Origin of the sequence: Dyella sp. AD56, assembly GCF_002878475.1 — a bacterium.
Taxonomy (GTDB): domain Bacteria; phylum Pseudomonadota; class Gammaproteobacteria; order Xanthomonadales; family Rhodanobacteraceae; genus Dyella.
The window spans coordinates 114,500-222,708 of the sequence record NZ_NRDP01000004.1; the positions used below are offsets into that span (position 1 = coordinate 114,500).

Genomic DNA, 108,209 nt, shown 5'->3' on the forward strand with positions numbered 1-108,209 from the left:
GACTGCACCACGTTCTCCGGCAGGCGTAGCTCGCCAACCCAGTAGATCTTTTCCACGTCGATGCCAACGGCGGCGACTTCGTCGCTCACGTCCTTCTGCACGGCTTCGATCAGGTTGGCTTTGCCCTTGCCATACACCGACTCGATGTCCAGGCTTGATGCTTCCTTTACCAGCGCATCACGGATCATGTTGCGCAAATAGACGTCCGTTATCTCGTCGATACCCTTGCGGTACTTCTGGAAGATCAGCGTTACCTTCGACGGATCGATGTGATACGTGATGCCCACGTCCGCATTCACCGTCAGGCCTTGCGACGTCTGGAAACTGATCGACTCGTCGGTGGGTCGGCCTTCGGTCGGCGAACGGGTGAAGGTGTACGTCTGGGTGAAGGTGGGGAAGGTGTACATCTCGTAACCCCAGCCTACCCAGTAACGGCCAGGCGGCAGCTCCTGCAGCGAACCCTTCCCATCGCCGTACATCTGAAACTTCACACCGACGTTGCCCGCCGGCACCTTGGAGCAGGAGGCCAGCAACAGGGCGGAGAGCGACAACATCAACAGGCGTTTCATGGTGATCATTCCTTGTGAGTGAAACCGCGGCGCAGCAGCAGGTAGCCCCACGCCAACAGCAAGGCCAACACGACCAGGCCCACGACCACGGCCAACGTGCTGGCAGCCGAGATCAGTTCCGGTCCGATGAGACCGACGTACAGCAGCAGGCAGAACACGAACGGCCATAGCCGTCGCGCCAGCCAATCGACAAGCGTCTTCATGGATTTCCCCGTGTGTGATGAATCGTTCGGCGAGCGCCGTCCGGATGCGTGTTCGCGACCGACCGCCAACGGCGCGTTGAGCGTGCCGCCATCGATCGATGCGCGAAGGAAAAGGAGAGGTTGCTAACCCGTCAAAAGAAATCGTCGACGAATGTGGCGGAACAGGTCAGCGGTATGTGGCGAGGTGGCCGTCATATCAGCGCACTCCAGGCGCGCTATCGGATGAGGACGGCGCGCACTCTACGCCGATTATTGTGCATTGCAACAAGTCAGCACTGACGCAAATCCCTCCCGATCGGCCTATTGACTACAGCTGTAGTCAAGGCGTAGCGTGACTACAGCTGTAGTCATCAGGATCATGGACATGGGCAAGCCTTCCATCGGTGATCAGGAGCTCTCGCTCCTGCAGTACATCGCCGAACACAACGACGCATCGGTCGGCGAGGTGGCGGCCGGCTTTGGCGAGCCACGCGGCCTCGCGCGCTCCACCGTGCTGACCATGATGGAACGCTTGCGTAGCAAGTCGTACCTGCGTCGCAAGCAGGTGCAGGGTATGTACCGTTACAGCCCGGCTACCGGTCCCGGTGAAGTCATGCGCAGTGCCGTCGGCCAATTCGTGGAGAAGACGCTCAGCGGTTCGGTGTCGCCATTCGTTGCGTGGATGTCCGAACGCGCCGAGGTGAGCGACCGTGAACTCGCCGAACTGGAAGCACTGGTGCACCAGCTGCAAACACGACGCAAGGACACCTGACATGATCGCCTTCGCTCCCCTCGCCCAGGAAGTGGTTGCACGACTTGCGTGGACATCCCTGCAGGCTAGCTTGCTGGTCGGCATCGTATGGCTGATCAATCGCTGGCTTCCGCGTCTTTCATCCTCCACGCGTTCGCTGCTGTGGTGGCTGCTCAGCGTGCAGTTGCTGCTCGGCCTGCTGCTGCCGACGCCGGTGGCGCTGCCGTTGCTCTCGCCCCAGCACATCGCAACTACAACAACGACGACGACGACCACCACGCGAACGGACGGCCATACGACTCTGGTCATGACGACAACCACGGCACCAACCGAGCACCGCATCGCCAGCCTTGGTCAAAGCGGCACGCTTCCGACGGGAGCCCTCGCCTACGCCGCCGAGTCCACCGACGAATCTGCGGCTACTCCGACGCATACGGTGTGGTCTCGAGCGCTGCCGATCGTGCTCGCGCTGTGGTTGGCCGGCGTGCTCGTGCAATTGATCGCCACCTTCCGCCACTGGCGAGAAGCGCGCGCAGTCGTGCGCGCATCGCGCCCGCTTGAGGATCCCGCGCTGCAGGCACTATGCGCAGAACAAGCACGCACCATGGGATTGAGGCGCTGCCCATCCCTACGCGTATCCCATGCCATCCGCTCGCCCCAGGTCAGCGGACTGTGGCGCCCGGTGGTGCTGCTGCCAGCGAACCAGAACCTGTCGACGGATGAATCCGCCCTGGCGCTGGCTCACGAACTGACTCACCTGCGTCGCGGCGATCTGTGGATGGGCTGGGCCCCTGGCATCGCGCAACGGCTGTTCTTCTTTCATCCCATGGTGTCCTGGGCGATGCGCGAGTACGCACTCAACCGAGAGGCAGCATGCGACGCACAAGTCGTGCACCAGCACGATGCCGCCCCACACGACTACGGTCGCCTGCTGCTGCGTCTTGGCGTAGCGCACCCCCTGCACGCTGGCCTGGCCGGTGCCTCGCCGACGTTCCATAACCTGAAAAGGCGCCTGACCCTGCTGCAGCTCAGCGACCAGGACACCACCTCTCGCCTGCGCAGCGGCCTGATCGTGGTGCTGGTGGCCGCCATGGGTGTGTTGCCCTACCGCGTGACAGAAGCGAAGGCCGATGCACCCTCGCCCGCCGCAACCTCTAACGCCTGGACCGCGCCGGCGACACCTGCTACGCCCGCAACACCGGTGACACCCGCCACGCCGCCAACACCTGCGACACCGCTGACGCCCGCGACACCGCCCACGCCGGCTACGCCCCTGACACCACCGACACCAGCCACGCCCCCCACTCCGCCGACACCGGTGACCGAGACTTGGCGACAGCCCCCTCCGCCGCCCGCGGTGCCGCCCGTACCCAAGGCACCGCCCGCGCCACCGGCACCACCCGTTTACGGATTCACCGCACACCACATTGATATCGAAACGCACGATGACGCTGCTTACGGGTTCGCACTGCTCGACAAGGACACGGTGGTCGTCAACGGCACCGACGCCGATCTGTCGACGGCCAAGAGCCTCCGCGGCAATAGCTCGCCGTTGGTGATGTTCCGCCGCGGTGGCAATACGTACCTCATCCGCGACAAAGCCTATGTCGACCGCGCGAAAGGTGCCTATGAAACCGTCACCGAACTGGCCCGTGAACAAGGACGGCTGAGCGGCGAGCAAGGCCGGCTCAGCGGCCAGATGGCCGGCATCGGCGCACGCGACAGCTCGCTGGCCGTACGCCTGAGCAGCATCGCGCAGCGCGAGAGTGACATGCTCGCGCGCCAAGCGCTCCATCCTTCCAGCGATCGAGGTGATTCGGAACGTGCCGGTTTTGCTAAAGAACGTGCCGAGCTCGAGCACGAGCAGGCTGGACTGGAAAAGGAGCAGCAACAGCTCGAGCAACAGCAACAGGCGCTGAGCGAACGTCAGCGTGAATTGAGCCGTCGCCAGCAAGACGTGTCGACCAAGGCCACGGAAAAGATGATCGACGTGCTGGACGACGCACTGGCCAAGGGTGCCGCACAGCCCATAGGCAACCGCTAAACAAACCGCGACGGCGCGCGCAGCGGCGCCGTCGGACAGACATCCCTTCGCGACACGACATGCCCCGGCTCACGCCGGGGTGACGGAGGCGGCTTGCCTGCATCCGTCCGACACCACGGAAAAGGATACGACATGCTCGGCTACTACGCAGCCACCGCCATCGGCAGTCTTCGCCGCAGCAAGGCGCTGGCGATACTGATGATCCTGGTGATCGGGCTCGGCATCGGCGCCAGCATGACCATGATCACCATCTTCCACGTGCTTTCCGGCGATCCGCTGCCGGGCCGCAGCGGACAGCTCTATGCACCGGTGATCGACCCTCGCCCGCTGGCGCGCGACCGCACCGAATCGCCTGAGCCCGATGGCAATTTCACCTGGCCCGATGCGATGAACCTGCTGCGTGCGAACCGCGCCGACCGACAGGCCGCCATGGCCGGCGGCGCCGTACCCGTGCGGCCGACGCAAAGCGGCGAGCTACCGTTCTATGAAACCGGCCGCTATGTCACCACTGATTTCTTCGCGATGTTCCAGGTGCCGTTCACGGCTGGCAGCGGTTGGAGCAAAGAGGACGACGAGGCACGGGCACGCGTCGTCGTACTCAGCAGCGAGCTCAACCACAAACTGTTCGGCAATACCTCCGGCATCGGCCGCACGGTACGCCTGAAGAACACCGACTTCCGCGTGATCGGTGTGGTGGATCATTGGAACCCACAGCCGCAGTTCTATGCGCAGATCAACGGCCGCGTCTTCGGCAAGGCGGACCAGTTCTTCCTGCCGCTGCAAACCGCGCAAGCGCTGGAGCTGGATTTCAACGGCCGCTTCTCCTGCTGGGACAGCGGCGGCGATGCGCGCACTAGCGATCACTGTGTGTGGCTACAGTTCTGGGCGCAGTTGGACAGCGCCAGCAAGGCCCAGGCCTACCGCGACTTCCTGCGCAGTTACTGGCGCGATCAGCAGGCACACGGGCGCATGCCGCGCCCTGCGAACGCGCAGCTCTATGGCCTGATGGATTGGCTGGCGCACGAGCACGCCATTCCTGACGACCTGCGCCTGCAGTTGTCGCTGTCGCTGGGCTTTCTCGCCGTGTGCATGCTCAATGTCGTGGGCCTGCTGCTAGCGACCTTCCTGCGACGTAGCGGCGAGATCAGCGTGCGACGCGCGCTGGGCGCACGTCGATGGGACATCTTCCTGCAACTGGGTGTGGAGTCATGCGTCATTGGCATGGCGGGCGGGTTGCTGGGCCTGGGCATCGCATGCCTCGGCCTGTGGAGCGTGCGCCAGCGTCCTGACGGTTACGCACAACTCGCGCAGATGGACGTGCGCATGTTGCTCGCGACGTTCCTGCTGGCGTTGGTGGCCAGCGTGATCGCCGGCCTGTTACCCGCGTGGCGCGCCTGCCGCATTCCACCCGCTCTCCAACTGAAGACGCAATGAGGCCCGCCATGTCGCACTCCCCGCTGATCGCCAGCCTGACGCGTCACAAACTCACCGTGGGCCTGCTCGTGATGCAAGTCGCACTGACCTGCGCCATCGTCTGCAACGTGGCATCCATCATCGGCCATCGCCTGACCCAGATGCGCGCGCCCAGCGGCATCGCGGAAAACGAACTCACGCTGATCGAAAGCACCAGCGTCGACGAATCAGCCAATCAGTTAGCCAGACACGACACCGATCTGGCAGCACTACGTGGGATTCCGGGTGTCCAGTCCGCCTCTGCAGTGGACTCCCTGCCACTGAGCGGCAACAACTGGAGCAACGGCATCTCCTTCGAGCCGAACGGCCCCTCCATGACCTCGGCCACCGCCTATAGCGGCACGCCGGAAGAACTGCGCACCTTAGGTTTGCGCCTGGTCGCCGGCCGCCAGTTCCTGCCGGAGGAATACATATCACTCGACGCCGCCCACGACTGGTCGGGCATCAACCACGTGCCATCCACCATCGTCTCGCGCGCACTCGCCGAAAAACTATTTCCCGGAAAGAATCCACTGGGCAAGGTGATCTACCCCAGTGACGGCCCCGTCCGCATTGTCGGCGTGGTGGAGCAGATGCTGCGACCCACCATCGACGAATCGGAAAGCAGCGGATACGTCACGCTATTCCCCATGTTGCCCGACACGGCCAGCATCACTTATGTGATGCGCAGTGCGCCGCAAGATCGCGAACGCATACTTCAGCAAGCCATGCGCGTACTCACCTCGCTCGACAGCAATCGCGTACTGCGCAATCCAAAGACCTTCACCAGCCTTCGCGACGACTACTTCCGCCGTGATCGCACCATGATCACCCTCTTGTTGTCCGCCTCGTTCGCCTTGCTGCTGGTCACCGCCGCAGGCATCGCCGGCCTCGCCAGCTTCTGGGTACAACAGCGACGCCGATCCATCGGCATCCGCCGCGCCGTAGGGGCGACGCGACAGGACATCCTGCGTTACTTCCAGACCGAAAATTTCGTGATCGTAGGCGCCGGTGTGCTGCTTGGCGTGGTGCTGGCATACGGGCTCAACATGTTGTTGATGGAACGGTATGCGCTCGAGCGACTGCCTTGGTTCTATGTGCCGGCGGGGGCGTTGGTGTTGTGTTTGATCGGGCAGGCGGCGGTGTTGGGGCCAGCGTTGCGGGCGAGTACGGTGCCGCCGGTGGTGGCGACGAGAGGATAGTTCGGGGTTTGTTTTTTTGCGCGCATCGGAGGCGCGGTGCGATGGGTTGAACCTCGCGATTGCGCTCCCTCGCCCCTTTGGGGAGAGGGTTGGGGTGAGTGGTGGGTGCTCGCCTCGACGTTTCGTCTTTGCCGTCATTCCGGCGTCGACCTTGATCTAGTTTCGTCGATGGTCGGCTACCGCTTCGTGCGTTGCGGCGATCTGGCCGCTGTGGAGAACTCGCCGCATTACGGCAAGACCCTTCTGCCCTAACTTTGTGTGCTGACTTTGTGCACGAAGGCAGGAGCAACGCGACCTGCAGCGATGCGATGTGCAGCGCCGCTGCACGAGCCTTCAGCTCGGCGCCTTTGACCGTCGGGCCCCCTGTGCGGCGGTGAGGGGTGGACGAGAAGGCCTGCAGGGGGATCGGCAAGGATGCCGATCCCTTTTCGCCAGGGCAGGATGCCCTGTCGAAAAGCCCGGCCGCCCCTCACGAACTGGCCGGCTTCACCGGCCAGCGCTAAGTGGGGGTGCCCTTTCTTTGGGTTACTTTTCTTTACTCCGGGCATCCTGCCCTTCGCCCTTCGGGCCGGCTTCGCCGTTCGCACGCGCTCCTGCGCGTGCGTGGGCACACAAAGAAAAGTGACTCGGCCTCCGGCAGGAGGGCGAAACGCCCGCCGCGCAGGCGGCCAGATCACGGTAACGCGACAACCAAGCGATACCGCTACTGGACCCCGGCCTCCGCCGGGGTGACGGCTAAAGATGAAACGGTGAGGCTAGATTGACCCCTCACCCCAACCCTCTCCCCGGAGGGGAGAGGGAGCAAAGCGCAAAGCCTCCACTCACCATACGTCTCTACAAAACCACAAAAGACAAACCCAACCCCATTAATCCTTCGGCGGCTTCATCTCATACTCCCTCGGCGGCACATCCCCCGCCAAGTTACGCACAAAGTAATCCCACCGCTTCCGCATCATGTAATTGCTAGCCGAACCATACCCATGATGCGCATTCGGAATCAGCAGCAGATCAAAATCCTTGTTCGCCTTGATCAGCGCATCCACCACCAGCAGCGTTTCGTACGGCGGTACGTTGTCGTCCATGGTGCCGTGGGCGAGCAGCAGATGGCCCTTGAGGCCGGCGACGTGGTTCTGGTTGGCTTGGTCGTCGTAGTTGCTCTTGCCATCCTTGCCTTCCACCAGCAATCCCTGCCACTTCTCCGCCCAGTCGTCTTCGTAATTGCGGTTGTCGTGGTTGCCGCTTTCGGCGATGCCCACCTTGAATAGATCCGCGTACCGGAACATCGCCGTCACCGTGGCGTTGCCGCCGCCGGAGTGACCCCACATGCCTACGCGATCCATGTCGATCCATGCGTAACGCTTGCCTAGTTCCTTCAGGCCTGCGACTTGGTCGGGCATGGTGTTGTCGCCGATGTTGCCGAAGTACGCATCGTGGAAAGCCTTAGAGCGCCAGGGCGTGCCCATGCCGTCGATCGCGACCACGATAAAGCCCAGCTCCGCCAGCGCCTGATGATCAGTGCGCGCGGGGTTGAAGCTGCGCGAGCCTACCGAGCCGGTCTGCGGGCCGGGATACACATAGTCGACGATCGGGTATTTCTTCGACGGATCGAAATGCGTGGGCTTGAACATCAGGCCGTACAACTCGGTCTTGCCGTCGCGCGCCTTTACCGTGAACGGCTCGGGAGCTTTCCAGCCAGTCGCCAGCAAGCGCGAAATATCGGCCTTCGCGATGGTGTTCACCACATGGCCGTCCTGTGCACTGCGCAACACGGTGACAGAAGGTGTGGTCGGCGTGGAGTAGGCGTCCGCGAATAGACGTCCATCCGGTGACAGTGTGATGCTGTGGTCAGCCGGTTCCGGAGCGAGCAGCGTAGGCGTGCCGCCATCCAGGCTCACCTTGTAGAACTGCTGGTAGTACGGATCAACGCCTTTCTCGCGGCCGACGCCGCGGAACCATAGCGTGCGCGTGGCCGCATCGACCTTCAGCACTTCGGTGACGTTGCCTTCGCCGGAAGTAATGGCGTGCTTGAGCTTGCCGCTGTCCAGGTCGTACAGGTAGAGGTTGCCCCAGTTATTGCGTTCGCTGAACCACACCACTTCGTGGCTGGCCGGCAAGTATTGCCAGTTAACTTTGCCGTTGCCGCTCTCGTAGTACGTGGGCACGCTTTCGTCGAATGCCGTGCGCACATCACCGGTGTGGATGTCCGCCACGCGGAACCATGCCTGTTTGTGGTCGCGTGATGACGACACAAAAGCGAGCGAACCGCCGTCCGGCGCCCACTGCACATCGTCCCAACCGCCATCGCGCCCGCAGCTAACGTCGTCACACAGGGTGGAGCGATGCTGATCGGGCTCCATCTTCAGGCGCAGCACCTTGCGTGCATCGACGTCGACGATCACGCGTTCGATCATCGTCACGTCCTTGTCGCCTACCAGCGGGTACTTCCACTTCTCCACCTTGGGGTGGCCAACGTTGGTGCCGACCAGCACCATGTCACCGGTCTTGCGCTGATCTTGTTGGAAGGTGGCGATGCGCTTGGAATCGGGCGACCACACCAGGATGGCATTGTTAGTGTGCTTCCAACCCGCGTTGTCGGTGGCGTAGCCGTAGTTCTCCACGCCATCGAGGGTGATCTGCGTTTCCTTGCCCGTGGCCGCATCACGCACCCACAGGTTCCAATCGCGCACGAAGGCTTCGGATCGCTTATCTGGCGAGAGCACGCCCGGCTCATGACCGACGCCTTCGACGCTTTCATCGCGGCTGGCAGTGCAAATGGTATTGCCCTTCATATCGCACAGGTAATGCTTGCCGCGCAGGTTCACATCGAGGCGGCCATCCAGCGTGGTTGTGAATCCCGTGATACCCAGCTTCGTCGCACTGACCGGCTTATCGAGCACCTTGCCCAGCGCCGCAGCAAGTCGCGCATGGTCGAACGCGGGCTCCGCCTTGCCGGTTGCAGCGTCGAAGCGCACGAAGTGGTCGCCGCTGGCATCGTGGTCGCGATACCAGAAATGCGTGTCGTCCAGCCAGGTCACGGTCTGTACCGCGTGATCGACCAGCGGCGTCACGTTGTAACCCACGTAGCGCTCGGCGTGCGCGTAATCCTCGTTGGTCAGGGTGCGGCCCTGTGCAGCCACGCCCATCGAAAGCGCGCCCAATACCAGCGCGCCAGCAAGGCGCGCGCTACGTGTGTTCAATGTCATGCTTACTCCCCAGTCGATCATGGCGTGCCGGCAGGGTTGTTGTGTGCCGGACCTTTGATCGTAGTGTTACTGATGGGTGGGGACGTATGCCATTGGTTTGGGGGGCCGCCGCTTTGCTCCCTCTACCCTTTGGGGAGAGGGTTGGGGTGAGGGGTGGGTGCTCGCCTCGCTGTTTCGTCTTTAGCCGTCGTCCAGACGTGGCTCGGTTGTCGCGATATCGCGACCTGGCTCGCCTGCGGCGGGCTTCCGTCCTCCTGCCGGAGGCCGGGTCACTTTCTCTTGCATGCCCAAGAGAAAGTAACCAAAGAGAAGGGCACCCCCACTTGGCGCTGGCCGGCGAAGCCGGCCAGTTCGTGAGGGGCGGCCGGGCTTTTCGACGGGGCTCCTGCCCCGGCGAAAAGGGATCGGCATCCGTGCCGATCCCCCTGCGGGCCTTCTCGTCCACCCCTCACCGCCGCACAGGGGGCCCGAAGGTCAAAGGCCAAAGCGGACGGCTCGTGCGACGGTGCTGCACATCGCAACGCGACGGCCCGATGAAAACCACCATCCCCCTCACGCAAACTTCAACAAACAAACCCCAAACGTAATCAACACCAACCCCACCCACCCCGACCGCCGAAGCTTCTCGCCGAACAACGTCATCCCCAACACCGTCGTCGCGATAAGCCCTACACCACCCCACACGCCATACGCCACGGAAAGCTGAATACCTCGGATCGCGTAACTCAACGCGGTAAACGCAGCCAACGCACAAGCAATAGCCGCCACCGCCGGGCGTTTGTAAGTGAACCCGTGCGATTGCTTCATCAGCACATTGGCGGCGATCTCCAGCACGATGGCAATGGCCAGATACAGCAGGTGAATCGGCTGGAAATCAGGAAGCATGGCCGCCCTCCTTCGGCGCTTCGTCCGTGCCACGCTCCAGCAGCACGATGCCCGCGATGATCAGCGCGATGGCGATCAACTTGGCCGGCTTGAGGTCTTCCGCGAACAGCCAGGCGCTGCACAGTGTGATCAGCACCAAGCCAAGGCTTTCCCATGCGCCGTAGGCCACGGCCAGGGGAATGCGCTTCACCGCCAGGGCCAGGCTGGTGTACGACAGCACCAGCATCACGTACATCACGCTGAGCCCCAGCGTCTGCGAACCATGATGTGTGCCGTATTTCATCGCCAATGTGCCGGCAACTTCGGTGACAATAGCGACGGCCATGAAGAGCCAATAGCGCATGTGGTTCTCCTCGTTCCTTGCACCACTGCCCCATCCTACCCTCGCATTCCCCGATTCCGCCATGAACCAAGCCATGTCCCCCACCACCACCCTGCCAGAAGCACGCCTGCTGGAGATGGTATTTCCCGACCACACCAATCACCTCGGCACGTTGTTCGGCGGACAGGCGCTGGCCTGGATGGATAAAGCCGCCTTCATCGTTGCCTCGCGCCATGCCCGCCGTACCGTCGTCACCGCGCGCTCGGAAGAAGTAAATTTCCGCGTGCCGGTGCGCAAGGGCCAGCTGGCCGAACTGGTCGCACGCATCGTTCGCGTGGGTCACAGCTCGATGACGGTGGAAGTGGAACTGACCGCAGAAGATCCGCTAACGGGTGATCGCCGCGTGTGCACCACGGGCCGCTTTGTGATGGTGGCGCTCGATTCCAATGGTGCGCCGGCCACGGTGCCGCCGCTGCCCGACGCAGCCGAGTAAGTCTCTCACCCACACGGAGCCTTCGCCCATGCCGTCTCACTTCACCATCATCGGCAACTACATCTCGCCTTATGTGCGCAAAGTACTGGTGTGCATGGAGCTCAAGGGGCAGGCGTACGAGATCGACCCGATCACACCTTTCGTGGGTGACGACCGCTTCAGCGCACTAAGCCCGCTGCGGCGCATCCCGGTGTTGATTGAGGGCGACATGGTGCTCAACGATTCGTCGGTGATCTGCCAGTACCTGGAAGACCGCTTCCCGACGCCGTCGCTGTATCCCGCAGATATCGCGCAACGCGCCAAGGCGCGTTGGCTGGAGGAATACTGCGACACGCACTTGGCCAACGTGCTCGTGTGGAAACTGTTCTATCAGAAGGCCGTGCTGCGCCACATCTTCCATGAGGACGCCGACGACGCGATGGTGGAGCACGCACGCAGTGTCGAGATTCCCGCAGCGCTCGACTATCTGGAAAGCCAGTTGCCGGAAGAAGGTTTCGTGTTCGGCGATCTGTCCATCGCGGACATCAGCATCGCCTCGTACTTCCGCACGGCGTCGTTCGTGCGTTATGTCATCGATGCCGCGCGCTGGCCGCGCATGGCGGCGTTGGTCGCGCGTACGCAAGCGTTGCCGGTGTTCCAGCGTCTGGCCCATTGGGAAGACACCATGTTGCGTCTACCGGTGACCGAACAGCGCGCCGCGTTGCAGGCGGCCGGAGCGCCACTCACCTCATGGACGATGGGCACACACGCGCCGCGCAAGGGCTTGGCCCGCATGGAGTGACGCCACGCGGCGGCGGCCGCGTCGGGTGCGCGTTATCAGCGGAGATGAAGCCAGTGCAGGTGTACGCCATTGGCGCGGTCTTCGGCGCGGAAGCCTTCGCGACCTTCCACCACGAGGCCCCACACGCTGCGGAGTTTTTCCCCCAGCGGTTCGTCCACGCGTACCTGTTCGCCAAGGGGAATAGCGAAGCGCGTTTCCAGCATCATGACTTGGTCGCGTTCCCATACGAGGATGGCCGGCCGCCCTGAAGAAGCGCCCCAGCCAAGATGGATTTGCACGTCCTTGGGCGTGTACGTACCGCGGTTATCCAATTTCCAGTTCTCCGATCGGCGCAGCAGAGCCTGCAGGCGCGGGTCGCCCCAATCCACGCGATTCCCTTTCTCGTGCGGCTTGTTTGCGGTCATGCGAAACACTTCCCATCTGGAGGTACGACAGCGTCGCGGCCAACGCCGCCGCAACAAGGCCATACGCCGCCCAGGGACGGCGTATGGCACGGTTATCGGCCCTGGCGTCGCAAACTTTAACGACACGGATGACGGTACAAGCCCGCCTCGATAGCCCATTTGGCACGCTGCCGGGCGCCACGCGCTGAGGCCATACTGTGCGTCGAACCCTTCGGAGGCTTTCCTATGCGCGCCCCGTTCGTCGTGTTCGCTCTTTCCCTGGCCCTGCCCTGCCTGGCCGATACCCCTGCAGCTACCGAATCGCTGGCCACGCCGCCAGCCAACGCGCAGCACTTCACCATTCTTTCCACCGCCGGCAAGCACGGCACGTCCGCACGCTGGACTACCGCCGACGGCACGCATATGGGTCGCGACAGCCTGCTGTTGCGCGGCATGGCCACGGAAGTGGATAGCAGCTCTACCACCGGCCACGACGGCATGCTCGCATCCGTGGTGATCCGCGGTCATACGCCCAACGGCGACGCAGGCGAAACCTTCGCGGTGAAGGACGGCAAGGCCAGTTGGAAAAGTCCCGTGGACGCGGGTTCCGCACCCTACGCCTCACCGGCGGAGTACATGGCCTTCGGCGGCCCGATCGATGTGACCGCCGACATGGTCGAGGCCCTGCTCGCTGCGCCCGACAAAACCCTGGCCCTGCTGCCCGGCGGCAAGGCCCACGCCGAGAAACTCGTCGCTGTCACCGTGGGCGACGGCACCGCGAAGAAACAGGTGACCGCGTATGCGGTCAGCGGGCTGAGCAACACACCGGTGCCGGTGTGGGCAGACGCGAACAACCACTTCTTCGGCTTCGTCGATGGATTGGCGTGGTTGCCCACAGGCTATGAATCGGCCTTGCCCGCGCTGGAAAAGGCCCAGACCGAGGCGCTCGCGCAGCACGCCAAGGCCATCGTGCCCCGACTGGAGAAAACGCCCGCAGGCCCCGTAGCCTTTACCAACGTGCGCGCCTTCCTCGATGGCTCGCGTTTTGCGGACGGCCAAACGGTGATCGTCGACAAGGGTGTGATCACGGCCGTAGGCGACGCTGCGTCGGTGAAGGTGCCGAAGAACGCGCAAGTCATCGACGGCAGCGGCAAGACACTCGTGCCCGGCCTGTGGGATTCGCATCAGCACGTACCCGATGACGCTGCCGGCCCGCTGCTGCTCTCGCTCGGCATCACGTCCGTGCGCGATCCAGGCAACAACAACGAGCTGACGCTTTCGCGTGCACAGCGTCGCGCGAAAGGCGAGCTGCTGGGGCCGCACGTGTATCCCTCCGTGCTGATCGACGGCAAGGGACCGAACACCGCGCAGGTCGCCACGGTGGCCACCTCGCAGGAAGAAGCCATCAAACTGGTGGACAAGGCCAAGGCCGACGGTTTTGGTGCCATCAAGATCTACGGCACGTTCAATCCGGATTGGGTAAAAGCCACCGCAGCCGAAGCGCACAAAGATGGTCTGCACGTGCACGGCCACCTGCCTGCCGGCATGCGCCCGAAGGACGCCATCGACGACGGCTACGACGAGATCACCCACATCTACTTCGTGATGATGCAGGCCATGCCGGACGATGTGGTGAAGACATCCAACGGCATGGGTCGCTTCGAAGGCCCCGGTCGTTACGCACGCAACGTGGACTTGAACAAAGAGCCGATGAAATCGCTGATCGCCACCATGGCCCAGCGGCACATCACCTCCGACCCCACCTTGGTCATTGCAGAAAGCCTCTACGTGCCGGAGAACGGTGATCTGTCACCGTCCTATGCGCCCTTCGTCGGCACCCTGCCGCCCGCCGTGGAACGCGGCTTCCGCCAGGGCGGTTTCACCGTGCCAAAGGACCTCACCCGCGCCGATTACCGCGCCAGCTTCGCCAAGCTGCAGCAACTGGTGGGCGCCATGCACAAGGCGGGTGTGCCTATCGTGGCCGGCACCGATGGCACCGGCATGGAACTGGTGCGCGAACTGGAGCTTTACGTGCAAGCGGGCTTCACCAACGAAGAAGCGCTCGCCAGCGCCACCATTGCCACCGCGCATCTGGTCGGTGCCGATCAGCGCACCGGCAGCATCAAGGTTGGCAAGGTGGCGGATCTGGTGCTGGTCGACGGCAACCCGGCCGCGAACATCGGCGACCTGCGCCATACCGACGTGGTGATGATGGACGGCAAGCTGATGGAGGCTAACGCGCTACGCAGCGAAGGCGGCATCAGCAAGCGGCCTGCGTGGGAGGAATGAGCTGACGCTCAGTGCAACGTACCCATGATCTCCGCCACCCAGTCGATGAACACGCGCAGTCGCAGCGGCAATTGCCGTTGCGACTGGTACACCACGCTGACCGGGAATGCCGGCGGTGGCATCGACGGCAGAATTTCCACCAACTTGCCGCGCTTGAGTTCGTCCCCCACGCGGTAACGCGGAAACTGCGCGATGCCGAGCCCCGCCTCGCAACTGGCGAGGTAGGCATCGGTGCCGCTCACCGTAATCAACGACGGCAGGCTCACCTCGCGCATGCGCCGGCCCACCATGAACTCCAGTGCCGACGTACGCCGCGTGGTCGGTGATGCCCAGTTCACGGCCCGATGGCCATCCTGCAGGTCCGCCAGGGTTTGCGGCGCGCCGTGGCGCTTCACGTAGTCGGCACTTGCCACCGTGGCCTGCGACAGGTTGGCCACGCGCCGCCCGACCATGGTGGAGTCCGGCAGATCACCGGCGCGCAATACGCAATCCACACCCTCCTGCACCAGATCGATAAAGCGATCGCTGGTGCCGAGATCCAGCTCGATCTGTGGATAGCGCTGGAAGAACCCAGGCAGCGCGGGAATCAGCACATTGCGCGCCAGCGAAGACGCCAGATCAATACGCAGCCGCCCCTTGGGCACCACGGCCGCCTCGCGGAAGTCCGCCTCGACCGCATCCAGGTCCGCGAGCAGGCGCACGCAATGGTTGTAATAAACCTCGCCGTCGCGGGTGGGCCGCACGCGACGGGTGGTGCGCTGGAGCAGGTGAGCGCCCACGTGCTCCTCCAGCCGTTTGATGGTGTGGGTGAGCGTGGCGCGCGGTAGGCTCAGGTCATCGGCGGCACGGGTAAAGCTGCCCAGTTCGACGATGCGGGTGAACACCCGCATGGCTTGCAGACGGTCCATGGCCAGCTCCAGCGATTGTTGATCAATTCGACAACAGATATGTCGATTATTGAGCATTTATCCGCATGGCGTCTTGGCGAAGAATGCGTCATCGGTTTCTTCCCCCCGCACTAAGGACTCTCCCCATGCATATGCGACAGCTCGGCAAGAATGGTCCCTCCGTCTCCGTCCTCGGCCTGGGTTGCATGGGCATGAGCGAGTTCTACGGCAGCGACCGGGACGACGCCGAATCCATTGCCACCATTCACCACGCATTGGAGCGCGGCTTCAACTTCCTCGACACCGCCGATGTGTATGGCCCGCACACCAACGAAGTGCTGGTGGGCAAGGCCATCCGCGATCGCCGCGACCAGGCATTTCTTGCCACCAAGTTCGGCATCGTGCGCGATCCTAACGACCCCTCCGTGCGCGGCGTGAGCGGCAGCCCGGAGTATGTGCGGGCCTCCTGCGACGCCAGCCTCAAGCGCCTCGGCCTGGATCACATCGACCTGTACTACCAGCATCGCGTGGACACCACCGTGCCCATCGAAGAAACCGTGGGCGCAATGGCGGAGCTGGTGAAGGCCGGCAAGGTGCGTTACCTCGGCTTATCCGAAGCATCGGGCGCCACGCTCGAACGCGCAGCCAAGGTGCATCCCATCGCTGCGCTGCAGGTGGAGTTCTCGCTGTGGACCCGCGACCCGCAGGAGAACGGCATGGTCGAGTCTTCCGCAAAAACGGGCACCAGCATCGTGGCCTACTCACCGCTGGGCCGCGGTTTCCTCACTGGCGCATTCCAGAGCCCGGACGATTTCGAGGCCGATGACTACCGCCGCCAGAGCCCGCGCTTCCAGGGTGACAACTTCTACCGCAACCTGGAATTGGTGGAAAAAGTGAAGGCCATCGCCGCCGACAAGGGCTGCACGCCGGCGCAACTCGCACTGGCCTGGGTACTGGCGCAGGGCAGCAACATGTTTGCTATCCCGGGCACCCGCCGCATCGGGCGATTGGACGAAAATCTCGCTGCAGTGGACCTCACGCTGAGCCCGGAAGAGCTGAAGACGATCGACGCCGTGTTCCCGCCCGACGCCGCTGCCGGTGCGCGCTACGCGGGCCCGATGATGCAAGCAGTGAACCGATAATGCGGTCGCCGTGGACTGCCTGACACGAGACAATCTGCTCGCCTACTAGCCATGTAGGAATTCGCTTACATTTTTGCGCCAATCACTCAGGCAATCTATGTCTACCGGCGTTCCCACGGACTCCGGTACCCCAGGGTCGGTCGCCCCCCTAGAACCGACCCACGAGGCCCCCGAAAGGGGGCCTTTTTTTATGCCTGATGTTTTTCATGCCGGATGGATAGATGTCCATTCCCCGCGTCTTCACGCCGTCGTGACATCGTGGGCAATCAGCGATGGGCGGCAGATGCCCAGGCATCGCGTTCCGCCGCGCTCAGCGCCAGCTCAACTGCATGCCCTTCGGCAGCGGACGCTATGGCAGCCTCGATCACCGCCATCACGGTGATCGCCTGTTGCGGCGTCACCGGGTTGTCGCCCTGCCCGAGTACGGCGTCGCGGAAGGCGGCGTAGTAGCGGCTCTGGTCGCCCCTTGGCGAAGGCACGCGCTCGACGTTGCCGCTACCGTCGTAGAGCAGCAGATCGTCGGGATCGACACCCCAATCCGCGTCGCCCGGCCGCATGCCAGCAAGCAGCTGGGTTTCCTGAGGATCGATCATCGACTTCACCGCACTGCCCAGTGTGCCGTGCACGACAAAGCGCGGGCTGCCGCCGGCCACCAACATGCTGGCGTGCAGAATCACGCGCCGTTGGCCGTACTCGAGCACTACGTGCGCCCAGTCGGTGACCGTACCGCCCTCACGCTGCACCGCCAGGCTGGCCCATACGCGATCCGGCAAGCCGAACAGGCACAACGCCTGATCCACCAAATGCGGCCCAAGGTCGTACCACAGGCCACTGCCAGCACCCGGCTGCTCGCGCCAGCGCACGCGCACTTGCGGGCGGAAGCGGTCGATATGCGATTCGAGATGAGTCACCTCGCCCAGGCGCCCTTCCGTGATCAGTTGCCGTATGCCCAGGAAATCGGCATCCCAGCGCCGGTTTTGAAACACCGACAGCACCCGCCCCTCCCGCTCCGCGATGGCGGCCAACTCGCGCGCCTCCACCAGATCGAGCGCAAAGGGCTTGTCGACTACCACGTGCTTGCCCGCTTCCAGCGCCGCACGCGCCAGCGGTGCGTGTGTGTCATTGGGCGACGCGATCACCACTACGTCCAATTGAGGATCGGCCAGCGCCACGTCCGCGCTCGCGACCACGTCGACATCAGGCAGATCCGCGTGCACCTTCGTGGCGTCGCGCGAGACGACCGTGCTTAGCGCAAGGCCGGGCACGCTGCGTATCAGCGGCGCGTGGAAGGTCTTGCCGGCAAAGCCGTAACCGATCAATGCGACACGCAGCGGAGTGGTGGAAGTGCTCATGGAGAAAGCCAGAGTGGACCTGAAACCACGCATGATAGGCCAAGCGCCCAGATACCCGGCCCGAAAGCGGCTTCGCACGACCGTGACGCCCGTGCGTGCAGCATCCGCATCCAGTCCGTCTGCATCGAGGAAGCCGCCATGTCGATCCGCTCACTGGTGATCGCTGCACTGCTTGCTGGCACGGGAATCGGCGCCACCGCGCTGGCACAGGACGCGCCGGCTGCCGCCACACCCCAACCTAAGCGGACCATCCTCGACCAGCATGAGCAAAGCGGCGTGCCGGGCACGGAGATCGTCCTTGGTACCGCGGAGATTCCCGCGGGCGGCGTGGTGGGCTGGCACGTCCACGATGGCGACGAATCGGGTTACGTGCTCAAGGGCAATCTAGTGCTCAAGACGCGCGGTAAGCCGGATCAGGTGCTCAAGGCTGGCGATCACTTCTTCAACCCGCGTGGCGCCGTGCACAGTCTGGCCGCCGCGCCCGGCAGCGAGGGCGGCGTGGCGCTTTCCACGTGGATCATCGACAAGGGCAAGCCGCTTGCCGAGCCGGTGAAGTAGTCGGCAGTAACGTTCTCCGGGCGGCTTGGGGGCTGCCTTGTACAAGCTGTTTCACGGTTGGGTCACCGAAGCGATGGTAGTCAACGACGCCGTTGAGCGTCGCTTTTCGGGACTTGATCATGAATCGACATGCGCAACAACGACGGGAAATGCGAGCGAACTCCCTCACGCAGGGCACTTCGCGATCTGCATCGACCTTTCCACGACCACGATGGCTGGTTGCCTGCCTGTTGGCCACGCTCGCACCCTCTGCGTTCGCCAACTGCGTGCTGCAACCCAGTGGCACCACCGTCATCTGCGATACCAACGCGCCCAACCCCTTCACCAGCAGCATCAATGCGACCGTGGTTGGAACAGGCTCGCTCACCATTCCCTTGAATGGCGCCACGGTAGCCGTGAACGCTGGCTCGGGCCTGTCCACCACCGGCGCGGCTATCCAGGTCGCCAACAACAGCACCGTAACCGTAGGCAAGGGCGGATCGATCACCACCACCTTCATCAACGCCTACGGCATGTGGGCAGGCGACCCCAGCAATGCATCGAGCACCACCGTCGGCTACGGCAACACGCTGGAGAACGACGGCACCATCCGCACCAATGGCAGCAATTCCGTAGGCATGTTCGCCCGCACAGGCAACCGCACCGCCGGCAATACACTGATCAATCGCGGACAGATCGACACGTACGGCTCGATCTCCGGCACCAGCACGCGCGCATCGTCGGCGGGCATCCGCTCGGAAAGCGTGGTGGCCAGCACCATTCTCAACTACGGCAACGTCGCTGCGCACGGCGCCTACGCCACCATTGGCACGGGCACCACCATGGCCATCGCCGGCAACGGCGTGGAGATGGCCGGCCCCGGCACCTTCACTAACGAAGCCGGCGCCAGCGTCACCAGTGACAACGCCTACGGCTTCTACGGAAACGGCCCCAACGCCAACGGCATCAGCGTGACCAACGCGGGCACACTCAGCGGCCATCTCGGTGCCGTGTTGTTTGGGCCGGGACAATCCAACAACACCGTGATGCTCGAAGCCGGCTCCACTACCACCGGCTCCATCGACGCGGGCTCGGGCGGCAGCAACAACACGCTAGTGTTCGACGGCTTCACGTCCACGGCGTTCGCCAATGCGATTCCCAACTGGCAGTTGGTCGCCTTGCGCAACAGCGCCAACGTCACGCTGTCGGCACCTAGCTACACACTCACCAACCTCTCGCTCAATGCGGGCACCACCGCCACCTTCAACGGCCCCGCGCTAACCATCAGTGGACAGATCACCGACAACGGCTCGCTGGTATTCACCAGTGCAAGCAACCTGAGCGTTGCCGCACCCATCCGGGGCAGCGGCTCGGTGACACAGTCCGGCAGCGGCACACTGGTGCTGGCGGGTGCGGGCTCCTATACGGGCCCGACCACCGTCGCCAGCGGCACACTGCAAGCGGGCGCCGCCAACGTGCTCTCGCCATCCAGCGCGTTCACCGTGAATAGCGGCGCCACGCTGGATCTGGGCAACGCCAACCAGACCATCGGCAGCCTGGCCGGCGCAGGTGCCGTGACGTTTGAAGCGGGAACACTCAACACCGGCGGGCTCGGCACATCCACGTCATTCAGTGGTGTTGCGTCCGGCAGCGGTGCGCTGGTGAAGACAGGTGCAGGCACCATGACATTGACCGGCACCAACACGTACACCGGTGGAACGGTGATCGCCAATGGCGCCCTGCAACTTGGCGACGGCGGCACCACGGGCAGCATCACGGGCAACGTGCAGAACGGCGGCACGCTGATCTTCGACCGCTCCGACACCGTGACCTTCAACAACCTCATCAGCGACTGGACGAATACCACACCGGACCCGTCCGGTTCCGTGCAACAAAACGGCACCGGCACCACCATCCTCACCGCCACGAACAGCTACAGCGGCACCACGCAAGTCAACGCTGGCACGCTGATCGTGGGTAGTGCGCCCAACAGCACGGCCGCCCTGGCCGGCGGTGGCGCAGTGACGGTGGCGAGCGGCGCGACGTTCGGCGGCTATGGCAACACCGCCGGTGACGTGAACAACAGCGGCACCATCGCCGTGGCCGATGCGCTGTCGCTGTTCCAGGGCGGCAGCAAGGGCAGCTTCACCATCGGTGGCACATTGACCAACAACAACCTGATCCAGCTCGCCGGTACGGGCGTGGGCAATACGCTATCTGTCCACAGCCTAGTGGGTCAGGGCAGTTCGCAGGTAGCCATGAACACGGTGCTAGGTGGTGACGGCTCCCCTACGGACTTGCTGGTAATCAACGGCGGCAGCGCCAGCGGACAAACCGTGCTCAACGTCACCAACGTGGGTGGCCTGGGTGCGGCGACCACCGGCAACGGCATACAGGTGGTGGCGGCCAACACGCCCGCGACGTCCACGTCCGGCGCTTTCGTGCTGGGCACGTCGCTGAAAGCGGGGCCGTATCAATACGCCTTGTTTGAAGGTGCGCGCGACAACACCTCGGCCTATTCCTGGTACTTACGCTCGGAGAATCCCAACCCGCCACTACCGCCGTCGGAGATCACCGGAACCGTGGCGCCTCCGCCACCGGTGGTGACGCCGGGTGAGCCAACTCCGCCGCCAGTCGAACCCTATGTGCCGTACTACCGCAGCGAAGTTTCGCTATACGCCGCGTTGCCTTCCATGGCACTCAACTACGGCAAGGCGCTGATCGGCACGCTGCACGATCGCGTTGGCGAAGAAGAACAATTGCGCGACCTGTCCGACGATGGCTTCGGCGCCAGCGGCGTGTGGGCCCGTGTGGTCGGGCAGGACGGTGAATGGGATGCGAAACCCGGTGGCATCTATCGCGACGGCCCCTCGTTTGACGACAACATGATCGCCGTACAAGCCGGGTTAGACCTCTATCGCACAGAACGAACCGATGGCGGACGCGACTTCGCCGGTGTGTTGGCATCGGTAGGCCACGGCCACGGCGGCGTTAGCAACTACGACAACACCTCAGCGGGCAACAATCGCTTTGATTCATATTCGGTCGGCGGCTACTGGACGCACTTTGGCGCCAACGGCTGGTATCTCGATGGCGTGTTGCAGGGCACGTGGTACGACGCGACATCCACGTCCAACCAACAAGAGAACCTCACTACCCACGGCTTCGGTACAGCCCTGTCGGCGGAAGGCGGGTATCCGTTCGCGTTCGGCAACGGCTGGTCACTGGAACCGCAGAGCCAACTGATCTATCAGTCGCTGCATCTGGCCAACGCCTACGATTCCGCCGCCAGCGTGCAGTTTCGTGATAGCGACTCACTGGCCGGACGCATCGGCGGCCGCGCATCCCGCACCTGGCAATGGAGCCAGAAGTACACACCCGACCTGCTCACCGGATGGTTCTTCGCCAACCTCTGGCATGAGTTCAAGTCGGATGCGGTCACGGCGTTTTCATCGCAGGATGGCAATGTGCCGTTCCATTCCGATCTCGGCGGAAGCTGGTGGGAGCTCGGTGTCGGCGGAAGCGCCGTTCTGCACAAAGGTGCAACGCTCTACGCCACCGTCAGCTATGACAAGGGCTTCGGCGACGGTGTCAAGGCGCTCAATGGCAGCATGGGCATGCGCTGGAACTGGTAGCCGCCCCTACTCGTTCCGAGACCATGGAAAAGGAACGTCTAAGACGGCGCTAAGTGATTCGTCGCCCCACATCACCCGGCTGAAACATAACTGTCAAATCGTAAATTCACGCTAGTGCGCTGAATCCAGCCACTGCCGATACCACCATGCCCAACGTCCTAAGCCGGCGCCATCAGGCGTCGCACCCCCTCTTGCGCCCGATTTCCAGCGCGATCGCCCTGGCCCTGATCGCCGGCCTGTCGCTGGCCATGCCCGTGCATGCCGCCGATACCGATCCAGCCACCACGGATGCCAGCACAGACGCATCGACGTCCAAAGCCAATGCCAACGCGCTGAAGGCGCCGAAGGAGCTGGAAGAGGTCGAAGTGCGCGGCACTGCTGCGCAGTCCGCCATCACCCAGGCACCGACGCAGGCCGATCTGAACATCACGCAGCCCCAGTCGATTATTGGCCTGGACTGGATCAGCAACCACGTTGCGCCGACCGCCGATTACGCCACCATTGCCGCGATTTCGCCGGGCGTCACCAACGTGAGCACTGCGGGCCCCGGCTTGGGCGAGTCCAAGCAGATGACGCTGCGCGGCTTCAACGACAACCAGTACAACGTGACGTACGACGGCATTCCGTTCGGCGACACCAACGACTTCAGTCACCACACCAGCAGCTATTTCCCGGCCAAGATGCTCGGCCAGATCGTGGTGGACCGCGGCCCCGGCAGCGCCAGCACCATCGGCGAAGCGACGTTTGGCGGCACCGTGGGGCTGAGCTCGAAGGACCCGACCGACTCGTTCTCGTTCATCCCCACGCAAAGCTTTGGCAGCTACGACACCTCGCTCACGCACCTGGAAGTGAACTCCGGCAAGCTCGATGATCTCGGCGGTGGCAAGTTCATCGCCAGCGCGCAGTACATCAGCACCGACACCGCCAAGACGGACGGCGACATGTCGCGCAAGACGGGCTACATCAAGTACGTGCAGCCGATCGGCGACAGCACCGAGATCACCTTCCTCAGCAACTACAACTACATCCGCTTCAACAATCCCAACCTCAGCTCGTTGACGCTGCAGCAGATCACGCAGCTGGGCAGCAATTTTGGCCTGAACAACGACCGCACCAGCGTCAACTGCGCCTGCTACAACTACCAGACCAAGCAGACGGACCTGGAATACATCGGCGTCCACAGCCTGCTGTCGGAAACCTGGTCGCTGGACAACAAGGTCTACACCTACGCCTACGACAACACCAGCCACGAAAGCCCGTACGTGGGCACCAAGGCATCGCCGACCAACATGGGCGGCTACATCAAGATCAATAACTACCGCGCCTGGGGTGACGTGCTGCAGTTGGTGCATGCGGACGACCACGGCCAGTTCCGCACGGGTGGTTGGTACGAGTACACCGACAATAACCGCAGCAGCATCGCCATCGACTACGGCCGCGACGGCGCCGTGGATGTGAAGCCGGGCGCGTCGACCTTCGGCACGTTCAACAGCAAGGGCGTGTACAGCGGTCCGTACAAGTACATCATGACGGACCAGCTCCACACCGGTCAGCTCTATGCCGAGTACGAGTGGTACGCCTATGACGGCCTGAGCATCACCCCGGGTGTGAAGTACTTCGATGTGAGTCGCGACATCGAAGCACCGATCAACCAGACCACCAAGACGCCGCTGTTCTATAAGCAGAGCTGGGACAAGACGCTGGGTTACCTCACGGCTAACTACACGTTCAACCAGGAATGGAGCGTCTACGCACAGGCGGCGCAGGGCTTCCTGACGCCCAACCTCAACCAGTTCTACGTGCCGAACCCGACGGCGAACAACACGCATCCCACGCAGACGATGAACTACCAGTTCGGCACGGTCTACAAGACCGAGCGTTTCAACGCTGACGCCGACGTGTATTTCATCAACTACAAGAACTACCAGTTCTCCACCACGGTGCCGGGTACCACCGATCCGGTCTACTACCTGGCGAAGGGCGCGTACATCAAGGGCATTGAAGGCGAGGCCACGTACTACGTGGGCGCGGGTGCCAGCGTGTTCGCCAACGGCTCGCTGCAGGATGCCTATTTCAAGGGCTCCAGCCTGGACATGCCCAATGTGCCGAATCGCACCGCCGCGCTCGGCGTGATGTACGAGAACCAGGGCTTCTTCGCATCGCTGTACGACAAGTACACCGGCAGTCAGAAGGCCTACAACTCCAGCTTTAGTCCGGACGTCGCGTCCTCGGTGAGCTCCACCATCAGCACCGGCGGTTACTGGCAGGCGGCGATGAGCATTGGTTACGGCCAGAACCTGAGCGGCTCGGTAATCAAGAGCTACAAGGTGCGCCTGCAGGTGGACAACCTGTTCGACGCACACAACCTGGTGATCAACTCGGTGAGCAGCAACGTGGGTTCGTACTACGTGCTGCCGGGCCGTAGCTGGTTCGCTTCGGTTTCGCTGGCACTGTGACGGACGGGGCGACGATTTGATGTTCAAGCACACGTTCCTCACCCTGCTCCTGCTCGCACCGTCGCTGGCCGCCGCCAGCGACGGTCACGCCAAGACCTACCTCAGCGACGCGCAAGTCAGCGCTGTGATGGCTGCCCTGCCCGCGCCAAGCGCGCCGGGCAGCGCGGAAGACAAGGCCGACTACGCCGCCACCGACCGCGCTTTTGCGGAGCGTTCGGCAGCGGATTTCGCCCAGGCCAAGCAGGAAGAAAAGTTCAACGCGTTCGACTTCGCCCCGCTGATCGGCCCCGGCTTCCAGGCAGACAAGCTCCCTCGCGTGGCTGCGCTGTTCAAGGAAGCGGAAGAAGAAACCAAGGAAGCGGTGGACCTTTCCAAGAACCACTGGAAGCGCCCGCGCCCCTGCCCGCCCGCCTCGGACTGCGCAAGCAACCCGGAGAAGGCAGCGAAGAAGAGTTTCGGCTATCCCAGCGGCCATTCCAGTAAGGCCACGGTGGACGCGATCCTGCTGGCCCAGCTGTTCCCGCAGGATGCCGACGCCCTGATGCAGCACGCCCGCGACATCGGCTGGCGTCGCGTAGTGAAGGGCGTGCACACGCTGCAGGATATTTATGCGGGACGCGGGTTTGGCACGGCACTCGCCACCGACATGCTCGCCTCGCCCACCTTGCAACACGATCTGGCGGCAGCTCGCGAAGAATTGCGGGCAGCCGGTTTGGCTCCGAAGACGCCGTAGGCCCTTGAGGATCCTTGATCCTCGCCCCTTCCCTTAGCTTCGATGGAGCACGTGCCCACGGATGGGCCCTTTTTTTCCCGGGACGGTAACAAAACTGCAAGACAATCAAAGGCAGGCCCCGGGAATGTCCCGTGGCCTGCTGTTTTCGTTGGAAGGGGCGCGCGGTGCATATCATCCTGGTGGAAGACGATCTGGAACTTGGTGCGGCTATCCAGCGCGCGATGGAGCGCCTGTCGTACACGGTCACGTGGCTCACCGACGGCACCGAAGCCATCGCCACCATGCAGACCAAGACGGCCGACCTCGTATTGCTCGACCTGGGCCTGCCAGGCAAGGACGGGCTCGACATCCTCACCGAGGCCCGCAGTAGTGGCGTTACCACGCCCGTGCTTATCCTCACTGCGCGAGATGCAGTACAAGCGCGCGTACACGGTCTTGACGCCGGTGCCGACGACTACCTCACCAAACCGTTCCATCTCGATGAACTGGGCGCGCGCATCCGCTCGCTCACGCGCCGCATGCAGGGGCTGTCCGCCAACCGCATCGAAGCCGGCGCACTGTGCCTGGATCTGGGTACGCTGGAAGTCACCTTCCACGGCAACAAGGTGGATGTCACGCGGCGCGAACTGTCGCTACTGCAAGCCTTGATGGAACGTGCGGGTCGCGTCGTGCGTCGCGACATGTTGGAAAGCTCACTCTACGGCGGCGAGAAAGTCGTCACCGACGGTGCCATCGACGTGCTGGTGCATTCGTTGCGCCGCAAGCTGAGTTTCGACGCCATCCAGAACGTACGCGCATTCGGCTACATGATCCCGCGGGACGCCCGGTGAAGCCCAACAGTCTGCGCGGGCGCCTGCGCTGGATGATCATCGCGCTACTGGTGCTGTTCCTGCTGCCGCTGGCGTTCTACAGCTTTTACCGCACCAGCGACGAAATGGCCGTGTTGTCCGACGCGCGCCTTGCCGAGGCAGCGCACACCGTGGCTGCGCTGATCCGCCAGTCTGGCCTGCAGACGTTTGCCAACCGCGACGGCATCATCGTTCCCGTGCAGAAGAAAAGCGTACTGGCCGCGCAGGGTGAAGTCGCCACGCATGAATCGGAAGTGGGCTTCCAGGTGTTCGATCGCCAGGGCAAGCTTGTGCTTGGCACACTCAACCTGATGACGCTGCCCGCCACACCGGATGATCGCTCGGCGTACCACGATCTGAAGAAACAGCATCACGTGTGGCGCGTGTTCAACTACGTTGATCCCAACAGCCAATACGTTATCCGCACGGGCGATCGTTACGACAGCCGCGAAAACATCGTGCATACGCTGTGGATCGACCACGGGTTGCCGTTCCTGCTCGGCCTGCCTGTGCTCGCTCTGCTGGTCGGTTGGGCGGTGGGTCGCGGCTTGCGCCCGCTCGCCAGCCTCACCACTGCCCTGTCCGAACGCGAACCGGGCAGCCGCGAGCGCATCGCGTTGCCCGATGCGCCGCGCGAACTGCGCCCGGTGCTAAACGCGCTCAACGAGCAGCTTGCACGGCAGGAAGATGCACTCGAACGCGAGCGGCGCTTCAGCGCCGACGTGGCACACGAGCTACGCACGCCGTTGGCCTCCATCCAGCTGAACCTGGAAAGCGCGATGGAAACCGTCGACCCCGACGAGGTTCACGACAGTCTGGCGGGTGCGCACAACAGCGTCGCCATACTCAGTCGTCGCGTAGAGCAGTTGCTGGCGTTGGCCAAGCTCGAAGCGGGTGCAGCTTCCGCGCAATTCGAGCCGGTGAATCTCGTCGAGGTCGCGGACGACGTGGTGAAAGAACTCGCGCCCGTTATCCAGCGTCGTGGCGTGGAACTGGGGTTTGCGCAACAGGACGGCCACGTGCTGGTGCAGGGCTACGCGCCTGCGCTCGTCGCCCTGCTGCGCAACCTGTTGGAAAACTCATTGCGCTACGTGCCCGCGGGTGGCCACATCCAACTGGCTGTGGCGCAAAGCCGTCAGGAAGCCACGCTGGAAGTGATCGACAACGGGCCGGGTATCCCCGCCGAACGCCGGCGCGATGTGTTTGCCCGTTTTCATCGCGAGAACGGCAGCCGGGGCGAAGGCTATGGCCTGGGCCTTTCCATCGTCGCCCGCGCCGCCAGCCTGCACCGCGCCTCCATCGAACTGCTGGACTCGCCGCAGGGCCGTGGGCTGCGTGTGCGAGTATCGATTCCTCTGCTGTCCACCTGAAGCGGCACGCGCAGCTTCAGGGCAACGTGATCACCGCCTGCAGTCCACCACCATCGCGGTTGGCCAGTTGCAAATGGCCGCCGATGGAAGCGATCAACTGCGCACCGATCGCGAGCCCCAGGCCGGAGCCGCCGGTATCGCGATTTCGCGAGGATTCGAGACGGTAGAAAGGTTGCAACACCTGTTCGAGCTCGTCCTCCGGAATGCCAGGGCCGCGATCGGACACGGTGATGGTGAACGCATCCGGCGCAGCACGATGCAAGGCGACTTCCGCCGAACCGCCGTATTTGATGGCGTTGTCGATCAGGTTGACCAGTACGCGGCGCAATGCCTGCGGCCGGACGGTGGCGGTGATGGCGATGGTGTTCGCCATGTTCACGGACTGGCCGACGTCCTGGTAATCGAATACCAGACTCTCCAGGAAGGCGCCGACATCCATCTTCATCGGCTTCTCGGCATCACCATGTGCGCTGCGCGCGTACGCCACACCCTCTTTCACGAGGTGCTGCAGTTCGTGCAGATCGTCGATGATGCGCTGCTGCTCCGGCGACTCATCCAGCGCCTCGACGCGCAAGCGCATACGTGTGATCGGCGTCTGCAGATCATGGGAAATGGCGGCGAGGATATGCAGGCGTTCCTTCACGTGCAGAGCGATGCGGTCCTGCATGGTGTTGAAAGCCTTAGCTGCGCGTGCCACTTCGGCAGGTCCGTCCAGCGGGATACGCGGCCCGTTCGCAGTCGGCCTCATCGCATCGGCAGCCTCGGCCAATGTCGTGAGTGGACGCGTCGCCAGCCGCACCGCCAGCCAGGTGCACACCAGCAGCAGGATCACCTGCAAGGTGAACACAAAGGGCAGCCACGCCGCCAGCGGCTTCATGTGCGGGGTGATCTGTAGCGTGAGCGGTGTGCCGTCGTGCAGGGTGAAGTGAACCTGGTAGCGCTCCGGCGACATCGAGATGGTGTTGCCGTAGACGCGGTAGTCCGGCCCGACCTCCCTGGCGATCAAGGCAAGCGCATCGCGCGAACGTTGTGTGGTAAGGCGGTCACCCGGCTCACCGGGGCCGAGGATGTAGAAATAGTTGTCGCGCGTCAGCCGATTGAGCCAACGCGACCGTTCGGCCGCGGGCAGGCGATCAAGCACGGCGACCGAGGTACCCACGTCGTGCTCCAGCGTGTTGAACATCACCGCCGTCGCGCTCTGCATACGCTCGAAGTACAGCAGACCGAACGACAAGCCCTGCGCCAGCATCAACCCGGCAAAAAGAATCAGGTACAGCCGCGATGCCATGCTGCGCGGCCACCAGCGCCGGCTGATCACTGGCGAATCCGTGCTCACGATGCATCACCGTTGAGGATCACCGGCATCGAGAACACATAGCCTTCGCTGCGTACGGTCTTGATGTAGGTCTGCTCGCGCGCGCCGTCCTGCAGGCGCTGGCGTAGGCGGCTCACCATCAAGTCGATGGAGCGGTCGAACAGCTCCGCATCCCGGCCCTGCGTAAGGTTGAGCAATTGATCGCGCGACAGCACGCGCTGCGGATGATCAAGGAATACGCGTAACAGGCGGAACTCTGCACCACTCAACGAGACCACGGTGCCATCGTCATCCAGCAGATGGCGTGCGGTGGTATCCAACCTCCACCGACCGAACGCAATAACATCGCTGCTCTCGGTGATGCGCAGGTTTGGCGGCAGCATGCGCGTGCGGCGGATCACCGCCTTAATGCGCGCCAGCAGCTCGCGCGGCGAGAACGGTTTGGTGACGTAGTCGTCCGCGCCCATTTCCAGGCCGATGATGCGGTCCGTCTCGTCGTCGCGTGCGGTGAGCAGCACCACCGGCACGTGCTTGTGCTTGCCACTACGCAGCGTACGGCACAGCACCAGGCCATCGTCACCCGGCATCATGATGTCCAGCACCACCAGATCGAACGCGGACGTATCCAACTGCGCAAACATCTCACGGCCGTCGGCGGCCGCAGTGGCACGCAGGCCGTTCTTGCGCAGGTAGTCCGCGATGCCCGTGCGGATGCCGTGATCGTCATCGACGACGAGGATATGGTCGATGTGTTCCATGCAATCTCCATTGGCCCGGTGGGGCGACATGCCGTTTGCGCTTACGCTTTGCCCAATAGCTGGCGGACCCGCGCCTCCATCTGATCGTAGTCGCCTTCGCCGACATGGCGATAGACCACGCGGCCATCTCGGTCGATCAGGTAGATGGCCGGCCAGTAGCGGTTGCCGTAGGCGTTCCAGATCCGGTTGTCATTATCCATCGCCACCGGGTAGCGGATACCCAGCGTTCGGATCGCTTGCCGCAGGCTGGTCACATCCCGCTCTTCGTCGTACTCAGGCGTGTGGATACCGACCACCACCAGCCCGTCGCCCGCATAGCTGTCGTACAGCGCCTTGGTGTGCGGCAGCACATGCAAGCAGTTGATGCATTCACGCGTCCAAAATTCCACCAGCACTACTTTGCCGCGCAAAGCCGACATAGATAGCGGTGGTGAATTGAGCCATTGGGTCGCCCCTGCAAAGTCGGGTGCTGTTGCATCGGGCGTTGGGGTTTCGGCGCTGGCGATGTTCCAGGTACCCGGTAACGCGATGAACAGGGCTGCACTGAAGACCGCTACGGCGAGGGCAAGACGAAGGAATTTCATTGTGGGTATCTCCATGGCGGGTGGCCAGGTGGGGCCGCCGACGTATGCATTGGAACAACCCTGTTTGTATCGGGCGTGTCCCCGCACCCGGCTTTTTGTATCACTTTGTATCCGCGCCCCGTAGCCGTCCAGAGCCGCGTGCGCCCGATATGTATCTGAATGTATCGGCTCGCCATCTCGACATGTTTCGATGCCTTTTGGCGCCGAACGGGACACATCTGCGATACGCCGCCACGGTCTCCTAGCCACACCGGCTGATCCACAGCCATGTCACCCCCATCTCAGGAGATCCACCCCATGAACGCACGCACCATTCTCTATACCGGCAAGACCGTGACCACCGGCGGCCGCGAGGGCCAGTCGCACAGCAGCGACGGACAACTCGACATCAAACTTTCGCTACCCGGCTCCAACCTGCCCGGCACTAATCCGGAACAGTTGTTCGGCGCCGGCTGGTCCGCCTGCTTCACCGGTGCCATGCGTCATGCGGCCCGTACGCGAAAGATCGATATGCCCGCCGACACCTCTGTCTCCGCCGAAGTGGACCTGGGCCAAGGCCCGGACGGCTATTTCCTGCAGGCCCGCCTCGCCGTCTCGCTGCCCGGCCTCGACCGTGACACAGCCCGTTGGCTGATCGATACCGCGCACCAGACCTGCCCCTACTCCAAGGCGACGCGCGGAAACATCGACGTCGTGATCTCACTGGTCTGACCCAGCCGCCTGCCTGAGGAATTCACCATGAAACGCACACCTGCAAACCTCGTCGCCGCCTTGGCGCTGGCCCTGTCGTTGTTCACCGTTGGCAGCCATGCCGAAGAGGCGATCAAGCCAGTGGATGGCTATCGCGATGCCGCAGTCGCCACACAGCTCCCGGCGCCAGCGCGCGAAGACAAACAGCTCACGGCACCCGGCAGCCAGATCAATGGCCGATCGGACTGGGACGTCGACTACCCGTCGCAACTCGCGCCGCAAGCGCTGCACGTGCCGGACAGCGCAGCCTCAAGGAAATCGTAATGACGCCACACTGATGTGCGGTAGGCATCGTAAATCACCGGTCCGCAAGCAACTCAAGATTCTTGCGGATTCGACCCAAGGTTGTGCCCGTTAGCGATACGTCGCGAGCTCGTCGAGCAACCGCGCCTGCAAAACGGAATCCAACTGGAAGAATCCGCGCGGGGAAAGCACCCGGTGGTTGGGGTTCGCCTGGTAGGAATCCGCAACGACCTCCCCCTGCTTGACCTCGAACCCGCCCACGATGTCTTCCGGGGGCACGGGGCCCTCGGGCGTGGGAGTTCGCCCGTCGATGACGTACACCCAGCCATCCGCCTGACTTCTCGCTGCCGCGATGAGGTTCGGCACGGATGGACCGTGCTTGCGGATCACATCGTGCATGAACTCGACGAAGACACGGTTGCGTGCAAAGTTGTCAGGCGCAAACAGATCGTCGGTGCGCTGGGCATCCAGCAACTGACCGACGATCTGCTGACTGACAAGCCCTTGCCTGCCTGCGTCTTCTGGCGCCGCCAAGGTCACGTAGGACACCTTGCCATCCGGCGTGGCGACCTCGCAGATGCTGATGGGAAGCGTAGATGGCGTGTTGTTGGTCATGGTGTCCAGGCGTCGCGGTGGGTGCGCTCTCTCATGGCGCGTCGTTCAGGCGGGACGATGTGCCAGCGCATAGTCGATGGCCGAACACACCGCGGCTACCTGGGCGTCGTTGCACTGTTGCGGCGTGGCGCGCGGGCTGTCGGGATACACCTCGGTGGTCGTCGCGTAGTGCGCATTGGTAATGCCCGCGCACAGACCCCACTCCTTCACTGGATACTTGATCACGCCCGGCAACAGCAGCGGCGCACCGATGATCTCGCCGCGTGCGTCGGCATCTGCGATGTGTGTCACTTTGGCCACCGCCACGATCACAGCCTGCTGAAAATCGGGCTGCGGGTTCTCGGCCTCGTCCACCAGATAGAACCCATCGGGAATTTCGCCCGGCTCGAACGGCTTGCCGTCGCGCGCGGCCAGCGCCGGACGAAACTCCGACTCGTCGGAGTCAGTGGTTTCATGCAGGTCGATATGCATCAACACGCGATCGCGCAGCGGCTCCAACAAATCGACCAGCGCCGCCGATTCACCTGCCGGGCTGTTCTTTCGGAAATTGCGATTAGGATCGAGTGCACCAGGGTTCCAGCGATTGATACGCTCATACGCCCACGGACTGACACAGGGCACCACCAGCAAGTTAGCGCGGCCGGCATAGTCGCGGCCATGCTGCTGCAGAAATTGCAGGGCGCCGTGCACACCACTGGTTTCGTAACCATGCACGCCGCCCGTCACCAACAGTACCGGCAGGTCGTCGCGCCAGTCGCGGCTGCGGACGGCCATCAGCGGATAGTGCTCGGGGCCATAGTTCAGCGTGCCGTACTCCGTCACGTCGAACAGCTCGCGCAGGTTCTCGACAACGCTGAGCACATCGGCCGCGTAGCTGCGGTGCTTGGTCTGTTTCGCAAGCCACTCCGCTCGTTCCGCCGCACCCCACGGCTGTCCGGGAGTACCGATGGGATAGAAAGCCGGGTTGCTCATGGTGAACTCGCGATGGCGGGAGGGACCTACTCTATCACCGTGCCAGACGCGACCCGTCAGCGCTTCTCAGTAGCGGCAGACCTTGCGGCCTGGCATCCCTGCGCGCAATCGAAATAGGCCACGCCCTTGGGGTAGTCGATGGTCATCACGAAATGCTGAAGAAGGTTGCCACCCACAGCGCCTTCCGGTGGCTTGTCCATCATCGATCCCATCATGTCGTGGAAATTGGCATCTGCGCGCTCAGTAAACCACAGCGGCCCCACCAGCCAACCGGCCAGCTCCACCGAGGGTACTTCGATCATGCGCGGTGCGGATCCCGAGAACAGCTTGTCTCCGTTCTCCAGCACATGCCATTCGGGATGCGACGCATGCCATCGCTCCAGCTGACTTGTGGTGATATAGCTGGTTACGCCAACACCGTTCACCGTCGACGTACCGGTCACATGCGCACCAGTGTCGCTGGGCATGGCAGTCGCACCCGTATCTAGAAGCATGTCCAACGGCTGGCCATCCACGCGAATCACTATGCGCGGAAAAGCTTTGATCCGTCGCCCGCCAGCATCTTGTTGAAAGCCTAGCGCCCCGGCATGAAGGCTCTCGGTGGGCAACCATTCTCCACGCTGAAGCAGTAATTTCTTCGCGGGGTAGTCGAACGTCCAGATGTGGCCATTGAGGTAATTCGACCCCAGGAGTCCGTCAGAGAAACTGATCGGATGCGCATCCTCAAACGCCACGGCACCCGCGCAGGCTCCGAGCGGTTGCGGAACCCCGCGTCCCTGCTTATAGATGGGAAGTTCTACCGTCGATATCGCGTCGCTACCGAACGCGCAGCGCGCCGACGGCAACCGCAACCGCAACCGTGATACCGCCCTCAGATTAAGCAGATACAAATTGCCGACACCGCCGCCTCCCGTATCCACTAGTAGCTTCAGTGGCTGTCCGGACGTGGTCTCCAGCATGACAAAGAAATGCCCTGCTTCGAAGACGGTGGGTATCTCTTGCCCCTTGGCGGGTGAAGCGACCAGGCCGATGGCGACGATCACACTCCATAGCAATGTCACGGCGACGTTCCTTTGTGGGTCTCTCGCAAGATCAAGGATGCACGAGGTGCATGTACACGACGCCGGTCGTCACCGATTCGGGTGTCATACATCCCTCGCCAATGGAAGAGAAAGCAACGACGCAATCTACGAGACCCGCCTTTACTCAACCCTGGTCTCGCGAGAGCGCGTGGTAAAGCAAGGTCTAGGACCTGTTTTACTGCGCAAGTTCGATACGCTGCTTCGTCGCCGCATCTTCGAACACGGCGTGTTCCACGCGCCACTGCCCCATGGCTTCCACGGCCTCGATATAGACCTCGCCTTTGCCTTTGGGACCTTCGGCGCTGAAGGAAAGATTGGCTTTGCCGTCGCCCCCCGTTACCTGGATGCCCCCCGTGGGGAAGCCCGTGGTTATCGGCGTGCCGAGCACCTCGGTCACCTGTTCGCTGCGTTGAAGTTCACTGACGGCAAGCTTGTAGGCATCGGAGCCCTTCATGGCCGACAAGATGCTCCAGAAGATTCCGCCGAACAGCAGCACGAAGAGCACGGGAATGATGATGCCCCACCTGGCCCACGTGCGTTGCGTCCGTCGAAAATCCTCCACGCTGTTCCAGCGCTTGTTCTGCCACGCCCATGCGCTTCCCTTGGCGCCCAACACAAAAAACATCGGGATATTGACCAAGGGAACGAATACGAGGAACGCGATGAAGGTGCCGTTGCCTATGCCCCAAATCCATGTGAGCAGAAAGGCGCCCCAGTTCCAGCGATCGACCTCGGGCGGAACAACGGCTCCGGCTCCGCCACCCGATGTGTTTTCCATGCGATCTCCCCAAGCAAGAAGTGACCGCCCCGCCTGAGGTGGACATGCTCATTGGCCCGACATCGCGGGCAACGCACACCATCCCTGGCATGAAGCGGCTCTACGGCGCTACGAGGTCACATCTTCCCCGCAGTCAACGTATTCTGCAAAGTGAAGATCAGCGAGCTTACTTGCCGTCGCTCAACAGGTGCTGCACGTCAACGATATCGACGCCTTGCATCTGACCCATCAGGCTATCGAGCCACGGCTTATGCGAAGCACCCACCACCACCAGGACGCGCGCCCCCGGCTGGTCGCCAAACGTCGTGCGGATATTGGCGGCCATCCGTAGATTGCGCCCCTCCCAGCCAGCCACGTACCGTTGCCCGTAGTGTTGCGGTGAGCGGTCGCGCAAGGCCGCGCCGAAATCGGTGTCCACCGTTATCTGCTGAAAGGCCTGCGAGTTGATAAAGCGGTAAAGCTCGAGTACGTCTCCTTTATGCTCCAGCTCGCCCTCACGGTCGCGCATGGTTTTGGCACGAGGCGCAGCGGCGTCCCAGGCGGCCTGTACGGCCTTGCCATAGGCGACCGGATCCCCTACGTCGATGTTGTCTCCCGTATGGTCGTCAATGGGATAGACGCGTGGCAGGCCAAGCCGCGCCGCCAGTCGGGCCGCGATTTGTGTACTCTCGTTCGGGCGGTCGCGAGCCTTCTGCAGCGACGCCACCAACTCGTCGTTGAGACCATCACCGGCTCGTCGCTCCGCCTCCGGCAACTGCAGCCACTGGACCATCGCGGATGTGGGATCACCGGCCGCAAGGAACACCGCGGCCAGATGGCGTCGCTGTGCCGGAGTCGGCGCAGCAGGCCACGCTTTGAGCAGACGCTGCGCCTCCCCGATGGCGGCAGGGATATCGAGCCCGGTCACGGCTTTTGCCTTGGATGTGTCCGGGCAGTAGTTGGCCACGTCGTCAGCGGCGTACACCGTTGGATGACGCTTCATGAGGTCGCAGGTTTCGCCGGAAAGACCTTCAATCGTGATGATGCCGGGCGCATAGGTCGCCAGCCGATCCAACAAGGGAGCGAGTTGGTCCTGAGTGATCGTTGCCCCTTTGGGTAACTGGCTCAGATGCACGCTACCCAGCACCAGCACCTGGCTACGCGGGCCGGCCATGCCCGAATCCACCGAGGTCAGATCGACCTTCGCGTGAACCAGCCCGGGCGCGGCCAAGGCCACGCACAACAGTCGAATCGCCATAGAGGGCTGCATGTCTTTCCTTTGAATGCCAACACCAAGGTTCGGCAGGCGACCGTAGATCGTTTGCCATTCAGGCCGTGCGCAGATCTCCCATGCACACCCCACCGCGTTGCCCAGTGATATCACTACCACCAGCGCGAAACGATGTGCGTAAGGTCATGGGTTCGCGGATCGTCCCGGACAAAATCTGTCAGCTACGCTGGATGCGGCGTAGCGTAAAATGCGGGACGTGGCTCGTAGGGAGAAGAAAGGTGTCAGCCGATTCACACGTACTGCTGTTCTCGTATGGGACGCTTCAACTTGAAAGTGTCCAGCTCGAATCCTTCGGACGTCTATTGGATGGAGACGAAGACGCCATGCCCGGCTATCGCCAGCAGATGGTCGAGGTCACCGATCCCGAGGTGCTTCGCAAGAGCGGCCAGAAATTTCATCCCATCGTTGCTCCGAGTGACAACCCTGTCGACGAAGTGTCTGGCAAAGTGTTCCGCGTCACCGACGCCGAGCTGGCTGCCGCTGACCGCTATGAAGTCTCGGATTACAAGCGTGTTGCCGTCCTGCTCAAATCAGGCAGACAGGCATGGGTCTATATCCAGGCGTGACGCTGCGTCGATCCGCCGTGACGCAGCGATCGTTCAAGCCTTGCCGCCGCTCTTGAGAAAATCAATGAAGGTGCGCACCGCACGTGACACGTGGCGGGTATTTGGATAGACGGCATACACGCCTTGTTCGGCAAAGCGATAGCGGCGAAGCACACGAACAAGGCTTCCATCGGCGAGCGAGGACTGCACCAGCCAATCGGGCAGGATCGCGGTGCCGTGCCCGGCGCGCGCAAACGCAAGCAAGGCGGCGGCGTGATCCGCGCTCACCGTCGATTCGGGCGGATCGCTCGCAAATGTCACCTCTCCGCCATCCTCGCCGCGCGCCACCTGATCCGGCAGACGCGGATAACCCACGCGCGGCAACGCAAGCACTTCATCGGGATCATCGAGTCGCTCCAGGCCATGACGCTCCAGTAGACGCGGCGCCGCGACCACGACAAGTTCGTGGTGCGACAGCAGCACGGCCCGGTGATCCGAATCGGGAAGCCGGCCCAGGCGTATCGCGAGATCGAACCGTTCCGGGATCAATGCCGCAGGCGCGGCCGTCGTGGACAGATGGACGTGCAGCGATGGATGGCGCGCCATGAACGCGCTGACCCAAGCAATAACGGCGTGCGCCGCATATTCGGGCGTCGTGGTAACGCGAAGCTGTCCACGAAGTGCCGCCTGATTTCCGCGCGCTTCGTCCACGGCGCGGCGCGCGGCGTCCAGGGTTTCCTCGCACCGCACGTAGAAGCGTTTTCCGGCATCCGTCAGCGTCAGGCCGCGTGTGTTGCGGGCAAGCAGAGTGACGCCCAGGCCTTCCTCAAGGCGCTTCAGGTTGAAGCTGACCACCGCGCGGCTGGTGCCCAGCGCTTTCGCTGCAGCGGACAAAGAGCCGGTGTCAACGATGGCCTTGAAGATGTCGAATCGTTCCAGGCTGATCATGGCGCAACCGTCAAACGGGGTTTGACACTGTAGCGAGCCGTTTAAGGCTGTGTCCACCGCGCGTACCCGACTACGCTGCCCGCCTGCTTACAGGAAGCATCCCGTGTTCCGGCGCCATCGAATCACCCTCGTCTATCTGTTCGGCTTTTCGCTCGATCTGGTCAACATGTTCGCGTCGAACGTGGCCATGCCTTCGATCGGTACCGACTTGCACACCTCGACCGGCACGCTTGCCTGGATCAGTGCGGCTTATACACTGGGCCTAACGCTCGCCATTCCCTGCGCCACACGATGGGCCAGTGCATGGGGCGAGCGCGCCACCCTGCTCGCCTCGCTTGGCGGGTTCGCCGTTGCGGCGCTGCTCGCGGGCATCGCGCCCAATGCACCGCTACTGGTGGTGTGTCGCCTGGCCCAGGGCCTGGCCGGAGGTCTGCTGATTCCGGTGGGACAAGCCTGGGCGTATCGATTGACACCCGTCAGCGAACGCGCGGCGCTCACCACACGCATCATGGCCATCGCTCTGTTCGTTCCTGCGCTTTCGCCCTGGGCTGGCGGACTGCTCACGCAATGGGTCTCGTGGCGCGCGTTGCTCGCGGCGAGCGCACCAGCGGCACTCGTTGTGTTCGCCCTTGCTGCATCCTGGCTTCCATCGGATCAGACTCGCTTGCCACGCGTACCGTTTCTGTCCAGTGTGCCGCGCCTGCTGCGCATCCCGACATTATGTCTTCCCATGCTGATTTACCTGCTGGTGCCTGGTGTATTTGTGGGCGTCAATCTCGTCGCGGCCATCGATCTGGCACGCCGTGGATTCGCCCCGACGGATGTCGGTGTGCTGATGCTTCCCTGGGCTATGGCGTCAGCGGTGGGCATTGGTTTGTCGCGCCGATGGTTTGCTCGGCAAGGTCCTCGCCGGTTGTTTTTCATCGGCATGGTCGCCCAGTCGTTGGGCATCGCCTGGTTGGCGACGGTGCGCGAAGGAGGCCACGCGTCGGCTGCGGTGGCCTATCTATGCATGGGCTTCGGCGGCAGCCTCTGCTCCAGTACGGCCCAGACGCTTGCCTTTCTGGACATTGCCGCTGATGACATGCTGCCAGCCAGCGCCGCGTGGAACTTGAATCGACAATGGGCCTTCTTCATCGGGCCGGTTGCGCTCGGTGGGCTCCTGGCTGTCACAGGGCATGCCACCATCACCTATGTCGTGGCCGCATGCCTGTCACTGGCGCCCATGATCTTCCTGCGACGCCCTATTCTCCACACCTCGCCACCACATCTGGAAACTGACCATGACCACGCTTGAACAAGCGTCTGCCGAAATCATTCTCCTGCACGAACAGATCGAAACCTGGTTTCGGGGAGATGCCCCGTCAGACGCGTTGAACGCGCTTGTCGGATGCTTCGCCAACGCCTTTCAGATGGTGACCATCCGCGGCGAACGATTGGAGCGCGACGATGTGCGCAGCCTCTTCGCGCGCCTGGGCGGGGCCCGACCGGGCATGGTCATCTCAATCGATCAGGTTGCAGTCATCGTTGAAGCGCCGATGGGCTGGCTGGTGACGTATCGCGAAACCCAGGTAGCGGCCGATGGCAGCTCGAACCAACGTCATTCGGCGGCGTGGTTGCAACCGACGAACCACGGCCGGCCGAACTGGCTTTTTCTGCAGGAGACGGCGATTCCGTAGAGCATCTGGATTGCCGAATCCCAAAGGGCATCATGCAACACGGCAGCAGCCCGGCCGCGTTGAACGCGCCAGGCCGAAAACGGAACCCGCCGCTCTCAACCCTGCGCGGCGCCAATAGCACCCGTGGCAACGACGGGCCCGGTGGGCTGACCGGTGGGTGATCCACCAACGGGCTCTACCGACACGGCAAGGGCGGCCGTGGGGCCCAATTGCGCCAGCAGGGCGCGATCGAGCTTCAGCGCGGTGGGCGCATTGGTAGCAATCATGCCGATGGAAATCGGCTTTTGCCCAGAAGGCACCAGCCACAACTGAGGCGCCTTCCCTTGGGCGAACGAAGTGGGTGCCACTGGCACGACGATCATGCGGGCCTGTTGGATATCCATCGTTGCCGTCCAACCCACATGACCACCCGTCTGTGTGATGGAGGACGCCATGAACGGAATGGCGGACGACGACGGCGCGATGCGCGGCCCCGTTGTGACGACTAGCAGCAACAGACACGCCGCGGCCATAGCGCTGGCTCCCAGGCCAAGCCAGTGCCAGAAGCGCAGGTTCTCCCAGAGACCAGCACGTGCAGGCGGTATGCGTGCGCGCTCGCGCGCTTCAAATCGAAGCGCCTGCTGGATCCGGGCCCACACGTGGTCGGGCGGTTCGATGGGCGGAATCTCTTCGCTCATGGGTTGCAATCTGCGATGCCAAAGATTCACGGCGGTAGCGGCCTCGTCGCTGGTTTGTACCTCGGATGCCACCTCGGCGCGCGCATCGGCATCCAGCACGCCGAGTACATACTCGGCATATCGAAGTTGTGATTGGTCGCGATCAAGTGGCGTATTCATGCGTCAAGACACGTGCGAAGTTGCAGCAAACCACGGCGAATCCAACTCTTCATCGTGCCGAGCGGCACATGACATCGTTCCGCTAGTTCGCTGTACGTTGATCCCGAGAAAAATGCTTCGCGCACCGATTGGCGCTGCTTGGGTTCCAGTGCATCAAGGCACTCCCTGAGGCGTCGATGTTCTTCGGTCGCTTCGGCCTGAGTGGCTGGCCCTGGTTGTTCGTCGACGAGATCATCCAGATCAACGGAATGGGATGGCAGATGCTCATGGCGTTGCCGCAAGCGATCGATCACTTTGTTGCGGGCGAGCGCCATCAACCAGGTCATAGCACTCGCGCGCTTGGCGTCAAAGCTTTCCGCTCGGCGCCACACAGTCGTATAGATCTCCTGAAGCACTTCTTCTGCCTCGCCATGGTCGGCGAGCATGCGAAGGCACACTCCAAAAAGCTTGGCAGCGGTGCGGCGATACAGTTCAGCAAAGGCGCCCTGGTCGCCAGCGGCAACCTGCGTAAGCACCTGAGAAAGCTCGTCTCGTTCGTCAGCGAATTGGCTCATCGATGTGCCTTGGCGCGCTGGCTTGGGTTGGCCCGGTGAAAGTAGTACCTGCTTCAGCATGGAACCTCGCAAGCCGGCTTGGCAAGTTGATGCCGGCACGAAGGACCGTGACGGGATTCATAGCACCTGATGACCACACGTCGCCGCACCGCGTCGGATGACGGCGACATGGATAGTTCCGCAATGTCACGCAGCAATCAGGGCATCAGCACCTTATCGACGACATGAATCACCCCATTGGATTGAATGACGTCGCCGATAGTGACGTGCGCGGTGTTGCCCTTGGTATCCGTCACGGCCCAGCTGTCGCCAGCCTTGCTCACGGTCAGCGTTTCGCCCTGCACTGTCTTTAGCTCAGCCTTACCGCCGCCAGCGGCGACCTTCATCGACAGATCCTTCGCGGTCAGCCGCCCCGGCACGACGTGATAAGTAAGGATTTTGACAAGGCTCGCTTTGTTCTCGGGTTTGAGCAACGTGTCTACCGTGCCTGCGGGCAACGCGGCAAAGGCCTCGTTGGTTGGTGCAAAAACTGTGAACGGGCCCGGCCCAGACAACGTATCTACCAGCCCCGCCGCCTTCACCGCCGCCACCAGCGTGGTGTGATCCTTGGAGTTCACGGCGTTCTGGATGATGTTCTTGGTGGGATACATGGCGGCGCCGCCGACCATCACGGATGCGGACGCATCCATGGAATCGGCGATGGCCAAAGGTGAAAACGAAGTGACGCCCAACACCAGGGCCATGCCAAACAGCACCGAACGCGCGCGTTGATTGCTTTTCATGATCATCTCCGTAACTAGCGACTTCCGGCTGGAAGCACAGTTAGATACGAACGTAAGCAGCCAACGGATGCAGGCCGACGCAAAAAAATATTGCCGGGGTCCTGAGCAAGCGTGGCGCTCGCAGGGGCGGGATCCCCGTTGACCGTAAGCACTGATGCCTTTCATTCTGGAAGGCATATGCTATGGAGCGGTAACTCGGACGAAGTACGCACCCCCAGGAGAAGCCCGTGTCGGTCAAGGTACGCATCGCGGATTTAAATGACTTGGACCCGGTGGCGGTACTGTTCGACGAGTATCGACAGTTCTACGCGCAGAAGGCGGATGCGGCGCTCGCGCGTAGCTTCATGAAGTCTCGACTGGCAGAGGGCTCGTCGCTGGTACTCGTTACGGAGACCCCTGAAGGTGAGATCGTCGCCTTCACCCAGTTGTATCCGCTCTTTGACTCGGTGGGTGCCGTACCTAGCTTCATCCTCTATGACCTTTTTGTAGCAAAGCAGGCTCGCCGGCAAGGGGTCGCCAAGGCATTGATGATAGAAGCAGTCAACGAAGCGCGCCGCCGAGGTGCCGGGCGGTTGGAACTGCAGACGGCCCGCGACAATGTCGCCGCCCAGGCGCTCTACGAGGGGCTCGGTTGGCTACGAGACAATGATTTCTTCGTCTACGCGATTCATCCATAGGAATTCGCGTCGGCTCTTCGCGATAACTTCGAAGAGCATCGCATTGAACTCGCCCAACTCCTTTCAGACCGAAAGCTGACGCTTGCTTAAGCGTCACAAAGAGCGGTCTCTAAAGGGCGCGTGCTCGTTGCCTTATCGCCGCGTTCTCCAAAATCGTCATGCCGTCCTTTCCGTGCAGAAATTCACCGACAAAAGCACGACCGATATCGTCCTGATCGATCGTTCCAAACGATCCCGGCACCAGGCGACCGAGTACAGCAAGATAACCAGGGGTGTGCGCATTGCCGGCGATGATGCCGGGTCGAAAGATGGCCAATTGCTTGAATCCGACGCCGCGCACGGCGTCCTCCTTTTCACCCATGATGCGGGCGTAGCGAATCCGACTCTTGGTGCTGCTACCGGCTGCCGAAAGTAGCCCGAATCGCTCGACGCCTGCAGCCAGGCAGCCGCGCGCAAACGCGCCAACCATACCGATCTCCAGTTTCCTCATGTCGTCTTCGCTCCATTGCTGGCTCCCTTTGCCAATGCCGATGCACGATGCGGCATACACGGGGTCACCCTGCGCACGACATGTCCGCGCGAGTTCGGCAACATCACTGGCAAAACTTGGCGCACCGGTATCCATAATCACCTGGCGCAGACGTGCGTCGGCCGCGAGAGGTGCCTCCCGGCGATTGACCAGCACGACTTCCGCGCAGGAGCTCGTGGCGAGCAATGCCCGTACCACTGCCGATCCCACTTGCCCGGTACCACCGGCGACCAGAACGCGAAAGCTCATGGTATGTCTCGTCTTCGTATGAGGTTATGCGCGCATTGACGATGCGACCGCTATATAAAAGGTACCCGTAAAGCATGCGTGATTTCCGCATGAGGGACGGAAGGTAACATGCGGCTCTATCCACGTCAGTGCACGCCCTTCTGAGCAAGTCACCACGTCTCGCTCGCCATCCGTTTTCGCAAAGCCAAGGCCTTCTCGCTCGGCGCATCCTCCACGAAAGTGCCCAGCTGGATATCACCGTCCGGCACATACGTACTCATCACGACACCACTCGCCGATACCTTGGACGCGATCAGCCGAAGCGATGATGGCTTGGCCATCCTGCCGAAGAGGCGTTTGCCACGCCCAAGTACAACGGGGAAGGTCCACACGATGTATTCGTCGATCAGCGAAGCGGCCTGGAGCGATTGAATCAGGTTGCCGCTACCAATGATCTGTAGGTCGAGACCCGGCTGAGCCTTGAGGGCGGTGATGGCCGAAACGACGTCGTTTCCGAGCAGGGTCGAGTTGTTCCAATCGAGTGTCGTCAACGTGCGCGACGCAACATGTTTCTTCGCCGCGTTAAATATCTTCGCGATGGGGTTCTCGTCCGGCTGGTATGGCCAGTATGCGTCGAATATCTCGTAGGTCCGCCGCCCGAGCACCAGCTCGCGGTCCTTGCCGTCAAAACCGGCTGCCGAGATGTCCAGGCTCTCGTCTGCTGCATGGGCAAACATCCAACCGCCCTGCGTGAATCCACCCGTGGCGTCTTCTTCCGGTCCGCCGGGTGCCTGCATGATGCCGTCGAGCGACACAAACGTGGATGCGATGAGCTTTCTCATGGAACACCTCTGCCGTGGAGATGCGCTTGATCTTGCGTCTATGGATCAGAAAACGTCAGATGCCGAAATATCCGTTCGCGTTGGTCAGATTCATTGCCAAGGCCTTCAGTCTAGTCATGGCGGGGCAGGCTTTCGCCAACGGCAATCGCCACGAGTAGCGCGCCAAGCAAAGCCAGCAGCACCGTGCCGATGGTGCAACCGCCCAAAGTGGCCCAGGCCAGTCCATGTCGGCTCGTGCGCCACAAATGGATGACACGGAACAGGCCGGGGAGATAAAGGAGCGCGATGCAGCCGGCTAGCCGTAGCATGACAGGGCTGTCCGCGAGCCAGGCTTCAGGCAATGTCCACAGCGCGACCACGACCAGCACTGCGCCAAGCAAGCTCAACGCAAACCCCGGTAACCAACCTCTCAGAAATGACAATCGACTGACCATGTACGTCCCGTGGTGGACTGGCTCCGTTTCAGCTCGAAACGAACGCTCAGAGCCTGCCGAAGGTCTCGCCAAGCGGCAAGTGTCGTGCGGGATGCGGGCTGGTGTGAGCCTTGCGATATGTTCGCGCCAGAATGGCGGCGCCTATAATGTCCCACCTTCACCAAGGCAACACCGATGACAGAACCCCTACGCCTCGCCAAACGTGTCGCCGCCCTGGCCCAGTGCTCGCGACGCGAAGCGGAGATGTATATCGAAGGCGGCTGGGTGCGCGTGGACGGCGTGATCGTCGAAGAGCCGCAGTTCAAGGTGCTGGAACAGCACATCGAGATCGATCCGAACGCCCGGCTGGAGCCTACCGAACCTGCCACGCTGGTGCTCCATAAGCCAGCAGGCATCACCATCGACGAAGCTCGGGCATTGATTCGCGTGGAGAGCCACGCCGCTGACGATACCTCCGGCGTGCGCATGCTGAAGCGTCACTTTGCCCGCCTGGAGTCGCCGCTGCCCCTGCCCGACAAAGCCGAGGGCTTGGTGGTCTTTACCCAGGACTGGCGCGTAAAGCGCCGCCTGGAAGAGGATTTCGACCGCATCGAACAGGAGCTGGTGGTCGAAGTCGCGGGCAAGTTGGCGCCGAATGGCCTCGCGTTGCTCAACCACGGGCTCAGCTTCGACAACTATGCGCTGCCGCCGATCAAGGTGAGCTGGCAGAACGAAACCCACCTGCGCTTTGCCCTGAAGCGAATCGCCCCCGAGAAGGTGGAGCGCATGTGCAGCGCAGTGGGGCTGAAGGTGCTCGGGATCAAGCGCATACGTATTGGCCGCGTTCCCATGTCCCGATTGCCACCGGGTCAATGGCGTTATCTGCTCAGTACGGATCGATTTTGATGCCGTGATAAGGCGGGCGAGCCACGCATCGCGGGTCGATGTCATCGACAGGCGTGTCGTGCGACGACGTAGTTAGGGTTTCCCGCGCCCGCCTCCACCTTCCCCGAGAAGGGAAAGGTGGAGGCAGAGCACTGACACTCAGGCCTGCGTGCTAACCATCGACCCCGAGGCGGACGGATTGCCCAGCCCGCTTGAAAGCGTCTGCAGGAAGTTCGGCAGCGATGCGCTGCTGCCAGAGCCACCCAGCGAGCTGACGAGATTCTGGAAGCTCTGCTGCAACGAATCCAGCGTGCCGTTGGACGTGCCAGTGGTGGATGTACTCGAGCTGGAACTGGTGGACGAGAGCTGACTGATCAGGCTTTGCAGATCGCTCTGCATGTGTCCGCCATGATGATGGCCACCGCCATGATGAAGACCGGCCGATTCGGCGCCATTGGCTGCGCTAGTGGTTGGTGTGGCAGCGGTCGTCGCCGACGTGGCGGCTACGGCGCTACTGGCTGTGGTGCCAGACGTACCATCCGCTGCGGTGGCACTGGCGCCTTGTGCATTCTGCGCCTGCAGCGCGGCCATCAGGCTCTGCATGAATGCAGACATCGCCTGTGACGGATCCTGCGTCGAGGAGGTGCCGCTCGAAGATGTACCGGTACTCGTCCCGCCGGACGTCGTCGCTGCGCTGGACGCACTCGGCGCGCTGATTCCGCCTAGCTGCGACAGCGCCTGAAAGACTGCACCGAACAGACCGTTGCCCGACGAAGCGCTGCCGCTCGTTTGACTGGTGCTGCCGGCAGCACCGGCCTGGCTTGTGCTGTTGGACTGGTTCAATGGATTGAGCCAGTAGTTACTGTTGGAAATGCCGCCGATTGTCATAGGTACTCCACCGGAAGTTGGATAGTCGTCGTATCACCGGGCTTAGCGAGCTCGCATCGCCTGAAACGCTTGGTCAGGTAAGCGACGCATAAGAGCCCGGGTCGGGATCAAGCAAATCCATCACCAGCAAGATGTCGGCCAAGGCCGACGAAACGCTTGGCGGTCCTGAGTAAAGAAACGTAATGCCGGCTAGAACGGCACCCTGCGGGCCTATCGCCGTGTTGTTGATATCGAGCGACACCATTTGAGGTGTCTAATCGACGCCCCAATGAGTCCAAGCGTCAACAAAAGCGTCAATGGCACGACATGGACGTCTATTTATCGACGCAAAAACATGCCGTTAGCGTAAATGATTTCGCTTGCCGCACATCACTGCACCAGGGAATCAAGGCTGCGTCCTCTGCTGAACGCGCCTTGGCAACGTTGTCGCGCAGCGATCCGCCGCGGGCCGCATGGCTTCAATGTGATGAAACGAACTCCGACGCCGCTTGCGCGGGAGGTATCGCGAAGTCGGTCCTCATGCGCCTTACTTCGGCATGGGGCGGTAGGCCGAAGAGACGTTTGAACTCTCGATTGAATTGCGAGGCGCTTGCATACCCCACGGCGTAGCTCGCCGCTTCCGCTGTCATCCCCTGGCGAACCATCAACAGTCGCGCCTGGTGCAGGCGCGTGGACTTGAGGTACTGCATCGGCGAGGTTTGGGTTACCGCTCTGAAATGGCTATGGAACGTAGGTACGCTCATGTTGGCCTCTTTGGCCAACTGCGCCAGATTGATCGGATGCGCATAGGCACCGTGGATATGACGAAGCGCCTTCCCTATCTTTCCGAATTGTCCGTGCATGCTTAGCGCCGAACGCAGCGCCGTTCCCTGGGCTCCCGCAAGTACGCGAAAGTAGATTTCGCGCAGAAGACCAGGCCCGAGCACCGCGGCTTCCAAGGGTTGGCTCATGGCTTCCAGAAAGCGCAGAACTGAGGTTCGCAGCGCCGCGTCCATGGGACTGGACATCATGCTGAGCGGTGCATCGTGGCTGACCGACGCATGATCGCGGTCGATCTGGATCATCAGATCGGCAGCCATCTGAAAGTCGAGATGCATATAGATGGCTAACAGCGGATGTGCGGGAGTGCCATCGGATTCCATGGTGAACGGAACCGGCACGGCAACCGCCAGGTAATGCTGCTCGTCGTAAACGTAAACCTGATCGCCAAAGTAGCCGCGCTTTCGCCCTTGGCACACGATCACGATGCCGGGGTCATACAAGACCGGCGTCATGGATAGCGTGCGATCCGAACGCAGGATGCGCACGCCAGGCAACGCCGTAAGGTTGTATCCCTCCTGAGGCGCAAGCCCCCGAGCCAAGGCCGCCATGCGCTGGCTATCGTCCATCCGAACCAGCTCAACCGGGCTCACGGGCAGATGACGACTCATAGAAATAGGCAAGAAAAGGAGAACATCGGGCGTTAAATAGCGAGTCTAACAGAGCCTATCGTGCAAGCTTCGTTCACCATCAAGGAAGCGCTGCCATGTCAGCAAGCAAGACGTTGCTCATCACCGGAGTCAGCAGCGGGTTTGGTAGAGCCCTGGCTCAGGAGGCACTCGCCAAAGGTCACCGAGTGGTTGGCACTGTGCGGACGAAACAAGCCCTGCTTGAGTTCGAGGCGCTTGCCTCAGGCGAGGCTGCTGGTCGCTTGCTTGATGTCACCCACTTTGATGCGATCGACGGCGTCGTTGCCGATATCGAAGAGACCGTGGGTCCGATCGACGTGCTGATCAACAGCGCCGGCTACGGCCACGAAGGCATTCTTGAAGAATCACCCTTGGCAGAGATGCGGCGACAGTTTGATGTGAACGTCTTTGGTGCCGTAGCCATGATGAAAGCCGTGCTGCCCTACATGCGGCGCCGACGCAGGGGACATATCCTCAACATCACTTCGATGGGCGGCTATATCACGATGCCCGGCATTGCCTACTATTGCGGCAGCAAGTTTGCACTGGAAGGCATTTCCGAAACGGTCGCCAAGGAAGTGCAGCCCTTTGGCATCGCCGTCACAGCGGTGGCTCCTGGCTCATTCCGCACAGACTGGGCAGGACGTTCGATGGTCAGGACGCCCCGCTCCATCCCTGATTACGACGAGCTGTTCGACCCCATTCGTGAGGCTCGCCAGCAGAAGAGCGGAAAGCAGCTTGGGGATCCTGCAAAAGCGGCGCGAGTCATGCTGGACCTGATCACCCAAGACTCGCCACCACACCATCTATTACTTGGTAGCGATGCTCTCGACCTGGTGCGGCAGAAGCTATCCATAGTGAGCGCCGAGCTCAATCAGTGGGAGTCCATCTCGCGCTCGACCGATGGCTGATGAAGGGATCAATCACTTTCTGTGCATGTGCAAATTTCGTGAATGAATTTGACATACAGAAGAACTGAAAAGCGCCACCACTCCATGAATCCCGGTGTGAACGATTGGCATGACATATCGTGCTGCTTAGCAACGTGCGGATGCGTTTTATATCGTGCCAAATTTGACGGGACCGAACCCGAGTTCCTCGCGTTCGTGTCGAAGGGTTGTGATAGGGATGCACTCAGTCAAACATGACGACCAAACACGAGGATGTGTCACATGAAGCTCACGAAACGTGTAGCAGGCGCTGCTCTGGCGGCCACCAGTATTGGATTCATGAGTACGGCGTTTGCCAATCACTTCACGGTTAACGGTAGTGAGAATGGAAGTTTCTCCATCCATGGCATGTTGACTTTCGGGGCGTATAAAAACGCTTCGTTCTCACCGACCACGTTTTTTCCAGACAATCAGTCGGACACAGACAACCCGGTCGACAACGGAACACCGGTTACCCTTGGCGTAGTAACGAGTGGCTCACTTACTCAGTACTCGTGCACGGTGGGCATGGCCGGTAGTGTCGTTGGAGGGGTCGCGAGCATAACGTCGATGACCGCGACGGGCTCCCAATTCTGCAACCAGCTCGTTCTATCGAATTTCCCATGGCGACTGCATACGTTGTCGCAAGGAAACTATTCGGCCGTTGTCGAGGGGATTGGCTTCTACCATACGAGTGTCTTTTCGTGCATGGGTGTAAGTGTAGGTGTCGGCATACAGCCTGGACTGCTGGGATTCGGCGGCCCGCTCAAACAGGGCGGTTGTTTTCTGGAGACCTCCATGGCGCTCACCGTTACACCCTCGCTGGATATCGTGAGTAATTAGATCGACTCTAGCTGTGCGAGGAAAATATCCATGCACCTCTTTTCTATGCCCCGCGCCTTGCTGGGGCTTTTTTTTGACCAGGACCCCAACGTTGCACGGATAGACCAGCCTTTCGTAGACCATGTCGAGCCATCAATGATGATGCTCACGTGACGCTCCTCCTGGCGAGGATAAGAGCAGTAGTGTTGTCACGCCATCAAGACGAGCTCACTGCAATAGCAAGAAGCTATCTGGCCTAGGAGCGACGGGTTCGCATCTCGCGGTACTTAGTTGCCCGAAGCGGCCTCGCAAATCCGCTCGATGACAACAGCACCGTGATGGGCCTCGTCCTCATTCGCCGGAGCGAATTCCGTAATGGTCAAACCGACGAGATCCGCCTGCGTCGCAATGCGGCGGACCAACGCGAGCGCCTCTGCGACCGAGACACCATCGGGTTCGCGATAGGAGAGGTAGGGAAACTCGATGGGGTCCAGTACGTCGAGGTCGAAGTGAATGTGCACTGGGCCGCTGAACACATGGTCCGCCTCCAGGGTACGCAAGCCGAGAGCCGAGCCAAACGCCTTGTCTCCGGCATCCGCGACACGGATGCCGTAGTACCTGAATCGCTCGGGCGCGATCGGCCTGCCTTGTAGACGACGCATGGCCGCGGGCGCAAAGCCCATGATGGCGCTGACCGGCATGCCATGAAAATAGCCGCTTGGCGTTGTCTCAGGCGTATTGGCATCCATGTGCGCGTCGATCCAGATGACTTGCAGATCCGGATAGACGCCATGGAGATAATCGATGGCAGCAATGTCTACGGCGCAATCGCCTCCGGCCGTCAGCAGCCGACGAGGACGGTGCTCAGCAAGCAGGCGCTGGGCTTGGCAAAACTGATCATGGATGGCATCCCAATAATGGATGCCGTAATCGTCGCCAGACTTGTCGCTTTCACACAGAGATACGAGTGGTGCGAATCGCGAGCAGACCTCCGCAACCGCTTTCGCACCACGCAAGATATTCGTGCTCCGGCTTGAGCCCTGCCATTGCAGGTAGCCGAGCGCCAGATCGAAGGGCTCTGTCATGAATCCACCTACCGGTTTGCCGGCGCGAAGGAAGGAATTCAGCAAGCACCGTGATATCACTTGCAACTTCCCACATCAACACATGTCGACAGCGCTCCACTCCCCGCGCCGAGGTAGTTGACGGGGACCTGTCCTCAACTCGCTAATGGATTCTGCCCAGTCCGCGAAGCTGACGAAGTGCGGCGCCGAAATAACCGGCGTCGGTGTCCGCGACGGTACCGTTGCTGCGGGCAAGCGCCGGAAGCGCCGTCCACGGCAGCGTCGGATGCTGGTGATGCAGACGATGAAGATGATGGTTCATCAACACAGGGCGCCAGAAGGCGGACACTCGAAAGTTGCGAGCACGCGCCTGTTCGTCAAGCGTGACATCGTAGTGGGGAAGATTGTCTGCCAGTGACAGCCACAGCCCACGTAGGAACATCGTGATAGCAAGCACGGGCCACCACGCCCCGTAGAAATAGAACGCGCAGGCATAGAGTGTGAGTGCCAGAATCCAGTCGCGCCGCATACGCATGCGCCTGTCTTTGTTTCCGGCAAAGGCAACAAACAGGCGCTGGACATCCCGGTCGACAGGTTCGTCGCTGCGAAGCTTGTAGGCGACTAGTCGGCACACCCAGCTTGATGGCAGAAAGGTGAGCAACGGCACGGCGAGTTCCGCCAGGTAGAGGCCGCCTAGCAGATGCGCGTAGTAGCCCACGCGGGCAAGCATGGGATGCGTTGCGCCGTCATGCACATCCGGCCGGTCAAAGGATTCGCGGGTGTAGCGGTGATGCATCAGGTGGCCGAAGCGAACGGCGTCGAACGGCAATACGAAGGCGATGGACAGTGCTCGCCCAAACCATTCATTGAGCCGGCGCTGGGGAAATAGATGTCCATGGATGGATTCATGGATCAGCCCCCAATGCATCGGTGTCAGCAGCACGAGCGGCACGGCAAGCCACAGCGCAGACGTGCCCCAGTGCCGCAACAAGAAGGGCCACGCGATGAGCTGCAACAGGACAGCCGTGGTGACGAGTCCCAGCAGCGCCCCATTGACGCGATGGTCGATGGGAACACGTCGAGATGTTTGCCGCTCTGCCGCTGCCTGGGCTCCATCCATCGTTACCGCTGCCTGTAGGTCCATCTGTTCCCCGTAAGCACGACATGGTCACTGCATAAGCTAGCAGCGCCTTTTGACAGACTGAAGAGACAGCCAGCGGCCAGGACCGACATACCGCCGCTGACCGGCCCCCTTGCGGCAACTTTTTACGCCGAATAAGACGTCTAAACCGACTGCCCCGCCCGGCCCGGCGATCGGGTCGCACCCCGACGCCCACAAGATGACGCCCTAAACGTGCTGCGCCAGATACGCAGTGGGCGCTACGCCCAGTTCACGTTTGAACATGGCAGTGAACGCACTGGGGCTGTCGTAACCGAACTCCAACGCGACCTGCCCTAGCGACGCGCCTGCGGCCATGCGGGGCAGGCTCAGCACAATGCACATGCGGCGGCGCCACGCGCTGACCGACATGCCCAGCTCCCGCTCGAACAATCGCGCCAACGTGCGGCCACTGACGTGGATGCGTGCGGCCAGTTCGTCCAGCGAGGGCGCGATGGCCGGCTGCGCCAGCAGGTGCTGGCATATCTGCATCAGGCGCGGCTCGCTCGGGAAGGGCACGTGCATGGCCAGGCGCGGCGCCTGTTCCAGCTCATCCAGGATAAGTTCCATCACGCGGTGGTGGCGGCCGCTTTCCTGGTAATCCAGCGGAATCGCCATGGCGGCGATGATGGCCTCACGCAGCAGCGCCGATACCTCGATCACTTCGCAGCGCTGTGGCAGGCCGTCGCGCGCGTCGGGCCGAACGAACACGGTGCGCATGCCCACATCACCGGCCATGCGTATCTGGTGCGCCATGCCGGCAGGCATCCATAACGCCTTGCCAGCAGGCACCACCCAGCGGCCTTCCGCGCTGGCCACGGTCATGGCGCCGGTAACGCTGTGGATCAGTTGGGCGCGGCGATGGCTGTGCGGAGGCACTTCCGCGCCGTGCACGTAGTCGGTGGCGAGCGCCGCCACGGGGCGCTCGCAGGCTTCGCAATCGTCGAGGGTACGCAGCGTGTCCATCACGCGACGATTGTCGTCTCGATCTAGCATGGAAGACAACCGGCAGCCATGGCCAAATGAGAGTCGATCTCATTGAGTGCCTTCCGATGCTGCGTCGATTTCCCTTCCTGGCCGCTGTATTGCTCCCCTTGAGCGCCTGCGTGCCGCCTACTGCGGTGGCGCCTGCGCGCGTGCCCATCACGCCAGACCAGGGCCTGTTACGTCATGACCAACCTGGCATGTCCTCGGCGCCGGCCGGGACATCGTGGTGGACGCTTTACGACGATCCCCTGCTGGGCCAACTGGTACAGCAGGCGCTACGTGACAACCTGGATCTGGAGGCCGCCAGCGCGCGGGTAGCTCAGGCCCGCAGCGTGCTGGATGTGCGTCGACGTCAGCGCCTGCCTTCGACCCAGCTCACGGCGGGCGCGGGTTATGGCAGCACGGCCACCGACCAGCTTGCTGCCGCACTCGACGACACATCCGTGCGCACAGGCCTGCGATACGACGCCGGCTTGGACTTCTCGTGGGACACCGACCTCAACGGTCGCCTCGGAGCTTCCGTGCGTCAGGCCCGTGCGCATGCCGGCGAGGTGCAAGCACGTGCCGACAGTGTTCGCATCGACGTGGCCGTGGAAACGGCGCGCGCCTACGTGGACATCTGTGGCTACGCGGCACGCGTGATCGATGCGCGTCGTTCGATCGATCTGCTCAACCAGAGTCTCGCGGTGCAACGCAAACGGTTGACGGCCGGCGCGGGCAACCGCCTGGATGTGGTGCGCACGCAAGGCTTGGTCGACGAAGCTACGGCGGCTTTGCCGGATCTGCAGGCCGCGCATGACAACGCGATCGAAGAACTGGCCGTGTTGCTGGGCAAGCCGGTTGATGGCATGCCCGCGGGTGCCACCGATTGCCATGCCGTGCCGCAATTGTCGGCAGCGTTGCCGGTGGGCGACGTGGGCGATCTGCTGAAGCGGCGCCCCGACGTGCGTGCCGCGGATCAACATCTGCGCGCCAGCACAGCGGGCATCGACATCGCCACGGCGGAACTGTATCCCTCCGTGTCCATTGGCGCTGGCGTGCTGAGTTCCGCCAGCCACGTCAGCGAACTGGATGCCCGCGCGTCGACGGTTTGGCGCATCGGGCCGCTCCTGTCATGGCGCTTCCCCAACGTTGCGGTGGCGCGTGCGCAGATAGCGGCGGCGCGCGCCGATCAACGTGCGGCGCTGGCCGACTTCGACCAAAGCATCCTGCGCGCACTCGCCAGCGTTCGCACCGCGCTCAACAGCTATGCCGCCGCGCAACGCCGCCGCGAAGCACTGCAACACGCCAGCACACAGACCGGCGAGGCGCTGACCCTCGCTCAGCGCGGACAGTCGTTGGGCGCGGTCGATGCGCTGGACGTACTCGACGCCGAGCGCAGCGATGTCGCCGCGCGACTGGCGGCCACCGCTTCTGACGCGAACGTCGCGGTGGCGCAGCTCGGTCTGTTTCGCGCGCTGGGTGGTGGCTGGCAGGCAACCGATGCCGCCGCGCCCGCTCCATCTCCACGTTCCGGCGCTGCCGGATCCGCTCCCTGATACGCGAGAACCCACATGTTGAATCGACCTAACCGCTTCACCGTCATCCGCGATGCCAGGGCATGGGCCCAGCGCAGCCCGCGCGCACTCGCGGGCGCACTGGCCGGCATCGCGCTGCTGTTTGGCGGCATCACTTACTGGTGCCTGGTGGCGCGCTATCGCGAAAGCACGGACGACGCCTATGTGCGTGCCGATATCGTCACGGTCAGCCCGCGCGTGAGCGGCTATCTGGCCCAAGTACTCGTGCAGGACAATCAGGACGTCAAAGCCGGCGACGTGCTCGCCCGCATCGACGATAGTGATTACCTCGCCCGCGTGGCGCTTGCGCAGGGCGCAGTGGATGCCGCCGATGCCGAGCTACGCGGACGCCGCGCAGCCATCACTAATCTGGATGCGCTCTCCGACGAACAGACCAGCCACATCGCCGCGGCAGAAGCCGATGTGGCCGCACAACAGGCCGCCGCGCACAAGGCTGCGCTGGCCTACCAACGCCAGCAATGGTTGAAGCAGGAACAGATCGCCAGCCAGGAGCAGCTGGAAAGTGCGCAGGCGGAAGCGGCCATGAGCGCCTCTGCACAAGCGCAGGCTCAGGCCGCGCTGGCCGGTAGTCGCAAACGCCTCGTTTCCCTGCAAACGGAGCGCGCGAAAGCAGAAGCGGCACGCGATGCGGGCGAAGCGGATCTCGCCAAGGCGCGAGCCACGCTGACGCTGGCGCAGTTGGATCTGGACCACACGCGCATCCAGGCACCCAGCAGCGGTCGGGTGGGACAGCGCAGTCTGCGTGTAGGCCAGTATGTCGCGGTGGGTACGCCCCTGCTCGCCATCGTGCCGCGTGACACTTATGTGGTGGCCAACTTCAAGGAGACGCAGCTGGCCCGCGTGCACCTAGGCCAACCGGTGCAAGTGGAGGTGGATGCACTGGGCGGGCGCCATTTGCATGGCCGCGTGGAGAGCTTCTCCCCCGCGTCGGGCGCAGAGTTCGCCTTGCTGCCGCCAGATAACGCCACCGGCAATTTCACCAAGATCGTGCAGCGCATGCCGCTGCGTGTCGCACTGGACGCTGCCGAGGCGGACGCGTTGCGTCCCGGCATGTCGGTCGTGGCTACCATCGACACGCAACGCACGCCATGAGCGCAGAGGCCGAGGAGAAGGTTTCTCTACGCACCTGGGTCGCGGTGATCGGCGGCGCGGTGGGCTGCTTCATGGCGGGTATGAACGTACACGTCACCAATGCGTCGCTACCGGACATCCGTGGCTCGCTGGGCGCTACGTTCGAAGAGGGATCATGGATCAGCACGGCCTATCTGGTGGCCGAGATCATCGTGATACCGCTGGCCGCGTGGCTGACCCAGGTGTTCTCGATGCGACGCGTGCTGATGACAGGCACAGCCGGCTTTGTGGTGTTTTCCATTCTTTGCTCGTTGGCGCCCAACATCGGCACCATGATCTTGGCGCGCACGCTACAGGGTGCGTTTGGCGGTGTGCTGATTCCCCTGAGCTTCCAGTTGATCGTGACCGAGCTGCCGCGCTCGAAGCATGCGCTGGGCATGGCGTTGTTCGCTGTATCCAACAATGTGGCGCAGGCGGCGGGACCGTCACTGGGTGGCTGGCTCACCGAGATGTATTCGTGGCGCTACATCTTCTATCTGCAGATTCCGCCGGGGCTGGCGTTGCTGGCGGCGATCGGCTGGTCCATCCGCCCGACCGCGCTCGACTTGGCCAAACTACGTAATGGCGACTGGGGCGGCATTACCGCCATGGCGCTTGGCCTTTCCGCCTTGCAGATCATGCTTGAAGAGGGCGAACGCAAGGACTGGTTCTCCTCCTCCTTCATCGTGTTATCCAGCCTGGTCGCTGTCGTCGGGTTGGTGGCTTTTGTCTGGACTGAGCTGCGCCGCGCGCAACCCTTCATCAACCTGCGCCTGCTCGGTGCCTACAACTTCGGGCTGGCGAGCCTTATGCAGTTCCTGTTTGGCGCGGTGGTGTTCGGCGTGGTGTTTCTGGTGCCCAACTACTTCGCCGATGTGCAAGGCTACAACGCACGCGAGATCGGTCTGACCATGATCTCTTACGGCATTGTGCAGTTCGTGATGTCGTTTGCCACGCCACCGTTGATGCGGGCCACCAGTCCACGCCTGGCCATTGGTGCGGGCTTTGTGATCATGGCGATCGGTTGCCTGATGAACATCCACCTCGACATGGATGCCGCGAAGAACACCATCGTGCCCTCCTTGATTGTGCGTGGCGTGGGGCAGTCGCTGATCGTGGTGGCGTTGGGCGTGATGGCGGTGGATGGTCTGGACAAGGCCGAACTTGGCTCCGCCTCCGGCGTGTTCTCGATGGTGCGCAACGTGGGCGGTGCCATCGGCATCGCCATGGCCAGCCAGTTGGTGGTGGTGCGGCAGAAGTTCCACGCCGAACGCATCGGTGAGCACGTGACGCCCTACCTCGCCGCGTATCGCGACCGCATCGCACAGAGCGTAGCTCGCTTGGCGGGCCACGCGGTGGCTCCATCGGATGCGCTACAAAGCGCAGCCTATGCAGGCTTGCGACAGCGCTCGCTGGCGCAACTGGCCTCGGTGGTGCACAAGCAGGCGTTGCTGGAGGCGTATAGCGATGTGTTCCTGCTTGCAGGTGTGACCATGCTGCTCTGCGCGGGCGGGGCATTCCTGTTTCGCAGTGCACGGCACGCGGAGCCGAAGGCCATCAGTGATGCCGCCGAGGCGATGGAATCTACGGTTGAAGTGGCTTGATGGACGTAGCGGCAGAAACCTGGTTCGAGCCTGCCCGCGCCAGCTCAGCCTGCTCGCAGTGTTGAAACCGGCACGCCCATACAGCAATGAAAAGCGGGCATCCCCGCCTCAATGCTGCGGCGGCGTGGCGGGACGTCTCTTGATTACATCAGACGCGGCCCTGTCCAACCACGACACGGCACGGCGCACCCATGCACCGGTCTTGTCATGGTTCCACTCGAACGTGGCCACGCTTCGCGGAGGCATGGTGTAGTCGAACCGGACTTGGCCCTCGACCACCGACACAGGACGCGCATCGGTTTTGCTGTTCACCATCACCAGCACGATCGATCCGTCCGATACGTTCTGGAATGCCACATTGGCGATACCCTGATCGGCATCGGTGTCGGTGGACGCCACGCGCACGGCGCCGGGCAGCACGAATTTGCTGAAATGCGCCAGCGCGTAGTACTCGTCGTTGCGACTGACTTCGCCTGTCTTCGAGTCGACCATGATCACGCCCTTGCAGGCGGCACAGCCACCAAAGTGCGGGCCGTGATTTTCGTCGAGGGCCAGATTCCAGTACACCACACCGCTGGCCCACTGCCTGATGCCCGTGACCAGCAGATTGCGCGCGAACCAGATCAGCTCGCCGTTAATGCTCGATGCCCAGTCACCGCCCGAACACTCGGTGATGTAGACGCTCTTCTGCGGATACGCGCGATGCACGCGCCCCTGTGCCGACTGACTGCCTTCGTAGCAATGCCACGCAACGCCATCGATATAGCGGGCGGCATCCGCGTCGCCGAGCACACTCAGCGGTTGCTCGGGATGGCTCCAGTTGTGATCCCATTCCAGGATGGCGGTTTTAGGCGTGCGGCTTGCCAGCTTGGGGCCGAGGTACTGCGAGACGATGCGCGCTCGCGTATCCGCAGGCATTTCCATGCCTGGGTAGGTGACTGGCACAAAGCCCGGCTCGTTCTGCAAGGTCAGCGCGAAGATGGGGATGCCGTAACCGCGATAGGCATCGAGATACTTGATGAGATAGTCCGCGTACGTACTTTCATACTGCTCAAGCAAGTCCCCGCCAATCAGATTCTGGCTGGACTTCATCCAGGCTGGCGCACTCCATGACGAGGCGATGATGCGCAATCCGGCGTTGACGGAAAGCGCCTCGCGCACCACGGGTATCACGTCGAGCAGATTGGGCGTGACGTTGAAATGCTGCAGCTCCGGATCGGTCTGGCCGAAGGGCACATCGTCCAGGGTGTAGGGCTTCAACGAGAAATCCGAGGCGCCAATGGTCAGGCGCATCATGTTCAGATTGAGATTGGGCGGCGGCCCATACAGCTCGTGCAACAAATCGCTGCGCTGCGCATCGGATAGCTTGTTCTGCAGCAGCCATGCTGATGAGTCGGTCATCGCCGCGCCGAAACCGACCATGGTTTGGTATTTCTTGTCGACTTCAATGACGACGTCCGCGGGCGCCGAGCCACGGGCGCTCATGGCGATGTCGGGCTGCGGCATCAGTTTCAGCCGTCGATCTGCCGTGCTCAGCCACAGCTCGACAGTGGGCCCCATGGGCCGTGATGCAGGCGCAACGCTGGCGACGACGGAGCGATGCTCGAAACGCGGCGCATAAAGGGCCGCGAGAGTGAGCAAGGTAAGCAACGCAATGAAGGCGAAGGCAGTTCGACCGGATTCCGACCCGTGCTCATCCATAGCGTACGCAAAGCCCATCAATCATGTAGCAGTCCACTCGTATCACGAAGTTCCTAGGCTTGCGCATCCAAACGGGGCAGATTCGAGTTTCCAGGCAACGTCGTTTCCTGCGGCCTGGATGCGCCTTCCAAAACGTCTGTTATGGGGCGTGAGGAGACACCTGCGCTCCCCGGCTCGCCCTGAACAGACAGTTGCAGATTAGCGCATGCCTCGTTGGTCGGCTCTAGGCATTGCCGAGGTTGACTAAAAACAACGGGAGAACAGGACTTTGCGGGCGTAGACTGCATCTACACCACGATCGGGATAGTCTCGAACGCTGGCCCATCGAATGGGCCTGCCGCTATCGGTCAAGGGCACCGCTCATGCTCAAGCTACGACGATTGTCCATGCTCAACGTGCTGATCGCGATGATGAGCGTCACGGTGATCGCCGCTGTGAGCTTGCTCCTCTGGCACGGCTTTGGGCCCAGGCAGCACATCGCTGCCGCCATGAAGGATGCCGATGCGCTGAAGGATGTGGTGCTGGAGGCTGCCACCGTGCATGGCGGGCTGGCGGGGATTCACTCCACCGACCTGCACTACGACTCTGCCGCCTCGATTGGCACCTATATCGCGTATGCGGAGATTGCCGACGGTGGGCTCATCACACTGCACACGCGCAATACGGGGGCGAGCCCTGACCCTATCCTGATGCTTATCCCCACGGAGCGAAACGGCAAAGAAGGCGCCGAGATCACCTGGACATGCAAGCTGGTGCTCAACAGTTACTCCCTGTCCCCACCCGATTGCCTCAATCAAGAGACCATACTGGTGAGGTCAGCGCCAACACCTGCTGCGCAGACGCCCCGCGCCAACTCGGCCTCCAGCAGCGCACTCGCACACAACGCAACGCGGCCGTGACACCGGGCGAGTGAGTTTGCCGGTGGTCGCATCAGGCAGGGCGCCGTCCGGCATTCGGCGTTTCATACCAAGCCCTGGAGCGATTCACGATACGCACCACGGACAGCATCACCGGCACTTCGACCAGCACACCAACCACCGTGGCCAATGCGGCGCCCGAGTTCAGGCCAAACAAGCTGACTGCGGCGGCCACCGCAAGCTCAAAGAAGTTGCTGGCCCCGATCAGGGCGGATGGGCCCGCTACGCAGTGCTCCACGCCCAGCCAGCGGTTCAGCAGATAAGCCAGGCCCGAGGTGAAGTAGACCTGCACCAAAATCGGCACCGCGAGCATGGCGATGATCAGCGGCTGCGCGAGGATCTGTTTTCCCTGGAATCCGAACAGCAAGGTAAGCGTGACTAACAGCGCGACTAGCGATACCGGACTCAAGCGACGCAAGCATTCGGCCAATGCCCGCTCACCTCCGCGCGCGCGGATCACACGACGCAGCAGCGTCGCCCCGATCACCGGCACCACGATGTAAAGCGCCACGGACAACATCAACGTCATCCACGGCACCGTAATCGCTGACACACCCAATAGCAGGGCCACCAGCGGTGCGAAAGCCACCACCATGATGCCGTCGTTGATGGCCACCTGACTGAGCGTGAACGTTGGCTCGCCACCGCACAGGTTGCTCCAGACAAACACCATGGCCGTGCACGCGCCGCCGCCAGCAGGATCAGACCCGCCACGTAGCTCTCCACGTGGTCCGCCGGGAGATAAGCAGCAAAGACGTGCCGAAGGAACAACCAGGCCAGCAGCGCCATGGAGAACGGCTTCACCGCCCAGTTGATGAAAAGGGTGACGCCCATGCCTTTCCAGTGTCGGCCAATCTGACGCATGGCGCCGAGGTCGATCTTCAGCAGCATGGGCACGATCATCAGCCAGATAAGCACCGCGATCGGCAGATTGACCTTGGCGACCTCCATCGCACCCAGCACCGCAAACGGCATAGGCAACCAGTGGCCAAGCGCCGTGCCCAGCACGATGCACGCCGCCACCCAAAGCGTCAGCGTGCGCTCGAAAAATCCGATGGCGGACCGCGCGACAGCAGTTTCACCCATGGACGGCGTCCTCGGACTGGATGAAGCCAATGCGATCCAACGCAGCCTTCAGTGCGCCCCGATCCGCCCAGGTTTCGGCAGGCAGGGTGAGAAACGCCATGAGGCGCGCCTTGATGATGGCGTACGCGTGGGCGAATGCGGCGCGCTTGTCGGCGTCGCTGCCCTCCACTGCCGCTGGATCGGGCAAGCCCCAATGGGTACGCACAAAGTCACCGAAGAACACCGGGCAAGGTTCGGAAGCCGCGCTGTCGCACACCGTAATCACCAGATCCACCGACGCAGCGTTCTCGCCCGAAAACTCATCCCACGACTTGCTGCGCAATCCCGCCGTGGGCATGCCCGCGGCAACCAGCGTGTCCAACGCATAAGGGTTGATGCGGCCGGTGGGCTGGCTACCGGCGCTGAATGCTTCGAACCGTGCGCCACCCCAGGCGCGCAAGGTGGCCTCGGCCAACACACTGCGGGCGGAGTTGCCCGTACAGACGAACAAGACGCGGTGAGTCACGACAACATGCTCCGTGTAGATGTCAGCAGCCATTGCCGGGCTCGCAAACGCCGCCTCCCGGCGTACACACCACGCCCGCACTGCCGGCACAGCAGTTGTCGGTGAGGTAAGCGATCAGCCCGTTCATGGCGTCGAAGGCGGCGCGATAGCAGACAAACCGTCCCTGTGGCTCGGCCGTGATCAGCCCCGCGTTCACCAGCTCCTTCAGGTGGAAAGACAGCGTGGCGCCCGGCATGTCCAGCTCATCCCCGATCTCCCCGGCCATGCGGCCCACGGGGCCGGCGACCACCAGCAAGCGGAAGATGGCCAGGCGCTTGGCGTGGCCCAGCGCGGTCAAGGCGGCGATTGCGTCATTCATTTCCATAAAACTAGAATAGTCGAAATATCAAACGGCAGACAAGCCCATGACGCCGGATCTACCCCATCTCGAACTCGACCTGCTCCCGCGCCCGGACAGCCCCAGGCTCAGCGCCGGTAACGATGCCAGCCACCCGCCGCGCATCCTGATCCTTTACGGCTCGCTGCGACCCCAATCCTTCTCCCGAAAGCTGGCCCTGGAAGCCGAGCGCATCCTGCAGCACCTCGGGGCCGAGACGCGGGTGTTCGATCCCCACACGCTACCGATGCTCGACAGCGTGCCAGCCACCCATCCTGATGTGCAGCGGCTGCGCGAGTGGTCGATCTGGTCCGAAGGACAGGTGTGGGTGAGCCCCGAGCGCCACGGCACCATCACCGGCGTCTTCAAGAACCAGATCGATTGGCTACCTCTCGAAGACGGCAGCGTGCGCCCCACGCAAGGACGAACGCTGGCGGTCATGCAGGTGTGCGGCGGCTCCCAGTCGTTCAATGTCGTGAACACGTTGAGGGTGCTGGGGCGATGGATGCGCATGGTGGCCATCCCCAACCAATCCTCGGTGGCCAAGGCCTGGCAGGAGTTCGACGAACACGGGCGCATGAAACCTTCCCCGTACTACGACCGCGTGGTCGACGTCATGGAAGAACTCATGAAGTTCACCCTGATGGTGCGCGGACGCAGCGACTATCTGGTCAGTCGCTACAGCGAACGCAAAGGCGACGCCGTGCAACGCGCACTCGCCCAGGCGGCGGGTGCCGTCGAAAAGGCATGACAGCCTGATCCCAACGACGCCACCCCGAAAGCCATCGCGGTCAGCCGCCCTCCTCCGCTAGCGACGACTCGTAGCGCACGACGCGAAAACCCTCTTCGGTGACGGGCGCCACGAAGTGCCGTGTGATCTCGTCAAACTCGGCGTCGGTGGGCGCGAAAGCATGCGAGCCCTCGGCATTGCGGGCTCGCAATCGTTGCTTGCAGAGCTCGTCGGGAACATCGAGAAAGTGCAACTGATGATCAGCACCCGACCGGTCGATGATGTCCTTCATCCATCGGCGATTTCCGACCGTATTGGCGGGAAAATCGAGCACCACCGACAGGCCCGTCCGCAGCAGCGACTCGACGTGCGGCCCAAGCACACTGCGCAACTGGCCCGAGCGCCGGACGTAATCGCTCACCGTGCGGATCTCGTCGGTGTAAAGCCCGGATAGCCAAGCATCCTCGCTGATCAACACCGTGTGTGTGCGTCTGGCCAAGTGCTGGGTCAACGTGGACTTGCCCGAGGCAATTTTCCCGCACACCAGGTGCAGTGCCGAAGGATGAGGGTGATGGGTTTGCATGAGGAACTCCTGTTCTGCTTCGGGTACCCAGGAGTCGGATAAAAAGAACCCGCCTCAAGGGCGGGTTTCATTGGCGACTGAAGAACGCGCGCTAACCCACCGGATAAGGTGTGGCGCGAATAATCAGCGAGCATCGGGCGCATGTAGCGTTCATGTGACCGAAACTACGTGACCGGAACCGACAGGTCAACAGGTCGCCGTAGAGCGAACTACGGGGCTCCGATGAAAGACGCCAAGTCTCCCTTGATCATGCTCCGCGCCTCTTCGACGGTGAGGTTGTTGCCTACGACCGTGTCGAGATGTTCCGTGGCTTCCAGCAGCAGTGCCCGCACATCGTCGGCAGAGAGCACGCCCTTCTGCAGCAGCTTTCGCACCACAGCGCGAAGGATTAGCGCATCGAGAGCCGTGTTTCCCAAACCGGGTGTGGAATCGATGGACATGACGACCTCCTGAAACTGCGTTTGCGCCGACATGAAGCTGCCGCATCACCTAAGGTGCGCTTTGAACAAGGCAAACCCTTTGTCTTCCACCTGCTTCACCACCGCTGTCGTATCCAGGCCAATGAACTCACTACTGGAAGCCAGGTCAGCGCCTTGTAGAAACAGCTGCGGATCCACCAGAACCGGATCGCTCGGGATGCTCGCAAAAGCCACCGGATTCCCAGTCGCAACGGCGACGAACCACGCGGCATCGGTGCTGCTTTGATAAACATCCACAAGCATGAGCCCACTCCTGTCGGTGATAACGCTGCGTCGCGCGAAGGTGGCCTTCCGGCTGATGCAAGCCCCACGACCGCGCAAACATAACCGAGCCCACGTAGTCGCCAGCGTGACGATAGCGACGGCTTCTCAACAGGGCTGGAGACACCCCAAACGCATAAAGAGCGTGCGCCAGATGCCGAATCTGCGCATCCCTTGGCCGAATCCGGGCATCCGCTCGCCCAGCCGGTTTCTACACTGCCTCCCAAGCACGGTGCGAACCGCCCCGTGCCTGCTCGACACGAGCATGACAGGGGGCATCGCTATGCACGCCACTTACCGGTCACGTCCGGCGCTTGGTACCACCACGGCGCCAACCGCTGGCACCCACACCAGGAAACTCGACCGCCTGGATCTGCTTGCGCGAACCATCCGCCTGAGCGACCGCAGTGTCACGATGGCGCTGTCCGGGCAGAGCGGTAGCGATCGCACCCGCTCGAGCTGGAATGAGCTCTTCGATCAAGCGGAGAACCTGGGCCGGCAATGGGCGGCCACCGATCCGATCGATGCGCAGCGCCTGCAACTATCGCTGCTGGCGAGTCTGCCTGGCATCGCCGAGCGCTTCGAGCGCGGATACGCCGATATGGCCTGCGCGCACAGCCAAAGCGGGGATGGATACACGACGCGGCGCGATAAAGCGCACACGTCCATCCCCTCCTCCGGCATGTGCGACGCCTGCGACACCAACGTTTCTATCCTTTGGGACGATCTCGCCGCCGACCAATCCATCGTTGCTTGCCCTTGCTGCGGTCAGCACTGGGATCCGTAGCACCCCGTCGAAGCCGACACGTCCAATGCCTGCGTTGAGTCGGGTGCCACCGAGGATCGACCGCGGACATGCGCTGTCTACTGCAGATCATCACCCAGGGAGCGCTTAGCCGCTCCAGAGAAAGCGCGCGGACTTGATGATTCCGCCTTCATTCCGAAGAGCAGACGCAACAGCGCAAACCTTCTTACACATCCCTCGTAGAGGGCAAAGCATGCGCTCATGCTGAGAACCAGGATGACGGCATACTTTGTCCACGGCGTCCACGGGCGCTGGATGATGTAGTACCCGATCACGACGATCACCGTCTGATGCAGGATGTAAAAGGGATAGCTGGCCTCTCGCGCCCAGATGAGCAACGGGTTGACGAAGGACAGGTAACGATAGCCGTAACCCAGAAATACCATCACCCAAAGCCACGTGAAGATATTCGCACCCAGCCCATCGGCCACCGATCCGTGGTCAATGACACCGGCCATGAACAGCGATATCAGCAGAATGAACGACACCACCCCGCCCACCAGCGACCATCGACGAACGTCGGACAGCCACTTCCATATCCCTGGCATGGACGCCATGAGGTATCCATAAACCGTCAGCAGCAAGTAGTGATTGAAGATGTACCAATCGCTGACGAGATTGTGTGACTCTGGAAATAGCGATTTCAGAAGAACTTCGTTGATGCCCAGGGGAATGCCCAGAAGATACAGCCATGCACCCGGCGCTACGCGCTGCGCGCCTTGCTTCCACCAAAGCATCAGGGGGAGAAGCAATAGAACGTACACGTAGAGATACAGAATGAACCACAAGTGATGCCAGCTGAAATCACCCTTTGGGTAGGGAACGAACTGCAGCACTCGCGTGGCGTAGAACGCCAGATAGCCTCCGGTCCATTGCCCGTCGAGCAGCCGTTCGCAGTAGATCTGCGGCGGAACGATCAGGAATATGCCGGCCAAGAGAGGCAGCAGAAGTTTGATCGTCCGTTCCTTCACGAACATCCCTGTACTGCGCCGTTGCAACGCGAACCACATGCCTGCGCCAGCAATGACGAATAGCAGCGGCATGCGCAGGCGGTGCGCAATGTCCATGGGCCACTGAAGGGATGGGATGGTCTGGTCGTTGACGATATGCCAACCCCAACCGACAAAGATCATCCCCGTATGGAAGAAGAAGAGCACAAAAATCGCAATGACTCGCAACCAATCCAGAAAGTCATAGCGCTCTTTCAGTTCATCGGTAGCACGCATGTTTCAGGTTCCTTGTTTCGGCGACAAGCAGGAGCCTGATCCATCAGCTATGGAGTAGCAGCAGATTTGGGGTAAGCGGGGACGCCAGCGTGGCGTACCGGACACTAACGACCCATGCGGGCGAAGAGTGCGTCGCGATACCGACGACTTAGCCGTAGAACACGGCCGCTGTGCAGATGGACTTCGTAGTCCCCCTTGAAGAGCGGGGTGAGCGATCCGATGCAAGCGAGGTTGACCGCTGTAGAGCGGTGTATACGAATGAAGCGCTGCTCGCCGAGCTGGGACAACAGATCCTGCAGCGTCCTGCGTAACAGGTAGCTGCGCCCGGCGGCGTGCACATGGACATAGTTGTCATCGGCCTCGAGCCATTCGACGGCCGCCGCGTCGATCAACTGCAGTCGTTCGCGATCCGGCACGAGAAGCCGCTCGCAGGAAGCTACCCGTGCGCGCCCCATCGCTACTGCTGCGGCCCCTGGCTCACGGGAGTTCAGCCGTAGCCGGACGCGCTGCACGGCACGGGCGAAACGGTCGCCATCGTAAGGCTTGAGTAGGTAGTCGATCGCATTGAGGTCGAACGCCTTTACGGCGTGTTCGTCATAAGCGGTGACGAAGACGATTACCGGTGCGACCGATGGTTCAAGCTGCGCTGCCACTTGCAGGCCAGAAAGTGCCGGCATCTGTATATCGAGAAAGGCCACGTCCGGCCGGTACTCTTCGATGCATTGCGCTGCAGACAAGCCATCCTCGACCGATCCAACCACGGTCATATCCGGCTGCTCCGCCAGCCAGCGTTCGAGCTTCTCGCGGGCGGGTGCCTCGTCGTCAGCGATCACGACGCGAATCATGCAGCCGTACCGACCAGCGGAATCCGAACGCGCGCAGCGACGCCATCGCCCTCGTTACCTACTCGCAGCGATGCAGCGTTGCCGTAGATAATGTTCAACCGTTCCCGGCAACTGCGAAACCCCAAACCTTCGCGATGCTCTGCCTCCAGCATGGAACCGGAGTTGCTTACGACGATTTCCAACGAGTCGCTATCGCGTTGTACGCTGATGTGGATACGTACGCGCGCCACGGTGCGCTCGACGCCATGCTTGAAGACATTTTCAAGCAGAGGTTGCAGCAATAGCGCAGGAACAGGGGTATCGAGGAGCGCTTGATCCGTCTGCCAATTCAGGGTGACACGATCGCGGAATCGCTCGTTCATGATATCCCCGTACAACGCCAGGGTACGGATTTCTTCGGCGAGCGGTGTCATTTCGCTTTCGGTGGACCGAAGACTGATGCGCAGCAGATCACCGAGCGCTGCAACCAAACGATCAGCCCGTGCCACGTCGGTATGCATCAGGGCAGAGACGGTGTTGAGCGCATTGAATAAAAAATGCGGACGTAGCTGGGCCTGCAGGTGGGCCAGTTGCGCCTCCGCCAACGCTTTCTGCATCTGCAACAAGCGCCGACGCTGGAGTTGCCACTGCCCATAGGAATCGATACCAAACAGGATGCCGAGCCACAACCCCGTGAAAATCGTCAGCTTGACGCTCTCGTACATAACGACGAAGCCCCAGCCCGGATGCACATAGGCACGGCCGACGGCGGCGTAGACGCCATGACGTATCGGGTAAACCATCGCAAGCCACGTCAAGATGACCAGCGGCTGCCAACGCAGGTAGCGACCAAACCAGATCAAGGGCCTGTCCAGGTACGGCGCATATTGCTCACGAAACCGAACGGCAAGCCACATCCACCCTGTTGCGATCAGCGCCGAACTGCCCTCCCACAGCACAGGCTCCCACCAACGGATGAGCGGGCTATGGAGCGTATCCTGGAGCGACACGCTGATCATGAGCAGCCAGAATGCCACCCATAACGTAGCCAACGTTTTCGGAGAAAACGGTGTGCCCTGCTCGCCGAGGGTGGCTGCCGGAGGTAGGCGAAATAGCTCGTTCATACAATCGAGTGTAGCCGTCTCCATGGCGACCAACGTCGTCTATGTGGCGAGCGGGACTGGCGAGGGGTGAAGCGGACAACGGTGGAACATGGACAGAGGAAATGAATGGCTTCAACAGCTCATTGACAGGGTCACCGGCACTCGATCAAAGACGGGCATATTCCTCTCAAGGTTGCTCCTTAGCGACAGACATCTCCTCGGCCTTGGCCGCCGCGGCATTCGCCGTCAGCCCGCTCCGGCAAGCCAGAAACCATAGGGCACCCAACGGCAACGACAGTCCAATGATGATCGGACCATATGGACTGCTAAAGCTCGAGGACCCAAACAGCTGGACCGACAGCAGTTGAAAATCGAAGGCCCCGCTAGTCCAGTTGAAACGCAGGGTCGTAACGCCGAACAAGGTACTAAGCGCCCACAGCCATTTGCGGTGTGTAATCGGCGTTCGAAGACAAAGCACGAAAGCGTAGACACTCAGCAATGGAATGGCGATGCAGGCCAGCAACGTGATCCAGTGCGCTACGCCCTTGCCACTGAGGGTGAAGGCGTTCTGTGCCTCCAAGGACTTCTCCATTCGCTGCACATGCACGCCCTCAACGCGTACGGCATCACCTTCTCCGGCTAGAACCACGTTGCCCAGCACCCATCCATCGGCAAACTCATACTCATAGGTGAGGTTGTAGCGACTGATCCCGTTGCCCGTCACAGTGTTGGTGCCGACCAACTTCGCTGAACGAGGGGCTCCAGCAGGGAAATAGCCGGCGACTTCCTTCAACTTCGCGTCGATGTCCGGATTCTGCAGGAGCTTATCGTCGAGCTTGTTCTTGACCGCCTCCAGATCACCCTGCCGCACTCGTTCGAGCACGGATTTCGCCACCTCCGCGGCAGGGTGAGGCGTGAACTTGTCGACGAGCGTTTGCTGACTGCAGGCAGCCATCAGCACGCATGCATACACCACCATGTAGCGGAAGAACGAAGCCATGTTTTCCCCTGTGAAAAGCCTGCGCAACAGGCTGCTCAGTATCAGTCACCCAATACTGATACACCATTGGCAGACTTCTGAACTATCCCGATACGGACGGAGCGCACTATAAGACGCGTTGAGGGAAGCAGGAAGCGACGGCGGCCGGTCTGCGCAGGCGCGACACCGTCAGCGGCCCCGCCTCACCGGCAGATATTTGCCTGCACTCGAACCAATCAGATCGGGTCGTCGATCGACTTGGCGAGCCCGGTGAAAAGTTTTGGACCGGCCTCGGTCATGTGCCAGCAGTCTTCCAGACGGATGCCGAACTCACCGGGAATGTAGAGCCCCGGCTCGTCGGAAAAACACATGCCGGCGGCCAGCGGCGTGGCGTCGCCATGGACGAGATAGGGCGGCTCGTGGCCGTCCAGGCCGATGCCATGGCCGGTACGGTGGGGAAGTCCGGGCAGGTGGTAACCGGGACCCCAGCCTTCCTTTTCGTAGTAGGCGCGCACGGCATCGTCGATGGCACCCACCGGAGTGCCCAGCTTGGCGGTGCTCAACGCGATCTCCTGGCCTCGCTTCACGGTGTCCCAGACCTTTCGCTGTTTCGCGGTTGGCTGACCCATCACCCAGCTGCGCGAGATGTCCGATTGATAGCCATGCACGGTGCAGCCAACGTCCATCAGGATGACCGAACCATCGTGCAGGGTCTGCGGCTGGTGTGAGCCGTGCGGATAAGCGCTGGCCTCGTTGATCAACACGAGAGCGAACTCCGGCGAGCCGCCCAATGCCTCGGTGGCGGCGTTCATCATGACGGCGATCTCGTCGGGACGCATACCGGGGCGGACGTTGCCATGGACGTAGCGCAGCGCCGCCAGGGTGACGTTGTTGGCGGTTTGCATGAGCGCGAGTTCGGCCGGGGATTTGATCAGCCGGACGGCTTTTACCAGAGCGTCGCCCGAAACCACTTGGTAGGCGCCGGCGCTTGCATCGCGCACCCCGTCGACGATGAACAGGCGCGTGGTTGCTTCGAAGGCGATCGAACCGGAGGTCGCGCCGCGATCGCGTAGCGCGCCAACGATGCGGGCGAACGGGCTTTCATGCTCATTCCAGGGCCGCACATCGCCGGCCACCGCCAGGGTCTCGCGGATCGAGGGCTCTTCAAAGGCCGGAGTCACGATGACGATGTCACCCCGGGCCGGGATAACGGCGGCCGTCGTACGCTCCGAGCGATGCCACTGAATGCCCGTGAAGTAGTCCAGGCTCGAGCCCGACTCCAAGATCAAGGCACCGATCTTCTGATCGACCATCAGCCGTTGCAGTTTGGCGATCCGTGCGAGGCGCTCCTCCACCGAAATCGGCTTGGCGCCGGTGGTCATGGAAGCCAGTCCGGCCAACCCATTAGGCGCAGCAGGTGCGGCCTGCGCCGACCGGCCGGTCAGCATAAGGGCTGTGGACGCTGCGGCAGTGGCGGCTACAGCCCCCGTGAGAAAGTCGCGACGACGCATGGAGACTCCGGACCGATGCTGAGGGTGCGTCGCAGTATGAGGTGGGAGTCGGCGGCGCGGCTACTGCCTGGCTTGATGTCCAATCGCACTTGCGCCATCACCACGACCCCAGCAGCGTCCGGGTAAGCCGTCGTGCCGTCACCGTTCGACGGCTTGGACATGACGTTCGCGCAGATAAGCGCCAACAAGCCCTTTGAGTTCCCGCCGCACCTCGGACACGCCGAGCTCGCCGCGCGATGCGGCGGCGTGGACGGCGCCTTCGATGGCCGAAGCGAGGACCTTGGCGGCCATGACATCGCCGGGCCCAGGGGAGCACGCCGTATCTGGCAGAACCAGCGCTTGATAACGACGAAGATATTCCACTTCAAACACGCTATCGCTTTCGCGCATGGCGAGTGGAACTTCGTCGAGCAGGACACGATGCAGTCGTTGATTGACCGAATGAACTTCGATGACGCCGTCAATCACTTGGTCGACTCGCGCAGCGAGCGGAGTGGCGAGGTCGAGCGTGTCGGGATCTGGCAGTGCGGCAAGTACTGCGTCGAGATGACGTGTACGGACGGAGTCGACCAGCGCCAGCTTGTCGGGAAAGTACTGATACAACGATCCGATGCTTGCTCCGGCGGCCAGCGCCACTTCGTTGGTCGTGAATTTCGCCCAGCCGCGCGTGGCCAAAACGTGAGCCGCCGCCTCGACGATGGCGTCGACGGTGGCGCGCGAACGTTGCTGCCGCGGGATTCGGCGGCTGGACTGGGTGGTAGCGGAAAAGCGAGTAGCCATATCGGGGGATCCGCGGAAAAATTTCGACTTCACTTCGCAGGTTAGGACATGGCGCAACCGCCATCACCCAACCACAGGAATCAAGCATGCACCCACGCCCTCGTGTTTCACGCCAAGTTGCACTCGCCGCCCATCCGGGGAACAAGCTTCAATCGACGGATTTCACGATGACCGAGGTGCCGTTGCCACCCTTGGCACTTGGCCAAGTACTGCTACGCAACCGGTGGTTTCGAGTCTCGGTATCGACTCGCCTGATGGCGAGCCGCGACGCGAAGGACATCAAGGGTATTCCATTTCCGCCGCTCAAGCCGGGAGATGCCCTTTCCGACGGAGCCATCGGCGAGGTCATCGCCACAACGCCGGAATCACAGCTACAGGTTGGCGAGATCGTCTTACATCCGCTGGGTTGGCGCGATTATGCGATCGCCGACGCGCATCAATGCAAAGTGCTGCAGCGCGAATCCATCGAACCTGCCGCGTATCTCGGCCATGGCTGGACAGCCTACGCTGCGTTGACACGTGGGATACGCATCAAGCGTGGAGACATCGTTTTCGTATCCAGTGGTGCCGGCGCCATCGGTTCCATGGCGGCGCAGATAGCGCGCAATCTTGGTGCGTCCCGCGTGATCGGTAGCACGGGAAGCACCGACAAGGCCGATTGGATGAAGCGCGATCTCGGCTATGACGCGGTCATTGTCCGGAACGACGGCCCCTTTATCGAGCAACTGGCCAAAGCGGCACCTCATGGCATCGACGTGTGCGTCGATATGGTGGGCGGTGAGCAATTGAGTGCTGCGGTCTCGTGTGCACGAGAGGACGCGCGCTTCGTGATCCTGGGTGCCCTTGTCGCCGAGTTGAATGCAGAACGCTCCACATCGGTCGCGCCAGCCGACATCGATACATTCCGGTTACCCATCATGGGAATCACACTGCGTGGCTATAGCGCAGGAGAACCCAGTTCCGATGCATTCGACGAATGGATACGCCGCCTGGACGAATGGCAGCAGGAAGGCGCGATTTGCCTGCCAAGCACGACGTTCAACGGTCTCGACAAAGCACCCGAAGCCCTGCAGCAGGCCTGTGAGGGCCGGCTCAAAGGCGTGGTACTGGTCGAGCTGTAGTACCCATCGATGATCCATGAGTCGCAACATGCCCCATGATGTTTCCGGAGAAGTCATGACGAGTACGAACGTGGCGATTGTCTTTCACAGCCGATCACGACAGTTTGTGCGGGGTCGCGCAGCAGCGGCTGCCATGACGCTTTGAGCGCATGGCGTTAAGTACGCTCGCCGGCCTAAGTCGCAGCCGAAAGCAGAAGTACCCTGGCCGTCCAAACAAAGCACTATGGCCTCCATCGCCAGAACCATAGTCCCTGCTCGCGGTCTTCCGGCCCTATTCGGAAATCCTCCTCGCCGGAGGACAGTGCAATGGTCGCCTCGCAGAGTTTGATGCGCCAGGGCTCCCCTATTGTCAGGGATGCCACATCGGGCGAAGCCGCGAATCGCCACTCAGTCGAAGAGGCGACATGAGCCAAGCGAAGCTTTGCGACCACTTCAGCACCCGAGAACATCCTTCCGGGAGCGGTCAGCAGCGCCGAGGAAGGAGCCGCCAGGGAAACCGTTCGATAAGGTGCCAAAGACTCCCCTGCCAGCGCATCAAGTAGCGCAAGCAGTGATAGGCAACCAGCGGCGTCAGCGCTTGTATGCCAGCCCTGGTAGGAGCGATTCGCTCCAATGTATCGCCACATGGATAGACGTCCATGCTGGCGCCAATGCGACGATCCGTGAGTTGCCACTCCCCCTCCTTGGACTTACTGAAGTCCATATGCGCCGAAGCGGACGCGCTCGAAGTAAACGAAAGTTCTTGCCGTCAGCGTCACGCAAGACAGCGAAATCAACTGCCTATCTAACGTAATAAATTTCTCTAAAAGTAATTTTTTACGGTCTATGCCGAAAGCGATAGATTTCACGATTTGCTCGCATTTTCCTCCCTATAAATCGACTCGCAGCAGGGGGTTGGAAGGTGCCGCGGCCGCGGTATTCGAGCTTTTTCCCTATGACTCGTCCATGCGTCACTGGCACCTGGAAGGTGCCGGCGCAGGGGAGATGCGTGTCCGCATGGTCGGTCATTCGCTGCATCGCACGTCGGATTCATAACCACATTACTGGGGAGTTATTGCTTATGAGTAAGGCAGTAAAGGGCACGTCGCGTGCCCTCGCACAGGGGTACCTGGCCACCATGTTGGCTGTTGCGCTGGGCTTGCCGGGCGCGCTGATGGCCGCCCCCGCCTCCGATGCCAGCACCACGGCATGGGCCATGACGCGTACCCATGCACCGTATACCGGTGACGCTACCTTCAGCGGCTATGCCGCCGATCAGGAGGCGGTATCGATCACGGTGAGTCTGAAGCTGCGCAACGAAGATGTGCTGGACAGCTACCTCAAGGAGCTATTCCATCCCGGCAGCCCTTCCTTTCACCAGTTCCTCAATAGCCAGAACAGCACGGAGCTGTTCGCGCCGACCCAGCAGCAAGCCCAGCAGGTCGCCGATTACCTGACCAAGCAAGGTTTCACCAACGTCCAGATTGCGCCGAACCGCCTTCTGGTCACCGCAGACGGCAGCGTGGGCACGGCCCGCAATGCCTTCCGCACCTCCATCGGCCACTTCAGCCGTCACGGCCGCGACGGCATCGCCAACACCAGCGGCGTGGAAGTGCCGGCGGCATTGAGCTCGGTGGTTGATCAGGTACTGGGTTTCAACACGCTGCATCAGGCACGCGTGTTCTCACTGCCCGCCTCGCAGATCAAACCCGCGTACACGGTGGTGTCGGTCACCGGCAATTCGCAGGCTCATGCTTACTACCCGCAGGAGTTCGCCACGGTCTATGACGCCGGCAGCGCAAGCACGGCGAGCCATACCACGGTGGCCGTCCTCGGTTGGGGCAGCATGACCAACGCACAGACTGACCTGAGCAAGTTCGAGAGCGGCCAAGGCATCACCGCCGTGCCCACCGCCATCGTTTCCACCACCACCAAGAGCAGCACGGACGATAGCGGCCAGGGCGAATGGGGCATGGATGCACAGGCCATCGTCGGCGTGGCCGGCAGTGTGCAGAAGCTGGTGTTCTACACCGATGGCGGAACCTACAGTTCGCGCACCGGCTCCAGCGGCGCCAGCAACAGCGGTCTGCTGCAGGTGATCAACAAGGTGGTCAGCGACAACACCGCCAAGGTGGCCAACATGTCCTGGGGCCTGCCGGAATGCGATGGCTCGCCGGGCTTTGCGGACTCCGCCTTCAAGCTTGGTGTAACGCAGGGACAGACGTTCTCGGCAGCCACCGGCGACAATGGTTCCTACCCGTGCCCGCTGAACGGTACGGCGCCGCAGAATGGTGCTTATGGCAGCACCACCTCGCTGTCGGTCAACTACCCGGCCAGCTCGCCGTATGTAGTGGCCGTGGGCGGCACCACGCTCAACACCACCAGTGCGGACAGCTACGTCTCCGAAGCATCCTGGCCTTACAGCGGCGGCGGCGTGAGCAGCTCCGAACCTACGCCCAGTTGGCAGTCGAGCAGCTATGCCTATCGCAGCGTGCCTGACGTGGCGTTCAATGCAGACTGGACCAACTCGCCAATCATCGTGTACTTCACGGCGAGCTCCACCTCGGGCATCTCGCAATCGGGCTACTACACCAACGGCGGCACCAGCTTGGCTTCACCGCTGTTCGTGGGTGTATGGGCACGCCTGGAATCCGCGAACAACAACGGCATGGGCTTTGCCGCGCCGGCACTGTACGCCTACGCCAACCAGTTCCCTTTCCATGACGTGACCACGGGCAACAACGGCTACTACTCGGCCGTTGCGGGCCGTGACAATGCCACGGGTTGGGGCAGCATCGACATCCAGGCCGCCAGCACCTTCATCGGTGCCACACCTGGCTTCATCAGCACGACCAATCAGTAAGCAGCACCGAAGCAACGAGTGGCGGCGACTGGCCGCCACTCGTTGATCAGCTTCGCAAGCAACTGACCATCAGCCCCCGGTTTGGCCGGACCGGCCGACTGCCTGAGGTGGTGGCATCGACGTGGCGCCTGCAGGGGGTGTTGCAGCTCCCGATTTGCCTGCCCCGGCCGGAGATTCCTTCGGCGTATGGCTGGAGTCGCCACTACCCGCCGTGGATTGTCCGCGCGAGTACACGATGGCTTTATTCCCTTCGCACTGCCCCACCACTTTGCCTTCGCCCTTATCTGCCTGATCAGCAGCCACTACATCCAAACTGTAGTTGCTCACACCGTTCGCTTTGATCTTCGCGTCGATGTCGGATTTCACCGTTTCGCATGAGGCATGGGCGAACAACGGCAACGCCATCAACGTCAACGCAGCGATAAACGTACGAGACTTCATAACTCCTCCTTGTGGGCCAGTTTCAACAGCGGATGCCCGCTACGGGTCGGAAGCGGGCCTTCTTTCTGCGACCTCTCTAGAAGAGAGCCGATCTGTGCGAAGCGATCTTTAGCCAAAGCCCCGTCAACGCCCCTATGGCGGCGCAAGAACAACCCAAAAAACAGCCCGTGTAACCCCAGAAGGAGCCCAACTCAACTCCACTGTAAGGTTCGGAGGAGAGACCTTTCCACGCAAAGTAAACTCCTAAAAAGATACCCAGCGCGGCAAATATCAAACCGAAGATGTAGCCGAGTACGTATTTCATAATTCCTCCGTGAACTACGACAAGCCAACACTACTTGAACGGAACGTTCGCTCCGCGTCGAAAGCGGACGTTCTCCACTAATGCTAGATCGCTGACCGATAGCCGGCCTTCCAAAGAAATCCAAGGAAGGACTCTACCGAGTCCTCAGTCAGCTGGACCACGACGTCGTAACCACCCTTGAAGTGCTTGGACACGCTGGCTATTTCTTCGATACCAGGGGCAGAAGCGATAGTAGAACGAAGTTCATCTGTCTCAGCCTGTGAATACGTCTCTGGCTTTGCTGCTATCAGGACTCGGGTATAGAGGCGCATGCAGCCGTTTCTCCGGACAAAATTGCGAGTACTGCCATCTGCAAAGGTCCGCTTCGGGTAGATAGCGGACAGTTCACTGAATCGCCCCGGTTTTCGCGGAGGCTATTTGGTTTAAGTGATCATGCGGCCTGCACCAAGTCGGAAGCCAGCTGACGGTAGTAGTTAGCTTCGGCCTCGGCGGGTGGAATATACCCGATGGGTTCGAGTAAGCGTTGGTGGTTGAACCATGACACCCATTCGAGCGTGGCCAGTTCCACCGCTTCTCTGGTTTTCCATGGTGCTCGGCGGTGAATCAGCTCGGCCTTGTAGAGCCCGTTGATGGTCTCGGCCAACGCGTTGTCATAGCTGTCGCCCTTACTGCCCACCGATGGTTCGACGCTTGCCTCAGCCAGGCGCTCGCTGTATCGAATGCTGACGTATTGGGAACCGCGGTCCGAGTGATGTATCAGGCTGTCACGCTCGGGCTGGCGTGCGTACAGCGCCTGTTCCAACGCATCAAGCACGAAGTCGGTACGCATGGAGGTGCTGGCACGCCAGCCCACGATGCGACGCGCGAACACGTCGATAACGAAGGCCACGTATAGCCAACCCTGCCACGTGGAGACATACGTGAAATCAGCGACCCAGAGCTGGTTAGGTCGATCAGCCTTGAACTGCCGGTTGACCTTGTCCCGTGGGCACAGCGCCTTGCTATCGCTGATGGTCGTGCGCACGACCTTGCCACGCATGACGCCACGCAACCGGTGCTGTCGCATCAATCGTTCGACGGTGCAGCGTGCCACCGTCATGCCTTCTCGATGCAGTTGCCGCCAGACCTTGTCAGCCCCATACACCGACCAGTTCTCGCGCCAGACCCGCTTGATATGCGGAGCCAGTTGTTCATCGCGTTGCGCGCGCGCACTGCGCCGTGATGGATCGCGCAGGCACGCGGCATGACGCCGGTAACCGGACGGAGCGATCTGCAGCACCCTGCAGATCGGCTCGACCCCGAAGCGGTCCCGGTGCTGATCGATGAACTGCTTCAGGACTTGCAGCGGCGGTCGAGCTCCGCCTGGGCGAAAAACGCGCTGGCCAGCTTCAGGATCTCGTTGGCGCGGCGAAGCTCCTTGTTCTCGCGCTCCAGATCCTTGATGCGTTGCGTCTCGCTGCTGGTCACGCCAGGACGTACGCCGGTATCGACCTCTTCACGCTTGATCCATTCCAGCAACGTCTGCGGCACGCAGCCAATCTTCGGGGCAATCGATTCGACCGCCGCCCACAGCGACGGATACTCTCCGCGATGCTCTTGCACCATGCGCACAGCGCGCTCACGGATCTCAGGTGAGAACTTGTTTGACTTCTTCATGGCTCCATCTTCTCAAGAGTTGGAGCCTCCACCAATCCCGGGGCGATTCAGTCACCTTTACTAGATCTGGGCCGAGATCAACCTCTATAGATCGTGCTCTTCCCACGTCGTCGTCGTCATCTAAACCAATAGTCAGCGACACCTTGACCTTTGGAAGTGATTTATAAATTCTCGCCGAGTCAGTACTGCCAAACAGATACTCGCGCTCATAAGAGCGGCCAGTATTAGCATCCCCAGACAAATTCATATAAAAATCGAACTTAACTCCTTGCTCACGAGCAAAGGAGCTAACAGCATTCTGGTAGGTGCCAAAATCAACCAATCGGCCGTACCAAAGGATCGGCGCTTTCGTTGGCTGCTCAACGCTCTGGCGTAGTAGCGGAAGCACTCTCAAGAGGGTGCTCTTTCCGGCACTGTTTTTTCCTACTAAGACATTGATTTTGGCGAGTCTTATTACGCCAGAATCGCTTATCGACCTCAGATTATTGACCTGAAAGGCATTAATCACGTGAAACTCCATTTCAAACTAAATGCTTAATCGAAATTGGCGAACACCAGAACTCGACCATTTTTCCAAGCCTTGCTGGCAAGCAACAGCCACAGGGTCCGGCTGAAGATATCGACCGAAAGCCACTGGACTTTATTTCAATCTGCGCCAGAGAGATCGCAAGATGCACCCCTGTAGCTTGGCCCTTTGGTACGCTCTCCCACTTAACAGGAGCCATCCAGCTCTATTCCTCCTCGCCAGGACTCGTGCACAGGAATTTAGCTGAGGTGAAGGGGCGTCAAAGGCTCTTCAAGGCAAATACCTAAGAAAAAAAAAGGCGGCGTAACCGCCGCCCTTTTCATACTCTTGGAATTTTCACTTCACCCGCACTTGCTATACCCACAATTCAAACAAGTCTGACACCCATCCATCATCACCAGCGCCTGCGTATTGCACTTGACGCAAAGGGTGGCGCCGGGCGGGAAGCCGGTGGCGGATTCGGTCTTGGCTTCAGCGGCAGCATGCGCAGCGCTCTTACCGTTGGCAGCGGCCTCATAGGCGGCGCGTTTTTCGGCGATGAGCTTGCGGGTGGACTCGTCCATTTCCGGGTCGTGGATGAGGCCGATGGTCTTCATGTGTTGCTCGATCACACCGCCGATCTCGGCGACGATGCTGGGCATGTAGACGCCGCCGGCTTTGAAGTAGCCGCCGCGCGGGTCGAAGACGGCTTTCATCTCTTCCACCAGGAAGGTGACGTCGCCGCCTTTGCGGAACACGGCGGAGAGGATGCGGGTGAGCGCCACGATCCACTGGAAGTGGTCCATGTTTTTCGAGTTGATGAAGATCTCGAAGGGGCGGCGCTGTTCGTACTGGGTGCCGGCGTTGAGCACGATGTCGTTGACGGTGACGTACAACGCGTGCTCGAACAGCGGTGATTTGATCTTGTAGGTGGAGCCGACAAGCGTCTCGGGACGCTCCAGGCTCTCGTGCATCTGGATGACTTCCGCCTTGGGCGCTTCTTTAGAAGCGGCCGGCTGGGCGGCGGGTGCAGCGGCGGACGCGGCTTTGTCTTCGGGCTTGACGACGTTGTAGCCCTTGATCTTCTTTTCGATCTTGATCGCCATGGTGTGCTCCTGGCTGATGGCGGCCTGCGTCGCGGAGACAGACCGGCCCGGCGTTTGCACGCCGGGCCGGACCGTTTTACGACTTACTTACGGCGTGCGGACTTCTTGGCGACCTTGCGGACGGCCTTCTTCACGCTCGCCTTCTTGCTGGCAGTGGACCTCTTGACCGCCTTGGCGGCGGTCTTCTTACCGGCGGCCTTGCGGGCCGTCTTCTTAACTGCGGCCTTCTTGGCCGTCTTTTTGCTGCTGACCTTACGAACAGCCTTTTTGGCGGCGACCTTGCGCACTGCCTTCTTGGCGACCTTGCGGCCGACCTTCTTGGCAGCGGCCTTCTTCACCGCTTTCTTCTTGGCAACCTTCTTGACGGCGGCTTTCTTCACCGCCTTCTTGGCGACCTTCTTGGCGACCTTCTTGGCGGCAGCCTTCTTGACCGCTTTCTTCACGGTCTTCTTGGCGGCAGCCTTTTTCACGGTCTTCTTGACGGCCTTCTTGGCGGCAGCCTTCTTCACCGTCTTCTTGACGGCCTTCTTGGCAGCGGCCTTCTTCACCGCCTTCTTGGCGGCTTTCTTGGCCGGAGCTGCCTTCTTGGCCGCAGCCACCTTCTTCTTGGCACGAGCCTTCTTGGGGGCGGCTGCCGGGGTCACTTCGACCACGGGAACCTCGACCGGCGCTTCTACGACCGTTACGGTTTCTTCGTTCACTTCAAACTCGGTATCGATGGACATGCGGGTATTCCCCTCCGACGTGGATTTTGGAACTTATGTTGAGCCTTGCCACCGGATATTCGGTATTGCTCTTGGCAGTGGGTCGGTGTCTGCAGGCAGGCACCGGCGCATAGTTTAGAACTTTCCGTAATACCCTTCCTTCAAGGCATCGAACAAATTGGCGGCTGTGTGCATTTCGCCGTCGTACTCCACTTCTTCGTTGCCTTTCAGTTCGACAACACTACCGTCCTCCAATTCGAAGCGGTAGTGGGTGTTCTCAAGATCGGCTTCTTTGACGAGCACGCCCTGGAACGCAGCGGGGTTGAAGCGGAAGGTGGTGCATCCCTTCAAGCCTTGTTTATAGGCGTAGAAGTAGATGTCCTTGAAGTCTTCGTAGGGGTAGTCGGTGGGGACGTTCGCCGTCTTGGAGATGGACGAGTCGATCCACAACTGCGAGGCGGCCTGGATGTCGACGTGCTCTTTGGGCGAGATGTCGTCGGCGGCTACGAAGTAATCGGGCAGTTTGAACTTGGGGTCGTCGGTAAAGGGCACGGCTTCGGCGTTGATCAAGGCGCGGTAGGCCAGCAGCTCGTAGCTGTAGACCTCTACCTTTTCCTTGGTCTTGCGGCCTTCGCGGATCACGTTGCGCGAATAGTGATGGGCGAAGCTGGGCTCGATGCCGTTGCTGGCATTGTTGGCGAGCGACAGGGAGATGGTGCCGGTGGGCGCGATGGAGCTGTGGTGGGTGAAGCGCGCGCCGGTTTCGGCGAGCTGCTCGACCAGGTTGGGCGCCACGCTGGCTACGCGCTGCATGTAGCGGCTGTACTTGGCGTGGAGCACGCGACCGGGGATAGAATCACCCACTTTGTAGCCGTCGGCGACCATTTCCGGGCGCTTGCGCAGCATGTCGCCGGTGACGGTGTAGTCGCAGGCGAGCACGGGCGCCACGCCCTTTTCCTTGGCGAGTTCCAGCGCGACTTCCCAGCCGGCCACAGCCATGTCGCGGGAGACTTCTTCGGTGAAGGCGACGGACTCAGCGGAGCCGTAGCGCATCTTGAGCATGGTGATGGTGGAGCCGAGGCCCAGGAAGCCCATGCCGTGGCGGCGCTTGGAGAGGATCTCGTGGCGCTGCTGTTCCAGCGGCAGGCCGTTGATCTCCACCACGTTGTCGAGCATGCGGGTGAACACTTTGACTACTTCGCGGTATTCGTCCCAGTCGAAGCGGGCCTTGGGGCCGAAGGGATCGCGCACGAAGGTGGTCAGGTTCACCGAGCCCAGCAGGCAGGAGCCGTAGGGCGGCAGTGGCTGTTCGCCGCAGGGGTTGGTGGCGCGGATGTGTTCGCACCACCAGTTGTTGTTCATCTCGTTGACCTTGTCGATCAGGATGAAACCCGGCTCGGCAAAGTCATAGGTGGACACCATGATCATGTCCCACAGATGGCGCGCGCGGATGTGGCCGTAGATCTTGCAGGCCACCAGGCCGTCTTCGCGCTCCACGTAGTTTTCGTGGGTGGGCCACTCGCGCCACACGATGGTGGCGGGGTCGTTGAGGTCGACCTCGTCCTTTTCCTTGACGTGTACGGGGAATACCAGCGGCCAGTCGTGGTCGTGCTCCACCGCCTGCATGAAGCCCTCGGTGATGAGCAGGGACAGGTTGAACTGGCGCAGGCGGCCGTCTTCGCGCTTGGCGCGGATGAATTCCTTCACGTCGGGATGGCTGACGTCGAACGTGCCCATCTGCGCACCGCGGCGACCGCCAGCGGAGGAGACGGTGAAGCACATCTTGTCGTAGATATCCATGAAGGACAGCGGGCCGGAGGTGTACGCACCCGCACCCGACACGTACGCGCCGCGCGGACGCAACGTGGAGAACTCGTAGCCGATGCCGCAGCCGGCCTTCAGCGTGAGGCCCGCCTCGTGCACTTTCTCCAGGATGTTGTCCATGGAGTCCAGGATGGTGCCGGACACGGTGCAGTTGATGGTGGATGTCGCCGGCTTGTGTGCCAGCGCGCCTGCGTTGGAGGTGATGCGACCGGCGGGAATGGCACCGCGACGCAGCGCCCACAGGAAGCGTTCGTTCCAGTGTTCGCGCAGCTCGGGCGTGGCTTCCACCTCGGACAGTGCGCGGGCGACACGCTGGTAGGTTTCGTCGACGCTACCGTCGACCGGCGCGCCCGACTTAGCCTTCAGGCGGTACTTCTTGTCCCAGATGTCGTAGGACGCAGGCTGCAGCGGAATGGCGGCGGCATCGCGGTTTACGGCTGGTGCACGCATGGTGCTCATCGGCTTCCTGACCTCCCGGCATGGCCTCACGGCCCCGTGTTGGCGTTGTTCTACTCGGCAAAACCGCTCGCATCGGAGGACGAGGGACACGAACGCCCGCGCTTACGCCGATGCCCGCGTTCCCTGCCCGACCCGGTAACCCTCTCCCCCCGGGAGAGTCCCGTGACACCAGCTCTTGGGTGAACACCCTGCCTTGTCACACAAGATGTTGTGGTCGCGAACGAAGGTGAAAGTTACCCCTGCCCTTTGCCGAAGTAAAGTAATTTCGTCATGGCGGCGGCTGCGGAACCGGTGACGCCGCGATGAGTCGAACGACGATCGATTCCATTCGTGAAAAAGGAGCTTCCATGTCTGCCCGTTTCGTCCGCCGGTTGGCTGCCGCCGCATTTGTGCTGGTCGCCGCAACGCCCTTGGTCAGCCACGCGACTCTGCCGCCTACGATGGATGGGCAACCGCTACCGTCGCTGGCGCCGATGCTGGAGAAGGTGACGCCAGCGGTGGTGAACATTTCCACCAAGACGCGTGTGCAGGTGCGTGATCCGTTCTTTGACGATCCGGTGTTCCGCCAGTTTTTCGGCTTGCAGGGTTCGCCGCGTTCGCGCGTGGAGCAGAGCCTGGGCTCGGGCGTGATCGTGGACGCGGCCAAGGGTTACATCCTCACCAATAACCACGTGGTGGGCGGCGCGGACGACATCACGGTGACGCTGCAAGACGGCCGCGACTTCAAGGGCAAGCTGGTGGGCACCGACCCGGATACCGACGTGGCGGTGGTGAAGATCGAAGCGACGGGCTTGCAGGCGTTGCCGATGGCCGATTCCAGCACGCTGCGCGTGGGTGACTTTGTGGTGGCGGTGGGCGACCCGTTTGGGCTCGGGCAGACGGTGACGTCGGGCATCGTGTCGGCGCTGAGCCGCTCGGGCCTGGGCGGCACGGGCTTTCAGAATTTCATCCAGACGGATGCCTCGATCAACCCGGGCAACTCCGGCGGCGCGCTGGTGAACCTGCGCGGCGAGCTGGTGGGCATCAACACCATGATCCTGTCGCCGTCGGGCGGCAACGTGGGCATTGGCTTTGCCATCCCCACCAACCTCAGCGGCGAGGTGATGCAGCAGCTGATCACCAACGGCAAGGTGAACCGCGGCAACCTGGGCGTGGAAACGCAGGACATCACCCCGCGCATCGCCAAGGTGCTGGGGCTGAAGGACAACAACGGCGCCGTGGTGACGCGCGTTACCACGGGTTCGGCCGCCGACAGTGCGGACATCCAGATGGGTGACGTGATCATTGCCATCGACGGCAAGCCGGTGCGCAACGCACAGGACCTGCGCAACGCCGAAGGCCTGATGCCGATCGGCAGCGCGGTAAAGCTGACCGTGCAGCGCGGCGGGGCTACGCGTGAGGTCACCGCCAAGCTGGTGCCGGAGAAGCTTGCCACGGTGGACGGCGGCAAGCTGGATGCACGGCTGGCCGGCGTGACCTTCAGCGAGCTCTCGCAGAACCAGCGCGCGCAGGGTATTCGCGGCGTGGCCGTGGGTGCGGTGCGCGCAGGCAGCCGCGCAGCGCAGGGGGGCCTGCAGGCAAATGACATCGTGATTGGTGTCGGCAACCTGCGCGTGCCCGATCTGCGCACGCTGCAACAACTGGCTGGCGTGAACCCGCGCCAGTTGGTGCTGGTGGTGGCGAGTGACGATGGGGTGCGGTACGTGGAGATTCGTTGAGTGTGTGGCTCACCGCCTCCGCTTGGCGGGGGCGGTGAGCGGGGCATGATGCGAAGGGCAAAAGTGCCCCAGCCCGTCGCACCCAAACCTGCGACACTCGCCTTTCGGTGCGATATCCACTAACGGGGCGTGAACGCAACGGGCGATGCGTGGCCGGGGTCGCGCTTTTCCTCGATGCAACCGTATGAATACGCTTGCGGTTTGGCCGTCAGCTGGATGAAATAGCAGGGTTACATCTGCACGCGCGCCCGTTTTCCATACCAGGCGGCTCGCGAACGCCATCATCATTATCTCGGGGTTCTCCACCGCCATGTCACAACGCCTTTCCCGTTTGCTCATTGTTGCGCTGCTTTCCGCATGCGCAGCCTCCGGCGCACTCGCCGCCGGCAAGACCAGCAAGTCCACCAAGAAGCCCACCACTCCCCCGCCGCCGGCGCTGGTGTGGCGCGGTGACTACGCTACGGCGCGTGGCGTGGTGGACGACGTGGCCAAGGCATACGAGAAGAGCGGCAAGGGGCGTATCGAAGTCCAGCCGTTCAACACAGCCTCGGGCCTGGATGCCGTAGAGCATGGCCTGGCTGATATCGCCGGCAGCGCTCGCAGCAGCTCAAACGATGCGGAAAGCAATCTGCTGTTTACCCCGGTGGCGTTCGACGCGCTGGTGATGGTGACGCACCCGTCCAACAGCGTGCCCAACCTGACCGTGAAGCAGTTGCACGACATCTACCTGGGCAAGATCACCAACTGGCGTGACGTCGGCGGCAAGGACGCGCCCATCGACCTGTACGCCGTGGCCAGCCCGGGTGATGGCGTGGAATACAGCCTGCGCCGACTGGTGTTCGGCCGTGGCAGCCAGCCGGTCGCCGCGCCACGCCTTTACGTGAACACGGCCAAGCTGGAAGAAGCCGTGACGCTCGATCCGAACGCGCTGGGCGTGACCACGCTTTCTGGCGTGGTCAGCAATACCAAGGTGCGCATGATCAGCATCGATGGTGTGAGCCCGAGCCTCGCTACGGTTAGCGACGGCAGCTATCTGCTCTACACCCCGCTGTTCCTGGTGACCAACAAGGAAAGCCCGAAGGCCGCGCAGATTTCCGCCTTCATGGATTTCCTGCTGACCGATGAGGTGAAGGGCCTGGCACGTGCACACCACCTGGTGCCCTACGTCGATGCGCCGCAGCTCGCCCAGGGCGACAAGGCTCGCCGCGAGAAGCTGCTGGCCGAGAACGGCATCAAGACGGATGTGGTCGCCGACCCGGTGTTGACGGAAGCTCAGCGTCCGACCCTGCCGGGCGCTGCTGCCGGTGCCACTGCCGGAGCTGCCGACGCAGCCGCCGTCCCGACCGCCGATAAGGCGCCGGATGGCAAGTCGGCGCTGGCCGCCCGCAACGCTGAAAACACCGCTGCCAGCGGTGCTGCTGCTGGCTCGACCTACACGGTCGCCAAGGGTGACGCGCTGTCTACCATCGCCAAGAAGTATTCGGTGACGGTGGCGCAGCTGAAGGATTGGAACCACCTGCCGAGCGACAACGTGAAGGTAGGTCAGGTTCTGCAGGTGACCGGCAACTGATCTTGTTGTCCCACGTGCGCATACGCGCCCTTACGCTCGACCTGGACGACACGCTGTGGCCGGTACTGCCGGCCCTGGAGCGTGCGGACCGCGAGGTGGACGCGTACCTGCGCCAGCACTATCCCGACGTCGCGCGCGCATGGCCCATCCCGGCCATGCGCGCGCTGCGTGCCGAGGTCGCCGCCGAGCGCACCGACCTCGCCCATGACTTCACTGCGCAACGCCATATCACCATGCAGCGCGCGTTTACCGCGTGCGGCATCGACCAGGCGCCGCTAGAAGTGTTGTGGGAGATCTACTTTTCGGCGCGCAACAGCGTCGAACTCTACCCTGACAGCCTGCCCGCCCTGCAACGCATTGCCGAGCGCTGGCCGGTGGTCAGCCTTACCAACGGCAACGCCGACCTGGACCGCATCGGTATCCGCGAACACTTCGCGCACCATGTGAGCGCGCGCGATACCGGCACACCCAAGCCCGATGCGCGCATTTTCCTCGCCGCTGCTGCGCAGCTGGGCCTGGAGCCTTCCGACATCCTCCACGTGGGCGATGACCCAGAACTTGATGTGGTTGGCGCACGTGAAGCTGGAATGCGCACAGCGTGGATCAACCGCGCGAGGCATCCGTGGCCAGGTGCATTGGGTGCGGCACCGGATCTCGACTTGCGCGATATGAAAGCGCTGGTGGATTGGTTGGAGGCGCAGGGCTGAGGCTGCAATCGCGATAGCCCGGCTTTAAGCCCTCTCCGCCACGGCGCGTTGCGGTGTAGCCCCAGTGTGTAGGCGTTACGCCTGTCGCAATCCGGGCTCCGGAACCTACAGAGCTTCTATTCCACGCAATGCAGAGCGCCTCTGCGCATCACAAGCTGCGGTGTAGCCATACCGCCCATTAAGAAGATCGCCCGGTGCCGAATGCCTCAAGCTCCAAGGCTTGTGTTCAACACGGCACCAGGAGCTTTGAAGGCCATTTCTTTGGGTTACTTTTCTTTGGGCCAGCAAAGAAAAGTGACTCGGCCTCCGGCAGGAGGTCGAAACGCGCGCCGCGTAGGCGGCCAGATCGCGATAACGCGACAACCAAGCAATACAGAAGACCCTCGCCGGAATGGCGACCCAGATGAAGCGATATGGCGAGCACCCGCCCCTCACCCCAACCCTCTCCCCGGAGGGGAGAGGGAGTAGAGCGCGAAGCCGAGTCCTACCCTCGCCCCGGCCCCCAAAAGCGCGCATCATTAAGCATCACCACGCAGCCAACGCGGCCCATGCCCTTGCCGCGCAAGGAACTCCATGTCTTTCCTGATTGAACGCAAGGCCGGCGATCGCCACAGCATCGCCATCGAGACCACCGACGCCCAGCACCTCGCCGCCACCAAACGCCGCCTTACTGCCGCGCAGCGCCAATGGCTGACCGCGTCTGGCTTTGAAGCTGCACCGGGCACATTCGCCCTGTTGCCGGACGAAAGCGGCAAGCTGGTGCGCGTGCTGGTAGGCGTTGACGCTACCGATGCTGTGAGCGCTTTAGGTGCGCTGCCGCGCACGCTGCCGGAGGCCACTTATTACCTCGCCGACGAGGGCGTGCTGAAGGACAAGCTGCAGGCAACGCTGGGCTGGGCGCTCGGCGCATACGAGTTCACCCGCTATCGCAAGGCGCGTCGCGCGCCGGCGAAGTTGGCTATTGCCGCTAACGATCTCGCCACGCTGCAGCCACTGGTGGAAGCCACCACGCTGGTGCGCGATCTGGTTAACACGCCGACAGAAGACATGGGCCCCAAGCATCTCGCCGACGCGGTGAAGCAGTTGGGCAAGACGCACAAAGCGAAGGTGCGCGAGTGGGTGGGCGACGAGTTGCTCGACGCCAATTTCCCCACCATCCACGCCGTGGGCCGCGCCAGCCACCGCTCGCCGCGACTGGTAGAGCTGACCTGGGGCAAGAGCAGCGATCCGAAAATTGCGGTGGTCGGCAAGGGCGTGTGCTTCGACACCGGTGGTTTGGACCTGAAGCCGGCCGACGGCATGCGCTGGATGAAGAAGGACATGGGCGGCGCGGCGCATGCCATCGCGCTGGCCAGCCTGATCATGCAGGCAAAGCTGCCTGTGCGCCTGCAATTGCTGATTCCCGCCGTGGAGAACGCGGTGTCGGGCGCGGCGATGCGACCGGGTGAGGTGATCACCACGCGCGCCGGCATCACCGTGGAAGTAGACAACACCGACGCCGAAGGCCGCCTGGTGCTGTGCGACGCGCTGACGTATGCGAGCGAGCACAAGCCGGAATTGATCATCGATTTCGCCACGCTCACGGGCGCGGCGCGCATCGCGCTGGGTCCGGATCTGCCCGCGTTGTTCGCCAACAATGACGATGCCGCCGATCGCGTGATCGCCGCAGGTCGCTCGGTGAACGATCCGCTGTGGCGCCTGCCGCTGTGGCGTCCGTACCGCAAGATGCTGGAATCGTATCTGGCGGACATGGCGAACTCCGGTGCGTCACGCCACGCCGGCGCGATCACCGCGGCGCTGTATCTGGAGCGCTTTGTTCCGGAGACCACGCCGTGGCTGCATCTGGACACCTATGCGTGGAACGATATGGATCGACCGGGCAAGCCGCGTGGCGGCGAAGCGCTGGGCCTGCGCGCGTTCTTCGCGTTTTTGCAGCAGCGCTATAAGCGCTGATCTTCGATCAGAGGCACGGGCCGGCGTCGCTCAGCGGCGCTGGTCATGTATCCGGTTACGCCACTTTCTTTGACAGCTTGCGCGGCTTCTGCCCACTGTCGTTGCTCTTATAAGCGGATACACCAAGAAATTCGGCCAGTTCGACGGCGAAGGCTTCAGCCGCCCGGGTGTCGGCTTGATCGAGCCTGGCGAGCAAACGGCCATTGCCGTACTCGATAAACGTGCGATACCGCAGCTTGTATTTGTATTCCAACGACACCCGCTGCGGCTGCGCAAATGGCAACGACTGTTGCCATCGGGTGGCCCGACCGTCCTTCGCCACCACCAGGGGCGAACGCTCGATAATCCCTTTGATGGCACGATAGAACGCCATCACCGCGACCAATACAGCGAGCACGAGCAAGCCGAACCAATCGCCGGAGCCGGGAGCAGCGAGCGCCATGGCGGCGACCATCATGCTAGCGAGAGCCATCAACAGCAGGGCGGTCAACGCGTCCACCAATGACATCAGCCTCAGGCCGGGCGATGGGCGGACGATGAATGGCTCGGGCGAATCGGTAGGAGTCATGCGTCGTAATGTGCGCAACCGTGCGCCCATCGCGCAACATATTCGTACTGCATGACCCTCTATGTCCTGGTCGATTCTGCGTTTACGCCGCGCAACCGCCGCGCCAGCACACGTAGGCCCCGCAGGATTTTCGGCACCAGCCACAACAGGAAAAGCACGAAGATCGCCAGCAGCACGAGGAAGACGGCCGGGTGCTGCCACATCAAGTACATGCCGCCCAGCCACGAAATGTCTTCACCGATGCTGGCTCCCCAGTTGCTGAAGGGTTCCGGGGAGGTGTTGATCAAGGCCCGCCCGCCGGTCTTGGCCAGATGCGTGCCCGACGTCAGCGTGCCGCCCAGTAGTGCCGCCGCTAGCTGCGTGCCTGCACCGGCATCGCGGAACACGCCCCAGGCAAGCAAGGCACCGGCCGGCACGCGGATGAAGGTGTGCACGGCATCCCACACGCTGTCGAATGCGGGAACCTTGTCAGCCAGGAATTCGCCAAGGGACAGCACGCCTGCCGTCACCAGCACCCACGTGTCGGTCAGCATCTGTAGGCCGTCCGGCAGGTGCACATAACCCAGCCGCCCGAGCAGGCCGGCGATGAATACCGTGGCGTAAAGGCGAAAGCCGCTAGCCCAAGACAGGCCGCCAGCCAACGCGAGGTTTTGCAGCGTATCCATGAGCGGTCTCCGGCGACGACACACGAACGGCCCGACCAAGCATGCGCGCAGCGCGACCCATGCCACAACTGCATGATGGACGGGGCGCTGCCCCGCCCCACCATGACTTCCGGCGATGACGATACCGGGCATGGGGTGTCATCCTGACGGTTTGATCCAACCTGAGACCCACCGATGTCGACACCACGCCTGCTCTCGTTTGCCTTGTGCGCTGCGCTGGCCACCCTAGCCCATGCCGAGGATGCCAAGCCCGCGCCAGAACAGCCGCCGCTGACCGAACAGACGCAGCGCTCTGGCGGGCAGCTTCCGGTGGAGCAACAGCGCGTGAATTTCGATCATGCGGAACTGCATTTCAGCGTCGACCCGGCTCAGCAAAGCCTGGATGCCGAGGCGCGCCTGACCTTCACTGCGCGCGAGCCGGCGGATGTGTTGCTGCTGGATCTGGATCCACACTTCACCATTTCGGAGTTGAGCGTTGACGGCAAGGCGCTGTCGCAAGGTCAATGGAGCAATCCGGAAGGACGCTTGCGCATCACGCTGCCCAAGCCGCTGGCGAAGGGTGGAAAGGCCGTGGTCGAGATCCACTACGGCGGTAAGCCGCACGTCGCGAAGAAGGCACCGTGGGACGGCGGCTTTGTGTGGAGCCATACAGACGACGGACAACCGTGGATAGCCACGGCCGTGGAAGGCGAAGGCTGCGACCTGTTCTGGCCGTGCATCGATCACCCGCAGGGCAAGCCTGACCTGGTCGATACCTATGTCACCGTGCCGAAGTCGCTGGCCGCACCGGGCAACGGCGTGCTGGTGGACATCAAGGAGCACGGCGACACCCACACGTATCACTGGCGTGCGAAACACCCGACGACGTATGCCATCTCGATCAACATCGGTCCGTTCGAAGTACTAAAGGGCGACTACCGCAGCCGCTACGGCAATACGATCCCGATGCAGATGTGGTACCTGCGCGGCCATGAAACGCAGGCGAAGCAGTTGTTCAGCGAATTCCCGCGCATGCTCGATTTCTTCGAGCAGGAGATCGGTCCCTACCCGTTCGGCGACGAGAAGATGGGCGTGGTTGAAACGCCGCACCTGGGCATGGAACACCAGACCATCAACGCCTACGGCAACGGCTATCCCCGCAGCGAGTACGGTTTCGACTGGCTGTTGCAGCACGAGTTCTCGCATGAGTGGTTCGGCAACCAGGTGACCAATGCCGACTGGGACGACATGTGGCTGCACGAGAGCTTCGGCACCTATATGCAACCGCTGTACGGCCAGTACCTCTATGGCGACATGCCGTATTTCTCCATGTTGCAGAACGAACGCAGCATGGTGAAGAACGCTTTTCCCATCGTGGCGGGCCGCAGCCAGTTCGAGCATGAGGTGTACGACGCCGAGCACGGCCCGGCCAATGACATCTACTACAAAGGCTCGCTGATGCTGCACACACTGCGGCAGATGATCGGCGACCGGGCCTTCTTCGAAACCGTGCGCCGGCTGGTGTATGGCCGCCCGGACCCGAAGCCGGGCAACTTTGCGCCGCACTACGCCACTACGCGTGACTACATCGATATCGTGAATCAGGTCAGCGGCCGTGATCTCCACTGGTTCTTCGATGTCTACCTGTATGAAGCGGCGCTGCCGAAGCTGGTGACCCGCCAGGAGGGCAACACGCTGCACCTGCATTGGCAGGTGCCCCATGACAAGCCGTTTCCGATGCCGGTGGAAGTACAGGTGGGCGACAAGCTCGTCACGGTGCCGATGACGGGCGGCGACGCTTCGATTCCCGCGCCCACCGGAACGCTGGTGGTCATCGATCCGCACAGCAAGGTACTGCGTGACATGCCGCATTTCGCGGAGTACCAGCAGTGGAAGAAGGAACAGGCAGAGAAGAAGGCGAAGGCTGCGAAGTAACAGGTACTAGCACTACGCGTGCAGCGTGCGCCCAGCGCACCGCTGCACGCGGCGCAGCATACGTGGGACTACACTGGCCGCCCTTTCCGGTGGGATGTAGCCATGGATCGCACGACTATCGACACCTACACCCGTGCCGCCCAACAGTACGCCGGCGAGTGGGCCGGCCAGCCGCCACCGGATGATCTCTACGCCCTGCTTCTGCAGTATTTCCGACCCGGCGGGGTAACGGCGGATATCGGCTGCGGCTCGGGACGCGACGTGGCTTGGTTGAACGCCAAGGGCTTTCTTGCCACCGGTTATGACGCGTCAGAAGGCTTGCTGGCCGAGGCTGCCGCGCAGTACCCGTCTTACGCTTTTCAACATGCCGAGCTGCCCGAATTGGCGGGCGTTCCCCGTGGCGGCTTCGACAATGTGCTTTGCGAGACGGTGATCATGCACTTGTCGCCCGAGCAGGTGGGCGATGCGTGCCGCCATCTGGTGGACCTGCTCAAGCCGAATGGCGTGCTGTTTCTCAGCTGGCGCGTCACCGAGGGCAACAGTGCACGCGACGCAGCAGGCCGCCTGTATTCGGCGTTCGATGCCCAACGGGTGCGAACCGCCTTGGCAGACACCACGCTGGCACTCGACGAGGCAGCTACCAACCAGTCCTCGGGCAAGTCGGTGCATCGCATCGTGGCTATACGGCGGGCATAAAAAAAGGCGGCATACATGCCGCCTTTTTTATTTGCCTGAACCGGTGCGTCAGTGCGCCGCCGGTTCCTGCTGCGCCTTCTCAGGCGTCGCCGCTGCGGTGGTGGCACTGATGTTGGAGAACTTGCCGCCGTAGGGCAGTACTTCTGCCGCCAGCTTGGCGTCGCCCTTGATCAGGCCCACCGCGTCGAACAGGATGTGCGCGGTCTCGTCCAGCTGCGGATCAGCCGCCTTCTTGGCGTCCTTCTCCTGCTTCAGCTCGCTCTTGAGGCTGCGCTCGTTGGCGTTGAGGCCATCGTCCAGCGAGTCGTTGTCATCCACGTTCACGTCGCCGTCGATCGCCTTGTGGCGGGCGCGGAAGTCGGCCTGGATGGCGTCGAGATCCTTACGCTCGGTTTCGCGCTGGGCGAAGTTGAGCGAGATGGTGGTCTTGTCGCGCATCTTCCGGTACTGCGCCAGCTCGTCGAGCATCAGCTTCCACGCCGGCGACTTCACCGCGCGGGCATCATGCTTGGTCTGCAGCTGGCCGAGGTAGGCTTTCAGGTCGGCGACGGGCTTGTAATCGGCCGGCGCGATCTGCGTCCAGGGCAGCGCGTTGTCGTAGGTCGATTCGCCAAAATCCTTCTCGTCGCCATTCTTCGGGAACTGAATGTCCGGCGTCACGCCCTTCAGCTGAGTCGAGCCGCCGTTGATGCGGAAGAATTCCTGGATGGTCATCTTCAGCTCGCCAAACTGCGGCTTCTCGCTGTTGTTGCGGGTGAAGCGGTCCAGATCCACCAGGTTCTGCACGGTGCCCTTGCCGAAGGTCGGCTGGCCGATGATCAGACCGCGGCCATAGTCCTGGATGGCAGCCGCGAAGATCTCCGATGCGGAAGCCGAACCACGATTGACCAGCACGGCCATCGGACCGCTCCAGGACATGCCCGGGTCGTCATCGCCCTGCACCTGCACTTCGCCGCGCGCATCGCGTACCTGCACCACCGGACCCTGGTCGATGAACAGGCCGGTGAGTTCGTTGGCTTCGGCCAGCGAACCGCCGCCGTTGTTGCGCAGATCCATCACCACGCCTTCCACGCCCTCGGCCTTCAGCTCGCCGAGCAGTTTGGCGACGTCGCGGGTGGCGCTCTTGAAGTCTTTGTCGCCTTCGCGACGGGCGCCGAAGTCGGAGTAGAAGCTCGGCAGGTCAATCACGCCGATCTTGCGGGTGACGCCAGCGTCCTTGATCTCGATGACTTTCTTCTTGGCGGCCTGCTCTTCGATGCTCACCTTCTGGCGGACCAGGCTGATGAGCTGGTGCTTGCCGTCCACGCCGGTATCGGCCGGGAGAATCTCCAGGCGGACCGTCGTGTCCTTCTTGCCGCGGATGTGCTTGACCACGTCGTCGAGGCGCCAGCCGATGACATCGGTCATCGGGCCGCTGGTGCCCTCGCCGATCGCCACGATGCGGTCACCCACGTGCACCTTGCCCGACTTGGCAGCCGGACCAGCGGGCACGATCTCGCGGATCTGAGTGTATTCGTCGCGCGCCTGCAGCACCGCGCCGATGCCTTCCAGCGAGAGCTTCATGGAGATATCAAAGTTCTCCGCCGCGCGAGGACCGAGGTAATCGGTGTGCGGATCGGTGGACTCGGCGTACGAGTTCATGAAGGACTGGAACGCGTCTTCGCCGTCGAGCTGCTTCACACGGTCGATGTAGCCGGCGTAGCGCTTGTCCAGCGTTTTGCGGATTTCATCATCCGGCTGGCCGGCGAGCTTCAGGCGCAGCCAGTCGTTCATGGTGCGCTCGCGCCACAAGGTATCGAGCTCGGCCTGGTCCTTCGGCCAGTCCGCCTTCTTGCGGTCGTAGTTGTAGCTGTCCTGAGTGTTGAAGTCGAAGCCCTGCTTCAACAGGCCGCGCGCATACGTCATACGCTCGATCGCGCGCGTGATGTAGAGGTTGAACATCGAGAACGGACCGGACAGGTCCTGGTTCCAGATGGCATCGTCCATCTGCGTCTTCAGGGGCGCGAACTTGGCCAGGTCAGCCTGGGTGAAAAACACCTTCTCGCCGTCCAGGCTATCCAGGTACGCCTTGTAGATCTTCTGCGACATGGCGTCGTCAAGCGGCTTCGCGTCGTAGTGGAAACGCGTGAGGAAGCGCGCGGACAGCTGCGCCGCCTGCGCCTGCGTGACGGTGGGCTTGAGCGGCAGCGTGGAGAACTTGCGCGGCGCGTTGTCGCCGGCAAGGTCTGCAGCAGACTGCGCGTGGACACCGACGCCGGTAACGGCGAGGGCTAGCAACAGGGCAAGCGAGGGGCGCAGTTTCATAGAGTCTCGATGGCTAGCCAGTTCGGTTAAGCGTGCTCAGTGACGCCTGCAGCATGAGCCTGCAGGTCGGCGTGATAGGACGAACGCACCAGCGGGCCGGAAGCGACGTGATGGAAACCCATCGCTTCGCCGGCTTCGCGCAGGTATTCGAATTCTTCCGGGGTCCAGTAGCGGATCACCGGATGGTGATGCGGCGTGGGCTGCAGGTACTGGCCGATGGTGATCATGTCCACGTCGTGCGCGCGCAGGTCGCGCATCGTTTCCAGCACCTGCTCCATCGTCTCGCCCAGACCCAGCATGATGCCGGACTTGGTCGGCACCTCTGGATGCTGCGCCTTGAAGCGCTTGAGCAAATCCAGCGACCACTGGTAGTCGGCACCCGGGCGCACTTCGCGGTAGAGGTGCGGCACGGTTTCCAGGTTGTGATTGAACACGTCCGGCGGGAAATCCTTCAGCACTTCCAGCGCGCGCTCCATGCGGCCCTTGCCGCGGAAGTCGGGCGTGAGGATCTCGATCTTGATGTCCGGCGCCGCATGACGCGTGGCGCGGATGCACGCGGCGAAATGCTCAGCGCCACCGTCGCGCAGGTCGTCGCGGTCCACCGAGGTGATCACCACGTACTTGAGGCGCATGTCGCGGATGGTCTCGGCCAGTCGCGCCGGTTCCAGCGGATCGGGCGCGGCCGGGCGGCCGTGGGCCACGTCGCAGAACGAGCAGCGGCGGGTGCACACCTCACCCAGAATCATGAAGGTGGCAGTGCCCTTGCTGAAGCACTCGTGGATGTTCGGGCAGGAGGCTTCTTCGCACACCGTGACCAGCGAGTTCTCACGCAGGCGAGACTTCAGCTGCTGCACGGCATTGCCCTGCGGCAGGCGCACGCGGATCCAACTGGGCTTACGCAACGTGGGTACGTTGGTGTCGAAGCCCGCACGATTCAGCCCGATCTTGTCGTTGCCGAGCTGCTTGTCGACGGGAGCGCCGACAACGCTGATCGGAATGGCCTTGGAGGTGGAAATTTCGCTCATGTAGGCAGACTCAGACCGCTACGCGAGCGGGTAGTTCAGGGAGAATGGGAGGTGCAGCCTCGGCGACGAAATCGAACTGGCGGCAGAACTCCTCCACCAGGGCGTCTTCGACGTCCGACAGGCGCGACGGACCGCCCAAGTCTAACACTTGCGTGACCGCCAAGCCCTTGTAGCCACAGGGGTTGATGCGGTGATACGGCTCCAGATCCATGTCCACGTTGAAGGCCAGCCCGTGGAAGCTGCAGCCGCGACGGACCCGCAGGCCCAACGCCGCTACCTTGGCCCCCGCCACGTAGACGCCCGGAGCGCCCTCCAGGCGATCCGCGCCGATATTCCAATGACCCAGGGTGTCGATGATGGCCTGCTCGATCTTGTTGACCAGCTCGCGCACGCCAACGCCGGCGCGGCGCAGGTCAATCATCGGGTAGCCCACGATCTGCCCGGGCCCGTGGTAGGTCACCTGGCCACCGCGGTCCACATGGATTACCGGGATATCGCCCGGCGCCAGCACGTGCTCGGTCTTGCCGGCCTGGCCAAGGGTGAAAACGGGGTCGTGTTCGAGCAACCACAACTCGTCAGGCGTATCGGGCCCGCGGTTGTTGGTGAACTGGCTCATCGCCTCCCAGGTCGCCTCGTAGGGCTGGCGACCGAGACGACGAACTTTGAGCGGCAAGGACATGGGGAATGGCCTGGGAATAGAGCTGATTATTTGCGGTCGTGAGACCACCCTTGCAAGGGCTGGAAGTCATCACAGCCGGGCGGGCCCAGGGCCCGCCAGCGGCTGGAGCGCGAGGCGCCCGGTAGCGTTACAGGGTGTAGCGAATGTCCGGATCGGCGCGCAGCGAGCTGTGCGCCAGGTCGTATTGCTCGCGATTCTCGGCGCGGAAACTCACCGTCACTGAGATGAAGTTGCCTTCGCGCGAGTCGCGGTGCGATACCGTCTCGTGCAGCACGTGCAAGCCAATACTTTCCAGGATCTGCGGCACGCGGGTCTTCAGGTCCGCATTGGCATTGCCCATGGCGGTGATTTCAAACTCGCCGGGGAACTGGAAACCCTGCCCCTCTTTCTGGGCCTCGATGCTCTCGATATCACGCATCACGTCACCTCGTCACTTGGTCTCGTCGGGTTTCTTGTCGCTGTGGAACCACAGCATGATGCTGTCCCACAGGCGACCGAAGAAGCCGGCCTGCGGCGCGTCGGCAAGCGCGATCAGCGGCACATTCTGCACCGGCTGCCCGTCCAGCGTGAGGCGTAGCGTACCTACCTGCTGGCCCTTGGTGAACGGGGCGACCAGTGTGGCCGGAATGTCCAGCGTGGCCTTGAGCTTGTCGTAGTCGCCGCGCTTGACGGTAACCAGCACGTTGTCGGCCACGCCCAGCGGCAGCTGGTTGGACTGACCCTTCCACAGCTTCGGCGTCGCCAACGGCTTGTCGCCGTCATACAGCTTGTGCGTCTCATAGAAACGGAAACCGTAGCTCATCAACGCCATCGCCGCGTCGGCACGGCTCTTCTCGTTGGTCGAGCCCATCACGATGGCAATCATGCGCGAATCGCCCTGCTTGGCCGAGGCAGCCAGGCAGAAACCCGCGGCGGCGGTGTGGCCGGTCTTGATGCCGTCGACGGTCGGGTCGCGCCACAGCAGCAGGTTGCGGTTGTGCTGCTTGATGCCGTTCCACTCGAAGTCCTTGATTGCCGAGATGGCATAGTCTTCGGGGAAGTCGTGGATCAGCGCACGCGAGAGAATCGCGATGTCACGAGCCGTGCTGTAGTGGTTGGCAATCGGGTAACCCGATGCGTTCTGGAAATTCGAGTTGGTCATGCCCAACTGCTTGGCATAACCGTTCATCAGCCCGGTGAACGCCTGCTCCGAGCCGGCGGTATGTTCGGCCAGCGCAATGGCGGCATCGTTGCCGGACTGGATGATCAGGCCATACAGCAGGTCCTTCAGCGGCACCTGACTATTGAGCTTGAGGAAGCTGGTGGAACCGTCGGTGCCCGCACCGCCGCCGCGCCACGCGTTCTCGCTGATGTTGACCGGATCGGTCATGTGGACTTTGCCGTTGGCAACCTCGGCCGAGACCACGTAGTCGGTCATGATCTTGGTGATGGATGCCGGCTCGACGCGCAGATCCGGCTCCTTGGATGCCAGCACCTGACCCGTGGCGTAATCCATCAACACCCAGCTCTTGCCATCCACATCCGGCGGCGGCGGCACGGGTGCCTCCGGCGTCACTGGCCGCGGCACCGGAACGGGCTTGGGCGGCGTCTGCTGTGCGACAGCTGTGCCGACGACCAGGGCGGCCACAGCAAGCGAAGAGAGGGTACGGCGGATCAGGTTCATCGTTCAGTTCGGTCCAATGGCTATCGCGACGCCGGGGCGCCGCAAGAAAACTCAATACGTCAGTCTACCGCGACCTGCGGCCGGGGCAGCCCCATATTCTCGATGCGCGAGGTGACATCGTCGACCTGGTCGACGCCAGCGAGCGGCCCCACGCGCACGCGCTGGATGCTGCGGCCGTTGATTTGGGCATTCACCACCTGTACCGGCGCAAAATTGGCGGCGCGCAATTGCTGCGCCACCCGCTCGGCATTGGTGGCATCCGAGAATGCACCCACTTGCAGGTAAATTCCGGGCCCTGGGCTGGCAGGTTTGGGCGGAGGCGGTGGCGGCGGCAGGGTTTGTGCAGAAAGCGGCTGCGAGGGATCGATGGCGCGCACTTCCACCAGCCCCGTACCCTTGGGCCACACGCCGATGCGCACGGCGGCCGCGTAAGACAGGTCGATCACGCGGTTTTCGTGGAACGGCCCGCGATCGTTGATGCGCACGATCACGCTCTTGCCATTCTCCAGATTGGTCACGCGCGCATAGCTGGGGATGGGCAGCGTCTTGTGCGCGGCACTGAACTGGTACATGTCGTAGTCCTCGAGACTCGACGTCTTGTACCCGTGGAACTTGTTGCCGTAGAACGAGGCGATGCCGCGCTCCACGTAGCCGCTGGGTGAAGCCAGCACGTTGTAGGTTTGGCCGAGCACGGTATACGGCGACTTGTTGCCATAGAGCGCGCGCGGCTCCACTTTCGGCACGGGCTCAGGCAGTTTGGCGATGACTTCCGGCGGCGGGCCGGCGGGCACGCTGTCCGCATCGTCGCGATAGCGACTGCCCTGCGGGCGGCTGATATCGTCACTGACGCCGCCGCGAGACGAGGACGACGAACCGCTGCCGGACGAATAACCGCCCTGCGACGACGAACTGCCGCGACTCGTGGAGGGACGGGTCTTGCCGCCGCTGCAACCCGCCAGCAGCGCCATCAGCAGGAGTGGCAGCGCAAGCCGCCACCTCATTGCGTGGCATCCATCCCGTTCGCCCCTTCCGCAATCGCCTGTGCCAGTTGGTGCACGGCCAGCGCATACAATGGGCTGCGGTTGTAGGTGGTGATCACGTAGAAGTTCTGGAAGGTGAACCAGTATTCCGTGCCGCCCGCGCCCTGTAGCGACTGCAGACTGCTCGCCTGGGCCGGATTGAACGACTGCACAGGTGCATAACCCCACGCCTCGAGTTGCTCGAGCGGCCACTGCGGCTTGGAATCCTTGACGGCAATCGCACGTGCGGCGCCATCGGCCCGCGCCGGTGCCGCCACCGGGCCACCGTTCTGCCAGCCGTGCTTGGCAAAGTAATTGGCGATGCTGGCGAAGATGTCCGGCAGCGAGTTCTTCAGATCGATGTGACCATCGCCGTCCGCGTCCACGCCGAAGTCGCGGATGCTGGATGGCATGAACTGGCCCCAGCCTTGCGCGCCCGCATACGAACCCGTGAGTGTGTCGACCGGGCCGGCGAGGTGGTTGTCCGGGAGTTCCAGCAGCGTCTTGAGCTGCTCACGGAAGAACGTGGCGCGCGGCGGGTAGTACAAGCCCAGCGTCACCAGTGCATCAAGCACTTTGTACTTGCCAGTGACCTTGCCGTACGAGGTTTCCACGCCGACGATCGCCACGATGTACTCGGGCGCCACGCCGTACTGCTTGCCGATGCTTTCCAGCAGCGTGCGATGCTGGCGATAGAACGCAATGCCATCGTTGATGCGCTGCGGCGTAATGAAGATCGGCCGGTAATCCTTCCACGGCTTTGCTTCGGCCGGCCGGCTGATTGCATCGAGAATGCTTTGCTGCTTCTTCGCGCCATCCAGCAAGGCGTTAAGCGACGTCGTGCTCTTACCCGTGTCGCGGGCCACTTCACTGACCAGCTGATTCTGTCCGGGGTGGGTTTCTGCGAGGGCCGGCATGCATGCCGTGGCGAAAAGAAGGCCCAGCGTGGCAACAAGGCGACGAGTCGGGAGCGACGCGGGAATCGAGGGCATGAATGACTTCGCTGTCGGAAATGCTACGGGGCTAGCCTAGCATGCTGACGAGCGAAAACAGGTGGTTTTGCCTGTAATTTGCGCTTAACCGTACGCGACGGATGCCGCTGTTACTTGTGAATCTTGCGGTTGGCGTAGATCGACATCAGCACGCCGAAGCCGGTTAGCAGTGACACGGCGGAGGTGCCGCCATAGCTGATCAGTGGCATGGGTACGCCCACCACTGGCAGCATGCCCGCCACCATGCCGCCGTTGACGAACACGTAGACGAAGAAGCTCATGCCGATGGCGCCGGCCAGCAAGCGCGAATAGGTATCGCGTGCTTCCATGGCGATCCACAGGCAGCGGCCGATGATGAAGGCGTAGAGCAGCATTAGACAGGCCACGCCGACCAGTCCGAACTCTTCGGCAAACACGGCGAAAATGAAATCGGTGGTGTGCTCCGGCAGAAAGTCCAGGCGCGACTGCGTACCGTGTTGCCAGCCCTTGCCGAACAGGCCACCGGAACCGACAGCGATCTGCGACTGGATGATGTGCCAGCCATTGCCTAATGGATCCGATTCCGGATCCAGCAAGGTGCGTACGCGGTTGCGCTGGTACTCGTGCAGAAAGTGCCAGGCCACCGGGATCATGCCGCCCACCACGGCGAGCAAGCTGCCGATCTTCCACCAGCGCATACCGGACAGGAACAGCGCGAACGCGCCGGCTGCCGACACCAGCAACGCGGTACCGAGGTCAGGCTGCTCGGCAATGAGGCCGGCCGGAATACCGATGAGGATGCCGACGGCAATGATGTCCTTCCAGCTCGGTGGCAGCTGTCGGGGATGCAGGTACCACGCCACCATCATGGGCATGGTGAGCTTGAGCAGTTCCGACGGTTGGAACGACAGCACACCCAGGTCCAGCCAACGCTTGGAACCGCTGCGCACCTCGCCGATGGCCGCCACCACCAGCAGCAGGAAGACACTGCCCGCATACAGCCACGGCGTCCAGGTACGCAGCACCGACGGCGGAATGCGCGAGATCAGCAGCACCAGCACGCCGCCCATGGCGAAGCGTGCCGCCTGGCCACCGATCATCGGGATGTTGCCGCCGCTGGCGCTGTAGAGCGTCACCAGGCCCACGGTCGCCAACGTCATCAAGCCAAGGGCAAGCGGAATGTCGATGCGCGGCCGCTTGACCACGCGCTGTAGAAAGCGGACCAGACGTTCCTGGAGGGCGTCGATCATGGGTTCCCTCCGTCATCGTTCCCAGGCGTACTGGTGCTTTCGGCTGGCATGGCGGACATATCAGCCGGCGTGGCGACCGGGGTGTCCTCCGGTACTTCCGGAATATAGGGCGCGCTGGATGCCGGGCTGGGCGCGGCTTCGTTGTTCTTTGCTGGCACCGGGCCGCCGGTCGAGGCGATCCAGGCTTCCATGATCTTGCGCACGATGGGGCCTGCATCCTGAGCGCCCCACGCGCCCGCCTCCAGCATGGCGACCACGGCGATGCGCGGTGACTCGACCGGGGTGTACGCAATGAACCAGGCGCGGTGGCGCGTGGCCAGGTAGGAAGTGTTCTTGTTGGTGTCGTAATCGTTGCTGCGGCGGGAGAAGCGCTCTGCCGTGCCGCTCTTGCCCGCGACCAGATACGGGAAACCGGTGAACTGGCCTTTGGCCGTACCGCCGACTTCGTTGACCACGGCCAGCATGCCCTGATTCACCACATCCCAATCGTGCGGCTTGTGGATCAGCGACGGCCCTGTTGCTGGATTGGGTAGCGGCACCGGGCGCTCCTTCACCTGCTGAGTCGCCATGACCAGCCGGGGTGCGTATGGCGTGCCATGGCCTGCAAACGTCGCCGTGGCATGCGCGAGCTGCAACGCGGTGACGTTCCAATAACCCTGGCCGATACCTGCAATGACGGTTTCACCTTGAAACCACGGGTACTTGCTGCGGGTGGCCTTCCATTCGCGTGACGGCAAGATGCCTTCGGACTCGCCCAGCAAATCGATGCCAGTCTTCTTGCCGAAACCCAGGCTTCCCATCCAGCCGGCAAGGCGATCAATGCCCATGTCCAACGCAAGCCTGTAGAAGTACGTATTGGTGGAAAGCTGGATGGCCCGCACCATGTTCACGGTGCCATTGCCGCCACGCGTGTCATCGCGATAGCAACGCTGCTGACCGGGAATGCAAAACTCACCCGTCGATAGCACCGTGTCTTCAGGGCGGCGCAGGCCCAGTTCGAGGCCGCCCAGCGCAAGGAATGGCTTCACCGTGGAGCCAGGCGGATAGGCGCTCTTGAGCGCGCGATTGAGCAGCGGCGTGTCCTCGGCGGTCATGTAGCCGGTGTAGTCGGCCTTGCTGATACCGTTGACGAACAGGTTCGGGTCGTAGCTCGGCACGCTGACCATGGCCATCACCTGGCCATTGCGCGGATCGATCGCCACGGCCGAGCCCGGGCGCCCCTGGAACGCATCGGTCGCCGCCTTTTGCACGCGCGCGTCGATGCTCAGGTAGAGGTTCTTGCCCGGCGTGGGCGCATGGGTTTCCAGCACGCGCTGCACACGACCGTCGGCGTTCACCTCAACCAGCTCGTAGCCCGGCTCGCCGTGCAGCATGTCCTCGTACGAGCGCTCCAGGCCACTGCGACCGACGTGGCTGGTGCCCTTGTAGCGATCGGCGTCCAGGCGAGCCATGTCGTCCGCGTCGATACGGCCCACGTAGCCCACCACGTGCGCAAACAGCGCGCCGTATGGATAGCGCCGCGTGAGGTAAGGCACCACGTCCACACCAGGGAAACGCCAGCGGCTGATGGCGAAGCGGTCGATTTCGTCCTCGGTGAGGTGCAGCTTCAACGGCACGCTGTCGAAGCGGCGGTTCTGTTTGAGCTGCTTCTTGAACGCATCAATGTCGCCATCATCCAGCGGCACCACCTCGCGAATGGCGGCCAGCATGGCCGGCATATCCTTGATCTGCTCAGGCACCACTTCCAGACGGAAGGCTGGCACGTTGTCGGCCAGCAACACGCCGTTACGGTCGAAGATGAGACCACGCGCTGGCGGAATGGCGCGCGGCTTGACCCGGTTGTTTTCCGAGCGCAGCGCGAACTCGTCGTGACGTTGCACCTGCAGATAGTGGTAGCGCGCCACCAACACGCCCAGTCCCATCAGGATCAAGGCGAAGCCCACCAGGGCGCGCACGCGGAACAGCGTGGCTTCGCCACGCGTGTCCTTGATGGAGCGTCGCCGCAGTGCCATGGCGTTACTGGATGCGCAAGCGCATGCGCAGGTCGTCCATGAGCAGGAACAGGAACGGCCACAGCATGGCGCCGATGAACGGCGAGATCCACCACGTTGCCGATGGCAACGAATCGCCCGCAAAGGTGCGCACGATCAGCAGCAGCACGCGGTCGTTCAGCAGCAGAGCCAGCACGGCCAGCGTCTGCTGCCACATAGGGAAGAAACGCAGGCGCGAGCGGAACCGCAGGGCGATGAACACGAGCGCGCACATGCGCATCGCGTGCTCACCCAACAGAACGCCGTCGAGCAGGTCGGCAAAAAGGCCAACGATGAAAGCCAGCCCCAGCGTGACGCGATCACCGGATTCCAGCGCCCAATACAGCAGGAACAGGGCCGGCCAGTAGGGCTTGAACGGCTGCAACGGCGCCGGCAACGGAACCAGCATGAACAACACGCTGAACACCAGCGTGCCCACAAACCACAACAGACTGACGCGAGGTTTGCTCATGGCTGTACCGCCGAATTCGTGGTGGCGGACGCGGCGGGCGACGGCACTGCGCTCGGGCGCGGCGGCAGTGCCGTGCTGCTCGCAGATGCTGGTGCCGGGGCGAGATCGGACGGCGGCCCGGCCTGCGCAGCAGGCTCGGGCGGCCCCACGGGCTCAGCAAGATCATGCAGCAGCAGCACGTTGTCGCTGCGATCCAGGTCAGCGGCCGGTCGGGCTCGACCTTCGAGGAACATGCCCGATGCCGCCGGCTCTACGCTTTGGATCTCGCCCACGGGGAAACCCGGCGGAAAACGCCCGCCCAGGCCAGAAGTCAGCAGCTTGTCACCGGGATGCACATCGGCTGCCATCGAAATGTTCGGCAGACTCAGCAGGTCGCCTTCGCGCGTGCCGTAGGCCACCGTACGCAGGCCGGTGCGCTCAATGACCACGGGGATAGCGTGGTCGGGATCGGTCACCAGCATCACCAGCGACGTACGCGGCATGACTTCTACCACCTGCCCCATCACGCCGTGGGCGTCGATGACCACCTGCCCTGGTTTCACGCCGTCGTGGGTGCCCAGGTTGACCAGCATGCGGTGGCGGGACGTGCCGAGGTCCACGTCAATGACGCGGGCCAGTTGCACGTTGAGGTCAAGGCTGTGTTGCGTGTCCAGCAGTTGCTTCAGGCGCTGGTTCTGCTCAGCCACCGCTGCCATGCGGTTGAGCTTGGCGTTGGCCAGCAGCAGGTCTTCGCGCAGACGCTGGTTCTGCTCGGTGAGCAACTTGCGGTCGGAAAAAGCAACGCTGAGAGAACGCATGCCTGCCGCCGGCAGGCTGGCCAGCCGATACACGGGCTCGACCAGCACCGAAGTGGTGTAGCGCAGGCGCCAGATCCAGCCGTTCCGATGGTCGAGCACCATCAGCACCATGGCCAGCGCGAGATAAATGATGAGCCTGAGCGTACCGGCGACAGTGCCGGCAAACAGGGGCGAGGATTCCTCGCGCGCAAGCGCCATGGCCTAACCCCTGTCGCTAGGTTTACTCAGGAGCGAAGAAGTCGCTGCCGTGCTGATCGATCAGCTCCAGCGCCTTACCGCCGCCACGGGCCACGCAGGTCAGCGGTTCGTCCGCCACCTGCACGTGCAGACCGGTTTCCTCGGAGATAAGGCGATCCAGGTCACGCAGCAGAGCACCGCCACCGGTGAGCACGATGCCGCGTTCGGCGACGTCAGAGCACAGTTCCGGCGGAGTCTGCTCGAGGGCCGACTTCACCGCAGCCACGATGCCTGACAGCGGCTCGTGCAGTGCCTCCAACACCTCGTTGGAGTTGATGGTGAACATGCGCGGCACGCCTTCGGCCAGGTTACGGCCGGAGATCTCGATCTCCTTCACGTTCGTCTGCGGGAACGCGCAGCCGATTTCCAGCTTGATGCGCTCGGCCGTCGACTCGCCGATCAGGGTGCCGTGATTGCGGCGCACGTAGTTGATGATGGCCTCGTCGAAACGGTCGCCACCCACTCGCACGGACTGCGAGTACACGATGCCGTTAAGCGAGATCACAGCCACTTCGGACGTGCCGCCGCCGATATCCAGCACCATGGAGCCGCGGGCCTCATGTACCGGGATGCCGGCACCGATGGCGGCGGCCATCGGCTCCTCAATCAGGAACACGTCGCGGGCACCGGCGCCTTCGGCGGATTCCTTGATGGCGCGGCGTTCCACCTGGGTCGAGCCGCAGGGGACGCACACGAGCACACGTGGGCTCGGCCGCAGCATGCGCGACTTGTGCACCTGCTTGATGAAATGCTGCAGCATCGCCTCGGTCATCGAGAAGTTGGCGATCACGCCGTCCTTCATCGGACGCACCGTGGCGATATTGCCCGGCGTGCGACCTAGCATCTTCTTTGCGTCGCTACCGACAGCGGCCACGGCACGTGGGCCACCCGGACCGCGGTCCTGGCGGATAGCCACCACCGACGGCTCGTTCAGGACAATGCCCTGACCCCGCACGTAAATGAGGGTGTTGGCCGTGCCGAGGTCGATCGAAATGTCGTTGGAGAAAAATCCGCGAAACTTCTTGAACATGGGTCCGCCGCGTGCCGGCTGTAGCTAAAAAGTAAGCGCGCCAGTCTAGTCAGCAAACCACGGAATCGCAAGGACAATCTCGTTAAGAAAGCCTTTGTTTTACGCTGTGATAGACGGTTTTCTGGGGCTCCTTCTCGAACGACAGAGTCGCAAGAAAGTCGCAGTTGGGCCCGGTTATCAGTATGATCGGGAACTTTGAGCCAGGCTGGCGCGTGCGCCACCCGGACTGCCATCCATCTGCCAGGGAATATCCTCGCATCATGTCTGCCGTCATCTGCGGATCACTCGCCTACGACACCATCATGGTGTTCCAGGACCAGTTCAAAAATCACATCCTTCCGGATCAGGTCCATATCCTGAACGTGTCGTTCCTGGTCCCGCGGATGCGCCGCGAGTTCGGCGGCTGCGCCGGCAACATCGCCTACAACCTGAAGTTGCTCGGTGCTGACCCGGTGCCGGTGGCCACGGTGGGTCAGGATTTTGGCCCCTACCAGGCTCATATGGAGAAGTGCGGCATCCGCCTCGATTACGTGAGGGTGTTCGATGACCAGTTCACGCCGCAGTGTTTCATCACGACGGACCTGGACAACAACCAGATCACGGCGTTCCACCCTGGCGCCATGCTCAACGCGCACACCAACCATGTGCGCGACATTCCGGACACGACCTTTGCCATCGTGGCACCGGACAGCCGTGACGCCATGCTGCAGCACGTGGATGAATTCGCCGCACGCGGCGTGCCCTTCATCTTCGATCCAGGCCAGGCGATGCCGCTGTTCGACGGCACGGAATTCCGTTCGATGATCGAAAAGGCCACGTACGTCATCGTCAACGACTACGAGTCGCAGCTATTGCAGCAGCGCACCGGCTGGAGTGCGGAGGAGATCGCCTCGCGCGTGAAGGCCTACATCGTCACGTTGGGTCCGCGTGGTTCGCTGATCCATACGGACGGCACTATCCATGAGATCCCGCCGGCGCGTGAGCGTCAGGTGGTGGATCCCACCGGCTGCGGCGACGCGTACCGCGCCGGCCTCATTTTCGGCATCATGAAGGGTAAGGATTGGGCGACCGTAGGCCGCATGGCCTCGTTGATGGGCGCACTGAAAGTTGAGCATCCGGGCACACAGAATCAGCACTTCGATTACGCGCAGTTTTCGACGGAGTTCAAGGAACAGTTCGGCTACGCGATCGACTGAAATTGGCCGTCCATACGGCTATTCATTCGATATCGCACGGCAAAAAGAGGCCTCCTTCGGGAGGCCTCTTTACTTCAGTCAACGCGAAAACCGATGGTGGCCTCGACCGCATTCCGCCACCCGCGATATAGCCGATCGCGTTCAGTTTCCCGCATGATCGGCGCGAATCGCCGGTCCACTTGCCACAGTGCCGCGATCTCCTCACAGCTCTCCCAAAACCCCACCGCTAACCCTGCGAGATAGGCGGCACCAAGCGCCGTGGTTTCCTGTACCCGCGGACGGAGTACAGGAACACCGAGCATATCGCTCTGGAACTGCGCCATGAAATCATTGGCTATCGCGCCGCCATCCGCACGCAGTTCCTTCAAGGCTAGGCCCGCGTCCGCCTCCATGGCCATCAGCACATCCCGTGACTGGTAGGCCATCGATTCGAGCGCTGCGCGTACGAAGTGCTCCTTGCTCGTACTTCGGCTCAAACCAAAAACAGCGCCACGCACATCACTACGCCAGTACGGCGCGCCCAGCCCGACAAACGCTGGCACCACGTAAACACCTTCACTGGAAGCGACGCGCTCCGCGTAGGCCTGTGAGTCCGAGGCCTTACCCAGCATCCGCAGGCCATCACGCAGCCATTGAATCACCGATCCCGCAACGAAGATGCTCCCCTCGAGGGCATAGTCGACGCGATCCCCTAGCTGCCAAGCGATCGTCGTCAACAACCCGTGCTTGGAGGGGACCGCCTGCTCGCCCGTGTTCAACAGCATGAAGCAACCAGTGCCGTAGGTGTTCTTGGCCATACCGGGACTGAAACAGGCCTGCCCGAAGAGGGCAGCCTGCTGATCACCTGCGACACCGGCGATCGGCAGGCTCGCACCGAAGAACTGTGTGGGCACGGTATGGGCGTAGATCTCGCTGTTGGAGCGCACGTCGGGCAACATTGCGCGAGGGATGTTCAACATGGCGAGCAGGTCGTCGTCCCAACAACGGCGATGAATGTCGTAGAGCAGGGTACGGGCCGCGTTGCTCACGTCCGTCACGTGCGCCGAACCGCCACTAAGGTTCCAGATTAGCCAGCTATCGATCGTCCCGAACAACAGCTCACCGCGTTCCGCGCGTGCCTGCGCTCCCTCGACGTGATCGAGTATCCAGCGCAACTTGGTTGCCGAAAAATAGGCATCGATCAGGAGTCCCGTGCGCTCACGTACAAGCGGCTCGTATCCATCACGGCGCAGTTGCTCGCAGATCTCGATGCTCTGGCGCGATTGCCAGACGATGGCGTTGTGAATGGGCTGCCCAGTGGCGCGATCCCAGACCACGGTCGTTTCGCGTTGATTGGCAATGCCGATCGCCGCGATGTCCGAAAGCTCAATCTGCGTGTTAGCGAGCAGCTCGGTCACGGTGACCAGGACACTCGTGAGAATGTCGCGCGGACTGTGCTCGACCCAGCCGGGCTGGGGAAAGATCTGCGCAAACTCGCGCTGCGCTACGCCAACGACTGAAGCCGAGTGATCGAACAGGATCGCGCGGGAGCTGGTGGTTCCCTGATCCAGGGCAAGGATATAACGCTGCTTCACGCCCTTCCACTCCCGCACGCGATGGGTAACACGTTAAGCGTAGCAACATCGGCCCCGCATGCGCGGGGCCGGAAGCAGCGTCAATGCGTGGCGGGCTTACCGCTGGGCTGCATGATGCGATCGATAAAGGCCAACGCAAGCGCCGACACCACGAACGCCAGATGCAACAGCAGCTGCCATTTGATCGTTTCGGCATCGAGGGAGGCGGCCTTGATAAAGGTCGCGAGCAGGTGGATCGATGAAATGCCGATGATCGCCATGGCGAGCTTGACCTTGAGCACCGTGGCATTCACGTGCGATAGCCATTCCGGCTGATCAGGGTGGTTCTCCAGCTTCAAGCGGGACACGAAAGTTTCGTAACCACCAACGATCACCATCACCAGCAGGTTGGAGATCATCACCACGTCGATCAGACCGAGCACGGTCAGCATGATGGTCGTTTCGGCGCTGTCCGCCGATGCACCGGGCGCGATGTGGCCCAGCAGCGTTGCATCGACCAGATGCCACAGCTCACGGAGGAACTGTACGACGTAGATAGCCTGGGCAACGATCAGGCCGAGATAGAGCGGCAGCTGCAACCAACGGGAAGAGAAAATCAGATAAGGGAGCGGACTAGGGCGGCTCTTTTCCGGAGTCGTCATGTACATCACGTTGTCAGAATGGGACTACGGATGATCGCAAATTTATGCGACCCAGGACATCTAGTCACGCTCGATCGTTCAGGAGAGCGAGCGCCGATCCATAATCGCGGCGTGTGATGTTTTCCAAACGCACAAAGACAAACGCCTTCCCGGATGGGAAGGCGTTTGAGGGATAAAGCCCCTGGCGGTGACCTACTCTTGCATGAGGATTCACACTACCATCGGCGCAGCTGCGTTTCACTTCCGAGTTCGGGATGGGATCGGGTGGGACCACAGCGCTATAGCCGCCAGGGAAAGGGTGGGAACAGCGCAT

At 62.2% G+C, this 108,209-nt stretch carries 101 protein-coding genes, 1 rRNA gene, 1 pseudogene and 1 other annotated feature (1 of these 104 cut by a window edge); of the genes and pseudogenes, 39 read left to right on the plus strand and 64 right to left on the minus strand.

From position 1 onward, the window contains the following. A protein-coding gene (locus tag DyAD56_RS03960) for an SPFH domain-containing protein (protein ID WP_102301447.1) crosses the window boundary here: on the minus strand, window positions 1-569 show its 5' portion. It extends 295 nt beyond the left edge of the window; only the first 569 of its 864 coding nucleotides appear in the window; it begins with the start codon at window positions 567-569; the stop codon falls past the left edge of the window. A gap of 5 nt (window positions 570-574) precedes the next feature. Further along, complete coding sequence (locus DyAD56_RS03965) at window positions 575-772, minus strand: hypothetical protein (protein ID WP_102301448.1); 198 nt, start codon at window positions 770-772, stop codon at window positions 575-577. A 364-nt stretch (window positions 773-1,136) separates the two neighbouring features. On the opposite strand from DyAD56_RS03965, the gene DyAD56_RS03970 reads away from it, so the two are divergent. The 5 genes from DyAD56_RS03970 (at window position 1,137) to DyAD56_RS23820 (ending at window position 6,452) form a co-directional block, all read left to right on the plus strand. Next, window positions 1,137-1,523: a BlaI/MecI/CopY family transcriptional regulator gene (locus DyAD56_RS03970; RefSeq protein WP_102301449.1), complete on the plus strand. Its 387-nt coding sequence runs from the start codon at window positions 1,137-1,139 to the stop codon at window positions 1,521-1,523. 1 nt (window position 1,524) lies between these two features. After that, window positions 1,525-3,546: a M56 family metallopeptidase gene (locus DyAD56_RS03975; RefSeq protein WP_102301450.1), complete on the plus strand. Its 2,022-nt coding sequence runs from the start codon at window positions 1,525-1,527 to the stop codon at window positions 3,544-3,546. 132 nt (window positions 3,547-3,678) lie between these two features. Beyond that, the gene (locus tag DyAD56_RS03980; protein ID WP_102301451.1) at window positions 3,679-4,980 is read left to right on the plus strand and encodes an ABC transporter permease; all 1,302 of its coding nucleotides are present in this window, start codon (window positions 3,679-3,681) and stop codon (window positions 4,978-4,980) included. Window positions 4,981-4,988: 8 nt separating this feature from the next. After that, window positions 4,989-6,200, plus strand: coding sequence for an FtsX-like permease family protein (locus tag DyAD56_RS03985; protein WP_102301452.1), 1,212 nt, complete (start codon window positions 4,989-4,991; stop codon window positions 6,198-6,200). 105 nt (window positions 6,201-6,305) lie between these two features. Next, window positions 6,306-6,452, plus strand: coding sequence for a hypothetical protein (locus DyAD56_RS23820; RefSeq protein WP_158241250.1), 147 nt, complete (start codon window positions 6,306-6,308; stop codon window positions 6,450-6,452). A gap of 614 nt (window positions 6,453-7,066) precedes the next feature. Here DyAD56_RS23820 and DyAD56_RS03990 read toward each other — a convergent pair. From DyAD56_RS03990 to DyAD56_RS04000, 3 genes are all read right to left on the minus strand, one after another. After that, a complete protein-coding gene (locus DyAD56_RS03990) occupies window positions 7,067-9,403 on the minus strand; it encodes a S9 family peptidase (RefSeq protein ID WP_102301453.1) in 2,337 nt (778 codons plus the stop codon). Window positions 9,404-9,955: 552 nt separating this feature from the next. Beyond that, a complete protein-coding gene (mdtI, locus tag DyAD56_RS03995; RefSeq protein WP_102301454.1) occupies window positions 9,956-10,288 on the minus strand; it encodes a multidrug/spermidine efflux SMR transporter subunit MdtI in 333 nt (110 codons plus the stop codon). Next, entirely contained in the window at window positions 10,278-10,631 is a 354-nt protein-coding gene (locus DyAD56_RS04000) for an SMR family transporter (protein ID WP_102301455.1), read from the minus strand. Before DyAD56_RS04000 ends, mdtI begins: the two co-directional genes overlap by 11 nt. A gap of 61 nt (window positions 10,632-10,692) precedes the next feature. On the opposite strand from DyAD56_RS04000, the gene DyAD56_RS04005 reads away from it, so the two are divergent. Both DyAD56_RS04005 and DyAD56_RS04010 read left to right on the plus strand, forming a co-directional pair. Next, window positions 10,693-11,103, plus strand: coding sequence for an acyl-CoA thioesterase (locus DyAD56_RS04005; RefSeq protein ID WP_102301543.1), 411 nt, complete (start codon window positions 10,693-10,695; stop codon window positions 11,101-11,103). Window positions 11,104-11,131: 28 nt separating this feature from the next. After that, window positions 11,132-11,884, plus strand: a complete 753-nt coding sequence (locus tag DyAD56_RS04010; protein WP_102301456.1) for a glutathione S-transferase family protein — start codon at window positions 11,132-11,134, stop codon at window positions 11,882-11,884. A 35-nt stretch (window positions 11,885-11,919) separates the two neighbouring features. Here the strand turns inward: DyAD56_RS04010 and DyAD56_RS04015 are convergent, their stop codons facing one another. Beyond that, on the minus strand, window positions 11,920-12,288 hold the full coding sequence (locus DyAD56_RS04015; RefSeq protein ID WP_102301457.1) for a hypothetical protein: 369 nt from the start codon (window positions 12,286-12,288) through the stop codon (window positions 11,920-11,922). A gap of 225 nt (window positions 12,289-12,513) precedes the next feature. On the opposite strand from DyAD56_RS04015, the gene DyAD56_RS04020 reads away from it, so the two are divergent. Next, window positions 12,514-14,556 (plus strand): amidohydrolase family protein, encoded by a 2,043-nt coding sequence (locus DyAD56_RS04020; RefSeq protein ID WP_102301458.1) that lies wholly within the window; start codon window positions 12,514-12,516, stop codon window positions 14,554-14,556. 8 nt (window positions 14,557-14,564) lie between these two features. Here DyAD56_RS04020 and DyAD56_RS04025 read toward each other — a convergent pair whose 3' ends face one another. Then, window positions 14,565-15,464, minus strand: coding sequence for a LysR family transcriptional regulator (locus tag DyAD56_RS04025; RefSeq protein WP_102301459.1), 900 nt, complete (start codon window positions 15,462-15,464; stop codon window positions 14,565-14,567). A gap of 125 nt (window positions 15,465-15,589) precedes the next feature. On the opposite strand from DyAD56_RS04025, the gene DyAD56_RS04030 reads away from it, so the two are divergent. Then, window positions 15,590-16,585, plus strand: coding sequence for an aldo/keto reductase (locus tag DyAD56_RS04030; RefSeq protein ID WP_102301460.1), 996 nt, complete (start codon window positions 15,590-15,592; stop codon window positions 16,583-16,585). A 266-nt stretch (window positions 16,586-16,851) separates the two neighbouring features. Here the strand turns inward: DyAD56_RS04030 and DyAD56_RS04035 are convergent, their stop codons facing one another. Next, the gene (locus DyAD56_RS04035) at window positions 16,852-17,937 is read right to left on the minus strand and encodes an oxidoreductase (protein WP_102301461.1); all 1,086 of its coding nucleotides are present in this window, start codon (window positions 17,935-17,937) and stop codon (window positions 16,852-16,854) included. A 138-nt stretch (window positions 17,938-18,075) separates the two neighbouring features. Here DyAD56_RS04035 and DyAD56_RS04040 point away from each other — a divergent pair, with 138 nt between their 5' ends. The 6 genes from DyAD56_RS04040 (at window position 18,076) to DyAD56_RS04065 (ending at window position 27,516) form a co-directional block, all read left to right on the plus strand. Further along, window positions 18,076-18,495, plus strand: a complete 420-nt coding sequence (locus DyAD56_RS04040; RefSeq protein ID WP_102301462.1) for a cupin domain-containing protein — start codon at window positions 18,076-18,078, stop codon at window positions 18,493-18,495. A gap of 149 nt (window positions 18,496-18,644) precedes the next feature. Beyond that, window positions 18,645-22,109: an autotransporter outer membrane beta-barrel domain-containing protein gene (locus tag DyAD56_RS04045; RefSeq protein ID WP_102301463.1), complete on the plus strand. Its 3,465-nt coding sequence runs from the start codon at window positions 18,645-18,647 to the stop codon at window positions 22,107-22,109. A 146-nt stretch (window positions 22,110-22,255) separates the two neighbouring features. Then, complete coding sequence (locus tag DyAD56_RS04050) at window positions 22,256-24,565, plus strand: TonB-dependent receptor (RefSeq protein ID WP_102301464.1); 2,310 nt, start codon at window positions 22,256-22,258, stop codon at window positions 24,563-24,565. Window positions 24,566-24,584: 19 nt separating this feature from the next. Further along, window positions 24,585-25,298: a phosphatase PAP2 family protein gene (locus tag DyAD56_RS04055; RefSeq protein WP_102301465.1), complete on the plus strand. Its 714-nt coding sequence runs from the start codon at window positions 24,585-24,587 to the stop codon at window positions 25,296-25,298. Between the two features lie 164 nt (window positions 25,299-25,462). Next, window positions 25,463-26,128 carry a response regulator gene (locus DyAD56_RS04060; protein ID WP_102301466.1) on the plus strand — a complete coding sequence of 222 codons (666 nt, stop codon included), beginning with the start codon at window positions 25,463-25,465 and terminating at the stop codon, window positions 26,126-26,128. After that, window positions 26,125-27,516 (plus strand): ATP-binding protein, encoded by a 1,392-nt coding sequence (locus tag DyAD56_RS04065; RefSeq protein ID WP_199178874.1) that lies wholly within the window; start codon window positions 26,125-26,127, stop codon window positions 27,514-27,516. Before DyAD56_RS04060 ends, DyAD56_RS04065 begins: the two co-directional genes overlap by 4 nt. A 16-nt stretch (window positions 27,517-27,532) precedes the next feature. Here DyAD56_RS04065 and DyAD56_RS04070 read toward each other — a convergent pair whose 3' ends face one another. The 3 genes from DyAD56_RS04070 to DyAD56_RS04080 are packed head-to-tail and all read right to left on the minus strand — an operon-like array spanning window position 27,533 to window position 30,173. Continuing rightward, complete coding sequence (locus tag DyAD56_RS04070; RefSeq protein WP_102301467.1) at window positions 27,533-28,852, minus strand: HAMP domain-containing sensor histidine kinase; 1,320 nt, start codon at window positions 28,850-28,852, stop codon at window positions 27,533-27,535. Continuing rightward, entirely contained in the window at window positions 28,849-29,589 is a 741-nt protein-coding gene (locus tag DyAD56_RS04075; protein ID WP_102301468.1) for a response regulator, read from the minus strand. Before DyAD56_RS04075 ends, DyAD56_RS04070 begins: the two co-directional genes overlap by 4 nt. A gap of 41 nt (window positions 29,590-29,630) precedes the next feature. Then, on the minus strand, window positions 29,631-30,173 hold the full coding sequence (locus tag DyAD56_RS04080) for a redoxin domain-containing protein (RefSeq protein ID WP_102301469.1): 543 nt from the start codon (window positions 30,171-30,173) through the stop codon (window positions 29,631-29,633). A gap of 297 nt (window positions 30,174-30,470) precedes the next feature. Here DyAD56_RS04080 and DyAD56_RS04085 point away from each other — a divergent pair, with 297 nt between their 5' ends. After that, on the plus strand, window positions 30,471-30,884 hold the full coding sequence (locus tag DyAD56_RS04085; protein ID WP_102301470.1) for an organic hydroperoxide resistance protein: 414 nt from the start codon (window positions 30,471-30,473) through the stop codon (window positions 30,882-30,884). Window positions 30,885-30,911: 27 nt separating this feature from the next. Further along, window positions 30,912-31,187: a hypothetical protein gene (locus DyAD56_RS04090; RefSeq protein ID WP_102301471.1), complete on the plus strand. Its 276-nt coding sequence runs from the start codon at window positions 30,912-30,914 to the stop codon at window positions 31,185-31,187. A gap of 90 nt (window positions 31,188-31,277) precedes the next feature. Here DyAD56_RS04090 and DyAD56_RS04095 read toward each other — a convergent pair whose 3' ends face one another. The 5 genes from DyAD56_RS04095 to DyAD56_RS04115 form a co-directional block, all read right to left on the minus strand. Further along, window positions 31,278-31,781 (minus strand): hypothetical protein, encoded by a 504-nt coding sequence (locus DyAD56_RS04095; RefSeq protein WP_102301472.1) that lies wholly within the window; start codon window positions 31,779-31,781, stop codon window positions 31,278-31,280. A 45-nt stretch (window positions 31,782-31,826) separates the two neighbouring features. Further along, window positions 31,827-32,753 carry a M14 family metallocarboxypeptidase gene (locus tag DyAD56_RS04100; RefSeq protein ID WP_102301473.1) on the minus strand — a complete coding sequence of 309 codons (927 nt, stop codon included), beginning with the start codon at window positions 32,751-32,753 and terminating at the stop codon, window positions 31,827-31,829. 56 nt (window positions 32,754-32,809) lie between these two features. After that, the gene (locus tag DyAD56_RS04105; RefSeq protein WP_102301474.1) at window positions 32,810-33,814 is read right to left on the minus strand and encodes a hypothetical protein; all 1,005 of its coding nucleotides are present in this window, start codon (window positions 33,812-33,814) and stop codon (window positions 32,810-32,812) included. Window positions 33,815-34,010: 196 nt separating this feature from the next. Next, complete coding sequence (locus tag DyAD56_RS04110; protein WP_102301475.1) at window positions 34,011-34,613, minus strand: cytochrome c oxidase assembly factor Coa1 family protein; 603 nt, start codon at window positions 34,611-34,613, stop codon at window positions 34,011-34,013. Between the two features lie 166 nt (window positions 34,614-34,779). Further along, window positions 34,780-35,838, minus strand: coding sequence for a DUF5694 domain-containing protein (locus DyAD56_RS04115; RefSeq protein WP_102301545.1), 1,059 nt, complete (start codon window positions 35,836-35,838; stop codon window positions 34,780-34,782). Window positions 35,839-36,101: 263 nt separating this feature from the next. On the opposite strand from DyAD56_RS04115, the gene DyAD56_RS04120 reads away from it, so the two are divergent. Next, window positions 36,102-36,449, plus strand: a complete 348-nt coding sequence (locus tag DyAD56_RS04120; protein ID WP_233202274.1) for a gamma-glutamylcyclotransferase family protein — start codon at window positions 36,102-36,104, stop codon at window positions 36,447-36,449. A 33-nt stretch (window positions 36,450-36,482) separates the two neighbouring features. Here the strand turns inward: DyAD56_RS04120 and DyAD56_RS04125 are convergent, their stop codons facing one another. Then, window positions 36,483-37,376: a LysR family transcriptional regulator gene (locus DyAD56_RS04125; RefSeq protein ID WP_102301476.1), complete on the minus strand. Its 894-nt coding sequence runs from the start codon at window positions 37,374-37,376 to the stop codon at window positions 36,483-36,485. Window positions 37,377-37,479: 103 nt separating this feature from the next. Between DyAD56_RS04125 and DyAD56_RS04130 the strand changes: the two genes are divergently transcribed. Then, entirely contained in the window at window positions 37,480-38,673 is a 1,194-nt protein-coding gene (locus DyAD56_RS04130) for an MFS transporter (RefSeq protein WP_233202275.1), read from the plus strand. After that, the gene (locus DyAD56_RS04135; RefSeq protein ID WP_102301477.1) at window positions 38,660-39,055 is read left to right on the plus strand and encodes a hypothetical protein; all 396 of its coding nucleotides are present in this window, start codon (window positions 38,660-38,662) and stop codon (window positions 39,053-39,055) included. The genes DyAD56_RS04130 and DyAD56_RS04135 overlap by 14 nt, the downstream gene beginning before the upstream one ends. Window positions 39,056-39,150: 95 nt before the next feature. Here the strand turns inward: DyAD56_RS04135 and DyAD56_RS04140 are convergent, their stop codons facing one another. The 3 genes from DyAD56_RS04140 to DyAD56_RS04150 all read right to left on the minus strand — a co-directional run bounded on the left by DyAD56_RS04140 (window position 39,151) and on the right by DyAD56_RS04150 (window position 41,188). After that, window positions 39,151-39,891: an anti-sigma factor gene (locus DyAD56_RS04140; RefSeq protein ID WP_102301478.1), complete on the minus strand. Its 741-nt coding sequence runs from the start codon at window positions 39,889-39,891 to the stop codon at window positions 39,151-39,153. Further along, a complete protein-coding gene (locus DyAD56_RS04145) occupies window positions 39,888-40,505 on the minus strand; it encodes a sigma-70 family RNA polymerase sigma factor (RefSeq protein ID WP_343125289.1) in 618 nt (205 codons plus the stop codon). Before DyAD56_RS04145 ends, DyAD56_RS04140 begins: the two co-directional genes overlap by 4 nt. Before the next feature lie 137 nt (window positions 40,506-40,642). Continuing rightward, window positions 40,643-41,188 (minus strand): fasciclin domain-containing protein, encoded by a 546-nt coding sequence (locus DyAD56_RS04150; RefSeq protein WP_233202283.1) that lies wholly within the window; start codon window positions 41,186-41,188, stop codon window positions 40,643-40,645. A gap of 266 nt (window positions 41,189-41,454) precedes the next feature. On the opposite strand from DyAD56_RS04150, the gene DyAD56_RS04155 reads away from it, so the two are divergent. Beyond that, window positions 41,455-41,904, plus strand: a complete 450-nt coding sequence (locus DyAD56_RS04155) for a GNAT family N-acetyltransferase (protein ID WP_102301481.1) — start codon at window positions 41,455-41,457, stop codon at window positions 41,902-41,904. A gap of 109 nt (window positions 41,905-42,013) precedes the next feature. On the opposite strand, the gene DyAD56_RS04160 is transcribed toward DyAD56_RS04155, so the two are convergent. The 3 genes from DyAD56_RS04160 to DyAD56_RS04170 form a co-directional block, all read right to left on the minus strand. Next, window positions 42,014-42,682: an NAD(P)H-binding protein gene (locus DyAD56_RS04160; RefSeq protein ID WP_102301482.1), complete on the minus strand. Its 669-nt coding sequence runs from the start codon at window positions 42,680-42,682 to the stop codon at window positions 42,014-42,016. Window positions 42,683-42,831: 149 nt separating this feature from the next. Beyond that, a complete protein-coding gene (locus DyAD56_RS04165) occupies window positions 42,832-43,503 on the minus strand; it encodes a dihydrofolate reductase family protein (protein ID WP_102301483.1) in 672 nt (223 codons plus the stop codon). A gap of 110 nt (window positions 43,504-43,613) precedes the next feature. Then, a complete protein-coding gene (locus DyAD56_RS04170; RefSeq protein ID WP_146010434.1) occupies window positions 43,614-43,889 on the minus strand; it encodes a hypothetical protein in 276 nt (91 codons plus the stop codon). A gap of 222 nt (window positions 43,890-44,111) precedes the next feature. Here DyAD56_RS04170 and DyAD56_RS04175 point away from each other — a divergent pair, with 222 nt between their 5' ends. Continuing rightward, on the plus strand, window positions 44,112-44,822 hold the full coding sequence (locus tag DyAD56_RS04175; RefSeq protein WP_102301485.1) for an rRNA pseudouridine synthase: 711 nt from the start codon (window positions 44,112-44,114) through the stop codon (window positions 44,820-44,822). 138 nt (window positions 44,823-44,960) lie between these two features. Here the strand turns inward: DyAD56_RS04175 and DyAD56_RS04180 are convergent, their stop codons facing one another. Then, window positions 44,961-45,689, minus strand: coding sequence for a hypothetical protein (locus DyAD56_RS04180; RefSeq protein ID WP_102301486.1), 729 nt, complete (start codon window positions 45,687-45,689; stop codon window positions 44,961-44,963). Between the two features lie 458 nt (window positions 45,690-46,147). Beyond that, complete coding sequence (locus tag DyAD56_RS04185; protein WP_233202276.1) at window positions 46,148-47,119, minus strand: AraC family transcriptional regulator; 972 nt, start codon at window positions 47,117-47,119, stop codon at window positions 46,148-46,150. A gap of 95 nt (window positions 47,120-47,214) precedes the next feature. Here DyAD56_RS04185 and DyAD56_RS04190 point away from each other — a divergent pair, with 95 nt between their 5' ends. After that, window positions 47,215-48,048, plus strand: a complete 834-nt coding sequence (locus tag DyAD56_RS04190; RefSeq protein ID WP_102301487.1) for an oxidoreductase — start codon at window positions 47,215-47,217, stop codon at window positions 48,046-48,048. A gap of 261 nt (window positions 48,049-48,309) precedes the next feature. After that, the gene (locus tag DyAD56_RS04195) at window positions 48,310-48,909 is read left to right on the plus strand and encodes a hypothetical protein (RefSeq protein ID WP_102301488.1); all 600 of its coding nucleotides are present in this window, start codon (window positions 48,310-48,312) and stop codon (window positions 48,907-48,909) included. A gap of 266 nt (window positions 48,910-49,175) precedes the next feature. Here DyAD56_RS04195 and DyAD56_RS04200 read toward each other — a convergent pair whose 3' ends face one another. The 3 genes from DyAD56_RS04200 to DyAD56_RS04210 all read right to left on the minus strand — a co-directional run bounded on the left by DyAD56_RS04200 (window position 49,176) and on the right by DyAD56_RS04210 (window position 52,107). Next, a complete protein-coding gene (locus tag DyAD56_RS04200) occupies window positions 49,176-49,973 on the minus strand; it encodes an arginase family protein (RefSeq protein WP_102301489.1) in 798 nt (265 codons plus the stop codon). A gap of 142 nt (window positions 49,974-50,115) precedes the next feature. Further along, window positions 50,116-51,096, minus strand: a complete 981-nt coding sequence (locus DyAD56_RS04205) for a fatty acid desaturase (RefSeq protein WP_233202277.1) — start codon at window positions 51,094-51,096, stop codon at window positions 50,116-50,118. Between the two features lie 204 nt (window positions 51,097-51,300). Further along, window positions 51,301-52,107 carry a helix-turn-helix transcriptional regulator gene (locus tag DyAD56_RS04210; RefSeq protein ID WP_199178876.1) on the minus strand — a complete coding sequence of 269 codons (807 nt, stop codon included), beginning with the start codon at window positions 52,105-52,107 and terminating at the stop codon, window positions 51,301-51,303. A gap of 56 nt (window positions 52,108-52,163) precedes the next feature. Here DyAD56_RS04210 and DyAD56_RS04215 point away from each other — a divergent pair, with 56 nt between their 5' ends. Genes DyAD56_RS04215 through DyAD56_RS04225 form a run of 3 tightly spaced genes read left to right on the plus strand, consistent with a single transcriptional unit; the run spans window position 52,164 to window position 56,389 of the window. After that, entirely contained in the window at window positions 52,164-53,636 is a 1,473-nt protein-coding gene (locus DyAD56_RS04215) for a TolC family protein (protein WP_158241251.1), read from the plus strand. Window positions 53,637-53,651: 15 nt separating this feature from the next. Beyond that, on the plus strand, window positions 53,652-54,767 hold the full coding sequence (locus tag DyAD56_RS04220; protein WP_102301492.1) for an HlyD family secretion protein: 1,116 nt from the start codon (window positions 53,652-53,654) through the stop codon (window positions 54,765-54,767). Further along, complete coding sequence (locus DyAD56_RS04225) at window positions 54,764-56,389, plus strand: MDR family MFS transporter (RefSeq protein WP_102301493.1); 1,626 nt, start codon at window positions 54,764-54,766, stop codon at window positions 56,387-56,389. The genes DyAD56_RS04220 and DyAD56_RS04225 overlap by 4 nt, the downstream gene beginning before the upstream one ends. 108 nt (window positions 56,390-56,497) lie before the next feature. On the opposite strand, the gene DyAD56_RS04230 is transcribed toward DyAD56_RS04225, so the two are convergent. Then, window positions 56,498-57,949, minus strand: a complete 1,452-nt coding sequence (locus DyAD56_RS04230) for a glycoside hydrolase family 30 beta sandwich domain-containing protein (RefSeq protein WP_233202278.1) — start codon at window positions 57,947-57,949, stop codon at window positions 56,498-56,500. Between the two features lie 503 nt (window positions 57,950-58,452). On the opposite strand from DyAD56_RS04230, the gene DyAD56_RS04235 reads away from it, so the two are divergent. Further along, window positions 58,453-58,989, plus strand: a complete 537-nt coding sequence (locus tag DyAD56_RS04235) for a hypothetical protein (RefSeq protein WP_102301494.1) — start codon at window positions 58,453-58,455, stop codon at window positions 58,987-58,989. A 31-nt stretch (window positions 58,990-59,020) separates the two neighbouring features. On the opposite strand, the pseudogene arsB reads toward DyAD56_RS04235, so the two are convergent. From arsB to DyAD56_RS04250, 3 genes and pseudogenes are all read right to left on the minus strand, one after another. Continuing rightward, a pseudogene (gene arsB / locus DyAD56_RS04240) lies at window positions 59,021-60,093 on the minus strand (ACR3 family arsenite efflux transporter). Further along, window positions 60,086-60,598 (minus strand): arsenate reductase ArsC, encoded by a 513-nt coding sequence (locus tag DyAD56_RS04245; RefSeq protein WP_102301551.1) that lies wholly within the window; start codon window positions 60,596-60,598, stop codon window positions 60,086-60,088. Before DyAD56_RS04245 ends, arsB begins: the two are co-directional and overlap by 8 nt. Window positions 60,599-60,620: 22 nt before the next feature. Next, entirely contained in the window at window positions 60,621-60,962 is a 342-nt protein-coding gene (locus DyAD56_RS04250; protein WP_102301495.1) for a metalloregulator ArsR/SmtB family transcription factor, read from the minus strand. A gap of 40 nt (window positions 60,963-61,002) precedes the next feature. Between DyAD56_RS04250 and arsH the strand changes: the two genes are divergently transcribed. After that, on the plus strand, window positions 61,003-61,725 hold the full coding sequence (gene arsH / locus DyAD56_RS04255) for an arsenical resistance protein ArsH (RefSeq protein ID WP_102301496.1): 723 nt from the start codon (window positions 61,003-61,005) through the stop codon (window positions 61,723-61,725). A 40-nt stretch (window positions 61,726-61,765) separates the two neighbouring features. Here the strand turns inward: arsH and DyAD56_RS04260 are convergent, their stop codons facing one another. From DyAD56_RS04260 to DyAD56_RS04270, 3 genes are all read right to left on the minus strand, one after another. Then, window positions 61,766-62,287, minus strand: a complete 522-nt coding sequence (locus DyAD56_RS04260) for an ATP-binding protein (RefSeq protein WP_102301497.1) — start codon at window positions 62,285-62,287, stop codon at window positions 61,766-61,768. A gap of 209 nt (window positions 62,288-62,496) precedes the next feature. Next, window positions 62,497-62,727: a hypothetical protein gene (locus tag DyAD56_RS04265; RefSeq protein ID WP_102301552.1), complete on the minus strand. Its 231-nt coding sequence runs from the start codon at window positions 62,725-62,727 to the stop codon at window positions 62,497-62,499. Between the two features lie 45 nt (window positions 62,728-62,772). Then, the gene (locus DyAD56_RS04270) at window positions 62,773-63,009 is read right to left on the minus strand and encodes a hypothetical protein (protein ID WP_102301498.1); all 237 of its coding nucleotides are present in this window, start codon (window positions 63,007-63,009) and stop codon (window positions 62,773-62,775) included. On the opposite strand from DyAD56_RS04270, the gene DyAD56_RS23520 reads away from it, so the two are divergent. Continuing rightward, window positions 63,008-63,814, plus strand: coding sequence for a hypothetical protein (locus DyAD56_RS23520; RefSeq protein WP_146010435.1), 807 nt, complete (start codon window positions 63,008-63,010; stop codon window positions 63,812-63,814). The two genes, DyAD56_RS04270 and DyAD56_RS23520, sit on opposite strands and share 2 nt — an antisense overlap. Window positions 63,815-63,891: 77 nt before the next feature. Here DyAD56_RS23520 and DyAD56_RS04280 read toward each other — a convergent pair whose 3' ends face one another. The 6 genes from DyAD56_RS04280 to DyAD56_RS04305 all read right to left on the minus strand — a co-directional run bounded on the left by DyAD56_RS04280 (window position 63,892) and on the right by DyAD56_RS04305 (window position 70,255). Further along, complete coding sequence (locus DyAD56_RS04280) at window positions 63,892-65,058, minus strand: acyltransferase family protein (RefSeq protein WP_102301500.1); 1,167 nt, start codon at window positions 65,056-65,058, stop codon at window positions 63,892-63,894. Between the two features lie 104 nt (window positions 65,059-65,162). Next, entirely contained in the window at window positions 65,163-65,903 is a 741-nt protein-coding gene (locus tag DyAD56_RS04285) for a LytTR family DNA-binding domain-containing protein (protein WP_102301501.1), read from the minus strand. Then, on the minus strand, window positions 65,900-67,030 hold the full coding sequence (locus DyAD56_RS04290) for a histidine kinase (RefSeq protein WP_102301502.1): 1,131 nt from the start codon (window positions 67,028-67,030) through the stop codon (window positions 65,900-65,902). Before DyAD56_RS04290 ends, DyAD56_RS04285 begins: the two co-directional genes overlap by 4 nt. A gap of 142 nt (window positions 67,031-67,172) precedes the next feature. Next, window positions 67,173-67,985, minus strand: a complete 813-nt coding sequence (locus DyAD56_RS04295) for a hypothetical protein (RefSeq protein ID WP_102301503.1) — start codon at window positions 67,983-67,985, stop codon at window positions 67,173-67,175. 215 nt (window positions 67,986-68,200) lie between these two features. Further along, complete coding sequence (locus DyAD56_RS04300; RefSeq protein WP_233202279.1) at window positions 68,201-69,346, minus strand: Xaa-Pro peptidase family protein; 1,146 nt, start codon at window positions 69,344-69,346, stop codon at window positions 68,201-68,203. Between the two features lie 267 nt (window positions 69,347-69,613). Beyond that, window positions 69,614-70,255 (minus strand): TetR/AcrR family transcriptional regulator, encoded by a 642-nt coding sequence (locus DyAD56_RS04305; RefSeq protein WP_102301505.1) that lies wholly within the window; start codon window positions 70,253-70,255, stop codon window positions 69,614-69,616. Between the two features lie 86 nt (window positions 70,256-70,341). On the opposite strand from DyAD56_RS04305, the gene DyAD56_RS04310 reads away from it, so the two are divergent. After that, the gene (locus tag DyAD56_RS04310; RefSeq protein ID WP_102301506.1) at window positions 70,342-71,376 is read left to right on the plus strand and encodes an NADP-dependent oxidoreductase; all 1,035 of its coding nucleotides are present in this window, start codon (window positions 70,342-70,344) and stop codon (window positions 71,374-71,376) included. A 1,060-nt stretch (window positions 71,377-72,436) separates the two neighbouring features. After that, entirely contained in the window at window positions 72,437-74,218 is a 1,782-nt protein-coding gene (locus DyAD56_RS04315) for a S53 family peptidase (RefSeq protein WP_158241252.1), read from the plus strand. 69 nt (window positions 74,219-74,287) lie between these two features. Here the strand turns inward: DyAD56_RS04315 and DyAD56_RS04320 are convergent, their stop codons facing one another. The 6 genes from DyAD56_RS04320 to DyAD56_RS04350 all read right to left on the minus strand — a co-directional run bounded on the left by DyAD56_RS04320 (window position 74,288) and on the right by DyAD56_RS04350 (window position 81,217). After that, window positions 74,288-74,659, minus strand: coding sequence for a DUF1161 domain-containing protein (locus DyAD56_RS04320; protein ID WP_102301508.1), 372 nt, complete (start codon window positions 74,657-74,659; stop codon window positions 74,288-74,290). A gap of 734 nt (window positions 74,660-75,393) precedes the next feature. After that, a protein-coding gene (locus DyAD56_RS04335; RefSeq protein WP_102301511.1) for an IS3 family transposase occupies window positions 75,394-76,619 on the minus strand; the annotation gives its coding sequence in 2 pieces (ribosomal slippage) (window positions 75,394-76,331 and window positions 76,331-76,619; 1,227 coding nt in all). Beyond that, window positions 76,225-76,341 (minus strand) — a sequence feature (AL1L pseudoknot). It overlaps the preceding gene by 117 nt. Further along, window positions 76,591-77,127: an AAA family ATPase gene (locus tag DyAD56_RS23525; RefSeq protein ID WP_158241253.1), complete on the minus strand. Its 537-nt coding sequence runs from the start codon at window positions 77,125-77,127 to the stop codon at window positions 76,591-76,593. Before DyAD56_RS23525 ends, DyAD56_RS04335 begins: the two co-directional genes overlap by 29 nt. Before the next feature lie 359 nt (window positions 77,128-77,486). Further along, window positions 77,487-78,230, minus strand: a complete 744-nt coding sequence (locus DyAD56_RS04340) for an NrdJb (protein WP_102301512.1) — start codon at window positions 78,228-78,230, stop codon at window positions 77,487-77,489. A gap of 83 nt (window positions 78,231-78,313) precedes the next feature. After that, on the minus strand, window positions 78,314-78,955 hold the full coding sequence (locus DyAD56_RS23825) for a histidine biosynthesis protein HisIE (RefSeq protein WP_158241254.1): 642 nt from the start codon (window positions 78,953-78,955) through the stop codon (window positions 78,314-78,316). Between the two features lie 114 nt (window positions 78,956-79,069). After that, window positions 79,070-81,217 carry an adenosylcobalamin-dependent ribonucleoside-diphosphate reductase gene (locus DyAD56_RS04350; RefSeq protein ID WP_102301513.1) on the minus strand — a complete coding sequence of 716 codons (2,148 nt, stop codon included), beginning with the start codon at window positions 81,215-81,217 and terminating at the stop codon, window positions 79,070-79,072. Between the two features lie 347 nt (window positions 81,218-81,564). Here DyAD56_RS04350 and DyAD56_RS04355 point away from each other — a divergent pair, with 347 nt between their 5' ends. From DyAD56_RS04355 to DyAD56_RS04370, 4 genes are all read left to right on the plus strand, one after another. Continuing rightward, window positions 81,565-82,935 (plus strand): Do family serine endopeptidase, encoded by a 1,371-nt coding sequence (locus tag DyAD56_RS04355; RefSeq protein WP_199178877.1) that lies wholly within the window; start codon window positions 81,565-81,567, stop codon window positions 82,933-82,935. 310 nt (window positions 82,936-83,245) lie between these two features. Beyond that, window positions 83,246-84,505 carry a substrate-binding domain-containing protein gene (locus DyAD56_RS04360; RefSeq protein WP_102301514.1) on the plus strand — a complete coding sequence of 420 codons (1,260 nt, stop codon included), beginning with the start codon at window positions 83,246-83,248 and terminating at the stop codon, window positions 84,503-84,505. A 14-nt stretch (window positions 84,506-84,519) separates the two neighbouring features. Further along, entirely contained in the window at window positions 84,520-85,212 is a 693-nt protein-coding gene (locus DyAD56_RS04365) for an HAD family hydrolase (RefSeq protein WP_102301554.1), read from the plus strand. A gap of 573 nt (window positions 85,213-85,785) precedes the next feature. Next, on the plus strand, window positions 85,786-87,165 hold the full coding sequence (locus DyAD56_RS04370) for a leucyl aminopeptidase family protein (RefSeq protein ID WP_102301515.1): 1,380 nt from the start codon (window positions 85,786-85,788) through the stop codon (window positions 87,163-87,165). A 55-nt stretch (window positions 87,166-87,220) separates the two neighbouring features. Here the strand turns inward: DyAD56_RS04370 and DyAD56_RS04375 are convergent, their stop codons facing one another. Next, window positions 87,221-87,655: a hypothetical protein gene (locus DyAD56_RS04375; RefSeq protein ID WP_146010437.1), complete on the minus strand. Its 435-nt coding sequence runs from the start codon at window positions 87,653-87,655 to the stop codon at window positions 87,221-87,223. Window positions 87,656-87,792: 137 nt separating this feature from the next. Further along, window positions 87,793-88,398, minus strand: coding sequence for a DUF4126 domain-containing protein (locus DyAD56_RS04380; protein ID WP_102301517.1), 606 nt, complete (start codon window positions 88,396-88,398; stop codon window positions 87,793-87,795). Between the two features lie 174 nt (window positions 88,399-88,572). Here DyAD56_RS04380 and DyAD56_RS04385 point away from each other — a divergent pair, with 174 nt between their 5' ends. Further along, entirely contained in the window at window positions 88,573-90,312 is a 1,740-nt protein-coding gene (locus DyAD56_RS04385) for a M1 family metallopeptidase (protein ID WP_102301518.1), read from the plus strand. A 102-nt stretch (window positions 90,313-90,414) separates the two neighbouring features. Continuing rightward, the gene (locus tag DyAD56_RS04390) at window positions 90,415-91,008 is read left to right on the plus strand and encodes a class I SAM-dependent methyltransferase (protein WP_102301555.1); all 594 of its coding nucleotides are present in this window, start codon (window positions 90,415-90,417) and stop codon (window positions 91,006-91,008) included. A 48-nt stretch (window positions 91,009-91,056) separates the two neighbouring features. Here the strand turns inward: DyAD56_RS04390 and DyAD56_RS04395 are convergent, their stop codons facing one another. The 12 genes from DyAD56_RS04395 to DyAD56_RS04450 form a co-directional block, all read right to left on the minus strand. After that, entirely contained in the window at window positions 91,057-93,312 is a 2,256-nt protein-coding gene (locus DyAD56_RS04395) for a carboxy terminal-processing peptidase (protein WP_102301519.1), read from the minus strand. 26 nt (window positions 93,313-93,338) lie between these two features. Then, the gene (gene lipA, locus DyAD56_RS04400) at window positions 93,339-94,337 is read right to left on the minus strand and encodes a lipoyl synthase (protein ID WP_102301520.1); all 999 of its coding nucleotides are present in this window, start codon (window positions 94,335-94,337) and stop codon (window positions 93,339-93,341) included. Window positions 94,338-94,347: 10 nt separating this feature from the next. Beyond that, window positions 94,348-95,016 carry a lipoyl(octanoyl) transferase LipB gene (lipB, locus tag DyAD56_RS04405; RefSeq protein WP_102301521.1) on the minus strand — a complete coding sequence of 223 codons (669 nt, stop codon included), beginning with the start codon at window positions 95,014-95,016 and terminating at the stop codon, window positions 94,348-94,350. A 127-nt stretch (window positions 95,017-95,143) separates the two neighbouring features. Then, window positions 95,144-95,434: a DUF493 family protein gene (locus DyAD56_RS04410; RefSeq protein WP_102301522.1), complete on the minus strand. Its 291-nt coding sequence runs from the start codon at window positions 95,432-95,434 to the stop codon at window positions 95,144-95,146. A 12-nt stretch (window positions 95,435-95,446) separates the two neighbouring features. Continuing rightward, a complete protein-coding gene (locus DyAD56_RS04415; RefSeq protein ID WP_102301523.1) occupies window positions 95,447-96,679 on the minus strand; it encodes a D-alanyl-D-alanine carboxypeptidase family protein in 1,233 nt (410 codons plus the stop codon). A 59-nt stretch (window positions 96,680-96,738) separates the two neighbouring features. Continuing rightward, the gene (locus tag DyAD56_RS04420; RefSeq protein WP_102301524.1) at window positions 96,739-97,680 is read right to left on the minus strand and encodes a septal ring lytic transglycosylase RlpA family protein; all 942 of its coding nucleotides are present in this window, start codon (window positions 97,678-97,680) and stop codon (window positions 96,739-96,741) included. Further along, window positions 97,677-98,690 (minus strand): lytic murein transglycosylase B, encoded by a 1,014-nt coding sequence (mltB, locus tag DyAD56_RS04425; RefSeq protein WP_102301525.1) that lies wholly within the window; start codon window positions 98,688-98,690, stop codon window positions 97,677-97,679. The genes DyAD56_RS04420 and mltB overlap by 4 nt, the downstream gene beginning before the upstream one ends. Before the next feature lie 110 nt (window positions 98,691-98,800). Next, the gene (gene rodA / locus DyAD56_RS04430; RefSeq protein ID WP_102301526.1) at window positions 98,801-99,919 is read right to left on the minus strand and encodes a rod shape-determining protein RodA; all 1,119 of its coding nucleotides are present in this window, start codon (window positions 99,917-99,919) and stop codon (window positions 98,801-98,803) included. Beyond that, complete coding sequence (gene mrdA, locus DyAD56_RS04435) at window positions 99,916-101,931, minus strand: penicillin-binding protein 2 (protein WP_102301527.1); 2,016 nt, start codon at window positions 101,929-101,931, stop codon at window positions 99,916-99,918. The genes rodA and mrdA overlap by 4 nt, the downstream gene beginning before the upstream one ends. Before the next feature lie 4 nt (window positions 101,932-101,935). Beyond that, window positions 101,936-102,421: a rod shape-determining protein MreD gene (gene mreD, locus DyAD56_RS04440; RefSeq protein ID WP_102301528.1), complete on the minus strand. Its 486-nt coding sequence runs from the start codon at window positions 102,419-102,421 to the stop codon at window positions 101,936-101,938. Then, window positions 102,418-103,416: a rod shape-determining protein MreC gene (gene mreC, locus DyAD56_RS04445; protein WP_102301529.1), complete on the minus strand. Its 999-nt coding sequence runs from the start codon at window positions 103,414-103,416 to the stop codon at window positions 102,418-102,420. The genes mreD and mreC overlap by 4 nt, the downstream gene beginning before the upstream one ends. Before the next feature lie 22 nt (window positions 103,417-103,438). Continuing rightward, entirely contained in the window at window positions 103,439-104,485 is a 1,047-nt protein-coding gene (locus DyAD56_RS04450) for a rod shape-determining protein (protein WP_102301530.1), read from the minus strand. 260 nt (window positions 104,486-104,745) lie between these two features. On the opposite strand from DyAD56_RS04450, the gene DyAD56_RS04455 reads away from it, so the two are divergent. Next, a complete protein-coding gene (locus DyAD56_RS04455) occupies window positions 104,746-105,681 on the plus strand; it encodes a carbohydrate kinase family protein (protein ID WP_102301531.1) in 936 nt (311 codons plus the stop codon). Between the two features lie 74 nt (window positions 105,682-105,755). Here DyAD56_RS04455 and glpK read toward each other — a convergent pair whose 3' ends face one another. The 3 genes from glpK to rrf all read right to left on the minus strand — a co-directional run bounded on the left by glpK (window position 105,756) and on the right by rrf (window position 108,188). Next, window positions 105,756-107,255, minus strand: coding sequence for a glycerol kinase GlpK (gene glpK, locus DyAD56_RS04460; protein WP_102301532.1), 1,500 nt, complete (start codon window positions 107,253-107,255; stop codon window positions 105,756-105,758). Between the two features lie 80 nt (window positions 107,256-107,335). Then, window positions 107,336-107,896, minus strand: coding sequence for a TIGR00645 family protein (locus DyAD56_RS04465; RefSeq protein WP_102301533.1), 561 nt, complete (start codon window positions 107,894-107,896; stop codon window positions 107,336-107,338). Window positions 107,897-108,075: 179 nt separating this feature from the next. Beyond that, a 5S ribosomal RNA gene (rrf, locus tag DyAD56_RS04470) occupies window positions 108,076-108,188 on the minus strand. Window positions 108,189-108,209 lie beyond the last annotated feature (21 nt).

Coding starts and splice junctions, on each gene's coding strand:
- DyAD56_RS04095 (WP_102301472.1), bottom strand. CDS start 31,781: ATGACCAACAACACGCCATCTACGCTTCCCATCAGCATCTGCGAGGTC.
- DyAD56_RS04205 (WP_233202277.1), bottom strand. CDS start 51,096: ATGGACCTACAGGCAGCGGTAACGATGGATGGAGCCCAGGCAGCGGCA.
- DyAD56_RS04310 (WP_102301506.1), top strand. CDS start 70,342: ATGCACCCACGCCCTCGTGTTTCACGCCAAGTTGCACTCGCCGCCCAT.
- DyAD56_RS04270 (WP_102301498.1), bottom strand. CDS start 63,009: ATGCTTGTGGATGTTTATCAAAGCAGCACCGATGCCGCGTGGTTCGTC.
- lipB (WP_102301521.1), bottom strand. CDS start 95,016: ATGTCCTTGCCGCTCAAAGTTCGTCGTCTCGGTCGCCAGCCCTACGAG.
- DyAD56_RS04085 (WP_102301470.1), top strand. CDS start 30,471: ATGAACGCACGCACCATTCTCTATACCGGCAAGACCGTGACCACCGGC.
- DyAD56_RS04125 (WP_102301476.1), bottom strand. CDS start 37,376: ATGATCAGCCTGGAACGATTCGACATCTTCAAGGCCATCGTTGACACC.
- DyAD56_RS04195 (WP_102301488.1), top strand. CDS start 48,310: ATGAAGCTCACGAAACGTGTAGCAGGCGCTGCTCTGGCGGCCACCAGT.
- DyAD56_RS04185 (WP_233202276.1), bottom strand. CDS start 47,119: ATGAGTCGTCATCTGCCCGTGAGCCCGGTTGAGCTGGTTCGGATGGAC.
- DyAD56_RS04150 (WP_233202283.1), bottom strand. CDS start 41,188: ATGGCCCTGGTGTTGGGCGTCACTTCGTTTTCACCTTTGGCCATCGCC.
- DyAD56_RS04045 (WP_102301463.1), top strand. CDS start 18,645: ATGCGAGCGAACTCCCTCACGCAGGGCACTTCGCGATCTGCATCGACC.
- DyAD56_RS04080 (WP_102301469.1), bottom strand. CDS start 30,173: ATGAAATTCCTTCGTCTTGCCCTCGCCGTAGCGGTCTTCAGTGCAGCC.
- DyAD56_RS04190 (WP_102301487.1), top strand. CDS start 47,215: ATGTCAGCAAGCAAGACGTTGCTCATCACCGGAGTCAGCAGCGGGTTT.
- DyAD56_RS04390 (WP_102301555.1), top strand. CDS start 90,415: ATGGATCGCACGACTATCGACACCTACACCCGTGCCGCCCAACAGTAC.
- DyAD56_RS04355 (WP_199178877.1), top strand. CDS start 81,565: ATGTCTGCCCGTTTCGTCCGCCGGTTGGCTGCCGCCGCATTTGTGCTG.
- DyAD56_RS04145 (WP_343125289.1), bottom strand. CDS start 40,505: ATGCTGAAGCAGGTACTACTTTCACCGGGCCAACCCAAGCCAGCGCGC.
- DyAD56_RS04450 (WP_102301530.1), bottom strand. CDS start 104,485: ATGTTCAAGAAGTTTCGCGGATTTTTCTCCAACGACATTTCGATCGAC.
- DyAD56_RS04455 (WP_102301531.1), top strand. CDS start 104,746: ATGTCTGCCGTCATCTGCGGATCACTCGCCTACGACACCATCATGGTG.
- mrdA (WP_102301527.1), bottom strand. CDS start 101,931: ATGGCACTGCGGCGACGCTCCATCAAGGACACGCGTGGCGAAGCCACG.
- DyAD56_RS04360 (WP_102301514.1), top strand. CDS start 83,246: ATGTCACAACGCCTTTCCCGTTTGCTCATTGTTGCGCTGCTTTCCGCA.
- DyAD56_RS03975 (WP_102301450.1), top strand. CDS start 1,525: ATGATCGCCTTCGCTCCCCTCGCCCAGGAAGTGGTTGCACGACTTGCG.
- DyAD56_RS04220 (WP_102301492.1), top strand. CDS start 53,652: ATGTTGAATCGACCTAACCGCTTCACCGTCATCCGCGATGCCAGGGCA.
- DyAD56_RS23520 (WP_146010435.1), top strand. CDS start 63,008: ATGAGCCCACTCCTGTCGGTGATAACGCTGCGTCGCGCGAAGGTGGCC.
- mreD (WP_102301528.1), bottom strand. CDS start 102,421: ATGAGCAAACCTCGCGTCAGTCTGTTGTGGTTTGTGGGCACGCTGGTG.
- DyAD56_RS04005 (WP_102301543.1), top strand. CDS start 10,693: ATGAACCAAGCCATGTCCCCCACCACCACCCTGCCAGAAGCACGCCTG.
- DyAD56_RS04350 (WP_102301513.1), bottom strand. CDS start 81,217: ATGAGCACCATGCGTGCACCAGCCGTAAACCGCGATGCCGCCGCCATT.
- DyAD56_RS04295 (WP_102301503.1), bottom strand. CDS start 67,985: ATGGCTTCGTTCTTCCGCTACATGGTGGTGTATGCATGCGTGCTGATG.
- DyAD56_RS04410 (WP_102301522.1), bottom strand. CDS start 95,434: ATGCGTGATATCGAGAGCATCGAGGCCCAGAAAGAGGGGCAGGGTTTC.
- DyAD56_RS23825 (WP_158241254.1), bottom strand. CDS start 78,955: ATGTCCATCGATACCGAGTTTGAAGTGAACGAAGAAACCGTAACGGTC.
- DyAD56_RS04135 (WP_102301477.1), top strand. CDS start 38,660: ATGACCACGCTTGAACAAGCGTCTGCCGAAATCATTCTCCTGCACGAA.
- DyAD56_RS04420 (WP_102301524.1), bottom strand. CDS start 97,680: ATGAGGTGGCGGCTTGCGCTGCCACTCCTGCTGATGGCGCTGCTGGCG.
- DyAD56_RS04225 (WP_102301493.1), top strand. CDS start 54,764: ATGAGCGCAGAGGCCGAGGAGAAGGTTTCTCTACGCACCTGGGTCGCG.
- DyAD56_RS04215 (WP_158241251.1), top strand. CDS start 52,164: ATGCTGCGTCGATTTCCCTTCCTGGCCGCTGTATTGCTCCCCTTGAGC.
- DyAD56_RS04180 (WP_102301486.1), bottom strand. CDS start 45,689: ATGACAATCGGCGGCATTTCCAACAGTAACTACTGGCTCAATCCATTG.
- DyAD56_RS04025 (WP_102301459.1), bottom strand. CDS start 15,464: ATGGACCGTCTGCAAGCCATGCGGGTGTTCACCCGCATCGTCGAACTG.
- DyAD56_RS04285 (WP_102301501.1), bottom strand. CDS start 65,903: ATGATTCGCGTCGTGATCGCTGACGACGAGGCACCCGCCCGCGAGAAG.
- DyAD56_RS04280 (WP_102301500.1), bottom strand. CDS start 65,058: ATGCGTGCTACCGATGAACTGAAAGAGCGCTATGACTTTCTGGATTGG.
- lipA (WP_102301520.1), bottom strand. CDS start 94,337: ATGAGCGAAATTTCCACCTCCAAGGCCATTCCGATCAGCGTTGTCGGC.
- DyAD56_RS04000 (WP_102301455.1), bottom strand. CDS start 10,631: ATGCGCTATTGGCTCTTCATGGCCGTCGCTATTGTCACCGAAGTTGCC.
- DyAD56_RS04385 (WP_102301518.1), top strand. CDS start 88,573: ATGTCGACACCACGCCTGCTCTCGTTTGCCTTGTGCGCTGCGCTGGCC.
- DyAD56_RS04265 (WP_102301552.1), bottom strand. CDS start 62,727: ATGTCCATCGATTCCACACCCGGTTTGGGAAACACGGCTCTCGATGCG.
- DyAD56_RS04030 (WP_102301460.1), top strand. CDS start 15,590: ATGCATATGCGACAGCTCGGCAAGAATGGTCCCTCCGTCTCCGTCCTC.
- DyAD56_RS04320 (WP_102301508.1), bottom strand. CDS start 74,659: ATGAAGTCTCGTACGTTTATCGCTGCGTTGACGTTGATGGCGTTGCCG.
- DyAD56_RS04075 (WP_102301468.1), bottom strand. CDS start 29,589: ATGGAACACATCGACCATATCCTCGTCGTCGATGACGATCACGGCATC.
- DyAD56_RS03980 (WP_102301451.1), top strand. CDS start 3,679: ATGCTCGGCTACTACGCAGCCACCGCCATCGGCAGTCTTCGCCGCAGC.
- DyAD56_RS04230 (WP_233202278.1), bottom strand. CDS start 57,949: ATGGGGCCCACTGTCGAGCTGTGGCTGAGCACGGCAGATCGACGGCTG.
- DyAD56_RS04260 (WP_102301497.1), bottom strand. CDS start 62,287: ATGCAAACCCATCACCCTCATCCTTCGGCACTGCACCTGGTGTGCGGG.
- DyAD56_RS03990 (WP_102301453.1), bottom strand. CDS start 9,403: ATGACATTGAACACACGTAGCGCGCGCCTTGCTGGCGCGCTGGTATTG.
- DyAD56_RS04110 (WP_102301475.1), bottom strand. CDS start 34,613: ATGGAAAACACATCGGGTGGCGGAGCCGGAGCCGTTGTTCCGCCCGAG.
- DyAD56_RS04380 (WP_102301517.1), bottom strand. CDS start 88,398: ATGGATACGCTGCAAAACCTCGCGTTGGCTGGCGGCCTGTCTTGGGCT.
- DyAD56_RS04020 (WP_102301458.1), top strand. CDS start 12,514: ATGCGCGCCCCGTTCGTCGTGTTCGCTCTTTCCCTGGCCCTGCCCTGC.
- DyAD56_RS03970 (WP_102301449.1), top strand. CDS start 1,137: ATGGGCAAGCCTTCCATCGGTGATCAGGAGCTCTCGCTCCTGCAGTAC.
- mreC (WP_102301529.1), bottom strand. CDS start 103,416: ATGGCGCTTGCGCGCGAGGAATCCTCGCCCCTGTTTGCCGGCACTGTC.
- DyAD56_RS03965 (WP_102301448.1), bottom strand. CDS start 772: ATGAAGACGCTTGTCGATTGGCTGGCGCGACGGCTATGGCCGTTCGTG.
- DyAD56_RS04090 (WP_102301471.1), top strand. CDS start 30,912: ATGAAACGCACACCTGCAAACCTCGTCGCCGCCTTGGCGCTGGCCCTG.
- DyAD56_RS04200 (WP_102301489.1), bottom strand. CDS start 49,973: ATGACAGAGCCCTTCGATCTGGCGCTCGGCTACCTGCAATGGCAGGGC.
- DyAD56_RS04055 (WP_102301465.1), top strand. CDS start 24,585: ATGTTCAAGCACACGTTCCTCACCCTGCTCCTGCTCGCACCGTCGCTG.
- DyAD56_RS04050 (WP_102301464.1), top strand. CDS start 22,256: ATGCCCAACGTCCTAAGCCGGCGCCATCAGGCGTCGCACCCCCTCTTG.
- DyAD56_RS04305 (WP_102301505.1), bottom strand. CDS start 70,255: ATGGCTACTCGCTTTTCCGCTACCACCCAGTCCAGCCGCCGAATCCCG.
- DyAD56_RS04250 (WP_102301495.1), bottom strand. CDS start 60,962: ATGGAAATGAATGACGCAATCGCCGCCTTGACCGCGCTGGGCCACGCC.
- DyAD56_RS04300 (WP_233202279.1), bottom strand. CDS start 69,346: ATGACCACCGGCGCCAAGCCGATTTCGGTGGAGGAGCGCCTCGCACGG.
- DyAD56_RS04140 (WP_102301478.1), bottom strand. CDS start 39,891: ATGAATACGCCACTTGATCGCGACCAATCACAACTTCGATATGCCGAG.
- DyAD56_RS04040 (WP_102301462.1), top strand. CDS start 18,076: ATGTCGATCCGCTCACTGGTGATCGCTGCACTGCTTGCTGGCACGGGA.
- rodA (WP_102301526.1), bottom strand. CDS start 99,919: ATGATCGACGCCCTCCAGGAACGTCTGGTCCGCTTTCTACAGCGCGTG.
- DyAD56_RS04315 (WP_158241252.1), top strand. CDS start 72,437: ATGAGTAAGGCAGTAAAGGGCACGTCGCGTGCCCTCGCACAGGGGTAC.
- DyAD56_RS04165 (WP_102301483.1), bottom strand. CDS start 43,503: ATGAGAAAGCTCATCGCATCCACGTTTGTGTCGCTCGACGGCATCATG.
- DyAD56_RS04235 (WP_102301494.1), top strand. CDS start 58,453: ATGCTCAAGCTACGACGATTGTCCATGCTCAACGTGCTGATCGCGATG.
- DyAD56_RS04340 (WP_102301512.1), bottom strand. CDS start 78,230: ATGGCGATCAAGATCGAAAAGAAGATCAAGGGCTACAACGTCGTCAAG.
- DyAD56_RS04175 (WP_102301485.1), top strand. CDS start 44,112: ATGACAGAACCCCTACGCCTCGCCAAACGTGTCGCCGCCCTGGCCCAG.
- arsH (WP_102301496.1), top strand. CDS start 61,003: ATGACGCCGGATCTACCCCATCTCGAACTCGACCTGCTCCCGCGCCCG.
- DyAD56_RS04290 (WP_102301502.1), bottom strand. CDS start 67,030: ATGGAGACGGCTACACTCGATTGTATGAACGAGCTATTTCGCCTACCT.
- DyAD56_RS04010 (WP_102301456.1), top strand. CDS start 11,132: ATGCCGTCTCACTTCACCATCATCGGCAACTACATCTCGCCTTATGTG.
- DyAD56_RS03985 (WP_102301452.1), top strand. CDS start 4,989: ATGTCGCACTCCCCGCTGATCGCCAGCCTGACGCGTCACAAACTCACC.
- mdtI (WP_102301454.1), bottom strand. CDS start 10,288: ATGCTTCCTGATTTCCAGCCGATTCACCTGCTGTATCTGGCCATTGCC.
- DyAD56_RS04035 (WP_102301461.1), bottom strand. CDS start 17,937: ATGAGCACTTCCACCACTCCGCTGCGTGTCGCATTGATCGGTTACGGC.
- DyAD56_RS04395 (WP_102301519.1), bottom strand. CDS start 93,312: ATGAAACTGCGCCCCTCGCTTGCCCTGTTGCTAGCCCTCGCCGTTACC.
- DyAD56_RS04415 (WP_102301523.1), bottom strand. CDS start 96,679: ATGAACCTGATCCGCCGTACCCTCTCTTCGCTTGCTGTGGCCGCCCTG.
- DyAD56_RS04210 (WP_199178876.1), bottom strand. CDS start 52,107: ATGCTAGATCGAGACGACAATCGTCGCGTGATGGACACGCTGCGTACC.
- mltB (WP_102301525.1), bottom strand. CDS start 98,690: ATGCCCTCGATTCCCGCGTCGCTCCCGACTCGTCGCCTTGTTGCCACG.
- DyAD56_RS04015 (WP_102301457.1), bottom strand. CDS start 12,288: ATGACCGCAAACAAGCCGCACGAGAAAGGGAATCGCGTGGATTGGGGC.
- DyAD56_RS04100 (WP_102301473.1), bottom strand. CDS start 32,753: ATGAGCAACCCGGCTTTCTATCCCATCGGTACTCCCGGACAGCCGTGG.
- DyAD56_RS04370 (WP_102301515.1), top strand. CDS start 85,786: ATGTCTTTCCTGATTGAACGCAAGGCCGGCGATCGCCACAGCATCGCC.
- DyAD56_RS04465 (WP_102301533.1), bottom strand. CDS start 107,896: ATGACGACTCCGGAAAAGAGCCGCCCTAGTCCGCTCCCTTATCTGATT.
- DyAD56_RS04160 (WP_102301482.1), bottom strand. CDS start 42,682: ATGAGCTTTCGCGTTCTGGTCGCCGGTGGTACCGGGCAAGTGGGATCG.